General features: G+C 63.8%; 82 protein-coding genes, 3 rRNA genes and 21 pseudogenes (2 of these 106 running past the window's edge). 82 read left to right on the forward strand and 24 right to left on the reverse strand.

Going from position 1 to position 115,343, the window contains the following annotated elements:
- Together ACF0H6_RS19990 and ACF0H6_RS19995 are read left to right on the forward strand one after the other, a co-directional pair.
- A pseudogene (locus ACF0H6_RS19990) lies at positions 1–536 on the forward strand (M16 family metallopeptidase); it begins 809 nt to the left of the window's first position.
- A gap of 157 nt (positions 537–693) precedes the next feature.
- Complete coding sequence (locus tag ACF0H6_RS19995) at positions 694–1,155, forward strand: DUF1579 family protein (protein ID WP_395251174.1); 462 nt, start codon at positions 694–696, stop codon at positions 1,153–1,155.
- 30 nt (positions 1,156–1,185) lie between these two features.
- Here ACF0H6_RS19995 and ACF0H6_RS20000 read toward each other — a convergent pair whose 3' ends face one another.
- The 3 genes from ACF0H6_RS20000 to moaA all read right to left on the reverse strand — a co-directional run bounded on the left by ACF0H6_RS20000 (position 1,186) and on the right by moaA (position 2,959).
- A complete protein-coding gene (locus tag ACF0H6_RS20000) occupies positions 1,186–1,479 on the reverse strand; it encodes a hypothetical protein (RefSeq protein WP_395251175.1) in 294 nt (97 codons plus the stop codon).
- A 79-nt stretch (positions 1,480–1,558) separates the two neighbouring features.
- Complete coding sequence (locus tag ACF0H6_RS20005) at positions 1,559–1,825, reverse strand: MoaD/ThiS family protein (RefSeq protein WP_395251176.1); 267 nt, start codon at positions 1,823–1,825, stop codon at positions 1,559–1,561.
- A gap of 3 nt (positions 1,826–1,828) precedes the next feature.
- Positions 1,829–2,959 (reverse strand): GTP 3',8-cyclase MoaA, encoded by a 1,131-nt coding sequence (gene moaA / locus ACF0H6_RS20010; protein ID WP_395251177.1) that lies wholly within the window; start codon positions 2,957–2,959, stop codon positions 1,829–1,831.
- Positions 2,960–3,122: 163 nt separating this feature from the next.
- Between moaA and ACF0H6_RS20015 the strand changes: the two genes are divergently transcribed.
- From ACF0H6_RS20015 to ACF0H6_RS20090, 16 genes and pseudogenes are all read left to right on the forward strand, one after another.
- Complete coding sequence (locus tag ACF0H6_RS20015; protein WP_395251178.1) at positions 3,123–3,908, forward strand: response regulator transcription factor; 786 nt, start codon at positions 3,123–3,125, stop codon at positions 3,906–3,908.
- Positions 3,895–5,169: a sensor histidine kinase gene (locus tag ACF0H6_RS20020; RefSeq protein ID WP_395251179.1), complete on the forward strand. Its 1,275-nt coding sequence runs from the start codon at positions 3,895–3,897 to the stop codon at positions 5,167–5,169. Before ACF0H6_RS20015 ends, ACF0H6_RS20020 begins: the two co-directional genes overlap by 14 nt.
- Positions 5,166–6,744 (forward strand): annotated as a pseudogene (locus ACF0H6_RS20025) (molybdopterin-dependent oxidoreductase). The gene ACF0H6_RS20020 and the pseudogene ACF0H6_RS20025 overlap by 4 nt, the downstream one beginning before the upstream one ends.
- A 46-nt stretch (positions 6,745–6,790) precedes the next feature.
- Positions 6,791–8,024: pseudogene (glp, locus tag ACF0H6_RS20030) on the forward strand (gephyrin-like molybdotransferase Glp).
- On the forward strand, positions 8,012–8,590 hold the full coding sequence (gene moaC / locus ACF0H6_RS20035; protein ID WP_395251180.1) for a cyclic pyranopterin monophosphate synthase MoaC: 579 nt from the start codon (positions 8,012–8,014) through the stop codon (positions 8,588–8,590). The pseudogene glp and the gene moaC overlap by 13 nt, the downstream one beginning before the upstream one ends.
- A complete protein-coding gene (locus ACF0H6_RS20040) occupies positions 8,587–9,087 on the forward strand; it encodes a MogA/MoaB family molybdenum cofactor biosynthesis protein (RefSeq protein WP_395251181.1) in 501 nt (166 codons plus the stop codon). Before moaC ends, ACF0H6_RS20040 begins: the two co-directional genes overlap by 4 nt.
- A complete protein-coding gene (locus ACF0H6_RS20045) occupies positions 9,077–9,532 on the forward strand; it encodes a molybdenum cofactor biosynthesis protein MoaE (RefSeq protein ID WP_395251182.1) in 456 nt (151 codons plus the stop codon). Before ACF0H6_RS20040 ends, ACF0H6_RS20045 begins: the two co-directional genes overlap by 11 nt.
- A gap of 131 nt (positions 9,533–9,663) precedes the next feature.
- Positions 9,664–10,422 (forward strand): 4-hydroxy-tetrahydrodipicolinate reductase, encoded by a 759-nt coding sequence (gene dapB, locus ACF0H6_RS20050; protein WP_395251183.1) that lies wholly within the window; start codon positions 9,664–9,666, stop codon positions 10,420–10,422.
- A 4-nt stretch (positions 10,423–10,426) separates the two neighbouring features.
- Positions 10,427–10,915, forward strand: coding sequence for a hypothetical protein (locus ACF0H6_RS20055; protein ID WP_395251184.1), 489 nt, complete (start codon positions 10,427–10,429; stop codon positions 10,913–10,915).
- Positions 10,916–10,974: 59 nt separating this feature from the next.
- Positions 10,975–11,355 carry a hypothetical protein gene (locus ACF0H6_RS20060; protein ID WP_395251185.1) on the forward strand — a complete coding sequence of 127 codons (381 nt, stop codon included), beginning with the start codon at positions 10,975–10,977 and terminating at the stop codon, positions 11,353–11,355.
- Positions 11,356–11,444: 89 nt separating this feature from the next.
- Complete coding sequence (gene dapA, locus ACF0H6_RS20065) at positions 11,445–12,356, forward strand: 4-hydroxy-tetrahydrodipicolinate synthase (protein ID WP_395251186.1); 912 nt, start codon at positions 11,445–11,447, stop codon at positions 12,354–12,356.
- A gap of 27 nt (positions 12,357–12,383) precedes the next feature.
- A pseudogene (locus ACF0H6_RS20070) lies at positions 12,384–14,076 on the forward strand (ribonuclease J).
- A 73-nt stretch (positions 14,077–14,149) separates the two neighbouring features.
- Positions 14,150–17,023 carry a DNA translocase FtsK 4TM domain-containing protein gene (locus tag ACF0H6_RS20075; RefSeq protein WP_395251187.1) on the forward strand — a complete coding sequence of 958 codons (2,874 nt, stop codon included), beginning with the start codon at positions 14,150–14,152 and terminating at the stop codon, positions 17,021–17,023.
- A 9-nt stretch (positions 17,024–17,032) separates the two neighbouring features.
- Entirely contained in the window at positions 17,033–17,635 is a 603-nt protein-coding gene (gene pgsA, locus ACF0H6_RS20080; RefSeq protein WP_395251188.1) for a CDP-diacylglycerol--glycerol-3-phosphate 3-phosphatidyltransferase, read from the forward strand.
- Positions 17,632–18,135, forward strand: coding sequence for a CinA family protein (locus ACF0H6_RS20085; RefSeq protein ID WP_395251189.1), 504 nt, complete (start codon positions 17,632–17,634; stop codon positions 18,133–18,135). Before pgsA ends, ACF0H6_RS20085 begins: the two co-directional genes overlap by 4 nt.
- A gap of 131 nt (positions 18,136–18,266) precedes the next feature.
- On the forward strand, positions 18,267–18,719 hold the full coding sequence (locus tag ACF0H6_RS20090; protein ID WP_059387810.1) for a helix-turn-helix domain-containing protein: 453 nt from the start codon (positions 18,267–18,269) through the stop codon (positions 18,717–18,719).
- A 129-nt stretch (positions 18,720–18,848) separates the two neighbouring features.
- Here the strand turns inward: ACF0H6_RS20090 and ACF0H6_RS20095 are convergent, their stop codons facing one another.
- Positions 18,849–19,346 carry a MarR family winged helix-turn-helix transcriptional regulator gene (locus tag ACF0H6_RS20095; RefSeq protein ID WP_395251190.1) on the reverse strand — a complete coding sequence of 166 codons (498 nt, stop codon included), beginning with the start codon at positions 19,344–19,346 and terminating at the stop codon, positions 18,849–18,851.
- Between the two features lie 41 nt (positions 19,347–19,387).
- Between ACF0H6_RS20095 and ACF0H6_RS20100 the strand changes: the two genes are divergently transcribed.
- The 7 genes from ACF0H6_RS20100 to dapF all read left to right on the forward strand — a co-directional run bounded on the left by ACF0H6_RS20100 (position 19,388) and on the right by dapF (position 26,531).
- A complete protein-coding gene (locus tag ACF0H6_RS20100; protein WP_395251191.1) occupies positions 19,388–19,627 on the forward strand; it encodes a DUF3046 domain-containing protein in 240 nt (79 codons plus the stop codon).
- Positions 19,628–19,880: 253 nt separating this feature from the next.
- Positions 19,881–20,927 carry a recombinase RecA gene (gene recA, locus ACF0H6_RS20105; protein WP_395251192.1) on the forward strand — a complete coding sequence of 349 codons (1,047 nt, stop codon included), beginning with the start codon at positions 19,881–19,883 and terminating at the stop codon, positions 20,925–20,927.
- A 46-nt stretch (positions 20,928–20,973) separates the two neighbouring features.
- On the forward strand, positions 20,974–21,531 hold the full coding sequence (locus tag ACF0H6_RS20110) for a regulatory protein RecX (RefSeq protein WP_395251193.1): 558 nt from the start codon (positions 20,974–20,976) through the stop codon (positions 21,529–21,531).
- Positions 21,532–21,672: 141 nt separating this feature from the next.
- On the forward strand, positions 21,673–22,932 hold the full coding sequence (locus tag ACF0H6_RS20115; protein ID WP_395251194.1) for a lytic transglycosylase domain-containing protein: 1,260 nt from the start codon (positions 21,673–21,675) through the stop codon (positions 22,930–22,932).
- Positions 22,933–22,954: 22 nt separating this feature from the next.
- A complete protein-coding gene (miaB, locus tag ACF0H6_RS20120) occupies positions 22,955–24,583 on the forward strand; it encodes a tRNA (N6-isopentenyl adenosine(37)-C2)-methylthiotransferase MiaB (RefSeq protein WP_395251195.1) in 1,629 nt (542 codons plus the stop codon).
- A gap of 6 nt (positions 24,584–24,589) precedes the next feature.
- Positions 24,590–25,531, forward strand: a complete 942-nt coding sequence (miaA, locus tag ACF0H6_RS20125) for a tRNA (adenosine(37)-N6)-dimethylallyltransferase MiaA (protein ID WP_395251196.1) — start codon at positions 24,590–24,592, stop codon at positions 25,529–25,531.
- 31 nt (positions 25,532–25,562) lie between these two features.
- Positions 25,563–26,531, forward strand: a complete 969-nt coding sequence (gene dapF, locus ACF0H6_RS20130) for a diaminopimelate epimerase (RefSeq protein ID WP_395251197.1) — start codon at positions 25,563–25,565, stop codon at positions 26,529–26,531.
- On the opposite strand, the gene ACF0H6_RS20135 is transcribed toward dapF, so the two are convergent.
- The gene (locus ACF0H6_RS20135) at positions 26,512–27,126 is read right to left on the reverse strand and encodes a class I SAM-dependent methyltransferase (RefSeq protein WP_395251198.1); all 615 of its coding nucleotides are present in this window, start codon (positions 27,124–27,126) and stop codon (positions 26,512–26,514) included. The two genes, dapF and ACF0H6_RS20135, sit on opposite strands and share 20 nt — an antisense overlap.
- Positions 27,127–27,276: 150 nt before the next feature.
- Between ACF0H6_RS20135 and hflX the strand changes: the two are divergent.
- A pseudogene (gene hflX / locus ACF0H6_RS20140) lies at positions 27,277–28,840 on the forward strand (GTPase HflX).
- Positions 28,833–30,896, forward strand: coding sequence for an ATP-dependent DNA helicase (locus ACF0H6_RS20145; protein WP_395251199.1), 2,064 nt, complete (start codon positions 28,833–28,835; stop codon positions 30,894–30,896). The pseudogene hflX and the gene ACF0H6_RS20145 overlap by 8 nt, the downstream one beginning before the upstream one ends.
- 43 nt (positions 30,897–30,939) lie before the next feature.
- Here ACF0H6_RS20145 and lexA read toward each other — a convergent pair whose 3' ends face one another.
- Complete coding sequence (gene lexA, locus ACF0H6_RS20150; RefSeq protein WP_395251200.1) at positions 30,940–31,689, reverse strand: transcriptional repressor LexA; 750 nt, start codon at positions 31,687–31,689, stop codon at positions 30,940–30,942.
- A 448-nt stretch (positions 31,690–32,137) separates the two neighbouring features.
- Between lexA and ACF0H6_RS20155 the strand changes: the two genes are divergently transcribed.
- The 8 genes and pseudogenes from ACF0H6_RS20155 (at position 32,138) to ACF0H6_RS20190 (ending at position 38,311) form a co-directional block, all read left to right on the forward strand.
- Positions 32,138–32,419 carry a LysM peptidoglycan-binding domain-containing protein gene (locus tag ACF0H6_RS20155; RefSeq protein ID WP_395251201.1) on the forward strand — a complete coding sequence of 94 codons (282 nt, stop codon included), beginning with the start codon at positions 32,138–32,140 and terminating at the stop codon, positions 32,417–32,419.
- A gap of 101 nt (positions 32,420–32,520) precedes the next feature.
- Positions 32,521–33,640 (forward strand): annotated as a pseudogene (locus ACF0H6_RS20160) (histidinol-phosphate transaminase).
- 43 nt (positions 33,641–33,683) lie between these two features.
- The gene (hisB, locus tag ACF0H6_RS20165; protein ID WP_395251202.1) at positions 33,684–34,310 is read left to right on the forward strand and encodes an imidazoleglycerol-phosphate dehydratase HisB; all 627 of its coding nucleotides are present in this window, start codon (positions 33,684–33,686) and stop codon (positions 34,308–34,310) included.
- Positions 34,307–35,048 (forward strand): annotated as a pseudogene (hisH, locus tag ACF0H6_RS20170) (imidazole glycerol phosphate synthase subunit HisH). Before hisB ends, hisH begins: the two are co-directional and overlap by 4 nt.
- A 1-nt stretch (position 35,049) precedes the next feature.
- A complete protein-coding gene (locus tag ACF0H6_RS20175; protein WP_172465499.1) occupies positions 35,050–35,208 on the forward strand; it encodes a hypothetical protein in 159 nt (52 codons plus the stop codon).
- Positions 35,209–35,267: 59 nt separating this feature from the next.
- Positions 35,268–36,014 (forward strand): bifunctional 1-(5-phosphoribosyl)-5-((5-phosphoribosylamino)methylideneamino)imidazole-4-carboxamide isomerase/phosphoribosylanthranilate isomerase PriA, encoded by a 747-nt coding sequence (gene priA / locus ACF0H6_RS20180; protein WP_395251203.1) that lies wholly within the window; start codon positions 35,268–35,270, stop codon positions 36,012–36,014.
- Complete coding sequence (locus tag ACF0H6_RS20185; RefSeq protein WP_395251204.1) at positions 36,014–36,916, forward strand: SseB family protein; 903 nt, start codon at positions 36,014–36,016, stop codon at positions 36,914–36,916. Before priA ends, ACF0H6_RS20185 begins: the two co-directional genes overlap by 1 nt.
- Positions 36,917–36,975: 59 nt before the next feature.
- Positions 36,976–38,311: pseudogene (locus ACF0H6_RS20190) on the forward strand (MFS transporter).
- A gap of 119 nt (positions 38,312–38,430) precedes the next feature.
- Here ACF0H6_RS20190 and ACF0H6_RS20195 read toward each other — a convergent pair.
- On the reverse strand, positions 38,431–38,817 hold the full coding sequence (locus ACF0H6_RS20195) for a DUF1844 domain-containing protein (RefSeq protein WP_395251205.1): 387 nt from the start codon (positions 38,815–38,817) through the stop codon (positions 38,431–38,433).
- A 380-nt stretch (positions 38,818–39,197) separates the two neighbouring features.
- On the opposite strand from ACF0H6_RS20195, the gene infC reads away from it, so the two are divergent.
- The 5 genes and pseudogenes from infC to ACF0H6_RS20220 all read left to right on the forward strand — a co-directional run bounded on the left by infC (position 39,198) and on the right by ACF0H6_RS20220 (position 43,117).
- On the forward strand, positions 39,198–40,274 hold the full coding sequence (infC, locus tag ACF0H6_RS20200; protein ID WP_395251206.1) for a translation initiation factor IF-3: 1,077 nt from the start codon (positions 39,198–39,200) through the stop codon (positions 40,272–40,274).
- Positions 40,275–40,387: 113 nt separating this feature from the next.
- Positions 40,388–40,582, forward strand: a complete 195-nt coding sequence (rpmI, locus tag ACF0H6_RS20205) for a 50S ribosomal protein L35 (protein WP_395251207.1) — start codon at positions 40,388–40,390, stop codon at positions 40,580–40,582.
- A 117-nt stretch (positions 40,583–40,699) separates the two neighbouring features.
- Positions 40,700–41,206, forward strand: a complete 507-nt coding sequence (rplT, locus tag ACF0H6_RS20210) for a 50S ribosomal protein L20 (RefSeq protein ID WP_395251208.1) — start codon at positions 40,700–40,702, stop codon at positions 41,204–41,206.
- A 53-nt stretch (positions 41,207–41,259) separates the two neighbouring features.
- Positions 41,260–42,157 (forward strand): annotated as a pseudogene (locus tag ACF0H6_RS20215) (TrmH family RNA methyltransferase).
- A gap of 42 nt (positions 42,158–42,199) precedes the next feature.
- Entirely contained in the window at positions 42,200–43,117 is a 918-nt protein-coding gene (locus tag ACF0H6_RS20220) for a cation diffusion facilitator family transporter (RefSeq protein WP_395251209.1), read from the forward strand.
- Positions 43,118–43,162: 45 nt separating this feature from the next.
- Here ACF0H6_RS20220 and ACF0H6_RS20225 read toward each other — a convergent pair whose 3' ends face one another.
- Positions 43,163–44,371, reverse strand: coding sequence for an MFS transporter (locus ACF0H6_RS20225; RefSeq protein ID WP_395251210.1), 1,209 nt, complete (start codon positions 44,369–44,371; stop codon positions 43,163–43,165).
- Between the two features lie 144 nt (positions 44,372–44,515).
- On the opposite strand from ACF0H6_RS20225, the gene ACF0H6_RS20230 reads away from it, so the two are divergent.
- Positions 44,516–44,974 carry a (deoxy)nucleoside triphosphate pyrophosphohydrolase gene (locus ACF0H6_RS20230; protein ID WP_395251211.1) on the forward strand — a complete coding sequence of 153 codons (459 nt, stop codon included), beginning with the start codon at positions 44,516–44,518 and terminating at the stop codon, positions 44,972–44,974.
- Here the strand turns inward: ACF0H6_RS20230 and ACF0H6_RS20235 are convergent.
- From ACF0H6_RS20235 to ACF0H6_RS20245, 3 genes are all read right to left on the reverse strand, one after another.
- Positions 44,971–46,047 carry an Rv2578c family radical SAM protein gene (locus ACF0H6_RS20235; protein ID WP_395251212.1) on the reverse strand — a complete coding sequence of 359 codons (1,077 nt, stop codon included), beginning with the start codon at positions 46,045–46,047 and terminating at the stop codon, positions 44,971–44,973. The genes ACF0H6_RS20230 and ACF0H6_RS20235 overlap by 4 nt on opposite strands.
- Before the next feature lie 305 nt (positions 46,048–46,352).
- Positions 46,353–46,709 (reverse strand): ArsR/SmtB family transcription factor, encoded by a 357-nt coding sequence (locus tag ACF0H6_RS20240; RefSeq protein WP_395251213.1) that lies wholly within the window; start codon positions 46,707–46,709, stop codon positions 46,353–46,355.
- Between the two features lie 56 nt (positions 46,710–46,765).
- Entirely contained in the window at positions 46,766–47,503 is a 738-nt protein-coding gene (locus tag ACF0H6_RS20245) for an aquaporin (RefSeq protein WP_395251214.1), read from the reverse strand.
- A gap of 45 nt (positions 47,504–47,548) precedes the next feature.
- Here ACF0H6_RS20245 and ACF0H6_RS20250 point away from each other — a divergent pair.
- From ACF0H6_RS20250 to pcp, 5 genes and pseudogenes are all read left to right on the forward strand, one after another.
- A pseudogene (locus ACF0H6_RS20250) lies at positions 47,549–48,225 on the forward strand (helix-turn-helix domain-containing protein).
- 181 nt (positions 48,226–48,406) lie between these two features.
- Positions 48,407–48,829, forward strand: coding sequence for an arsenate reductase ArsC (locus ACF0H6_RS20255; protein ID WP_395251215.1), 423 nt, complete (start codon positions 48,407–48,409; stop codon positions 48,827–48,829).
- A gap of 113 nt (positions 48,830–48,942) precedes the next feature.
- The gene (locus ACF0H6_RS20260) at positions 48,943–50,346 is read left to right on the forward strand and encodes an FAD-dependent oxidoreductase (protein WP_395251216.1); all 1,404 of its coding nucleotides are present in this window, start codon (positions 48,943–48,945) and stop codon (positions 50,344–50,346) included.
- Between the two features lie 189 nt (positions 50,347–50,535).
- Positions 50,536–52,361 (forward strand): annotated as a pseudogene (locus ACF0H6_RS20265) (DUF222 domain-containing protein).
- A 244-nt stretch (positions 52,362–52,605) separates the two neighbouring features.
- Positions 52,606–53,256 (forward strand): pyroglutamyl-peptidase I, encoded by a 651-nt coding sequence (gene pcp / locus ACF0H6_RS20270; RefSeq protein ID WP_395251217.1) that lies wholly within the window; start codon positions 52,606–52,608, stop codon positions 53,254–53,256.
- A gap of 10 nt (positions 53,257–53,266) precedes the next feature.
- Here pcp and ACF0H6_RS20275 read toward each other — a convergent pair whose 3' ends face one another.
- On the reverse strand, positions 53,267–53,938 hold the full coding sequence (locus ACF0H6_RS20275) for an SIMPL domain-containing protein (protein WP_395251218.1): 672 nt from the start codon (positions 53,936–53,938) through the stop codon (positions 53,267–53,269).
- A gap of 185 nt (positions 53,939–54,123) precedes the next feature.
- Here ACF0H6_RS20275 and pheS point away from each other — a divergent pair, with 185 nt between their 5' ends.
- The 3 genes from pheS (at position 54,124) to ACF0H6_RS20290 (ending at position 58,444) form a co-directional block, all read left to right on the forward strand.
- Positions 54,124–55,185 carry a phenylalanine--tRNA ligase subunit alpha gene (pheS, locus tag ACF0H6_RS20280; RefSeq protein WP_395251219.1) on the forward strand — a complete coding sequence of 354 codons (1,062 nt, stop codon included), beginning with the start codon at positions 54,124–54,126 and terminating at the stop codon, positions 55,183–55,185.
- A 2-nt stretch (positions 55,186–55,187) separates the two neighbouring features.
- Positions 55,188–57,737, forward strand: a complete 2,550-nt coding sequence (gene pheT, locus ACF0H6_RS20285; protein WP_395251220.1) for a phenylalanine--tRNA ligase subunit beta — start codon at positions 55,188–55,190, stop codon at positions 57,735–57,737.
- Positions 57,738–57,817: 80 nt separating this feature from the next.
- Positions 57,818–58,444 (forward strand): 4'-phosphopantetheinyl transferase family protein, encoded by a 627-nt coding sequence (locus tag ACF0H6_RS20290; protein ID WP_395251221.1) that lies wholly within the window; start codon positions 57,818–57,820, stop codon positions 58,442–58,444.
- On the opposite strand, the gene ACF0H6_RS20295 is transcribed toward ACF0H6_RS20290, so the two are convergent.
- The 3 genes and pseudogenes from ACF0H6_RS20295 to ACF0H6_RS20305 form a co-directional block, all read right to left on the reverse strand.
- Positions 58,437–59,816: a M1 family metallopeptidase gene (locus tag ACF0H6_RS20295; RefSeq protein WP_395251222.1), complete on the reverse strand. Its 1,380-nt coding sequence runs from the start codon at positions 59,814–59,816 to the stop codon at positions 58,437–58,439. The genes ACF0H6_RS20290 and ACF0H6_RS20295 overlap by 8 nt on opposite strands.
- 139 nt (positions 59,817–59,955) lie before the next feature.
- Positions 59,956–63,856, reverse strand: a pseudogene (locus ACF0H6_RS20300) (Pls/PosA family non-ribosomal peptide synthetase).
- A 140-nt stretch (positions 63,857–63,996) separates the two neighbouring features.
- A complete protein-coding gene (locus tag ACF0H6_RS20305) occupies positions 63,997–64,962 on the reverse strand; it encodes a quinone oxidoreductase family protein (RefSeq protein WP_395251223.1) in 966 nt (321 codons plus the stop codon).
- 225 nt (positions 64,963–65,187) lie between these two features.
- Between ACF0H6_RS20305 and ACF0H6_RS20310 the strand changes: the two are divergent.
- The 10 genes and pseudogenes from ACF0H6_RS20310 to ACF0H6_RS20355 all read left to right on the forward strand — a co-directional run bounded on the left by ACF0H6_RS20310 (position 65,188) and on the right by ACF0H6_RS20355 (position 75,857).
- Positions 65,188–66,277: pseudogene (locus ACF0H6_RS20310) on the forward strand (fatty acid desaturase family protein).
- Between the two features lie 113 nt (positions 66,278–66,390).
- Positions 66,391–67,423 (forward strand): annotated as a pseudogene (gene argC / locus ACF0H6_RS20315) (N-acetyl-gamma-glutamyl-phosphate reductase).
- A gap of 9 nt (positions 67,424–67,432) precedes the next feature.
- Positions 67,433–68,584, forward strand: a pseudogene (gene argJ / locus ACF0H6_RS20320) (bifunctional glutamate N-acetyltransferase/amino-acid acetyltransferase ArgJ); the annotation flags it as partial.
- A gap of 12 nt (positions 68,585–68,596) precedes the next feature.
- A complete protein-coding gene (argB, locus tag ACF0H6_RS20325; protein WP_395251224.1) occupies positions 68,597–69,553 on the forward strand; it encodes an acetylglutamate kinase in 957 nt (318 codons plus the stop codon).
- Positions 69,550–70,842 carry an acetylornithine transaminase gene (locus ACF0H6_RS20330; protein WP_395251225.1) on the forward strand — a complete coding sequence of 431 codons (1,293 nt, stop codon included), beginning with the start codon at positions 69,550–69,552 and terminating at the stop codon, positions 70,840–70,842. Before argB ends, ACF0H6_RS20330 begins: the two co-directional genes overlap by 4 nt.
- On the forward strand, positions 70,839–71,852 hold the full coding sequence (gene argF, locus ACF0H6_RS20335; protein WP_395251226.1) for an ornithine carbamoyltransferase: 1,014 nt from the start codon (positions 70,839–70,841) through the stop codon (positions 71,850–71,852). The genes ACF0H6_RS20330 and argF overlap by 4 nt, the downstream gene beginning before the upstream one ends.
- A pseudogene (locus ACF0H6_RS20340) lies at positions 71,852–72,389 on the forward strand (arginine repressor). The gene argF and the pseudogene ACF0H6_RS20340 overlap by 1 nt, the downstream one beginning before the upstream one ends.
- A gap of 58 nt (positions 72,390–72,447) precedes the next feature.
- Entirely contained in the window at positions 72,448–73,653 is a 1,206-nt protein-coding gene (locus ACF0H6_RS20345; protein WP_395251227.1) for an argininosuccinate synthase, read from the forward strand.
- 5 nt (positions 73,654–73,658) lie between these two features.
- The gene (gene argH / locus ACF0H6_RS20350; RefSeq protein WP_395251228.1) at positions 73,659–75,086 is read left to right on the forward strand and encodes an argininosuccinate lyase; all 1,428 of its coding nucleotides are present in this window, start codon (positions 73,659–73,661) and stop codon (positions 75,084–75,086) included.
- A gap of 96 nt (positions 75,087–75,182) precedes the next feature.
- On the forward strand, positions 75,183–75,857 hold the full coding sequence (locus ACF0H6_RS20355; protein ID WP_395251229.1) for a maleylpyruvate isomerase family mycothiol-dependent enzyme: 675 nt from the start codon (positions 75,183–75,185) through the stop codon (positions 75,855–75,857).
- Here ACF0H6_RS20355 and ACF0H6_RS20360 read toward each other — a convergent pair.
- The gene (locus ACF0H6_RS20360) at positions 75,827–77,434 is read right to left on the reverse strand and encodes an AlkA N-terminal domain-containing protein (RefSeq protein WP_395251230.1); all 1,608 of its coding nucleotides are present in this window, start codon (positions 77,432–77,434) and stop codon (positions 75,827–75,829) included. The two genes, ACF0H6_RS20355 and ACF0H6_RS20360, sit on opposite strands and share 31 nt — an antisense overlap.
- 92 nt (positions 77,435–77,526) lie before the next feature.
- On the opposite strand from ACF0H6_RS20360, the gene ACF0H6_RS20365 reads away from it, so the two are divergent.
- Positions 77,527–78,168: a DNA-3-methyladenine glycosylase gene (locus ACF0H6_RS20365; RefSeq protein WP_395251231.1), complete on the forward strand. Its 642-nt coding sequence runs from the start codon at positions 77,527–77,529 to the stop codon at positions 78,166–78,168.
- 24 nt (positions 78,169–78,192) lie between these two features.
- On the opposite strand, the gene ACF0H6_RS20370 is transcribed toward ACF0H6_RS20365, so the two are convergent.
- The gene (locus ACF0H6_RS20370; RefSeq protein WP_395251232.1) at positions 78,193–78,828 is read right to left on the reverse strand and encodes a GNAT family N-acetyltransferase; all 636 of its coding nucleotides are present in this window, start codon (positions 78,826–78,828) and stop codon (positions 78,193–78,195) included.
- Between the two features lie 158 nt (positions 78,829–78,986).
- On the opposite strand from ACF0H6_RS20370, the pseudogene ACF0H6_RS20375 reads away from it, so the two are divergent.
- From ACF0H6_RS20375 to xerD, 14 genes and pseudogenes are all read left to right on the forward strand, one after another.
- Positions 78,987–81,216 (forward strand): annotated as a pseudogene (locus ACF0H6_RS20375) (AAA family ATPase).
- A gap of 34 nt (positions 81,217–81,250) precedes the next feature.
- The gene (gene tyrS / locus ACF0H6_RS20380) at positions 81,251–82,561 is read left to right on the forward strand and encodes a tyrosine--tRNA ligase (protein WP_395251233.1); all 1,311 of its coding nucleotides are present in this window, start codon (positions 81,251–81,253) and stop codon (positions 82,559–82,561) included.
- Positions 82,562–83,130: 569 nt separating this feature from the next.
- Positions 83,131–84,656: ribosomal RNA gene (locus ACF0H6_RS20385) — 16S ribosomal RNA — on the forward strand.
- Positions 84,657–85,263: 607 nt separating this feature from the next.
- Positions 85,264–88,412, forward strand: a 23S ribosomal RNA gene (locus tag ACF0H6_RS20390).
- A gap of 162 nt (positions 88,413–88,574) precedes the next feature.
- Positions 88,575–88,691: ribosomal RNA gene (gene rrf, locus ACF0H6_RS20395) — 5S ribosomal RNA — on the forward strand.
- The 16S, 23S and 5S rRNA genes sit together here, the layout of an rRNA operon.
- A 382-nt stretch (positions 88,692–89,073) precedes the next feature.
- A complete protein-coding gene (locus tag ACF0H6_RS20400) occupies positions 89,074–91,044 on the forward strand; it encodes a tetratricopeptide repeat protein (RefSeq protein WP_395251234.1) in 1,971 nt (656 codons plus the stop codon).
- Positions 91,037–92,026, forward strand: a complete 990-nt coding sequence (locus ACF0H6_RS20405; protein WP_395251235.1) for an HAD-IIA family hydrolase — start codon at positions 91,037–91,039, stop codon at positions 92,024–92,026. Before ACF0H6_RS20400 ends, ACF0H6_RS20405 begins: the two co-directional genes overlap by 8 nt.
- A gap of 9 nt (positions 92,027–92,035) precedes the next feature.
- Positions 92,036–92,245, forward strand: coding sequence for a hypothetical protein (locus ACF0H6_RS20410; protein WP_395251236.1), 210 nt, complete (start codon positions 92,036–92,038; stop codon positions 92,243–92,245).
- Between the two features lie 2 nt (positions 92,246–92,247).
- Positions 92,248–93,062, forward strand: a pseudogene (locus tag ACF0H6_RS20415) (TlyA family RNA methyltransferase).
- 13 nt (positions 93,063–93,075) lie between these two features.
- On the forward strand, positions 93,076–94,104 hold the full coding sequence (locus tag ACF0H6_RS20420; RefSeq protein ID WP_395251237.1) for an NAD kinase: 1,029 nt from the start codon (positions 93,076–93,078) through the stop codon (positions 94,102–94,104).
- Positions 94,101–95,840 carry a DNA repair protein RecN gene (gene recN / locus ACF0H6_RS20425; protein WP_395251238.1) on the forward strand — a complete coding sequence of 580 codons (1,740 nt, stop codon included), beginning with the start codon at positions 94,101–94,103 and terminating at the stop codon, positions 95,838–95,840. The genes ACF0H6_RS20420 and recN overlap by 4 nt, the downstream gene beginning before the upstream one ends.
- A 226-nt stretch (positions 95,841–96,066) precedes the next feature.
- Positions 96,067–97,809, forward strand: coding sequence for a CTP synthase (locus tag ACF0H6_RS20430; protein WP_395251239.1), 1,743 nt, complete (start codon positions 96,067–96,069; stop codon positions 97,807–97,809).
- 27 nt (positions 97,810–97,836) lie between these two features.
- The gene (locus tag ACF0H6_RS20435; RefSeq protein ID WP_395251240.1) at positions 97,837–98,499 is read left to right on the forward strand and encodes an NUDIX domain-containing protein; all 663 of its coding nucleotides are present in this window, start codon (positions 97,837–97,839) and stop codon (positions 98,497–98,499) included.
- A 2-nt stretch (positions 98,500–98,501) separates the two neighbouring features.
- Complete coding sequence (xerD, locus tag ACF0H6_RS20440; RefSeq protein ID WP_395251373.1) at positions 98,502–99,464, forward strand: site-specific tyrosine recombinase XerD; 963 nt, start codon at positions 98,502–98,504, stop codon at positions 99,462–99,464.
- Between the two features lie 49 nt (positions 99,465–99,513).
- Here the strand turns inward: xerD and ACF0H6_RS20445 are convergent, their stop codons facing one another.
- Positions 99,514–100,056: a hypothetical protein gene (locus ACF0H6_RS20445; RefSeq protein WP_395251241.1), complete on the reverse strand. Its 543-nt coding sequence runs from the start codon at positions 100,054–100,056 to the stop codon at positions 99,514–99,516.
- A 183-nt stretch (positions 100,057–100,239) separates the two neighbouring features.
- Here ACF0H6_RS20445 and ACF0H6_RS20450 point away from each other — a divergent pair, with 183 nt between their 5' ends.
- The 3 genes from ACF0H6_RS20450 to ACF0H6_RS20460 all read left to right on the forward strand — a co-directional run bounded on the left by ACF0H6_RS20450 (position 100,240) and on the right by ACF0H6_RS20460 (position 102,880).
- A complete protein-coding gene (locus tag ACF0H6_RS20450) occupies positions 100,240–100,743 on the forward strand; it encodes an 8-oxo-dGTP diphosphatase (protein WP_395251242.1) in 504 nt (167 codons plus the stop codon).
- A 108-nt stretch (positions 100,744–100,851) separates the two neighbouring features.
- The gene (locus ACF0H6_RS20455; RefSeq protein WP_395251243.1) at positions 100,852–101,361 is read left to right on the forward strand and encodes an RNA polymerase sigma factor; all 510 of its coding nucleotides are present in this window, start codon (positions 100,852–100,854) and stop codon (positions 101,359–101,361) included.
- Between the two features lies 1 nt (position 101,362).
- Positions 101,363–102,880, forward strand: coding sequence for a hypothetical protein (locus ACF0H6_RS20460; RefSeq protein ID WP_395251244.1), 1,518 nt, complete (start codon positions 101,363–101,365; stop codon positions 102,878–102,880).
- A gap of 76 nt (positions 102,881–102,956) precedes the next feature.
- On the opposite strand, the gene ACF0H6_RS20465 is transcribed toward ACF0H6_RS20460, so the two are convergent.
- The 6 genes and pseudogenes from ACF0H6_RS20465 to ACF0H6_RS20490 all read right to left on the reverse strand — a co-directional run bounded on the left by ACF0H6_RS20465 (position 102,957) and on the right by ACF0H6_RS20490 (position 109,791).
- Complete coding sequence (locus ACF0H6_RS20465) at positions 102,957–104,096, reverse strand: bifunctional 2-methylcitrate synthase/citrate synthase (protein ID WP_395251245.1); 1,140 nt, start codon at positions 104,094–104,096, stop codon at positions 102,957–102,959.
- A gap of 70 nt (positions 104,097–104,166) precedes the next feature.
- On the reverse strand, positions 104,167–105,075 hold the full coding sequence (gene prpB, locus ACF0H6_RS20470) for a methylisocitrate lyase (RefSeq protein ID WP_395251246.1): 909 nt from the start codon (positions 105,073–105,075) through the stop codon (positions 104,167–104,169).
- Positions 105,076–106,597: pseudogene (locus tag ACF0H6_RS20475) on the reverse strand (MmgE/PrpD family protein). It lies immediately after the preceding gene.
- Positions 106,598–106,607: 10 nt separating this feature from the next.
- Positions 106,608–107,249, reverse strand: coding sequence for a GntR family transcriptional regulator (locus tag ACF0H6_RS20480; RefSeq protein WP_395251247.1), 642 nt, complete (start codon positions 107,247–107,249; stop codon positions 106,608–106,610).
- A gap of 132 nt (positions 107,250–107,381) precedes the next feature.
- Positions 107,382–108,095, reverse strand: a complete 714-nt coding sequence (locus tag ACF0H6_RS20485; protein ID WP_395251248.1) for a response regulator — start codon at positions 108,093–108,095, stop codon at positions 107,382–107,384.
- Positions 108,092–109,791: pseudogene (locus ACF0H6_RS20490) on the reverse strand (ATP-binding protein). The gene ACF0H6_RS20485 and the pseudogene ACF0H6_RS20490 overlap by 4 nt, the downstream one beginning before the upstream one ends.
- 133 nt (positions 109,792–109,924) lie before the next feature.
- Between ACF0H6_RS20490 and ACF0H6_RS20495 the strand changes: the two are divergent.
- The 5 genes and pseudogenes from ACF0H6_RS20495 to ACF0H6_RS20515 form a co-directional block, all read left to right on the forward strand.
- Positions 109,925–111,254 (forward strand): annotated as a pseudogene (locus tag ACF0H6_RS20495) (cation:dicarboxylate symporter family transporter).
- Between the two features lie 244 nt (positions 111,255–111,498).
- Positions 111,499–112,398 (forward strand): ParA family protein, encoded by a 900-nt coding sequence (locus tag ACF0H6_RS20500; protein ID WP_395251249.1) that lies wholly within the window; start codon positions 111,499–111,501, stop codon positions 112,396–112,398.
- 137 nt (positions 112,399–112,535) lie between these two features.
- Positions 112,536–113,351 (forward strand): segregation and condensation protein A, encoded by an 816-nt coding sequence (locus ACF0H6_RS20505; RefSeq protein ID WP_395251374.1) that lies wholly within the window; start codon positions 112,536–112,538, stop codon positions 113,349–113,351.
- Positions 113,348–114,025 carry an SMC-Scp complex subunit ScpB gene (locus ACF0H6_RS20510; protein WP_395251250.1) on the forward strand — a complete coding sequence of 226 codons (678 nt, stop codon included), beginning with the start codon at positions 113,348–113,350 and terminating at the stop codon, positions 114,023–114,025. Before ACF0H6_RS20505 ends, ACF0H6_RS20510 begins: the two co-directional genes overlap by 4 nt.
- 128 nt (positions 114,026–114,153) lie before the next feature.
- A protein-coding gene (locus ACF0H6_RS20515; RefSeq protein ID WP_395251251.1) for a pseudouridine synthase crosses the window boundary here: on the forward strand, positions 114,154–115,343 show its 5' portion. It continues 46 nt past the right edge of the window; 1,190 of the gene's 1,236 nt are visible here — the first part of the coding sequence; its start codon is at positions 114,154–114,156; its stop codon lies off the right edge, out of view.

The following is a 115,343-nucleotide window of genomic DNA, read 5'->3' on the forward strand; positions in this document are numbered from 1 at the left end:
CCAACATCATCATGGGCTGCCCCTCGATCGTCGCCACCGATGACCGCCGCTTCGTCATGAGCGTCCTGAACGCAGTTCTGGGCGGCGGGATGTCCTCACGGCTCTTCCAGGAGATCCGTGAGAAGCGGGGACTCGTGTATTCCACGTATTCTTTCGCCTCTGCCTATGCGGACGCCGGCTACTTCGGCATGTACGCCGGCTGCACTCCGTCCAAGGTGAAGCAGGTGCTGGAACTCCTGGGAGCCGAGCTCGACAAGCTCGCTGCTGACGGGATCACGGACGAGGAACTCAACAAGGCCGTGGGTCAATTGTGCGGCGGAATCGTCCTGGCCCTGGAGGACACCGGTTCCCGGATGTCCCGCCTTGGCCGTGCCGAACTGGTTTCCGGCGAGTTCCAGGACATTGACGAGACACTGGACCGCATCAAGGCCGTCACCGTGGAACAGGTCCAGGAACTCGCGCGCGTGCTCGCAGCAGCCCCGCGCACCGTGACCGTCGTCGGGCCCTTCGAGGAGACGGAGACGTTCGGCCTCTGACGGACATGTCCCGCGTTGGAGCTTAGGACTGGACATAACACTGATATGTCCACTCCTTGCCTGGAACAGGGGGCATGCTCAGTGGGGGAGGGTGGACGGGCCTGCGCGATCAGGAACATGATGGTCACCTATCCATCGTCGATGCGCAGGAGTCGCCATGAACGAGCCGTTGAGGAGTCATGCAAACACTGCGCTGGAGGCGTTCCTGGGGCATTGGCGGGGGAGTACCGAGCTTGCCGCTTCGCCGTGGGGTCCCGCCCGGACGGCAGATGCCGAGGTAACTTTTTCACGCGCCGCCGGAGGATACGCCGTGGTGCAGAGCTACCGGCACATCGAGCCTGATGGTACCCATTTCGAGGGCCACGGAGTGTTCACCGTTGACCCGGACCACGGAGAGACCCTGTGGTACTACGTGGACAGCATGGGCAGGCCGCCCGAAGCCCCGGCTCGCGGTCATTGGCAGGACGGCATGTTGCAACTGGAGCGGCGCAGTCCTCGCGGAACCGCACGGCACACCTTCAAGGTAGATAGCGGCGTGCTGACGCACATCGCGGACCTGAGGCTCGGCGATGCCCCGACATTTAGCCCGTTCATGATCTCAATCTGTAGGCGCGTCTGAGTCCCCGGAGGCGCGTCCGCGGCAAAGCAGTCAGAGGGTCCTGACCTCCACCGATTCGACGATCCGCGTCTCTGGAGAGCCGTCCAGGGAGGCCGGCCTTCCAGATCCGCTCCAGACCTTCGTCCGCAAGGTTTCCAGAAGCGATTCCGCCCGCGCCCGTTCGGCGAAGTCAAGCTCGATCAGGACGCGCTGCGAATCGTCCACAGGCCTGCTGACGCGGTAGGAGACAACGCCGGAGCCCGCACGATCTGCAGGATCTGCGTCGAATGACTGCTTCCAATCGGCGTAGTCGTTCACTGTGTGTTCGATCTGAAGGGTGTACATGACTGATCCTTTGCTGTTGCCGGATAGGCACAGCGTAGACTCCCCGGACTGAGGGAACCACCCATCGGGCCGGGTAGATTCAGCCGCCGGCAAACGGCGGAAGGACATCGACGACGTCGTCCGCGCCGAGGGCGGCAGAACGGTCCCGGACCGCCACCTCGTTGCGCAGGAAACTACTCCGGGAGATGATCCGGGCCAGGGTTGGGGTGCCCGCAGGAGGTACCGGACGTTCGACGGCGAGCAAGGCGGTGATGAGCCCGTCCAGGCCGGTTCCTTCCGGAAGAACGTGGTGTTCTTCTTCAACGCCTGCCGCTGCTCGTGCGGCAGCGAAGTAACGTACTAGCAATTCCTAGCCCCCGATTGCGCTCATGCTGCGGTCCGGCTGGACGAAGTCCGGCGCGCCAAGACCGGTGTGGTCCATGCCGTGGGCCTTGGGTTTGATCCACATGGCGTCCTGCCAGCGCTGGGCGAGTTCGTCGTCGCCTGCGCCCTGCCTGAGAAGACCGAGCAGATCGAATTCCTCTCGGGAGAACAGGCAGCTCATGATCTTGCCCTCGGCCGTAATCCTTGTGCGCCGGCAGTCGGAGCAGAACGGTTCGGTGACCGACGCAATGATGCCTACGGTGCCCAGCACCGGACCTGTAGCTTCGCCGGAAGCCAATTCCCGGCGTCGTACGTCGAAGCGTTCCGCCGGTGCGCCATCCCGCTCACGCTGGTCAGGACTGAGCACGAAGTCACGTGAAAGCAGCCCGCGGATCTCCACTGCAGTGATCATGTCCCTGCGGGTCCAGCCGTGTTCGGCATCCAGCGGCATTTGCTCGATGAAGCGCAGCTCGTATCCGCGGTCCACGGCCCAGGCCAGAAGGTCAGGGGACTCGGCGTCGTTGATTCCCCGCATGAGGACCGCATTGATCTTGACCGGACCGAGGCCCGCAGCCCACGCCGCATCGACTCCGGCCAGTACTTTGTCCAGGAAGGGCCGCCGCGTCAGCTTGGCGAACGTTTCTTCATGGAGTGAATCGAGGGAGACGTTGATGCGTGTGAGCCCGGCTTCCTTGAGCGCTGCCGCCGTCTTGTCCAGCCCGACGCCGTTGGTGGTCATGGAGATCGGCAGGTCCGGGTGCGCTTTGCGAAGTCCAGCGATGATCGCCACGAGGTCGGCGCGGACCAAGGGCTCGCCGCCGGTGAGGCGCAGCTCGCGGACCCCGAGTTGCTCGACGCCGATCCGGACGATCCGGGTAATCTCAGCGGCGGTCATGACGGCCTGTTTGGACAGCCATTCGAGGCCTTCGGCGGGCATGCAATACGTGCACCGGAGATTGCATTTGTCGGTCAGGGACAGTCGCATATCGGTGGCGCGGCGTCCGTAGCGGTCGAACAGGCCGACGGGAGTTCCGGCAGGGCGCGGCGGAGGCGCAGCCACGCTGCTTCCCGTCCCATCGCCCTGAGAGGGCAATGGCATGCCTAGCTGAACACTCATGGCTTCAGGCTACGCCAGGCCGGCCAGATGCGTGATATCGCCCACTGGACTGCTCGGATGACGGAACAAAGGAAGGAGTTCTTACGGAATACATACGGTTGATACGCGAGCGCATGGAACACGCACCACGGGGTCGATGCGAATCTATGCTGAAGGTGTGAACATGCAGCCCGCCCCGTATGCTGCCGAACCCGGCAACCGCCGTATCCTTCTGGTCGAAGACGAACAGACAATCGCCGACGTCGTCAGGGACTATCTTGTCCAGGCCGGCTTCCAGGTGGATCTCGCGGGCGATGGTTTCACAGCCCTGAGCCTCGCGGCCGCCAGACGGCCGGATCTTGTCATCCTGGACCGGATGCTGCCGGGACTCGACGGCGTGGAAGTCTGCAGAAGGCTGCGCCTGTCCATGACTGTTCCCATCATCATGGTCACCGCCCTTGGCACGGAAGACGACCGCATCCTTGGCCTTGAAACTGGAGCGGACGACTACGTCACCAAGCCCTTCTCACCCCGCGAACTGGTTCTCAGGGTCAGATCCGTCTTGCGCCGGAGCATCCGGGAATTCAGCCCCGAACCTCCTGTGGAGCTTGCCGGGTTCGAGCTGGACCCTGGCTCCCGGACCGTCCTCCACCATGGCAAGCCGCTCACACTTACGGTGCGCGAATTTGATTTGCTCGCATTCCTGCTCCGCCGGCCGAACCAGGTATTCAGCCGCGAAGACCTCATCAAGGCAGTGTGGGGCTGGGACTTCGGGGACCTGTCCACGGTGACGGTCCACGTCCGCCGCCTGCGCGAGAAGATCGAGGACAACCCCACCACTCCGGTGCTGCTCAAGACAGTCTGGGGAGTGGGTTACCGCTTCGACGCGAAGGTTTCCGCACCGGAACGGAACAAGCTCCTCGACAACGTGTCCGCCGACGCGCAAGAAGGTGGACATGGAGGCAACTGAACTATTCACGATTCTTGGGTGGATGCTGCTGTGGGCTGTGCTCATTGGCGCCTTGACCCTCGCCTTGCTGCGTTTCCTGCGCGGCGCGTCGATTCTGGTCCAGATCTGCCTCGTCGTGGTGGCCACCGTGGGGGTCCTCGTGGCCGGCATGGTGAGCGCCTTCAACGCCATGTTCATTTCCGCCCGGGATCTCGAAGTCATGTGGTACATCCTCGGGGTGGCTTCCGCCGTGGCGATTGCCATTTCTTTGGTCCTTGGAGCCGGGGTGTCGCGCAACGCCATCCGGCTCGTGGCCGCCGCACGTCGGCTCGGGAGCGGCGAAACGTTCGGCTCAGTTGTGCCGCCAGGGGATTCCCGGCGAACCGCTCCGGCCATGAACTCCGAGCTCGCCCAGCTCGCCCAGGAACTCGAGGCAAGCAGCCTCAAACTGGAGGAATCGCGGCGGCGGGAAGCCGCCGTCGAAACGGCCCGCCGCGAACTGGTCTCCTGGATCTCACACGATCTCCGGACGCCCCTCGCGAGCCTGCGGGCCATGGCTGAAGCCTTGGAGGACGGCATGGCGTCCGACGTCCCTGGCTACTACCGGAAGATCATCGGCCAGACGGACCAGATGGCAGTCATGGTGAATGATCTCTTGGAACTGTCCAAAATCCAGGCGGGAACGCTCCGGATGAGTGCGGAAGCCCTGGACCTCTACGACTTGGTGAGCGACGCCATCGCGGACCTTTCTCCGCTCGCCGCCCAGCGCGGCATCCGGCTCGACGGCGGCGGTGACCGGGAGTGCATGGCAGTCGCGGACGGGCCAAGCCTGGGAAGGGCTATCCGCAACGTGCTGCTGAACGCGATCATCTACAGCCGGCCCGGCGGCGGCGTCCGGGTGAGCGTCGGACGCGAAGGCAGCGACGCCGTCGTCGACGTCGTGGACAGCTGCGGCGGCATTGACGATGAAGACCTGGACCATGTCTTTGAAACCGGCTGGCAAAAGGACCGCTCACGGGGTGCGGGAAGACAGTTCGAGGGCGGGCCGCCGCGGTACAGCGGGGCAGGCGTAGGGCTCAGCATGGTGGCAGGCATCGTCAAGGCCCACGGCGGCAAAGTCACCGTCGCGAATGTGGGGGAGGGCTGCCGTTTCACCCTCCGCCTCCCCGCGGGCGCACTAGAAGCAACGGCATTTCCGGCAGAGACCGGCGCATTTCCGGCAGAGACAGCTCCTGCGGAGCCAATTCCGGCAACGAGCACTAAACAGGCAGGCACAACATGAGCACCACCGCTTCGAAAAAGAGCACCGCTTCGAAAAAGACCACTGCGCGGACGGCGATCCGTTGGGCTGCGCTATGCGGCGTGGTGGCCAGCGGGCTCGGAGTGGCGGCCGGAGAGTTGTTGGCCGGTTTCCTCAGCCCGTCCGTATCTCCGGTCACCGCCCTCGGTGGGGTGGTGATCGACGCGGTACCGGGATGGGCCAAGGAGCTGGCCGTCAGTCTTTTCGGCACGGCCGATAAGCTCGCCCTCATCGCCAGCATCGCCGTGGTAACCGTGATCCTTGCCGCGGCCGCGGGGCTCCTGGAGTATCGGCGAAAAGGAGCAGGACTGCTGCTCGCCTTGATCGCCGGTGCAGCCGGACTGGCGGCAGTGGTGACCCGTGCCCAATCGGCACCCACTGCTGCCGTCGCGCCGGTCGTGGCCACCATCATCACCATGCTCTTCCTCCGCCTCCTGATCCAACGGCTCGAAACCTGGCGCCCGGCACCCGCAGCGGCCGACATGCCGTTGGCCCGCCGAAGCTTTGTTCAATTACTGGGTGGAACGGCGATCGCAGCAGTGGCTGCCGGGATCGTGACCACAGTGGTGCGGAGGGCGGGGACGGTGGTCTCGGATTTCCGCCGCGGGATTACCCTGCCCACCCCAGTGACACCGCCACAAAAAGTGCCCGACGGCGCCGCTCTCGCCTTGGCGGGGCTGCAACCGCTCGTTACCCCGAATTCCGACTTCTATCGGATCGATACCGCGCTCATCCCACCAGCCGTGAATCCGCCGGAGTGGACCCTCAAAGTGACCGGTCTGGTGGACCGCGAAATCACCATGGATTTCGCCACCCTGCTGTCCAAACCGATGATCGCCCGCCACGTGACAATTGCCTGCGTGTCAAACGAAGTCGGCGGAAACCTGATCGGCAATGCGCTCTGGCTGGGTTGGCCTGTCCGCGAGCTCCTCGCCATGGCCGGACCCAAGTCCGGCGCGGACATGGTGCTGTCCCGCAGCGCCGATGGCTGGACCGCAGGAACACCCCTCGAAGCCCTCACAGACAACCGGGATGCGATGCTGGCCGTCGGCATGAACGGAGAGCCATTGCCGCTGGAACACGGCTTCCCCGTCCGGATGATCGTTCCCGGGCTCTATGGATATGTTTCGGCCACCAAGTGGCTGACGGAACTGAAAGTCACCCGTTTTGCAGACGATCAGGGCTACTGGGTTCCGCGTGGTTGGAGCGATCACGGCCCCATCAAGACACAGTCGCGCATCGACGTGCCCCGGGACGGCCGCTCGGTCAAGGCCGGAACCGTCCAGTTCGGCGGCGTCGCCTGGGCTCAACATCGGGGTGTCTCCCGCGTGGAGCTCAGGGTTAATCGCGGCAAGTGGCAGGAAGCCAAACTCGCTCCGGGGATTTCCACGGACACCTGGTACCAGTGGCAGCTCGGCCTCGATCTGGGTGCTGGCGACCATGAGATCCAGGTCCGCGCCACCGATGCCACCGGCACGCCCCAGCCCGAAGCCCAGGGCTCCCGTGGCTCCAGACGGCGCCACAGGATTCCACACCATCCGCGTCACCGCTAACTGACACTAGGCTGTGTTGGTCCGAACGAAATCATTCCGGGAGGAATACCTTGGCCAGATCAGTCGCAGCCCACCGCCAAGCCGTCCAGGAGCTGTTGTCTGGCTTTGCACGCCAGGGGAGAACCGAGGAGTTGCCGTTGATGGCCGCGCTCGGCCGGGTACTCGCCGTCGACGTCCCGGCTCCCCTCAGCCTGCCGCCGTTCGCCAACTCCCAGATGGACGGCTTTGCCGTCCGTTCGGCAGACCTCGTGCGCAAAGCAGGGAACGACGCCGGTACGGAGCTGATCGTGGTGGATCCAGTCCCAGCCGGCTCGGCACCGGCCCAGCTCCTGCCTGGCACGGCTGCCCCCATCATGACCGGAGCAATGATGCCAGAGGGCGCGGACGCCGTCGTGCCGATTGAACTGGCTGTACCGGAGGTGTTCCCCGCGCCCGGAGTGGCAGCAACCGTCACCCTTCCGGAAACCAAGCCGGGAACTTTTGTCCGCGACGCCGGCAGCGACATCACCGCGGGGACGGTTGCCCTGCGCGCCGGAACTGCCCTGGGTCCGGGGCAATTGGGGCTACTCGCGGCCCTCGGGATGACCGCCGTCGAGGTCCGCACCCCCCTGCATGTGCTCCTCGTGACTACGGGCGATGAAGTGGTGGAACCCGGTACGTCCCTACCGGAAGGCAAGATCTACGATTCCAACGGGACGTTGCTCGAAGCCGCTATGGTGCAATCCGGCCTTCGTGTCACGCGCACGGGTATCAGCGGCGACGATCCTTCCGAATTGCTTGCCCTCCTGGGCGGCCGCGCTGGCACTGCCGATGGGACAGCGGATCTCATCGTCACCACCGGTGGAGTCAGCAAAGGGGCCTATGAAGTGGTCCGGCAGGCCATGGAAGGCCACGCGGTCGAGTTCGTGTCCGTGGCCATGCAGCCCGGCGGGCCGCAAGGAATCGGAACGATCGGCGGCGTTCCTTTCCTGGGGTTTCCGGGCAACCCCGTGAGTTGCCTCGTGTCCTTCGAGATGTTCCTCCGCCCGGCGCTCGCCGTCGTCCTGGGAAGCCCGGCTTTGCGCCCGGTCCTGCAGGCGCGCCTCACGGAGTCCCTGACCTCGCCCGCCGGGAAGCACCAGGCTCCGCCGCGGCACCGTGCTTCCCGGTGGAACGGTCAGGCTCGAGGGCGGTGCCGGCTCCCATCTCATCCATGCGCTCGCCAACTCGAATGCGCTGGTCCAGGTCCCCGCTGCCGTCACGGAACTCGATGCCGGGGCGGAAGTGGAAGTATGGATGTTGTGAATGACACTACAGACCCCTCCGGAAGTGTTGGCGGCCTCACCCCTTTGCGGCAGGACGGTACCGGCGGCCTGACGCATTTGCGCCAAGATGGTACCGCCCAGATGGTTGATGTCTCCGAAAAGGCCGTGACCACGCGCGAGGCCACGGCCACCGCCACCGTCCATAGCACGGCCGAAGTGCTTGCGCTGCTCGGTGCCGGTGAGCTTCCCAAGGGCGACGCGCTGGCCGTGGCACGTGTTGCCGGCATCATGGCAGCCAAGAAGACCCCCGATCTCATCCCGTTGTGCCACCCGCTGCCGATTTCCAAGGTCACGGTGGACTTCGAGCTCGGCCCGGACACGGTAGAAGTGCTTGCGACCGTCAAGACCAAAGGCGTCACGGGCGTGGAGATGGAGGCCCTGACTGCTGCCTCGGTGGCAGCCTTGAGCGTCTACGACATGATCAAGGCCGTGGACAAGCACGCCGTGATCAGCGGCATTCACGTCGTGGCCAAGAGCGGCGGAAAGAGCGGCGACTGGGCACTCAGCCCTGCCACGGGTTCACTCAGCGAAGGGGGCAAGGCATGAGCGGCGTCGAATCACATCGCGGCACGCGGAAGGCTGGCGTCGTCGTCGCTTCCACGCGAGCGGCGGCCGGAATCTACGAGGACAAGAGCGGTCCCGTGATCCTGGACTGGCTGGTTGAACACGGCTACGAAACCTTCCCGGTCATGGTGGTGCCCGATGGAGAGCCTGTCGGTGCGGCAATCCGCGCGCTTCTGACCCAGGAACCCGCCGTCGTGATTACCAGCGGAGGGACGGGCCTGAACCCTGACGACCGCACGCCGGAGGTCACGCTGCCCCTCTTGGACCGCGAAATACCCGGCCTCATGGAAGGCATCCGCCGCGCCGGAGCCGCCAAGACACCCATGGCCATGCTCAGCCGGGGCCACGCAGGCACTGCCGGCAAGACGTTCATCGTGAACCTCCCGGGTTCACCCAAAGGTGTCATGGACGGTCTTGCCGTGCTGGATCCCGTGATCGCCCACCTTTGTGATCAGTTGGAGGGGAACCATGGCCACTGAAACCGACTTCGAAGTGGTGAGTGCCATCCTCAGCGCCGAGCCGATTTCCGTGGATCAAGCCATAATGGCGGTGGAATCGGAGACTGCGGGAGCCGTGGTGAGCTTCAGCGGGGTGGTCCGCAACCACGACGGCGGCAAACCCGTGGACAGGCTCAGTTACAGCGCCCACCCCACTGCGCACCAGATCATGGCCGACGTCGTCGCGCAGCTCGTGGCGGAACACTCGGGGGAGGCTTCCCGGCCCGTTCGAATTTGGGCGGCCCACCGGATCGGCATGCTCGAGGTCGGCGAACCGGCGCTCGTCTGCGCAGTTGCCGCTGCCCACCGTGGCCAGGCCTTCGCCGTCTGCGCTGAACTGGTTGACCGGATCAAAGCGCAGGTGCCTATCTGGAAGGAACAATTCTTCAGCGACGGCACGGTTGAGTGGGTCGGTGCAGGGGAGTAGGGATCGTTCCCGTCGAAATCGCCGGAAGGGTGCCGGTTCGCCGGAGCGTTCGGGCGAGCCGGCACCCTTCCGGCGACCCCACGTTGGGGGCAGCACAATCCCGTCCCGCGCCGCCCGGTAGGGTTGGGGACATGATCGAACAACTTGCTGTTGCCGTGCTAGGCGCCAACGGGCGCATGGGAAGCGAAGCCGTCAAGGCGGTGGAGGCAGCCGCCGACATGAAGCTCGTCGCTGGGCTGGGCCGCGGAGAATCACTTGATGCCCTGCTCGACGCCGGTGCCAAGTATGTAGTGGACCTGACCGTTCCGGATAGTACGGAAGCGAACGTCCGTTTCGCCGTCGAGCACGGCATGCACGCTGTTGTCGGCACCACCGGCTGGGACTCTGCCCGGCTCGCTTCCTTGCGCGAGCTACTGGCGGTGAACCCGGAGTCCGGTGTCCTGATCGCACCGAACTTTGCCCTTGGTTCCGTCCTCGCTTCCGCTTTCGCAGCCAAAGCTTCCAAGTATTTCGAATCGGTCGAAATCGTCGAACTCCACCACCCGAACAAGGTGGACGCGCCTTCGGGCACGGCCGTCCGGACAGCCCAGCTCGTCGCCGCTGCCCGTCAAGAAGCCGGGGTTCCGGCCAGCCCGGACGCCACGGAAACCGCCCTCGACGGCGCGCGCGGTTGCGATGTTGACGGTATCCGCGTCCACAGCGTCCGCTTGCGCGGGCTCGTGGCACATCAGGAAGTGCTCCTCGGTGGCCCGGGGGAGCAGCTGACCATCCGCCATGATTCCTTCGACCGGGCCTCCTTCATGCCCGGTGTGCTGTTGGGCCTGCGCGAGGTCGCGGCCCACCCCGGGCTGACAGTCGGCTTGGACGGCTACCTGGATTTGGGGCTGTAAGCGCATGGGATCGCTCTGGAACCGATTCAAGGAGAACCGCACCAAGATCTGGGTGGGGGCTGTCACGTTGCTGTTGGTTCTCTACTTGGTGGTGACCTTTGAGCGCTCCATCCTGCTCTTGGGGGACTCCAACCTGATAGCCAAGGGAATCGGTGCGGCGTATTTGGTGCTCCCCATCATCGGAGCGTGGGCCCTGGTCCGCGAGCTGCTGTTTGGTGCCCGCACAGAGAAGATGGCCAAGGTGCTCGAAGCCGAAGGCGGACTGCCCGTGGACAACTTGCCGCGTACCCCCGGCGGGCGGATCGTCCGAGCTGCCGCGGACGCGGAGTTCGAGAAGTACCGCGAAGAGGCCGAGGCCGCACCCGGGGACTGGCGCTCCTGGTTCCGGCTCAGTTGCGCCTATGATGCCGCAGGCGACCGCAAGCGAGCCAGGGAATCCATGCGCGACGCCGTGCGCCTCTTTCGCGCCGCACCCACCGCAGCGGAGCAGTAGCAACGGTCCCGCGAGGGAAACATCTTGTATTCGAATATATGTTCGAATACGATGGCTCCATGAACGATCCTTCGAAGCGGCCGGATGCCTACCCCCACGGCCTGGATGGACCCATGAAGGCCATGAGTCCGGGCGTCGTCGATTTCCTCTTCCGGCAACTCGTTGCGGGGGAGCCGCCTGAAGATGTGCAGTGGCAGCGCGAAGGAACCGTTCTGGGCGAACAACCGCCTGGGGCTGAACTGGCCAGGCGGCTCGCGGAAGCGGACCTTGAGTCATTGACTCCCGTCGAGCTGTTCCACTACGTGCGGGCGGCCCAGCGGCTGGGGGCGTGGGCGGACCGCTTGCGGGAATCGGCTGTCGCCCAATATTGCGCGGCGGAGACGCCAGGGATGCCAGAGACACCAGAGGACCGGAAGCGCCGGTCCAGGATGGCTGGGTGACTCAGCTTTGCTCCCGTTTCGCTGAATTTGACGACAATCACGCGGGCTCCATTCTCCTATCCCGCAGCTGACAGGGTAACGTTTTTCATATGTCTGACTCTTCTGCGATTGTTCCTGCTCTCGGTACCCTTCTGACCGCTATGGTCACCCCGTTCACCAAGGACGGCGAAGTTGACTACAAGCAGGCGGCGGAATTGGCGGTCAAGCTGGTCGACGACGGCTGCGACGGCCTTGTTGTCACCGGAACAACCGGAGAGACATCCACGCTCACCGATGCGGAAAACCTCGGCATGTTCCGCGCCGTCAAGGAAGCGGTAGGAGATCGCGCAGCAATCATCGCGGGAACCGGAACCAATGACACCGCCCACTCGGTGCACCTCTCCCAGGAAGCGGAGAAGCTCGGCGTGGACGGTCTCCTGATCGTCACTCCGTATTACAACAAGCCAAGCCAGGCCGGCGTCCGCGCCCACTTCGAGGCCATTGCGTCTGCCACCGAACTGCCGGTCATGCTGTATGACATCCCGGGACGCTCCTCCATCCAGATCACACCGGAGACCATGATCGGTCTTGCCGCCCACCCCAACATCGTTGCGGTGAAGGATGCCAAAGCCGATTTTGCCGCAGCCACCCGGGTCATGGCCGAGACTGATCTCCTTTTCTACTCCGGAGATGATGGACTGACCCTCCAATGGATGGCCATGGGCGCGGTGGGCCTTATTGGCGTCACCACGCACGTCGCCACCCGCCGATTCCGCGAACTCGTTGACGCCATCGCCGCGAACGACTTCGGCACCGCGCGCAAGATCAACTTCGAGCTGGAACCCGTGATCCGCGCAACCATGACCCGGGTCCAAGGCGCCGTTGCGGCCAAACAAATTCTTAAATGGCAGGGAGTCCTGCCCAACTCGGTTGTCCGTTTGCCCCTCGTGGAGCCGGACACCGCCGAGATCGCAATCATCCGCGAGGACTTGGCGGAAGCTGGAATGGACTTCACTGTCTAGAAGGATTCCGCCGGAAAGTAGCGCATTATGACCCAAACCGCCCTTCCCGGACTTGTCACCCCGCCCAAACTTCCGCAGGGAACGCTCCGGATTGTGCCCCTTGGCGGGCTGGGGGAGATCGGCCGCAACATGGCCGTTTTCGAAATCAATGGCAAACTGCTGGTAGTTGACTGCGGCGTGCTCTTCCCTGAAGAGACCCAGCCGGGAGTCGACCTCATCCTGCCCGATTTCTCGTACATCGAGGACAGGCTGGACGACGTCGTCGCCATCGTCCTGACGCACGGCCACGAAGACCACATCGGCGCTGTGCCGTACCTTCTGCGCCTGCGCCCCGACCTGCCATTGGTCGGTTCCCAGCTGACGCTTGCCCTCATTGAGGCCAAGCTTCAGGAACACCGGATCAAGCCGTACACGCTCACGGTGACCGAAGGCCAAGTGGAGCAATTCGGCCCGTTCGAATGCGAATTCGTGGCCGTCAACCACTCCATCCCGGACGCTTTGGCAGTCTTCATCCGGACCGCCGGCGGCAACGTGCTGCACACGGGCGACTTCAAGATGGACCAGTTGCCCCTGGACGGCCGCATCACGGACCTCCGCCACTTCGCCCGTCTTGGCGAAGAAGGAGTGGACCTGTTCATGGCAGACTCCACCAACGCGGATGTCCCTGGCTTCACCACGGCGGAAAAGGAAATCGGACCCACGCTGGACCGGTTGTTTGGCCAGGCCAAGAAGCGCATCATCGTTGCGTCCTTCTCCTCGCATGTGCACCGGGTACAGCAGGTCCTCGACGCCGCGGCCAAGCACGGGCGCAATGTCGCCTTTGTGGGCCGCTCAATGGTCCGCAACATGGCCATCGCGGCGAAGCTGGGATACCTGGACGTTCCGCCGGGAATCCTCGTCGACATCAAAAACATCGACAACATGCCGGACCACAAGGTGGTCCTGATGTCCACCGGTTCGCAAGGTGAGCCCATGGCCGCCCTCTCCAGGACTGGCGAACGGAGACCACCGCGTGGTGGTGGGCCAGGGCGATACCGTGATCCTGGCCTCCAGCCTTATCCCGGGCAACGAGAACGCTGTCTACCGGATCATCAACGGCCTGCTCAAACTCGGCGCCGACGTCGTCCACAAGGGCAACGCCAAGGTGCACGTCTCCGGCCACGCCGCCGCCGGTGAACTGCTTTACTGCTACAACATCCTCAAGCCGCGGAACGCCATGCCCGTGCACGGCGAAACCCGGCACCTCATCGCCAACGGCAAGCTGGCGGAGGACTCCGGTGTGCCTTCGGACCGCGTCATCCTCAGCGACAACGGCACAGTCATTGACGTCAGGGACCACAAGGCCAAGGTGGTGGGTCAGGTGGAAGTGGGCTTCGTCTACGTGGACGGTTCCAGCGTCGGTGAAATCACCGACGCCGACCTCAAGGACCGCAGGATCCTTGGTGACGAGGGCTTCATCTCCGTCATCACCGTCATCAACCGGACCACGGGCAAGATCGTCTCCGGGCCGGAGATCCACGCCCGCGGTGTGGCCGAGGATGACTCCGTGTTCGATGAGATCATCCCGAAGATCAACGCGGCCCTTGAAGACGCCGTGCTCCACCACTCGGACCACACCAACCACCAGCTCCAGCAAGTGGTCCGTCGCGTGATCGGCACCTGGGTCAACCGCAAGCTTCGCCGGCGCCCCATGATCATTCCGTTGGTCTTGGAGGCATAGCTCCTAGAGGACATGTGCCACGCTGCCCCTGAAATCCGCGGGATTCCGGACAAGGTGGGGTAGCGTGGCGCTTATGGCGACTCGTACTACCTCCGCGCCTAGAGGCAGCTCCAACAACAAACCCGCCAGGGCAGGTTCAGGCTCGGGCAGCGGCCGGACCCCGGCGAAGACCGGGAGGAGCGGCACAGCCACGGCCCGCGGCAGGCAGGCCGCCGTCGTCGAACCCCAGCAACCATGGATCCTGCGGGCGCTTGCCGGCGTTTGGCTGGGAATCGGCCATGTGATGGGCGCGGGTGTTCGCCGCATAGGCCAGGACGTCAGTGACCTCGATCCCGCGGACCGCAGGGACGGCGCAGCGCTTTTCAGCCTGGCTCTCGGTGTCTTTATCGCGACCTTCGCCTGGTGGGGCTTCAAAGGCTGGTTCCCGGACTTCGTCGACAGCATCGTGAACGGGACCTTCGGCTGGATTTCCCTGCTTCTGCCGCTCATGCTCTTCGTGTGTGCGTTCAGGCTCTTCCGGCAGCCGTGGGATAGCCGCGGGAACAACCGGGTAGGGATCGGCTTCCTGATCATGGCGTTCGCGGGCACGGGCTTGGCCCACATCATCGGAGGACAGCCGACTGTCGCCGACGGCTTCGAAGGCCTTCGCCGCGCGGGCGGGATGCTCGGATTCCTCGCGGCGTCGCCGCTGGCCGCCATCCACCCCGCAGTTCCGGTCCTGGTCTACGGCGCGCTGGCTTTCGTTTCCGTCCTCATCGTCACTGCAACGCCCTTCGGTGCGATTCCCCGGCGGATCCGGGGCGCGTATGAACATCTCATGGGAACTGACCTTGCGGATGCCGACGGGCAGCACAACGACCCGCATGACCGAAGCTACCTCTACGAAAACGGGGCGCCCGCGGCGCCGAAGAAGAAACGCCGCAAGCGCCTCTTCGGCAAGGACCGCGACGACGACGCCGGGCTTGAGGGCTATGTGGGCGACGAAGCGTTCGAGCACGCAATCGTCGACGACGACGAGGCTGCCGCCGGCGGCCCGTCGGTCCCGCCCGGGGTCCGCAGGCCTACCCAGGCCGAAATCGCCGTCGAGAAGATCAAAGCAGCCCAAGGACTGGGAAAAGCGCAGCCGGGTCAGGACAACGCCACCGAAGCGATCCCCCTTGTAGCGGCGACCGCAGCCCTTTCGCCGGCAGCCCCGGCCATCAGCGTGCCCTCGACGCCGGTCGGCCCGCCACCGCCCCCCACGCCCATCCCGCAACGTACCGAACAGCTTTCGCTCGCCGGCGACGTCACCTACACGCTGCCGTCCTCGGACAACCTGACGCCAGGTTCCATTCCGAAGGAGCGCACGGAAGCGAACGACGCCGTCGTGGCCGCCCTGACGGACACGATGCAGCAGTTCAACGTGGACGCCACCGTCACCGGCTTCAGCCGCGGCCCCACCGTGACCCGCTACGAAATTGAACTCGCTCCCGGCACCAAGGTGGAGCGCGTCACGGCGTTGTCCAAGAACATCTCCTATGCCGTGGCATCGAGCGATGTCCGCATCCTCAGTCCCATCCCGGGCAAGTCCGCCATCGGCATCGAGATTCCCAACACGGACCGCGAGACGGTGTCCCTTGGCGATGTCCTGCGCAGCCAGAACGCGCGGCGGACAGACCATCCCATGGTGATGGGCGTCGGCAAGGACGTCGAGGGCGGCTACGTCGTCGCGAACCTCGCCAAGATGCCGCACTTGCTCGTGGCAGGTGCCACGGGTGCCGGTAAGTCGTCGTTCGTGAACTCCATGATTACGTCCATCCTCATGCGTGCCACTCCGGACGAAGTCCGCATGGTCATGGTCGACCCCAAGCGTGTGGAACTCACCGCCTACGAGGGCGTTCCGCACCTGATTACGCCCATCATCACCAACCCCAAGAAGGCCGCGGAAGCGCTTCAGTGGGTAGTCCGTGAGATGGATGCACGCTATGACGACCTCGCAAACTACGGCTTCAAGCACATCGACGATTTCAACAAGGCCGTCCGCGCCGGCAAGGTGGTTCCCCCGCCGGACTCCAAGCGCGTCATCAAGCCGTATCCCTATTTGCTGGTGATCGTGGACGAGCTCGCCGACCTCATGATGGTTGCTCCGCGCGACGTCGAAGACTCCATTGTCCGCATCACCCAGCTTGCCCGCGCGGCCGGCATTCACTTGGTCCTTGCCACCCAGCGTCCTTCCGTGGATGTCGTGACAGGCCTGATCAAGGCCAACGTGCCTTCCCGCATGGCTTTTGCCACCTCATCCGTGACGGACTCGCGCGTCGTCCTGGATCAGCCCGGCGCCGAGAAACTCATCGGTCAGGGTGACGCCCTGTTCCTGCCCATGGGCGCCTCCAAGGCCATGCGTGTGCAGGGAGCCTGGGTCACGGAGTCCGAAATCCACCGGGTAGTAGAGCACGTCAAAGGCCAGCTCAAGGCCGTGTACCGCGAAGACGTTGCTCCCGAGGCCCAGAAGAAGCAGATCGACGACGACATCGGAGACGATCTCGAGGTCCTGCTGCAGGCCACCGAGCTCGTGGTCACCACGCAGTTCGGCTCGACGTCGATGTTGCAGCGCAAGCTTCGGGTCGGCTTCGCCAAGGCCGGCCGGCTCATGGACCTGCTTGAATCGCGCGGTGTGGTGGGTCCGTCCGAGGGCTCCAAAGCGCGCGACGTCCTGGTCAAGCCGGACGACCTCGCCCCCGTGCTGGCGGCCATGAAGGGCCAGGAGGCGCCTGCCAGCCCCGATGCGCACACAGCGGCCCTGAGCGACAACGCGAACGCGAACATCGCCGTCGGCGGCTATGCCGAGGACCTCGTGGCGGCCGATCTCGAACGTCGCAAGCAGGTCACGGAGTACCACGACGGAGCAGATGGCATCGATGACGAGGACGAAGGCGGCGAAGACGCCTGGTCACTGACCGGACGGTAGCCTAGAAGGGTGACTACCTCCGAGGGCCGCAAAGCCAGTTCCAGCAGCTCCGATATCTGGAATCTGCCCAACATCCTGACGATGCTCCGAATTGTCCTGGTCCCGTTCTTCGTGTGGTTCCTTCTGGAGGACAACAGCCAGCATGGCATCTGGCGCTGGGCCGCCGTAGTCGCGTTCGCCGTGGCCATCTATACGGACAAGCTCGACGGCGACATCGCCCGCAGCCGCAACCTCGTTACCAACTTCGGCAAGATCGCGGACCCCATTGCCGACAAGCTGCTCATCGGATCGGCGCTCGTGCTCCTGTCAGCGCTGGGGGAGCTGCCCTGGTGGATCACCATCCTCATCCTGGTGCGCGAATGGGGCATTACCGCTTTGCGCTTCTTCGTCATCCGCTATGGAGTCATGCCGGCTTCGCGGGGTGGCAAGCTCAAGACCGTCATCCAAACGGTCGCCATTTTTCTCTACATCCTCCCCTTGGATTCCTTGGCGCCGTGGCTCAGTAGCGTTGCCTTCTGGGTGATGATCGTCGCCCTGGCCATCACCGTGTGGACCGGCGTCGAGTACGTGATCGAAGCCATCAAGCTCCGCGCCGCAGGAAGGAAAGCGTGAGCCGTTCTGCCAGCGAGGCGGCGGCGTCCGCCGTCGAACTCGCCATCGATCAGCGCCTTACGGTGGCTACAGCGGAATCTTTGACAGCCGGTCTGGTTGCTGCCACCCTCGCCGACACTCCCGGTGCGTCGGGGATGCTCCAAGGCGGAGTGGTCGCGTACCAGAATTCGGTGAAGGAAGGCGTCCTCGGGGTGCCCCCGGAGCTGCTTTCCGCCGTCGGATCCGTTGACGCGCAGGTGGCGGCGGCCATGGCCGACGGCGCCAGGCTCGCTTGCGGAGCAGACCTCGGGGTGTCCACCACAGGAGTTGCCGGGCCTTTGCCGCACGACGGCAAGCCCGTGGGCACCGTTTTTATCGGCGTCGCCACAGCGAGCGGAAGTGCCGCGTACAGCTACTCCTTCGAGGGTGACAGGCCAGGCATCCGTGCCCAGGCAACCGCGGCCGCCCTGGAGCGCTTGCTTGAGTGCCTTGTCGGATCGGACTTACCACACGTAAAGTAGCCGGGAACAAAAACACCGGCCCAATAGTTGTTACATTGTGTCGCCTCGGAAGAGCCGAGGCGCCTAGGATGAAGAAACAACCGGCGCACCTCAGCGGTGAACCGGACTCACGAGGGAGCAAGGCGATACAGATGGTTAAGCAGCCCGTATCCATTAACGGCGTTGTCCGCTGGAAGGATGTGGGCTTGGCCGAGAAGGCACCGAGCGAACAGAAGGAGCGCAAAATGGTTGTACTGCGTCACGAAATCGGTGATGTTCTGCGCGATGTCCGCCAGCGTCAGGGCCGTACACTCCGCGAAGTCTCGCACAGCGCCCGCGTTTCCCTTGGCTACCTGAGCGAAGTTGAGCGCGGCCAGAAGGAAGCATCCTCAGAGCTGCTGTCCTCGATCTGCTCAGCCCTGGATGTCCCGCTGTCAGGCATGCTGCGCGAAGTCAGTGACCGGGTTGCCGTCGCCGAGGGCGTCGCTGTTCCGGACACCGTCCCGCAGGAATTCGCCCAGCGCTATGGCCGCGATCTGGACCGCGAGCTGAGCGCCGAACTGAACGACGACTTCACCCAGGGCATGCTTTCGGGAGCCCGCTAGACGGAACCTGTCCTCAGGTGAACGCTGGCCTCCGGTGAACCCTGTCCTTCGGTGGATGCTGCCGAATATTTGAAGCACAAAAAGAGGGCCTCAATGGGGGCCCTCTTTTTGTGCGTCTTGGCGACTTCCTTAGTCCTTGACGATTCCTTCACCGTAAGCAGTGTTGAGCCGCTCGATGTAGTCCGCCAGGGTCTGGATTTCCTCGAGGGGCCACTCACCCAGGCGCTCCCGGAACACTTGCCGGCGCGCGTCCTGGACCTGGTGCATCTTCTCTTCGCCTTTAGGGGTCAGCCGGATTGACTGTGCACGGCCATCCTGGGGATCGGCCTCCTTGTAAACCATGCCGATGCTCTCAAGGAACGCGATCTGGCGGCTCACCGACGGCTTTCCGACGCCGATGCACGAAGCGAGGTCCGTCAGGCGGATGGGGCCTTCTTTACGGATGATCGACAAGAGTCCGTAAGCGGCCGGTTCCATGTCGGGGTGGACCTGACGCGATAGCTGGTGGGACAGCGATCTTGCGCGTCGCCAGAACATGCTCAGCTGGTGTTCCACCTGCTGGAGTGCGGCGTCGACGCTGTCGCCTGCCTCTACAATGTCCGGTGCGTCATCGGAAGTGTTGCTCATGACAACCATTCTAGAGTCCGCTCCCGTGAGAGACTCTATTGGTGCGGATTAGCGACTTCTGGCGACTGATGGACGACGAATTCGGAGCTGGCTACTCCCGGGTCCTCAGTAGCTCCCTTGTATTGGCCGGCGTCGGAGGACGTACGGCAAACGACGCTTTGACTGCGGGCTACAGCCCCCGCGAAGTCTGGCTTGCTTTGTGCGAGGTCCAGGACGTTCCCCCGGAGCGACGGCTGGGCAGGGACATCAAGCCGTCGGACAGAGGCACCGCGAGCTACTAAGTTCCCGTTGCCGGGGTTCGGTTTCCGGGGGACACGCCTGCCAATTGTTCGAATATCTGTTCGGATGAGGCTATGCTCCTTTCAGAGGAAAATTGATCCTGACGGACCGGTTTCCGTTTCATTCGAAGTCCGTGGTTATCCACATAGGCGAAGTCGCACGCAATATTGTCAGCGGCTCGTATTAGCGTCGGGTAGGACAGGAAAGCGGCCGTTCAGGCCAGTCCACAGCGAGAAAGCATCAGAGGTGTGAGCCATGGCGGCAAATCAGGATCGTGAGAAGGCGCTCGAGGCAGCGCTTGCCCAGATCGACAAGCAATTCGGCAAGGGCTCCATCATGCGTTTGGGTGACGACATCCGTGCGCCCATCGAGGTCATTCCCACTGGATCCATCGCCTTGGACGTCGCCCTTGGCATTGGCGGCCTGCCCCGCGGCCGCATCGTGGAAATCTACGGCCCGGAATCCTCAGGTAAGACCACCGTCGCCCTTCATGCTGTGGCCAACGCCCAGCGCCAGGGCGGCATCGCTGCCTTCATCGACGCCGAGCACGCCCTCGATCCCGAGTATGCGGCGAAACTGGGCGTCGATACCGACGCGCTGCTGGTTTCGCAGCCGGATACCGGTGAGCAGGCCTTGGAGATCATGGACATGCTGATCGGTTCCGGATCCTTGGATGTCGTCGTGATCGACTCCGTCGCGGCCTTGGTTCCCCGCGCTGAAATCGAAGGCGAAATGGGCGACTCCCATGTCGGCCTTCAGGCCCGCCTCATGAGCCAGGCCCTGCGTAAGATCACCGGCCGGCTGAGCCAGACGAAGACCACCGCTATCTTCATCAACCAGCTCCGTGAGAAGATCGGCGTTTTCTTCGGTTCCCCCGAGACCACCACCGGTGGTAAGGCCCTGAAGTTCTACGCTTCCATCCGCATCGACGTCCGCCGCATCCAGACGCTGAAGGAAGGTGCGGATTCGGTGGGTAACCGCACCAAGGCCAAGATCGTCAAGAACAAAATGGCTCCGCCCTTCAAGATCGCTGAGTTCGACATCATCTACGGCCAGGGCATTTCCCGTGAGGGCGGCATTATCGACATGGGCGTCGAGCACGGCATCATCAAGAAGTCCGGATCATGGTTCACCTATGACGGCGACCAGCTGGGGCAGGGCATGGAGAACTCCCGCCGCTTCCTGCGGGACAACCCGGAGCTGGCAGCAGATCTCGAGCGGCTCATCAAGGAGAAGCTTGGTGTCGGAGTCAAGCCCGCCGAAGCCGAGACCTCTCCGAAGCTGAAGGCCGTTGACGGCTAAGCGCCAAGGCCGCTCCCGGTCCTGGGGCCCGTCTGCGGATGCGTCAGTGGCCGCCGATTCCGAGGCAAATCCAGAATCGGTGGCAAGGGCCATTGTGCTCCGTCAATTGACGAACTCTCCCAAGAGCAGGTTCCAGCTGGAACGCAAACTCGCTGAGCGGAACGTGCCGGAGGAAGTCGCCGGGGCCGTCTTGGACCGTTTCGAGGAAGTCCGGCTGATTGATGACGCAGACTTCGCGGAGATGTGGGTTCGCAGCCGGGCTCAGTCGAGGAAGCTGGCCAAGGGTGCCTTGCGTCGCGAGTTGGCGGACAAGGGCATCGACGCCGAGACGGCGGAGGAAGCCTTGGCACAACTGAGCGATGAAGACGAACAGCAGGCGGCCAGGGACTTGGTGGCGCGCCGTTTGAGGGCAGGCGTAGACCTTTCCGATAGGGCTGAACGGGACAAACAGACCCGTCGCCTCGCGTCCATGCTCGCCCGCAAGGGCTACCAGCCATCAGGCGCTTTCCGGATTGTTGGCGAGGTCCTGGACGAGGCGCTGGCGGAGTCGGGATCCCGCAGTGGCCGGGAGGGCATTGCCGTGGAACCGGACGATTTCGACTAGGCAGCGTCGCGCCGGTGAAGCTGAGAGCTCCCTGTGAGTATCGGCTCGCGCGGCGAGGGGGTGTGTATCCTTCGGAAACCTTCGGCTAGGGTTCTGGACTAGTGTTCCGAGTCGGGAAGCAGGTCAGAATCAATGAAACCGATGTCGTGGCGACTTTCGGCAATCATTGTGCCTTTGCTTGCCGCGTCGCTCCTCCAAGCAAGCCCGGCAACCGCGGACGACACTGGGCCGCCGTCGGGCTATCCCAGTTGGGCAGAGGTGCAGCAGGCCCAAGGCAATGAAGCGGCCGCGAGTGGCGAAGTGGACCGTATCAACCAGCTGTTGGTAGGCCTCCAACAGAAGTCCGGTGAGCTTGGCGCGGCCGCCATCAAAGCCGGAACTGAATACACCAAGGCGCACGACGCATTGGTGCACCAGGAGGGTGTGACCCAGAAATTGGCCGATGCTTCGCAACAAGCGAAGGCCAAGGCGGATTCCCTCAAAAAGGCCACGTCCTCGCTCGTGGTCAAGGCATACGAGTCAGGCGGCTTTGATCCCGGTCCTTGGTCTGTCGCGAATGCCGCGATCGCGCCTGACAATATCCAGAGTTATGCCTTGCTGAACCGGGTTTTGGACCGTACGGCGAAGCTGCATGCGGACGCCTTGAGCGCGTCGCAGGCATCCGCAGCTGCAACTGCCCAGGAACAGGCCGCCCGCGATGTCCTGGCGCAGTTGGACAGTGACGCCGCGGCGAAAGCACAGGCCGCCGATTCCGCCAGGCGTGCTGCAGAAGACAGCGTTGCCGCTACGGACGGCCAGCGAAAGACCATGGTCGCCCAGTTGGCGTCCTTGACATCCACTTCTGCCGCAGTCGCGCAGAAGTACCAAGAAGGCCAAGTGGCGCTTGCCGCCTATCAGGCTGCCCAGGAAGCCAAACGCGAGGCAGCGCAACGCCAGGCGGAGGCGGACGCTGCGGCGGCCGCCACCAGGCGAGCCCAGCAGGCCGCTCAGCAGCAGGTAGCCCCGGCGCCGATCAGCAGCGGACCGGTCAGTGCCGGAGGCGGCGGAGGCGGCGGCGGAGGATACGGCGGTGGCGGCGGAGGTAACGTCGTCAACGACCCGGCTGGAGCCCGGCAATATGCCTCCTCCCGGCTCGGCGCCTACGGTTGGGGCCAGGACCAGATGCAGTGCCTGTCCCAGCTGTGGAACCAGGAATCAAGCTGGATGACAGATGCCACGAATCCGAGCAGTCTGGCCTACGGTATTGCTCAGGCGCTGCCGGCAGACAAGTACTATTCGGCCGGCAGCGACTGGCTCAGCAACTACCGGACCCAGATCGAATGGGGGCTGGGCTATATCCGCGACCGCTACGGTTCGCCGTGTAACGCGTGGCAGCACGAGATCGGCTTCAATTGGTACTAGCCCGAGGGGCTACTCTTGATTGGTGAGTTCCCCTTCCGCTGCACCAGCACAAGTACCAGCACCAGCACCAGCACCAGCACCAGCACCAGCCTCCCTTCAGCAGCCCACGTCCGCCCCCGCCCCGGCGGTTCCCGACGGCGTAGTACCTGACCTTGGGACGCACCGTACCTATCAGGTACGCACGTTCGGTTGCCAGATGAATGTCCATGATTCTGAGCGCATGGCCGGGCTTTTGGAAGATGCCGGATACGTGCCGGTCCAAGGCGGAGTGGCCGACGTGGTGGTTTTCAACACCTGCGCGGTCCGTGAGAACGCTGACAACAAGCTTTACGGCAACCTGGGGGAGCTCAAGCAGGTCAAGGCCGCCAATCCGGGCATGCAGATTGCCGTGGGCGGGTGCCTGGCTCAGAAAGACCGCGAAACCATCGTGCGAAAAGCTCCGTGGGTAGACGCAGTATTCGGCACCCACAACGTCGGCGCACTGCCGGCATTGCTTGACAGGGCGCGGCACAACAACGAGGCCCAGCTGGAAATCCTGGAATCGTTGGACGTCTTCCCGTCCACTCTGCCCACGAAGCGCGACTCCGTGTACTCGGGGTGGGTTTCCATCTCTGTGGGCTGCAACAACACGTGTACCTTCTGCATCGTGCCCTCACTTCGTGGCAAGGAGAAGGACCGGCGTCCCGGCGAGATCCTGGCCGAAATCCAGGCGTTGGTGGACGACGGCGCAGTTGAGGTCACCCTGCTTGGTCAGAACGTAAACTCTTACGGCGTGGAATTCGGGGACCGCCTGGCGTTCTCCAAGCTACTGCGCGCCTGCGGTGACATTGAGGGCCTTGAGCGCGTCCGCTTCACGAGTCCGCACCCCGCGGCCTTCACCGACGACGTCATCGACGCGATGGCCGAGACCCCCAACGTCATGCCGCAATTGCACATGCCCCTCCAGTCCGGCTCGGACAAGGTGCTCAAGGACATGCGCCGCTCCTACCGCTCCACCAAGTTCCTGGGGATCCTGGACAAGGTCCGTGACAAGATTCCCCACGCCGCGATCACCACCGATATCATCGTGGGCTTCCCCGGCGAGACGGAAGAGGACTTCCAAGCCACGCTCGACGTCGTCGAGAAGTCGCGCTTCGCCTCGGCCTTCACCTTCCAGTACTCCAAGCGCCCGGGCACTCCGGCTGCGGAACTGCCGGAGCAACTGCCCAAGGCAATCGTCCAGGAACGCTACGAGCGGCTCACGGCCCTTCAGGACCGGATCGCGGCCGAGGAGAATGCGAAGCAGCTCGGACGCCGTGTTGAAATCCTCGTCACGGTGCAATCCGGCCGCAAAGCCGAGGAAACGCACCGCCTGTCCGGCCGCTCCCAGGACCAAAGGCTGGTGCACTTTTCGGTGCCGCAAGGCGCTGAGGCTCCACGACCGGGCGACTTCGTCACCGTGACCATCACCGAGGCAGCAGCCTTCCACCTCGTCTCGGACCCTGCCACGACGGGGGATTACACGTTGCGACGCTCACGCGCAGGGGATGCGTGGGACCGTTCCCAGGCAGACTCCTGCGGCGTTCCGGCCACGGGGCCGGCTGGCGCCGGGTCCGGCGGCCTGAAGTCCGTTTCCCTCGGCATGCCCTCCTTGCCGATCCGACGCGGTTAGGCCCTCATGTCCGCAACACGGGCCGGATCGCGCGATCCGAAGCCGCCCGTCATCGCCGTCGTCGGTCCAACCGGGTCCGGCAAGTCCGATCTCGGCGTCGCCGTCGCCCTTGCGCTGGACGGTGAGGTCATCAACGCAGATGCCATGCAGTTCTACCGCGGAATGGACATCGGCACAGCCAAGATCAGCGCCGCGGAGCGCAGGGGAGTACCCCACCACCTGCTGGACACCATGGACGTCACCCAGGAAGCCAGCGTCTCCGATTTCCAAGCCGAATGCCGCTTGGCTATCGGCGAGATCCATGCACGCGGCAAGCGTGCGATCCTGGTGGGCGGCTCCGGACTGTACGTTCGGGCAGCGTTGGATGTCCTGGAGTTCCCTGGCACGGATCCAGGCGTGAGGCAACGGCTGGAACAAGAACACGAATCGGACGGTCTTCCAAGCCTCCAGGAACGCCTGGAACGCGTCGATCCCGTCTCGGCCGGCAGGCTCGGTGACGCCCGTCGCATTATCCGCGCGCTGGAAGTCTTCGAGCTCACCGGACGGCCTTTCAGCTCGTTCATGCCCAAACGCGAGTACTTCCAGCCTGCAGTCCAGATAGGGCTCGACGTCGATCGCGAGATACTGCGCGATCGCCTCGCGATGCGGGTTCACGGAATGGTCGACGCCGGACTCCTTGCTGAGGTTACGCGGTTGGACGCCGCTGGACTCCGGCAGGGCAAGACGGCCTCGCGCGCGCTCGGCTATGCCCAGTTCCTCAAGGTTCTCGACGGCGAATCCGACACGGCTACCGCCGCCGAGGAAACCATCGTGGCCACCCGGCAATTCGCCCGCCGCCAACTCACGTGGTTCCGGGCCGACCCCCGGATCCATTGGATTGACTGGCAGGACCCGGACTTGGTGGCGAAGGCACTGGAAATCTGTGGAAGTCCGGCGTCGGTGATTTAGGCGCAACACGCAGTACAGGTAGCCTTGACCCATGGATGAAACCCTTGCAGTTCCCGCCCCGCAGCCCGCGGCTGCCGGCGGTACCGTACCCGCTTCCGGCCTCCACGGGCTGGCCTTCTCCAAGGGCCACGGTACGGGTAATGATTTCGTCCTGATCGCGGATCCAGAGGACGCCCACCAGATCTCTCCTGAGCAGGTCGCAACGCTTTGCGATCGCCATTTGGGAATTGGTGGGGATGGCCTCATCCGCGCTGTCCCCTCACGTTTCCTCCCGGAGGGCCTCCAGCTCCTCGACGCGGATGCCGACGCCGAGTGGTTCATGGACTACCGGAACGGCGACGGCTCGTTGTCCGAAATGTGCGGCAACGGCGTCCGTGTCTTCGTCCATTTCCTCATCGAACAAGGTCTGGTCACGCTCAATGCCGGCGAATCCCTGACCATCGGGACGCGCGGTGGCATCAAGAAGATTGTCCGGACCGCTGACGGCTATGCGGTGGACATGGGGCCCTGGGAGTTCATTTTCCCCGAGGATGCCACCAGCAAGGCCATGGACTCGCTGGTCAGCGCCGACGGACTCGACGTTGCCCGGCCCGCCCTTTCGGTCAGCATGGGCAACCCGCACACGGTTGTGGCATTGGCGGAACTTTCAGAGCTCAAGTCCACGCAGCTCTTCAAGGCGCCGGTCGTCGATCCCAAGCCGGCCAACGGCACCAACGTCGAATTCGTGGTTCCCGCTGAGCCTCTCGTTCACGAAGGCGTAGGCAACATCACCATGCGTGTCCACGAACGCGGCGTCGGTGAGACGCAATCGTGCGGCACCGGGGCCTGTGCGGCCGCCGTCGCCATCCGTCACTGGGCCGGGGAAGGCGCTCCCGACACATGGCGTGTGAGGGTGCCGGGCGGCGTCGTCGGCGTGCGGTTCTTCCCTGGAGAAAGCGGCCGTGAACACGTGGAGCTCAGCGGCCCCGCCGTCATTGTCGCTAGCGGGACGCTTTCCTGATCCGCAGCACGCGGAAGGACTTCGACGTACTTTCCCGGGAGACCGAGAAAGAATCGTCGAGGGTCTCAGCCAGCCAACGCTGAAGCGTGTCCGAGCCGAGATTCTTCTGCACCACAAGCCATGCGTTCCCACCAGGAGCAAGCCGGGGGATCCACTTGAGCAGCAGGTTGTGGAGTTCATCCTTGCCGATGCGGATGGGCGGGTTGGACCAGATAGTGTCAAACGTCAAACCGGGATCGACGTCGTCGGGCAGGCTCGCGGTGACGTTACCCAGCTCCAGCATGGCCGCGTTCTCGTTGGTCAGGGTGACACAACGTTCGTTGACGTCAACGGCGTAGACGCGGGCGTGCGGTGCCATGAGCCCCATCGTCAAGGCAATGGGACCCCAGCCACAGCCGATGTCCAGCAAGTTTCCCTGCGGGGCCGGCGGCGGAACGTCGGAAAGCAGGATCGACGTTCCTTTGTCGACGCCGTCCGGGCTGAAGATGCCGGAAGAGGTCTGGAGCCGGCGGGTCGCGCCGCCCAGTTCCACCGTGAGGGGCTTGCGCGTGAACGGCCCCGCGGGCTGTGCGCTGAAATAGTGAGCAGACTCCATAGCTTGCCAGATTAGTGGCCAGAAGCGGGCAAGGGAAACCGTAGCCTGCGCTGCAGAAGTTTAACAGCCAGGCATCAGCCCTGCGCGAATTCCGCGCCACAAAACCCCGATCGGCACTATTCTGGATATGCCGAACCCTTAAAGGAGACCATGACCACGCAGAAGAACACCGGACCCGATTCCGACGCCCAGGACATGAGTCCTGAACAAATCCAGGCTGTCATCGACCGGATTCTCTCCAAGGATGCACCTGCCATGGAGCAGGAACGCGACGAATCGAGGGGCGTGTTTGGCAAAGCCCAGGCGATTTCCCGCTTGGACGAAGAACACAGCATTTACGACGGCGAGCAGGAAGGACCTGGCCGATCGCAGGGCTCTCCGCCGCACGGCCGGGCTGTCCACGGAACTTGAAGACGTCACCGAGGTTGAATACCGGCAGCTGCGCCTTGAGCGCGTGGTCCTGGCGGGTCTCTGGACCGAAGGGACCTTGGCTGACGCCGAGAACTCCTTGAGGGAACTCGCGGCTCTGGCCGAGACGGCTGGCTCTGAGGTCCTGGACGGCCTCGTCCAGCGCCGCGTGAAGCCGGACCCTGGGACCTTCCTCGGCTCGGGAAAGGCCCTGGAGCTCAAGGACATCGTCTTGTCCACCGGCGCTGACACCGTGGTGATCGACGCCGAGCTGGCACCATCCCAGCGCCGTGGCCTCGAGGACATCGTCAAGGTCAAGGTGGTGGACCGTACTACTTTGATCCTCGATATCTTCGCGCAGCACGCGAAGAGCCGAGAAGGCAAGGCCCAGGTTGAGCTGGCCCAGCTGGAATACCTCTTGCCGCGCCTGCGTGGCTGGGGCGATTCCATGTCCCGTCAGGCCGGTGGCCAGGTGGGCGGCGCTGGCGCCGGCATGGGTTCGCGCGGTCCCGGTGAAACCAAGATCGAACTGGACCGCCGTCGAATCCGGACCCGGATGGCTAAACTGCGGCGTGAAATCGCTGCGATGAAGCCAGCCCGCGAGACCAAGCGGGCCAACCGCCGTCGCAATGCGGTTCCTTCGGTCGCCATCGCCGGCTACACCAACGCTGGAAAGTCGTCCCTGCTCAACCGCCTGACGGACGCAGGGGTTCTCGTGGAGAACGCCTTGTTCGCCACGTTGGATCCCACCGTCCGCAAGGCCCAGACTCCGGACGGGATTGGCTACACGCTCTCGGACACCGTGGGCTTCGTCCGTTCCCTGCCCACGCAGCTCGTGGAGGCCTTCCGCTCCACTCTGGAGGAGGTTGCCGATGCAGATTTGATCCTCCATGTTGTGGACGCCTCGCATCCTGACCCCGAAGGCCAGATCGCGGCCGTCCGCACCGTGTTCAGTGAGGTGGATGCCCGGAAGATTCCGGAAATCATCGTCCTGAACAAAGCAGATGCCGCGGACCCGTTTGTCATCGAGCGGCTTAAGCAGAAAGAACCCCGCCATGTGGTGGTTTCCACCCGCACGGGTCAGGGTATTGCCGAGCTGCTCGGAGCCATCAGCACCGCAATTCCGCGTCCTGGCGTGCGTCTTGAGGTCCTGATTCCTTACAGCCGCGGCGAACTCATCAACAAACTGCACAACACCGACGCCGAAATCCTGAGCCTTGAGCATGAGGAGGAAGGCACTCGCGTGGTGGCCATGGTCCATGAGCACCTCGCAGCCGAGCTGGAGTCGTTCGTCAACAATGGCTGAAGCTGAGGTGGGGGAACGCGGCGAAACCGCTGAGGAACGGGCTGCCCTCGAACTCCTGGACAGGGCCGTTGCCGGCATGGGCGGGCAAAACCGCGCAGGCCAGCACCAAATGGCAAAACACGTGGCACGGGCCATTGAGACCGGTGAGCACCTTCTGGTCCAGGCGGGAACGGGCACGGGCAAGTCCCTGGCGTACTTGATTCCGCTCATCGCGCACGCGATGAAAAGCAACAAGCCGACGCTCGTGTCCACGGCTACCTTGGCGCTGCAGACCCAGATTGTGGGCCGCGATCTTCCTCGCCTCCTGGAAGCGATCACCCCGGAACTGGAACGCCCGGTGAGCGTCGCTTTGGTGAAGGGCCGGGCCAACTATGTGTGCCGCCACAAGGTGGAGGGCGGTTTTCCCAGCGAGGAGCCTGCCGAGGGGCAGCTGTTCTCCCTCGGCGAGGACACGAGTGTGCCGCATCTCGCCATATCAATCGGAGGGCCGGCCTCTCAGCTCGGCAAAGAAGTGTTGAGGCTGCGGGAGTGGGCCGGGAAGACCGCGACGGGTGACCGCGACGAACTCATGCCGGGCGTCACGGATCGGGCCTGGCGCCAGGTATCCGTCACGTCGATGGAGTGCCTCGGGGCGCAGAAGTGTCCCATGGCGGAGGAATGCTTCAGCGAATTGGCCCGCCACCGCGCCGCGGAGTCCGACGTCGTTGTCACCAACCATGCGATGCTCGCCGTCAGCGCCTTCGAGGGCCTGGCCGTGCTGCCCGAATACGACGTCGTGGTGGTGGACGAAGCGCACGAGCTTCAGGATCGCGTCACGGGCGCGGTTTCCGGCCAACTGTCCGTAGCGATGATCCACGCCGCAGCCTCCAGCGCCCGCAAGCACACCGCGATTACCGTCGACGCTCTGAATGCTGCGGCGGACGGACTCGACCTTGCGATTGCCGGCGCGCCGTCCGGTCTCTTGCCCAATGGGCTCAATGACGAACAACTTGATTGCGTGGACCAGCTCCGGGAAGCCTGCCGCGCAGCGCTTTCGGATTCAAAGGGGGATTCGTCCAACGCGGTCGACGGCGGACGCCAGCTTGCGCGCTCACGGTTGATGTTGATTTTGGAACTGTGCGAACGGCTGATTTCCGCCCGCGAAAACCGGGAAGTCATATGGTTTTCCCGGAACAGTACCTTTGATCCGCAGCAGGGCTACACAGCGCCTGACGAGGATTCGCCTGCGCTCATCAATATCGCGCCGCTCAGCGTTGCCGGTCGCCTCCGGGAGGGGCTCTTCGCGGGCCATACCGTGGTGTTGACATCTGCCACCTTGGCTATTGGCTCTGCATTCGAGGCCACAGCCGGAGGACTGGGCCTGACTGGCCAAGGCGCACCCAGCTGGACGGGCGTGGATGTCGGCTCGCCCTTCGACTACCCCAAGCAGGGAATGCTGTACGTCGCCAGGCACTTGCCCAAGCCCGGGCGCGGCACTTCTCCCGAAGCACTCGACGAACTTGAAGAGCTCATCAAGGCCTCCCATGGCGGAGCCCTCTGCCTCTTTTCCTCCCGACGCGCAGCCGAAGAAGCCGCTGAAGCCATGCGGTCCCGCCTGGACGTCGACATTCTGTGCCAAGGTGAATCAACCATGGCGGCGTTGGTCCGGCAGTTCGCCGAGGAGGAAGACACCTGCCTGTTCGGCACCATGTCCCTTTGGCAGGGCGTCGACGTTCCGGGCGGTTCCTGCCGGCTCGTGGTGATCGACCGGATTCCGTTCCCGCGTCCCGATGATCCTCTGATGAACGCGCGGTCCCGGGCAGTGGCGCAGGCAGGAGGCAACGGGTTCATGGCTGTTTCCGCGACGCACGCTGCCATCCGGCTTGCCCAGGGTGCAGGCCGCCTGATCCGCTCAACGGGAGACAAAGGCGTGGTGGCAGTTCTGGATTCGAGGCTTTCGACGGAGCGCTACGGCAACTTCCTTCGCGCGGCCTTGCCGCCCTTCTGGGCAACGACTGACCGTTCGGTGGTCCGCGGGGCACTGGAGCGGCTGTACTCCGACTCGGCCACGGCTTAACGCGGAGTCCTCCTAAAGCTGGCTGCGCCTAAGCGTGCCGCGCCTAGAGCGAGCGCAGAACCGAAACGACCTTACCCATGATCGTGGCGTGGTCGCCAAGAATGGGTTCGTACTGGGTGTTCTGGGGAAGCAGCCACGTGTGGCCATCTCGCTGCCGGAAGGTTTTCACCGTGGCTTCGTCATCCAGGAGGGCAGCGACGATGTCCCCGTTGATGGCATCGTTTTGCCGACGTACCACCACCCAGTCCCCGTCGCAGATGGCGGCGTCGATCATGGAGTCACCGGCTACCTTCAGCATGAAGAGCTCCCCGTGGCCTACCAGCTGGCGGGGCAGGGGCAGGACGTCCTCAACCGTCTGGTCCGCCAAGATGGGTCCACCGGCAGCAATGCGGCCAACAAGGGGAACCATGGCTGTGTCGCTGGCGCTGGCGAGCTCGGTGACGGCAAGGCCCCCGGTGCTGCGAAGCTTCGTGGGTGCTTCAACGCCGGGAATCGGGGAGCCGCCATCCAGCGTCAACGGCATGAGCACCTCCATTGCACGCGGGCGCTTGGGATCGCGACGGAGGTAACCGAGCTTTTCGAGCTGGGACAACTGGTGCGTGACGCTGGACAAGCTGGCCAAGCCAACGGTATCTCCGATTTCCCGCATCGACGGCGGATATCCGTGATCGTTTACGGAGCGCTGGATCGTCTCCAGGATCTTCTTCTGGCGGACGGTAAGGCTCTTGGGAGCCTTCTGCGGCTGCTGGCTCCGCGGTGACGCCGACCCGTTGCCAGTGGCTTTCGCTGCCATGTTCGCCAACGCCCTTCCGTTCCGCCCGATCCGCGCCGGGGGCGCTTGCCGGGACTACTGGCCTGAAATGTCAGACCCTCCTGTTGCACTGATTTAGTGCTCGTTTCTTCACTCAAACGTAGGGCAGGCGCAGGCGTTTATCAAACATTTGTTCTAGCGAGTCTCGACACCGTTCGTTGATAAGTGCTAAAAATGTCTTAGCAAGATTCGAATATGTGTTCTAAATAAGTGTTGCAGGCCGGGGTGTTCCTTCGAATTGTTCGAAGACACTGACGAACGGCAGGCCTGCCGGCACTGACTGAAAGCAAGAATTGGCAGCCGCACTCCAGAGGTTCCGGAACGTGGCATTTGTTCAGAAGGGCTCAGCTCATGTCCGCAATCACCACCATCCACGCACCCGGCCGCAAGGCGTCACCGGCCAGGGCTTCGGTTGACCCTTAGGGGCCGAATGGTCTTCTTCGGGGTTCCTGCAATCCTCTTGGTCGCAGCACTGCTCAGCGTGGCGGGGTTCCTGAACTCGCCCGCCAAAGCCGCTGATTCAGCGGCAGAGCTGCAGCCCACCTCCACTACCAGCGTTACGGTGCAATCGGGCCAGTCGCTGTGGGGGATCGCCGGAACCGCCGCGCCTTCCCGGGATCCGCGTGACGTCGTGGCCGAGATTGTCCAGCTGAACAACCTCCAAGACGGTCGCATCGTACCCGGCCAGCAGCTGTTCGTTCCGGCCCCGTAGCAGCAATCTTGAGGGCTTGACCGTAGCCGTGAGCGAATCAGCCGGGCGTCCCGCGCCGTCACAGTTTCGGGGCATCCGCCGCGGCACCTTAAACTGGCATGGTGAGTGACCAGTTTGAGCGACTTGACCGACTTCCCCTCCGGACCAACCTCCGCGGCCTCAGCCCGTATGGCGCGCCGCAGCTTGATGTGCCGATTTTGCTCAACGTCAATGAAAACACCCATGGTGTACCGGCTGATGTCCAGGCGGCCATCACCGAGGCCGTGGCGGCTGCTGCCACCGGACTGAACCGCTACCCTGACCGCGAGTTCACCGAGTTGCGCGAGGCCCTCGCTGAGTACCTCGGCCACGGTCTTGCTGCCGAGAACATCTGGGCAGCCAACGGCTCCAACGAGGTACTCCAACAGATCCTCCAGGTCTTCGGTGGCCCCGGCAGGACCGCGCTCGGGTTCCCTCCCACGTACTCCATGTACCCCTTGTTGGCCAGCGGAACAGACACGGCCTACATCGCCGGAGTCCGCGCGGAAGACTATGGACTCGATGCCGCCTCCGCCGCTGCGCAGGTTCGCGATCTCCAGCCGAATGTGGTGTTCCTGTGCTCGCCGAACAACCCCACAGGAACGGGACTTGGCCTGGACGTGGTCGAAGCGGTCTACGAGGCCGGAGAAGCAAGCCAGACGGTGGTGATCGTGGACGAGGCCTATCACGAGTTTGCCCACGACAACACTCCAAGTGCGTTGACGCTGCTTCCTGGCCGTGAGCGCCTCATCGTCTCCCGGACCATGAGTAAAGCCTTCGCCCTCGCCGGTGCACGCATCGGCTACATGGCAGCGGCCCCCGAAGTGGCCGATGCCATCCGCCTGGGTCCGTCTTCCGTACCACCTTTCGGCCATCACCCAGGCGACCGCGCTTGCCGCACTCCGGCACCGTGAGGCCCTCATGGCCGACGTCGAGGACATCAAAGTCCAACGGGACCGCATTGTCAGTGAATTGGCCCGTATGGGCTTCAAGCCGGCGGCGTCGGATTCCAACTACGTGTTCTTCGGTGGAATCACGAATCCCCACGAGCTCTGGCAAGGCCTGCTGGAGCGGGGAGTCCTGATTCGCGACGTCGGGATCCCGGGCCACCTCAGAGTCACGGCCGGCACCGAACCGGAGACCACAGCCTTCCTTGAGGCCCTCGAAGCCTTGCTGGACGGCCAGGTCTCCGCACCGGCCTAGACTTGATCCAGACCCACCACTCCTTCCTCCTAAGGACATCTCAATGAGCGAAAACGGCGCCGGCACGGCGGCCGCACGGACTGCACGCATGGAACGGACCACCAGCGAGTCCTCTGTCCTGGTTGAAATCAACCTCGACGGCACGGGCGTCTCGGATATCAGCACGTCGGTGCCGTTCTATGACCACATGCTGACGGCGCTCTGCAAGCACTCGCTCATCGACATGACAGTCAAGGCCACCGGAGACACGCACATTGACGCCCACCACACGGTGGAAGACGTCGCCATCACGTTCGGTGAGGTCCTGCGTACGGCCCTGGGCAACAAGGCCGGCATACGCCGCTTCGGCGAGGCCACCGTCCCGCTGGATGAAGCCCTGGCCCATGCCGTCGTCGATGTTTCCGGGCGTCCGTACCTGGTCCACAGCGGTGAGCCCGCCGGCCAGGAGTACCACCTGATCGGTGGACACTTCACCGGTTCGCTGACCCGCCACGTCTTTGAGGCCATCACCCTGCACGCCGGGATTTGCCTCCACATGAACGTCCTGGCCGGCCGGGACCCGCACCACATCGTGGAGGCCCAGTTCAAGGCCTTCGCGCGTGCCCTGCGTTCCGCCGTCGAGTCCGATCCCCGCGTCGAGGGCATTCCGTCCACGAAGGGTGCTCTGTGAGTACCCATATCCTCAAGGACGGCGCCATCGTCGACCCGAAGGCTGCCAGCCGGATTGTCTCCCCTGAAGGGAAGCCGACGGTAACCGTCCTGGACTACGGCTCGGGCAATGTCCGGTCTGCCGTTCGGGCGCTGGAACGGGCCGGAGCGGATGTCACGCTGAGCGCCAAGCCTGAGGACGTCCTGAACGCCGATGGCCTTCTTGTCCCCGGCGTTGGCGCGTTCGAAACGGTCATGCGCGAGCTCAAAGCCGTGGACGCCATCCGGATGATCGGCCGGCGCGTTGCCGGCGGCCGGCCCGTTCCTGGGTATCTGCGTTGGCCTGCAGGTGTTGTTCGAGGCAGGCGTGGAGCACGGAACCGAGGCCGAAGGCATGGGCGAATGGCCCGGGAAGGTGGAACTCCTTCCCGCCAGCGTCGTCCCGCACATGGGCTGGAACACCGTGGACGTTCCGGAAGGATCAAAGCTGTTCGCCGGCGTAGAGCACGAACGCTTCTACTTTGTGCACTCGTACGGAGTGCAGAAGTGGGAGTTCGATGTGGTCCAACCCCGCATGGCGCCGCCGAAGGTGACGTGGTCCGAGCACGGTGCCCCCTTCATCGCCGCCGTGGAAAACGGTCCGCTGTGCGCCACGCAATTCCATCCCGAGAAATCGGGCGACGCCGGAGCCCGCCTCCTGCGCAACTGGGTCGAGAGCCTGCGTCCGCAGTCTCAGGCCCCCGAGTCTGGAGCTGCTTAAAATGTGGTCCGTAATTTTCATGGGCGCGGCCGGTCTTTTGGTGGGTGGGGGCATCTCCTTCCACCAGCAGAAACGTCCCGCCTGGGTCTCCATCTCGTTCTACGTACTCGCTGGCCTTGCACTGCTGGCGGCCTACCTCTTCACGTTGCCTGCCAAATAGCGCCTGCGTAATAACTTGCCGGGCAACTCACGCCCGTCCCCACAACACCGAGGACTTCAATGACCACCCCCTCCGAACTACCCGTTCTGGAACTCCTGCCCGCCGTCGACATCGTGGACGGTCAGGCCGTCCGTCTCCTTCAGGGTGAAGCCGGCTCGGAGACCAGTTACGGCACCCCGCTTGAAGCTGCCCTCAACTGGCAGAACGCCGGAGCCGAGTGGGTGCACATGGTGGACCTGGACGCTGCTTTCGGCCGCGGCAACAACGCGGACCTCATCAGTGAGGTCGTTTCGCAGCTGGGCGTCAAGGTGGAGCTCTCCGGCGGATTGCGCGATGACGAGTCGCTCGAGCGTGCGCTCGAGCTCGGCGTTGCCCGTGTAAACCTCGGCACTGCAGCCCTCGAGAACCCGGAATGGACCCGCCGGGCCATCGACCGCTTCGGTGACAAGATCGCCGTCGGACTCGACGTCCGCGGCACGACGCTCGCGGGACGCGGCTGGACCAAGGAGGGCGGGGATCTCTGGGAGGTCCTGGCCCGTCTTGAGGACGCTGGCTGTGCCCGCTATGTGGTCACTGACGTCACGAAGGACGGAACGCTGCAGGGCCCCAATGTCGAATTGCTGCGCCAGATGGTGGAAAAAACCGGCAAGCCGGTGGTCGCGTCCGGTGGCATCTCCAGCTTGGAAGACCTGCGTGTGCTGCGCGAACTCGTGCCGCTCGGCGTTGAGGGAGCGATTGTCGGCAAGGCGCTGTACGCCGGTGCCTTCACGCTCCCGGAAGCGCTGGACGTCGCCGGACGCCGCTGATGTCCCACGATCCACAGTTCCCGGCCGCTGACAAGGCTCCGGCTCCGGGGGCCCGGCAGTTGCCCGGCCACATCGCCGCAGCCTTGGCCGGTGCCGGGGGAACCGGCGATTCTGCCGGTCAGACCTGGGCGGCCCGGGACTTGAGCGGAGACGCGGCCAAGATCCATAATTTCGAGGACGACGACGGAACGGCCGACGCCGGGTACCTCGCCGCCGTCGATGCGCTCGTGGCTGGCACCGGAAGCGAAGCGGGGGTCGTTGCGTCTTTGGCGACCGCCAGGGTCTTCGTCCCGGTGGTGGCCCAGCTCGCAGAGGAAGCCGAAGGCGCGGACGGCCTTCATGCCGACAAACAGGCCGACATGGCACTCGTGACGCTGACGGCGCCCGATGGCCGTACCGCGATGCCGCTCTTCACCTCCGCGGCCGCGCTGGAAGCTTGGCACCCGGAGGCCCGTCCGGTCGCCGTCTACGCAGCCCGGGCCGCGTTGTCTGCGGTTTCCGAGGGCGCCCAACTCCTGGTCCTGGATCCCGGTTCGGAGGTCACCTTCGTGGTGCGTCGTCCAGCCATGTGGTCGTTGGCACAACAGCGGGACTGGACGCCGTCGTACCTTGATGGTGAACTGGAGTCTGCTCTCAAATCCCTAGCGGGAACATACCCGGTGGTACGCCGTCTCGAGATCCAGCCGGGATCGGGGATGGCTTCGCACACCGCCGCCGGCTCGATGATGGCCGGCGGGGGACCGGGACCCGAATTGCGCGTGGTGCTGTACCTCGAAGACGGCCTGGACGCCGCAGGGGTCCAGGATCTCGTGACCGCGCTGAACGGACATTGGGCGCAGAACGAATTGTTCGCCGAGCGGGTTGACTCCATCGAAGTCAGCCTGCAGCGGGCGGCACAGTAGCCGAAGGCACAGGGGGAACGTCCTTGTCCTGCCGTCGGCAGAACAGAGGATGTAAGCTCGTGAATTTCGCTCTCTACCGAGAGATGCTGTCCATCACGTCCGTGCGGCGTCTCTTGCTCGTGGGCATGGTTGCCCGTATACCGCACTCGGCGGCCGGCGTTTTGCTCACCTTGCACATCGTGCTGACCTTGGGCAAGGGGTATGCTGCGGCAGGCGCTGCCGCAGCTGTATTCACCATTGGTATCGCCGTGGGGGCTCCGTGGCGGGGACGTCGCGTGGACACCGTCGGGCTGCGCCGGGCGCTCATTCCTTCGGTGGTGTCAGAGCTGGTTATTTGGTCCGTGGTTCCGCACGTCAGTTACGAATGGATCCTGCCGCTTGTTTTCGTCGGGGGACTGCTGACCCTGCCGATCTTCAGCGTCATCCGCCAGTCCCTCGGTGTCCTTGTCGATGGTGATCAGCGTCGGTCCGCCTATGCACTGGACTCGATTGCCACCGAACTGGTCTTCATGATCGGCCCCGCGGTGGGTGCAATCGTCGCCACGAGTGGATTCACGGTCCTGGGTCTGACCATCGTGGGCGTTTGCACCTCGGTCGCCGGACTTGTCCTCCTATGGTTCAACCCGCCTACCCGCAGCGATGATGTCCTGGATGCGAGGCGAACCGCTGATCGGGACGCCGACGAGCTCCATGCAGCCGAAGCAGCGGTGGTGGCGTCGGCTCCCGCGCATCTCCAGGAAGCAGCGTCGGAGATGGCACCCCCTGCTTCACATCTATTAGGGCTGCGGGGGAAAGTAGCCAGGAACTTCACGTGGTTCACTGCCGCGGTGGCCGCGGTATTCGCCGTCGCCGCCGGATCGGGCATGGTGTTGAGCGGCACCGACGTCGGAATCGTCGCAGTGTTGCAGCGTGGCGGGCACCAGAGCGAGATCGGAATTGTCTTCTTCTTCTGGTGCGCCTCTTCAGTGGTCGGCGGACTCATCTACGGAGCCATGCACAGGCCCGTCTCGCCTATCCTGTTCCTGCTCGGCATGGCAGCCCTGACCATTCCCATGGGCTTTGCCGGTGACACGTGGACTCTTGCCCTGGCTGTCCTTGCTGCCAGGCTTGCTCTGTGCGCCAGTGCTGTCAGCAGCGTCCGAAAAGGTGGCCGACATCGTGGATGAGGATCGGCGCGGAGAAGCAATGGGCTGGTACGGTTCCGCTCTGACCGCGGGGGTGGCCTTTGGTTCGCCTGTGGCCGGTGTTTTCATCGACGGCGTGGGGCCATGGGCTGGATTCGTGGCCATTGGAACGGCGGGAGTGGTGTTGTGCCTGGCAGGACTGGTACTTCAGCTCCGTCGGCGCCGGATCGGGACCATTGCGCAGGCCGATGCGGGGGATCCGGTCAACTGAGTTTGCGCCTCAGCTGACGGCGTACGACGACGGCGGGCCGGCCGGAAGGCCAGCCCGCCGTCGCGGTCTAATAAGCAGGTCCGGGTCAGTTGGCCGGGCCGCTCAGTTAACCGGGCCGATCAGTTGACCGGGCCGGTGAACTTTTCACCCGGGCCCTTGCCCGGCTCATCCGGGATCAGCGAAGCTTCGCGGAAGGCGAGCTGGAGGGACCGCAGGCCATCGCGCAACGGGCCGGCGTGCTGCGAACCGATTTCCGGCGCCGCGGCCGTCACCAGTCCGGCCAGGGCGGTGATCAGTTTGCGTGCTTCGTCCAGGTCCTTGAGCTCCTCGGCGTCGGGATCGTCGGCCAGGCCCACCTTGACCGCAGCCGCGCTCATGAGGTGAACAGCGCCAGTGGTGATGACCTCAATAGCCGGAACCTCCGAAATATCGCGGATCTGCTGGCCTAGCCCGGCGTCAGTGTCCGTGGGCTCGTGGGCGGGGGAATTGCTGTCTGAAGTGCTCATGCTGGTAAGCTTGTCACAGACCGACTGGAAGTCGCCATTTCTATCGATTCATGCTGTTCTTCGGCCACCTACCGTTAATGTGCGGTTGGCGGCCGATTTCTGTAGAATTGATTTTCAGTTTGCAAGCGGAGTTCTCTCCCACCCGCGTCAGCCGTTTCCCTTCGGGGATGTAAGTTGCCGGGTACTTGGTCGGACACCTTTCAAGGTCAGCCTTGGATGGTGCGAACGCCTCCATTGAGGGGCTGCATCCGATCATTCGAGGCCTTCGATTGCGCCAGCAATTGGGGGCCTTCTCTATTTGCCGGTGGAATACTCATCACAACAACAGGAGCTTTGACATTAGCGAGCCAAGAATCAATGAGCGTATCCGCGTCCCCGAGGTGCGTTTGGTCGGCCCTGCCGGCGAACAGGTAGGAATCGTCCGTATTGAGGACGCCCTGCGTCTTGCTGCCGAGGCTGATCTGGATCTCGTTGAAGTTGCACCGCAGGCGAAGCCTCCGGTGTGCAAGCTGATGGACTTCGGCAAGTACAAGTACGAAGCCGCTGTCAAAGCCCGTGAGGCCCGCAAGAACCAGACCAACACGGTTCTGAAGGAAATCCGCTTCCGCCTGAAGATCGACACGCACGACTACGAGACCAAGCGCGGCCACGCGCTTCGCTTCCTGGGTGCCGGTGACAAGGTGAAGGCCATGATCCAGTTCCGCGGACGTGAGCAGCAGCGCCCCGAAATGGGCATCCGCCTGTTGCAGCGTTTCGCCGAGGACGTTGCCGAAGTTGGCGTGATCGAGTCCAGCCCGCGCATCGATGGCCGCAACATGGTCATGGTGATCGGCCCGCTGAAGAACAAGGCTGAGGCCAAGGCCGAAGCCCGCCGTGCGGCGCAGCGTGCAGAAGCAAAGGCCCAGAACGAAGCGAAGGCCGCAGGCCGGATCGACGTTTCGGGCGAGGACGCTCCCTTGACTCAGTCCCTCGCGGACCTGCTCCCGGCCGGCTTCCTGAGCCAGACCGAGGACACTCAGGCCGAGGAGACCTCGACGGAATCCGTTGAGGTAGCCGAAGCTGAAGAGGCACGTGTTGAAGAATCGCGTGTTGAAGAAGCACCGGTTGCTGAGGAAGCAGTTGCTGTTGAAGAGGCACCGGTTGCTGAGGAAACAGTCGCTGTTGAAGAAGCTCCGGTTGCTGAGGAAGCTCCCGTAGTTGAAGCAGCACCTGTCGTTGAAGCAGCACCCGTAGTTGAAGCAGCACCCGTAGTTGAGGCGGCTCCGGTTGCCGCACCCGCTCCGGCGCCCGTCAAGGCTCCGGCGCAGGCAGCTCCGAAGCCTGTTGTGCCGGCCGCCCCCAAGCCCGGTGTTGTACCAATGCCGAAGCCGATGGCCAAGCCTGCGGTTCCCAAGCCTGCGGCTCGGCCGGCAGCCCCCAAGGCTGCTCCGAAGCCGGCGGCTCGCAAGACCAAATAGTCACGCCGCAGGAGGCATCCTCCGCCCGGCACGAAAGCAGCGGTCACCCCCACCGGGTGGCTGTACGAAAGAACTGCAGACCAGTCTGTAGACACGTAAGGAGATCGGTTCCCATGCCGAAGATGAAGACCCACAGTGGTGCTAAGAAGCGCTTCAAGCTGACCGGTACCGGCAAGCTGAAGCGCCAGCAGGCCAACCGCCGCCACTACCTGGAGCACAAGTCCTCCACCCTGACCCGTCGCCTTGCCGGCGACAAGCTCGTCTTCAAGGGCGATGCCAAGGTCATCAAGAAGATGCTCGGCGTCTAAGTTCCAAGTTTTCTGGTTGCTGCCGTCCGGTAGCCGCCGACTACACCAAAGCCTTCTCAGGCCGGCCGGGATTCCGGCAGTAGCAGCTTGGGATAAGAATGTTGAAGGAGTACGCACGTGGCACGTGTGAAGCGGGCGGTAAACGCCCACAAGAAGCGTCGGGTTATCCTCGAACGGGCCAAGGGTTACCGCGGTCAGCGGTCTCGCCTGTACCGCAAGGCAAAAGAGCAGCTGCTGCACTCGTTTGTGTACAGCTACGGCGATCGCCGCAAGAAGAAGGGTGACTTCCGTCGCCTCTGGATCCAGCGCATCAACGCTGCATCCCGCGCGAACGGCCTTACTTACAACCGCCTCATCCAGGGCCTGAAGGCCGCTGAGGTCGAGGTTGACCGCCGCATGCTTGCAGAGCTGGCCGTCTCTGACGCCAACGCTTTCGCCGCGCTGGTCAAGGTTGCCAAGGACTCGCTGCCGTCCGACACCTCCGCTCCGGCTGCCAAGGCCGAGGCTGCTCCGGCCGCGAAGTCGACCTCCGCCGTCAAGGCTTCTGTTTCCGAGGAAGAGCCTGCTGCAAAGGCACCCAAGGCCAAGGCTGCAAAGAAGCCGGCCGCTGACGCAGCCGAGTAGCACTCGAACCCCCAGTTCATGGGACGGTGGCAATAGCCACTAAAGTTCTGTATATGAACGAAACCGGGCGCCCGCAAGAACCTCCGATGTCCAACCCCCGAGCTGATCGGGTCAGGGATGTCGCAAGGCTTGCCGGGCGCCCGGCCCGTTTAAAGCGAGGCCGGTTTCTGGCGGAAGGGCCCCAAGCGGTCCGGGAAGCACTGGTCTTGCACCGGGAACGGGCGACGGCGGGGGAGTCCGGCGTCGTGCACGAGGTCTACGCAAGCGAAAGCTGCCTGGACTCGTCTCCCGGAGCTTGCCGACCTCGCAGACGGCGTGGTGCTGAGGCTGGCGAATGACGATGTCCTGGCTGCGATGGCGGACACCGTCAATCCCCAAGGGATTGTGGCAGTCTGCAGTTTCGTGGACGTGAGCCTTGAATCAGTGCTCGACGCCGGGCCGCGGCTGATCGCCGTCATGTGCCAGGTGCGGGACCCCGGCAACGCCGGAACGGTGCTCCGGGCCGCCGATGCGGCCGGGGCGGATGCCGTGGTCCTGACCGCTTCCAGCGTCGATATCTACAATCCGAAGGCTGTCCGTTCCACTGCGGGATCGCTCTTCCACCTGCCTGTTGTCCTGGGCGCGGACGTTGAGGAGCTCGTGGCCCGGTGCAAAGAACGCGGCATCGGAATCCTGGCAGCGGATGGCTACGGAACCCTCAACCTGGACAAGCTTCAGGATGAGAACGCGGCCCGTCGCTTGGGAGCCTCGGAAGTCCCCTCTGACTACGCACTTGAGGCCCCCACGGCTTGGTTGTTCGGCAATGAAGCGCAGGGACTTTCGGACGCCGAGCTGGCACTTGCGGACCATCGGGTAGCAGTGCCCGTCTATGGTTCGGCCGAAAGCTTGAACCTCGGCACAGCCGCAACTGTCTGCCTTTACGCCAGCGCACGCTCGCAACAACGTTCCTGAATTCACTCACATCCCTCTATCTGAAGAAGAAGTGGAGCTTCCGTGGCAGCACATAACGGTACCAAGGCAATCGTGGCGGCACTCGCCGCAAACCTGACGATTGCCGTGCTCAAATTCGTGGCGTTCGTCCTGACCATGTCGTCATCAATGTTGGCTGAGGCGATCCACTCGGTTGCCGACTCCGGCAACCAGATGCTCCTGCTGCTCGGCGGGAAGCGGGCGCAACGGGCGGCAAGCCCGGAGCACCCGTTCGGATATGGCCGGGAACGGTACATTTACGCTTTCATCGTTTCGATTGTGCTGTTCAGCGTGGGCGGCCTTTTCGCCCTGTACGAATCCTGGGGGAAGTTCCAGCACCCCCATGCCATTGAGGGTGACTTCTGGTGGGTACCGCTGGCGGTGCTACTCGGCGCCATCGTGGCCGAGTCGTTTTCGTTCCGGACAGCCATCCGCGAGTCCAATCCTCTTCGCGGAAACCAGAGCTGGATCAAGTTCATCCGCAACGCAAAACAGCCCGAGTTGCCGGTGATCCTCCTGGAAGACTTTGGTGCCCTCCTTGGACTCGTTTTCGCGTTGTTCGGCGTGAGCCTGACGCTCGTCACCGGCAACGGCATCTGGGACGCCGCGGGAACAGGGATGATCGGCCTCCTCCTTGTGACGATTGCTGTGGTGCTCGCCGTGGAGACCAAGTCGTTGTTGCTGGGAGAATCGGCCACCAAGGAGGACAACGCGCGCATTACGGAAGCCATCGAGTCCAACGGCACCCGCATCATTCACCTGAAGACCCTGCATCTGGGCCCGGAAGAGCTGCTGGTCGCAGCGAAGATCAGCGTGGGTGCGGCGGATACCGGACAGGAAATTGCGAAGGCGATCGACGACGCCGAACTCAGGATCCGCACTGCTGTGCCTATCGCCCGGGTCATCTACCTTGAACCGGACGTGGAGCGCGTGCAAGTGTGAGCAGAAGGCGTTTTTGGAGCCGCTGGCTGCCAGCCCGCTGATGGGTTAGGCAGCCAGCGGCTTCTTGCGTTCCAGCCAGCCGCTGATGCTCGCGACGCCGAGCCCCAAGACTGCCAGCACGGCGCCAACGAGGGCCGGGGCCACGTAACCCCATCCCCAGGCGATGACAACACCGCCGAGGAACGCCCCGAGGGCGTTTGCGACGTTGAGCGCGGAATGGTTGAGCGAAGAAGCCAGCGACGGCGCGTCCGGTGACGCATCGAGGAGCCGCGTCTGTAGGGGCGGAACCAGCATGGAGCCGATGCCGCCCACGATGAAGACCATGATGAGTGCCGACCATACCCAGTGGGCCGCGATGGCGTAGAGCACCAGGGCCAACGCGATGGCCGGGAGGACTCGGTAGATGGTTCCCATGACCGATTTGTCGGCAATGCGGCCACCGACAATGTTGCCTGCCACCATGCCGAGTCCGTAGAGGGCGACCACCAGGGGGATGAACGACTGGGGCAGCCCGGCCACGGATGTCATGGTGTGGGAGATGTAGGTGTAGGTAGCAAAGAAGCCGCCGAAACCGATGATGCCGATCAGCAGTGCCAACCACACCTGGATACGCTTGAGTGCACCAAGCTCGCGCCGGATGCTTGCCTCGGGGTGGGCGGGTTCAAAGGGAACGAACTTCCACAGCAGCACACTGGTAGCCACCCCGATGACACCGACCACCACGAAGAGCAGCCGCCATCCGAAGGTCTGGCCGAGCCAGGTAGCCGCGGGAACGCCGATGACGTTTGAGATGGTAAGGCCGCCCATGACCATCGAAATTGCCCAACCACGCTTGGTGGGCGCTACCAAGCTCGCCGCGATGACTGCGGCGATGCCGAAGAAGGCGCCATGGGGCAGTCCGGAGGCAAACCTGGTGATCAACATCGTTCCGTAATCCGGTGCGACGTAGGACGTGAGGTTGGCGATGGACAGGAACAGCATGAGTCCCAAGGCCAGGTGCTTGCGGGGGAGCCGCGCGCCAAGAGCCGCGAAGACTGGAGCTCCCACCACGACGCCCAGCGCATAGGCGGAAATCAGGTTACCCGCCTCGGGAGTGCTGATGTTGAGTCCCTGTTCGATCTCCTTGAGCAGGCCCATCATGGTGAATTCCGTGGTCCCGATGGCAAATCCGCCCATGGCAAGGGCAACGATGGCAAGGGCCACGTGGCGGTTTCCGGACTTTTGGGAGGTCTTGCCGACTGCAGTGGTAGTCATCGTCCTGTTTCTTGGGTGTGAGCGGCGGCCACTCGAAAGGGAATAAATCCGATTTTCAAGTCTAGTGCGAGACGCCGGCCGATGTCCGCGTATGTGACGACTTCCATATCCGGTCCGCAGCGCAGGCACCCCTAGACTGTTGCAGTGACTGGACTCATAAGTGTGGCGGGCGCCGCCGTCGTCGATTCCCTCGAAAATCCGAGCCGTCTGCTCATCGCGAGACGCAGCGCTCCGCCGCAGTTCGCCGGAATGTGGGAGTTCCCTGGTGGCAAGCTGGAGGCCGGGGAGTCCTTTGAGGACGCACTGCACCGGGAACTGCTTGAGGAACTCGGGATCACGGTCCGGCTCGGGGCCGAGGTGGAGGCGGACGCCGAAGGCGGGTGGCCTTTGAACGAACGGGCTGTCATGAGGGTGTGGTTCGCCGAATTGCTCCAAGGCGAACCCCTTCCGCTCCAGGACCATGACGAACTCCGCTGGGTCTCACTCAGCGACGGCGATGAGGCTTTAGCCTTGCCGTGGATTCCCGCTGACCTGCCGATTGTTCGATCCCTGCTCGAACGGGTGGATTCCGGCGTGTTGTCTGGAAAAGGGCTGCGCGGCTAGAAAAGAGTGGGCTGGCCGGCAGGTGGAAGCGAAGCGGACTCCTTGTCTGTAACAGCGTTCCTGTGGCTGAATCCGTAGCTTCCGGAAAAGCCATGGCGGGCTTTGAAATAGTTGATGCGGCCGCTCAGCCAGGTTCTGTATTCCTTTGAGGCATAAGAGCCATGGCCGTAGAGACGCCGGTACTTGCCGACGAGGCCCGGATAATTGGCGGCCAGCCATTGCATGAACCATTCGCGGGTGCCCGGCTTCAGGTACAAGGCCCCGGCGCTGACGCCTGTGGCACCAGCCGCGGCCAAGGCGCTGAAGAGTGACTCCAGGGCGTCGTCGCTATCCGTGAGCCACGGCAGGATGGGCATGGCCATGACACCGCAAGGCAGGCCGGCTTCGCGCAGCCGGCGGATGAGTTTGAGCCTGGCGCGGGGTGCTGGGGTTCCCGGTTCAACCGCCGAGGCGAGGGTTTCATCGGTCATGGCAAGCGAGATACCCAGATCCACCTGTACTTGGCTGGATGCGTGCTTGAGTAGCGGTATGTCTCGGCCCAGGAGGGTTCCCTTGGTCAGGATGGAAAACGGTGTACCGGAATCGGCCAAGGCCCGGATGATCCCCGGCATCAGTTGGTAACGGCCCTCGGCCCTTTGGTACGGATCAGTGTTGGTGCCCAGCGCCACATGATGGTGGGCCCACGACGGCTTCGATAATTCTTTGCGCAGGACCTCGGCAGCGTTGATCTTCACTATCACTTGGGAATCGAAATCACGGCCGGCGTCGAACTCCAGATAGGTGTGGCTCTTCCGCGCGAAGCAGTACACGCAGGCGTGGCTGCAGCCCCGGTAGGGGTTGACGGTCCATTCGAACGGCATCTGGGAACCGGACGCCACCTTGTTGAGCACCGATTTGGCGGTGACCTCATGAAAGGTGACTCCGGAGAATTCGGGGGTTGAGACGGAACGCACAAGCCCGGCCAGCGGCAGCAAGGCGTCCGGAGCTGGGGCGGCTCCGGACGGAATGCTGATGCTGTTGTCTCCGGGTGCCGGACCACGTTGTGGTGAAAGTGCTTGTGCGTCCCATCTCATGACCTCCATTCGAATATATGTTCGAACACTTGTCAAGACCCAGTGCGCTTGCCCATCAAATACGCCCGGGTGGTCTGCTGAGCTGCGCGCATCAGGGGCCGTGGTGCTCAAGCCTGCGTTGGCTCGTTAGAACCTCGCGGCGGAGCGGCGTTCTAGCAGGATCGTGTCGCGCCTTTGTCCGGTGGCGGGTCCGTGGTTCATCCGGGCGATGCGTTCGCGGCGGCCGATGATCCGAAAGCCGTTGGTTCGGTGGAGTCGAAGGCTACTTTGGTTTTCGGGGAAGATGCTGGACCGGATGGTCCAGATCACAGGTTGCCCAGAAGTCCGGCAGCTTGTTCGAGGGCGCCCGGAACCATGGAGTAGTAGGCCCAGGTGCCACGCTTTTCGCGGTGGAGCAGGCCCGCGTCGACCAGGATCTTCAGGTGGTGGGACACGGTGGGCTGGCCGAGGTCCAAGGGTTCGGTCAGGTCGCAGACGCAGGACTCCCCGGAGGCCGAGGACTTGACAAGGGAGAGCAGTCGCAGCCTGTTGGGATCCGAGAGTGCCTTGAAGAGCAGGGCCCGCTGCTGCGCTTCCTCGGCGCTGAGAGGAGGGGGTGCCTCGGGTGCGCAGCAGCCGTCATCAGCCACGGGAGCTGGTTCAAGGGTCTGCGGAGAGGTCATGACTCCATTATGCATCCGCATCGACGGTCATCAATGTTTTGGGGCTTTGGGGGGAGTCAGACCCGTTCGTCGGCGTGGTGCGGGACGAGGACATCGTCGACGCTGCGGGCAGCGCCCGGGAAGAGGAGCAGCAGCAGCCCGAGCCCGAGGCCCGTGCCGAGGATTTGGGCGAGGATGAATCCGGGAGCGGAGCCGGGGGCGATGCCGGCAAAGGTGTCGCTGAACATCCGGCCGATGGTGACGGCGGGGTTCGCGAAGGAGGTCGAGGAGGTGAACCAGTACGCGGCCCCGATATAGGCGCCGACCGCCGGGGCGGCGAGCATCCCGCGGTTGGTGCGCGCCAGGGCGAAGATCAGCAAAATCAGGCCAGCGGTGGCGACGACTTCGCCGACCAGGTGCCCGCCGCTGACGCGTTCCTTGGTGGAGATGGCGGTCCCGACGCCGAACATGACGTTCGCGAGGAGGCTTCCGCCGATCGCGCCGACGGTTTGCGCGGCAATGTAGGCGCCGAGCTCCGGGAGGCTCAGGCCGGTGCCGTGGCGCCGGCCCAGGAGCCAGTCGGCCAGGGAGACGACCGGGTTGAAGTGCGCACCGCTGACCGGGCCGAGCATCAGAATCAGCACGGTCAGCCCGAGTACGGTGGCCGTGCTGTTTTCAAGCAGCTGCAGCCCGACGTCGCCCGGGGAGAGCTGCTGGGCGGCGATCCCCGAGCCGACCACGATGGCCACGAGTAGACAGGTGCCGAGGAGCTCGGCGACGGCACGGCGCCACAGCGGCGGTTGCGGGGAAGTCATGGCATCAGCTTGACTCATGGATTTACCTCAGTCAAACTTGACCCAATGGACATTGAGGAGAATTCAGCCTTCCAGCAACGCCTGGCCAAGCATGCCGCGCTGGCCGATGCCGGGCGCCTGCGCATTATCGACCTGCTGACTCTGGGCGACCTCTCGCCGACGGAGGTGCAGGCCGAACTGGGCATGCCCTCCAACCTGCTCGCCCACCACCTGCGCACCCTCGAAGATGCGGGCCTGGTCACCCGCCGGCGCTCCGAGGCCGACAAGCGCCGCAGCTACATCCAGCTAGCGGCCGGCGCGCTGGACGGGCTCGCGCCCGGGATCGAGCACACCGCCCGGCGCGTGCTCTTTGTCTGCACCGCCAACACCGCCCGCTCCCAGCTCGCCGCAGCCCTGTGGGCGCAAGCCAGCGTAATCCCCGGCGCTTCCGCCGGAACACACCCCGCGGCGCGGGTTGCCCCCGGCGCCATCGACGCCGCACGCCGCCACGGGATCGCTCTCCCGGAGGTCACCCCTCGACTTCCTGGGACCAGGCAAGTGCGGCAGGGGCCTTTGTGGTGACGGTCTGCGACAACGCCCACGAAGAACTCGCCGGCTTCGGCGACGTGCACTGGTCCGTGCCTGATCCCGTCCGTGCCGGAACCACCGAGGCGTTCGAGAACGCCTTCGATGACCTTACCCACCGCATCGGCGACCTCGCCCCGCGCATCCTCGCCGCCTGACCTTCCTGCCCGCACCCAGTGGTCCGGGGGGGTCCATCTAAATATTGACATCCATCAATGTTCAAGGTGATACTCTCCATATATCGATCATCATCAATGTCTTAGGGTGGTGGGCGAAACACGGAAGGCATCACCCTGACCGCCACGACCAAAGCAGTATCCCGACATCCAGGAGAAACCCGTGAGCATTGAAACCACCAAGAAGCCTTCCGTCCTCTTCGTCTGCGTCCACAACGCCGGCCGTTCCCAGATGGCCGCAGCCTTCCTCACCACCCTCTCGGAGGGCCGCATCGAGGTCCGCTCCGCCGGGTCGCAGCCCGCCGACAAAGTCAACCCCGCAGCGGTGCAGGCCATGGCCGAGCTCGGCATCGATATGTCCGCCGAGATCCCGAAAGTCCTCACCACCGAGGCCGTCAAGGAATCCGACGTCGTGATTACCATGGGCTGCGGAGACGAATGCCCGTACTTCCCCGGCAAGCGCTATGAAGACTGGGTCCTGGAGGACCCGGCCGGGCAGGGCGTGGACGCCGTCCGCCCGATCCGCGACGAGATCAAGACCCGTATAGAGGGATTGATCGACTCCCTCATACCGGCCGCTCAGTAAACGGACCACGCTCACGCCTGGCCAGGACCGCTGCTGGCCCCGGCCAGCCCCACCGCCGGCCCCGCCCGGGCACCACGACGAAGTGCCCACCAACACATCGAAAGAGGAACTCCATGGATGAACGGACCGCCCCGCTTCCCGTCGTCGTGATCGGCGCAGGGCCCGTCGGGCTCGCTGCCGCCGCGCACCTGCTCGAACGCGGCCTGGAACCACTCATCCTGGAATCCGGTCCTGCCGCCGGGGCGGCGATCGAGCAATGGCGCCACATTCGTCTTTTCTCCCCGTGGCGCTACAACCTCGACGCCGCTGCGGTCCGTCTCCTGGAAGCGGCGGGCTGGGAAGCACCCCGCATGACGGCTCTTCCTTACGGCGGAGAACTGATTGAGAACTATCTGGCACCGCTGGCAGGACTCCGGGCGATCGCTGCCCGGCTGCAGACAGGCGCACGCGTCCTTTCCGTCACCCGCCAAGGCATGGACAAGACCCATTCCCTCAACCGTGAAAACACCCCGTTCTCGGTCCGGGTCCAGCACAGCGATGGAACCATCCGGGACGTCACCGCCTCCGCCGTGATCGATGCCTCCGGCACTTGGTCCATACGCAACCCGCTGGGCACCTCCGGGCTGCCCGCAGCAGGAGAACACGCCGCTGCGGACCGGATCTCCCGGCCCCTTCCCGACGTCACCGGCCGCGATCGGGTGACCTTCGCAGGACGCCGGGTCCTGGTTGTCGGCGCCGGGCACTCCGCGGCAAATACGCTGATCAACCTCGCCGACCTCGCCAAGCACGAGCCAGACACGACCATCCTGTGGGCCGTTCGCGGGGCCTCAGCCGAGAAAGTGTATGGCGGCGGCGACGCCGACGGACTCCCGGCCCGCGGCCAGCTCGGCTCCCGGCTCCGCCGCCTGGTAGAGACCGGCACCATCGAGCTGCACACCGGATTCGGCATCGGCGCCCTGAAGTCCCTCGACACCCACGTTGCTGTTGAAGCCGCGGACGGCCGCATCCTGGACGTCGACGTCGTGATCCCCTGTACCGGGTTCCGCCCCGATCTGCAGATCCTGCGGGAATTGCGTCTGGAACTGGACCCTGCCGTTGAGGCGCCGCGGGAACTCGGGCCCCTGATCGACCCCGAGTTCCACTCCTGCGGCACCGTTCCTCCGCATGGTGCGAAGCTCCTGGCCCACCCGGAGAAGGACTTCTACATCGTGGGCATGAAGTCCTATGGCCGGGCACCGACCTTCTTGCTGGCCACCGGCTACGAACAGGTCCGCTCCGTCGTGGCCGCCCTTGCCGGCGACCACGAAGCCGCCGACACCGTCCAGCTCGAACTCCCCGAAACCGGGGTCTGCTCCACCGACGCCGGAACCAGCTGCGATGTCCCCGCCTCCGCTACATCTGCTTCCACGTCTGCTTCCGACGGTGCCGGATGCTGTGCGGCGCCGGAACCGGTCCTCCTCGGATTCTCCACCGGTCTGGCTCACGAGATATCGGCGCCCGGGATCGCGGCTTCGTAGCGGTTGCACCGCTGCCCGGTGCTGGGTCCGAGCGGATGGGCGAGTGCAAGGTCATCCCGCCTCGGAAACAGCTTCTTCTGAAGCTCCGGGTCTCCCCGGACGAACGTTCCGACCGCCCGAATGCCGATCCTTCGGACCGGGCGAGTTCCTGGACCTAATATTGTCGGTGCCTCCTGCGATGCTGTGGGTATGGATCGAAGGACAGCGTGGAGCGCGGGGTGGAGCGCGGGGTGGAGTACAGCTTGGAGTGCGGAGATCAGCGCGGCCGCGGAGGCCGTTGCTACGTCCGTTTCTGTGCTTGCCGCGTTCCCAGGCACCGGCGCGGACCATTGTGATCTGCCGGGCATCGAGACAGGCCTGGAGACCGATTCCGTCCAAGATTCAGGTTCCTTCGAGGAGTCAGGTTCTTTCCAGGAGTCCGATCCGTTGCGGCGTCTGGCCGATGATTGCCCTGGACGGCCTCGCCGAAGTCGCCCGGCTGGAGGCCCGGACCGCGGCACTGAAGGCGAGGCTCGCCGCGGAATACGTTCAGGCCGCCACGGCCCTGGCCGCCCCGGTGGCCTCACCGCAGGAAAGCACCGCCCGGGAACTTGCCCTGGTCGCCGAAGTCGCCTGCGTCCTGACCGTCAGCGAACGGACCGCGGGGGCCTTCCTCTCCGACGCCCGGACACTGAGCACGGTCCTGCCGTTGACCCTGGCCGCCCTTCAATCCGGGAGGATCTCCTGGCAGCACGCCCGGATCATCGTGGACGAAACCGGCAGCCTGGATCCGGCCGGGGCAGCCGCCCTGGAAGCGCACTTCCTGGACCCGGGCGCCCCGAACCCGGCCCGCGGCTGCCACGCCGGGGACCTGGTCCCGTCCCGGTTCCGGGCCAAGGCACGCACGTGGCGCGAGCGCCACCACCGGCTCAGCATCGAAGAACGCCACACCAAAAGCGCCGCGGACCGGCGGGTCGAGTGCGTTCCGGACCGGGACGCCATGGCATGGCTCTCCATCTACCTCCCGGCAGCCACCGCGACGGGGATCTGGAACCGGGCCACCACGGCCGCCCGCGCCCTGCAACGCCCGGACGAGCCCCGCACCCTGGCCCAGCTCCGCGCCGACATCACCGCCACCTGGCTCCTCACCAACCACACCACCGACGCCATGCCCGACGACGGCGACGGCGACGGCAAGTTGCCCCACGGCGACGGCGGCACGGGAGCGGTCGTGGGCACCATGCCCGACGGCGACGGCGACGGCGAGCTGCCCGACTGCACCGGCGCGGGCGTGGCCGGGGGTGTTCCGTCTCCGCGGGCGCAGGTCCTGATCACCGTCCCGGTCCTGTCGCTGCTGGGCGTCACGGAGGAACCGGCCATGCTGGACGGGTACGGCCCGATCCCGCCCTCCACGGCCCGGGCCCTGATCGCCGACGGCGCCGATTCCTTTCACCGTGTCCTGACGGACCCCCGTGACGGGGCACCGCTTGAAATCGGGCGGACCAGCTACCGTGTCACGAAGGCCATGCGGCAATGGCTCCGGCTCCGGGACGGCAGATGCTCCTTCCCCGGTTGCAACAACCACTCCCTGGACAACGAAGCAGACCACCTCCTGGCCTGGCCGACAGAGGCACCACCGGCATCAACAACCTCGGCCAGCTCTGCCCCAAACACCACCGCCTCAAACACCGGACCGGATGGACACCCACCCCAGCCGGCAAAGACAACCCCCGGGGTGGACATCACCGGCACAACGGCACTACCCCGGCGAACACCAAGACTGGGAACCACCCCACTGGCCACCGCATTGGCCAGACCACCCCGCGACCACCCACACACCCGGCGACCAAGACCTGCCCCCGGACCCCTTCCCCGAATGGGCATCATTCACGGCCGCACATCCATGGCCCGCACCCGACGCCGACGATCCTGGCTGGCCCGCACCCGACGCCGACAATCCTGGCTGGCCCGCGCCCGATGTCGACGACCGTGGCCCGCATCCGACCTTGACGATCCCGGCTGGCCCGAGCTCCTGAACGGCCTCCGAACCCGGGCCACGCCTCCGATCTGGAACTGGCCTCAAGTTCCGGGCCACGCCTCCGATCTGGAACTGGCCTCAAGTTCCGGGCCACGCCTCCGATCTGGAACTGGCCTCAAGTTCCGGGCCACGCCTCCGATCCGGAACTGGCCTCAAGTTCCGGGCCACGCCTCCGATCCGGAACTGGCCTCAAGTTCCGGGCCACGCCTCCGATCCGGCCTAGCTGTTGCTAGGGTGGGTCCATGATTCTGCTGACGGGATTCGAACCCTTTGGCGGCGACTCCACCAATCCTTCGTGGACCGCCGTCCTCGTGGCGCAGGACATCCTGCGCGCCGAAGGGCACGAGGTGGAGGCGCTGGAGTTGCCGTGCGTCTTCGGCGAATCGGCCAGTGTGCTGCAGGAGGCCATGGAGCGGCTGCGTCCCGAGCTGGTCATATGTACCGGACTCGCCGGAGGTCGGGATCGACTCTCCTTGGAGCGCGTTGCCATCAATTGCGATGACGCCAGGATTCCGGACAATGCGGGAAACCAACCCATCGATGAGGAAGTCGTCGGCGGGGGTCCCGCAGCATATTTCAGCACCCTGCCGGTGAAGTCCGCCCTCCGCGCATTGCAGATCGCCGGAATCCGCGCTGAAGTCTCGCAGACGGCCGGGACGTATGTGTGCAATCACGTGTTCTACGCCCTGATGCACTGGCTCTCCAGCACGCCCGTTGCGGCACAAGCGCGGGGCGGCTTCATCCACGTCCCTTATGACGAAGCCCGGCTGCCGCAGGGGAGTGCAGCGCCGGCGATGTCGGTGCGGGACATGGGCGAGGGGATCGCCGTCGTCGTGCGTACTGCTCTCGAGACTTCGGTGGACGCGAAGCTCTCTGCGGGAGCGATCCACTAGGGGAGAGGGATCAGCCTGCGTCGCGGCTTGTGGAGGCCGGTTCCAATTGCACCAATTCCCACTGCACCGCCACGGTCGCTGAAACTGCCATGGATCCTGCCTCGATGGCCACGCCTTCGCTCGCAGAAGCGCGCTTCATGTCGCCCATCATCGGGACGGGCGCTCCATGCGCAGCGCGCTGTTCGATTGACAACACTTGCCCCAGCCGGGCGCCGGCGAGAGCGGCAAATCGAGCTGCCTTCGCCTCGGCCTCCCGCCATGCGGCTTCCTGTGCTTGCGCCGCGACGGCGGACGAATCCGCGAATCCTTGTTCGATCCCATGGATTCGCAAGCTGTCTCCTCCTGCCGCGACCGCCGCGGAAATGGCGGAAGGCGCAGCTGTCGGCGGGCTAACCCGGGCAACCAAGGTGGTTGATGCAACGTATCCACTGACTTTTTGCCCCTGGTTTTCGGCCCAAACAAGCTCGGCACGCAGGTTGAGGCCGCTGGTCCGCAAGTCAAGCCCGGCCACCCCATGCCCGCGCAAGGCGACCGTCACGGCGGAGGCCACCTCACCGGCGTCGTCATAGGCCGTTCCTGCGGAATCGCGCCTGACCTCAACGGCGAGCGTGAGCGTGAGAAGGTCCGGGACGGCTTCAGCGGTTCCTTCTCCCGTGACAGTGATGGTCCGGGTCATGGTCATGAGGCCATGCTAGCCCCGTAGCGCGGAGGAACGATTCGACCGTCGTCATGGGTTATTTTCCGGCCGAAGCCTTCAACTAGACTGTGGGTTAGTGCCTGCCGGACGCGTCCGGCCAGCATTGATCCTGCTTATGCCATGGCCCTGCCTGGTGAAGACCAATTCCGACTCGTAGCTAAGAACAGTAGATGACTGACACTTTGCCGGGCGCTGCCGTCCCGAACCCTCTGGATGAAGCCGCCATCACCGCTGCCGTTGAGGAAGCCGTCGCCGCGATTGCAGCTGCATCCTCCCTCGAAGAACTCAAAGCCGTCCGGTTGGCGCACACCGGGGAGAAGTCGCCCTTGAGCCTCGCCAACCGCGAAATTGGTGGCTTGGCCAAGGAGCAGAAGGCGGCCGCAGGCAAGCTCATGGGTTCCTCCCGTGGCCGTGTCAACCAGGCCCTCGCAGCACGGACCACTGTGCTCGAAGCCGAGAACGACGCCCGCATCCTTGTGGAAGAAACCGTGGACGTCACGGCCGCACCACGGCGACGGCGCGCCGGTGCCCGCCACCCGCTGTCCACGCTGCAGGACCGCGTCATCGACATCTTCGTCGGCATGGGCTGGGAAATCGCCGAGGGACCCGAGGTCGAGTCCGAGTGGTTCAACTTCGACGCCCTCAACTTCAAGCCGGACCACCCGGCCCGTGAAATGCAGGACACCTTCTTCGTGGAACCTCCCGAAGCGCACCTGCTCATGCGCACGCACACTTCCCCGGTACAGGTGCGTGCCATGCTGGAGCGGGATCTTCCGATCTATGTGCTGTGCCCGGGCAAGGTATTCCGCACCGATGAGCTCGATGCCACCCACACGCCTGTGTTCCATCAGTTCGAAGGCCTCGCCATCGACAAGAACCTGAGCATGGCAGACCTCCTCGGCACCCTGGAGCACTTCTCGCGGCAGATGTTCGGCGAGGAGGCTTCGATCCGCTTGCGCCCGAACTACTTCCCGTTCACCGAGCCGTCCGCGGAACTGGATATCTGGCACCCGGGCGCCAAGGGCGGCCCGCGCTGGATCGAATGGGGCGGCTGCGGCATGGTCAACCCCAATGTCTTGCGCGCCGCCGGCATCGATCCGGACGAGTATTCAGGTTTTGCCTTTGGCATGGGCATCGAACGAGCCCTCATGTTCCGCAATGAAGTCGGCGACATGCGCGACATGATCGAAGGCGATGTACGTTTCAGCGAGCACTTCGGGATGGAGATCTAACAGTGCGTATCCCACTTTCCTGGCTGCGTGAATTCGCGCAGGTTCCGGCCGACGCCACGGCCGAAGACGTCATGGCGGAACTCGTCAAGGTCGGCTTTGAAGAAGAAGAAGTCCACCGTCCCACGGACGCGCTCAAGGGTCCCATCGTGGTGGGCCAGGTCCTGAGCCTCGTCAAGGAACCGCAGAGCAACGGCAAAACCATCAACTGGTGCCAGGTCCGCGTCGTTCCTGAGGGGCAGGAACAGACCCTGACTGGCGACGGCATCGATCCCTCCGGCGTGCAAGGCATCATTTGCGGTGCCCACAACTTCGTCGAGGGAGACAAGGTAGTCGTGACCCTCCCGGGCGCCGTGCTGCCCGGCGACTTCCACATTTCCGCGCGCAAGACCTACGGGCACCTGTCCGCCGGCATGATCGCCTCGGTCCGCGAACTCGGCATCGGTGAGGACCACGACGGCATTCTGGTGCTCTCCCGGATCGGCTTGGATCCCGAGCTCGGCACCGACGCCATGTCCTTGCTCGGCCTTTACGACGAAGCCGCCGAGATCAATGTCACTCCGGACCGTGGCTACGCATTTTCGATCCGCGGCGTCGCCCGCGAATATGCCCACGCCACCGGAACCGTCTTCACGGACCCTGCCTCCAAGGTGATTGCTCCCGCTTCCCTGCAAGGCGGCTACGGCGTCAAGCTCAACGACGACGCTCCCATCTATGGCAAGCCCGGCTGCGACCGCTTCGTGGCCCGCACGGTTCGCGGCGTGGACGCCACCCGGCCCACCCCGCCGTGGATGGTCTCCAGGCTGCGCCTGGCCGGCATCCGCTCCATTTCGCTGCCGGTAGACATCTCCAACTACGTGATGCTCGAACTCGGCCAGCCGAACCACTGCTACGACCTCGACAAGCTCTCGGGCGACATCGTGGTCCGTCGAGCCGTCTCCGGGGAGAAGATCACCACCCTTGACGGCAAAGTGCGGGCGCTCGACGTCGAAGATCTCCTGATTTCCGACGCGTCCGGTGCGATCGGCATCGCCGGAGTCATGGGCGGCGCCCACACCGAGGTTTCTGATTCCACCACCAATATCCTGGTCGAAGCCGCGCACTTCGATGAGGTCTCGATCGGACGCTCCCGTCGCCGGCACAAGCTGCCGTCAGAGGCGTCCAAGCGCTTCGAACGCGGAGTTGACTGGCACGTCGCCAGCGTTGCTGCCCAGCGCGTCGTCGACCTGCTGGTCGAGCTCGCAGGCGGAACGGCTGACGAAGCCGGGACCGACGTCGGGACCGCACCTGACGCCGTGACCATCGAGCTGCCGGCCGGCTATGCGACAGCCCGGATCGGCATCGACTTCACGGAAGAACAGATCACCGGTTCCCTTGAGGATCTTGGTGCCACCGTCCAGAAGGGCGCGGACGCAGGCTCCTACTCCGTCACCGCGCCGAGCTGGCGCAGCGACCTCGAAACCAAGGATGACCTCACCGAGGAGATTGCCCGGCTGGTTGGTTATGACAAGATCCCGGCCACCTTGCCCGTGGCCCCTCCGGGCCGGGGTTTGACCCGGACGCAGCAGCAGAAACGCCGCGTTATCCAGGCCCTTGCGGATTCCGGGCTGACGGAGATCCTCTCCTACCCGTTCGTCTCCAAGTCAGCCAATGACACCTTTGGCGTGGCAGAGGAAGGCGCGGCGCGCACCGCCCTCAAATTGGCCAACCCCATCAGCGAGGAACACGGCTACCTTCGTACGTCCTTGATTCCTGGCCTGATCGAGGTGGCCCGGCGGAACCATTCGCGCGGCTTCCGCGACCTCGCCCTCTTTGAGACCGGTTCTGTTTTCCTTCCGGACGGGCAGCTGGGCACCGCGTCCATCCCGCCGCTGGGCGTCAAGCCTTCCGACGAGGTACTTGATGGACTGTACGACGGCGTCCCGGACCAGCCGCTGCACATCGCCGCAGTTTTGACCGGCCATGATTCCCCGGCTGCCGCGGCCCACACGCCGCGGGCATGGGATTGGGCCGACGCCCTCGACGTCGCCCGGTTCATCGGAGACGTCCTTGGCGTGGAGCTCGTGGTGAGCCAAGGCAGCCACCAGGCGTTCCACCCGGGCCGTGCCGCCCAGCTGACGCTCCGCTCCGGCGACGTGGTGGGCTACGCCGGCGAACTGCACCCCAAGCTGCTTGCTGCGCAGGACATGCCGGCACGTTCGGTTGCGCTCGAGCTCAACGTGGAGGCGCTCTTCGAAGCTGCTCCGGATGTGATTGTTGCCAAGCACATCTCCGGGTTCCCGGTGGCTACGCAGGACGTTGCCCTCGTGGTGCCGCAGGACGTTCCGGCCGACGCCGTACTGGCAGCCCTCCGGGAGGGCGCCGGCGAACTCCTCGAAGACGTCGCACTGTTCGATGTCTACGCGGGCCAGGGCATCGAAGACGGCAAGAAGTCGCTTGCCTTCGGGCTGCGGTTCCGCGCCGCGGACCGCACCCTTACAGCAGACGAGGCATCAGAGGCCCGCGCGGCCGCCGTCGCCGTCGCCACGGAGCGGTTCGGAGCAGTCCAGCGCTGACGACTATCGACATACGGGTCCAGGGGCTGGCTGTTCACATCCAGCCCCTGGACCTTGCCGATTCCGCCGCCATCGAGCAGATGGCGGCGGAATTGCTGTCTCCGGCCGAGATGCTTCGCGGAAACGCCATGGCCCCCGTCCTGCGCCTGGAATTCCTGGTGTCCAGGGTGGCCCAGCAGACCTTTGCCGCCACCCTCCTGGGCGTCCCCGCCTCGAAGCTTCGCGCAGCCTATGAGTGCCCCGAATGCGGGACCGGCCCGGACATCGCCCACGGCCGGCCCGGGTACCTGCTCGACGGCGACCCTGCACCACTGCTGCTGAGCGCCTCGCGGGCGTCGGGCTGGGTGTTGTTTGCCGCCGTCGTGCGTCCGGAAGCCGTTCTGCAGCTGGGAGTCGATCTGGAAAATGCCGCGGCCACGGAATTCGCCGGCTTCGACGACGTTGCCCTGACCGTCCGGGAACGGCGCCATCTCGACCGGGTGGAACCCATGCGTCGCTCGCGGGAGCGGGCGCGATTGTGGGCGCGGAAGGAAGCCTGGCTGAAGATGACAGGCGAAGGACTCAGGGTAAGCCCGGATTCCCTCGACGTGCTCGAAAGGCAGGGACTGTGGGACCTCGAGCTCCCTGCCAGCGTCGACGTCCAGGATCTCCCGAACGGACTACTAGCCGCCCTCGCGGTTCGATTCGCATTAACGGGGACTAGCTGAAGGCGGGGAGCCTTGCCTGGTACAGCCACGGTTCCAGCACGCTGGCGGCGTCGAGTCCTGGAACGTAGGCATTGACTGCCGCAACGAACTCTGGGGTGGAGACCGAGCTGTGCCGTTTGGTCTCAGTCCAATGCCGCAACAAACCGAAGAAAGCGGGGTCACCGCAAGCACGGCGGATGGCGTGCAGGGCCAGCGCGCCGCGCTTGTAGACGCGGTCATCGAACATGTGTTCCGGACCGGGATCGCCGATCACCAAGTCCTGGGGGCCGGCGTCGAGCTTGCGCCAGGCTGTCCGCGCGCGGTTGGCGAGGGACATGACTCCGGCCTCTTCGGACCAAATCCATTCCGCGTAGCAAGCGAAACCCTCGTGCAGCCAGATATCCCTCCAGCTGCTCACGGTGAGCGAATTGCCGAACCACTGGTGCGACAATTCGTGGGCAATGAGGCGCTGGCCCTCCCATGATTGCTCCATGTGGTTCCGCCCGAAGATGGAAAGGGATTGGGCTTCAAGGGGAATTTCCAGTTCATCATCAGTGACCACGGCCGTGTACTCCTCAAAGGGATACGGACCGAAACACTCCACAAAAGTGCGCATCATGTCCGCTTGCCGGGCCAGGCCTTCGCTTGCCTCCGTCAACAAACCGGGGGAGACCGCAACGTACTGGGGCACCGGAGCGTGCCGCGGTACATCGGCATGATGGGCTGTTCCGGCGTCGAGCCCGCGGGGGGAGGGACTGAGCTGGTGGAGCCGATAGCGGCCGATCTGCACCGTGGCGAGATAGCTTGCCATCGGCTCGCTCTGCTCATAGACCCAGGTCTCGCGGCTGGATTTCCGGCTGTGGGAAACAAGGCGCCCGTTGCAGATGGCACGGTAGTTGTCGTCGGTGGTGATGCTGATCAAGTAGCTGGACTTGTGGCGAGGATGGTCGTTGCACGGGAACCAGGAAGCGGCGCCGTTCGGCTGCCCCGCCACCAGCACGCCGTCGTCGAGCTCTTCCCAGCCAACTTCGCCCCACAGGCCCCGGCGCGGCTTCGGATTTCCGTCGTAGCGCAGTTCCACCGAGAACGGCTGGCCGGCCCGGAGCCGGTCCTTGGGAGTGATGACCAGATGCTCGCCGCGCGGGCTGAACTTCGGCACCTTCTTGCCGTCCACCAGGATCTTGGAAGCCTTCAAGCCCACCAGATCCAGGACTACGGAATCCAGGCCTTCAAGGGCTACGCAGCGAAGCATCGCACGGCCGTTGAGCCGGTTGCTGCCCAGGCTGTAGTTCAGGTCCAACTCATACCGCAGCACCTGGAAGGCCGTGCTCCCGTGGTGCAGGGTATAGGGATCGGCGGCCGTTGTGGATGTTCCTGGTTCGCTGCGGCTCATGTGCGCTGGCTGCCTCCGTATAGCTTGCTGTGCTGGTATTTTTTCAGGCGAGTGGTTGTCTTGGCCGGCGGGTTCCGAAGCCTCCTGCCAATTTACGCTACGGGCCGGTCTCTACGGTCCCGTCGCTACGGGCCGGTCTCTACGGGCCGGTCCAGGGGCTGACGGGGTTGCCCATCCAGTAGGTGCCCGCAGGAACGGTTTCACCCCGCATGACGAGCGACGCCGGTCCCACCGTTCCTCCGGCCCCGATGCTGGCACGCGGCAAGATGACTCCGTGCGGACCCATCGTGGCGCCGTCTCCGAGCACCACGGTATCGATGCTCATGATGCGGTCGTGGAAGAGGTGGGTCTGGATCACGCAGCCGCGGTTGACGGTGGAGCTTTCGCCGAGCGTCACGAGGTCGGCCTCGGGCAGCCAGTAGCTTTCACACCAAGTACCCCGGCCGATTTTGGCACCGAGCCCGCGGAGCCACCAGACCAACGCCGGCGTGCCGGATGCAGATCGGGCGAACCATGGCGCGCTGACCATCTCGATGAAGGTGTCCACCACTTCGTTGCGCCAGATAAACGAGCTCCACAGGGGATGCTCGCCCTCTTTGATGCGGCCCACCAAGATCCATTTTGCGGCAACTGAACTTGCGGCGGCGACGGCACCCGCGGCGAGGACCACAACGCCTCCCAGGACCCGCGGCCACCCAATAGGAGGAAACCGAGGCGATCCAGTCGAGCGTCAACATGACGCCGACGGCGATTGCCACCGTGAGGATGACGGGTACAAGCCGGCACAGTTCCCACAAGGCCCGTTTGGTCTTGAGCGCCAACGGCGGGTTGAACGTGAGGCTCTGGTCTGCGTTGACGGCGGTTCGCCGCAGCCTGACCGGGGGACTCCCCAGCCAGGAGGTACCCGATTTTGCCTTGGCCGGTGTGGCCGAAAGTACCGCGACGAGCGAGTTCTTGGGGACGTTCCGGCCTGCGGCAGTCATGCCGGAATTGCCCAGGAAGGAACGTTTGCCGATCTTGGCCGGTGCAATTTTCATCCAGCCGCCGCCCAACTCGTAGGAGGCCACCATGGTGTCGTCAGCGAGGAACGCGCCTTCGCCGATGGTCGTCATGCGCGGCAGCAAAAGCACCGTGGAGGCTTCCACGTTGCGGCCGACTTTGGCACCCAGCAGGCGCAGCCACACCGGGGTGAAGAGGCTGGCATAGATGGGGAAGAGCAAATCCCGGGCCATGTCCAGAACGCGTTCAGTGGCCCAGACCTGCCAGCCGACGCGGCTACGGACGCGGTAGTACCCCTCCTGGAGGCCGACGCCAAGCATCCGGGTGGTGGCGAGGATCAGCACGAGGTTGCACAGGAACCAAGTCAGTGCGGCCAAGGGGACGGCAATCAGGAGTTCCGGCAAGGAATCCTGCAGGGAATTCCTGCCTTGGATGAAGACAAGGACAACGCAGGCACCGGCAAATGCCGAGACATACGGGATCAGGGCCAGCAAAGCTGAAGCCGCGGCGAACGCAGTGAACCAGAGCCGGCCGATCAGATGGTGGGACGAGGGGGTCTCGGGCCATTCTCGTTTGGCTTTCCCACGACGTTCCGCGGGGGAGCCGGCAACCAGGTGCCCGGCCTTGACCTTGCCCAGGACGGCGGAACCTGGCTCCACGCGCGCTCCGGCGCCGATGCTGGTTCCCGGCATGAGCGTACTGCGGGAGCCCACGGTCGCACCTGCTCCCACATGGACGGCGCCGATGTGGACGTAATCGCCGTCAATCCACCAGGCGGAGAGATCCACTTCGGGCTCGATGTTGCAGCCGCTGCCCAGCGAGAGCAGTCCGGTGACGGGAGGCAAGGAGTGCAGATGGACGTTGTTCCCGATCTTCGCCCCCAGCGCCCTGGCATAGTGGGGAACCCACGGGGCGCTAGCGAGGCTGATGGCTCCTGAGAGGTCCTGGATCTGTTCAGCCAGCCACAGCCTCAGGTGCACTTTGCCTGAGCGCGGGTAGGTTCCGGGCTGGACGCCACGCAAAAGGGACCGCGCGGCCACGATCGAGATGGCCATGCGGCCTTGCGGGCTGACGAATACCAGCCAGGAAGCCAGGATCCACCACCAGGACACCACGGGGGCTGCTGAGAATCCTGCGAAGTCGGCCAGCAGGTGATTGGCCGCCATCAGGTAGGTGAGCCAGCGCATGCCCACCAGGATGTTCAGGAAAATGCCCATCAGAGTCTGGAAAACTTGCGATTTCCGGGTGGTGGGGCGGACGGTGCGTTCGGCTGCCGGCCCTGGGACCCAGCCTTCAGGCAAGGATTGCCGCGCGGTATCGATCAGGGCGCCCACCCGAGGGGTCGCATAGATCTCGGCCACCGTGATGGTGGGGTAACGCACGCGCAGCGCCGAGACGAGCTGGGCCGCGGCGAGGGAACCGCCACCATAGGCGAAGAAGTCGGCGTCGAGCGAGGTGACCTGGGAACCCAGGATGCTTTCCCATTGCTCAACCACCCATTGTGCGTCCTCCGGGAGGTTCAGTGGTGCCTTGTCGGCATCTGCGGCGCCTGCGCCGGCCAAAGGCCAGGGCAAAGAATGCCGGTCCACTTTTCCGCTGGTCTTTGTCGGGAGCGAATCCACCACCGTCAGCAGCGGGATCAGCGCCGCTGGGAGGGTATCGGTGAGTATTTCGCGGGACGCCGCGAGGTCGATGTCCTCAGATCCGGCCGGGGCCAGGTAACCGACCAGTATCTGGTTCCCGGCCGCCGTCGTACGGACTGCCGCGGCGGCCCCGCCGACGCGGGGGAGCGCCTGCAGTGCGGCGTCGATCTCACCGAGTTCGATCCGCCGGCCGCCAAGCTTGACCTGTTCGTCCGCGCGGCCTTGGAAGATGAGCCCCGCTTCTTCGTAGCGGACCAGGTCGCCGGAGCGGTACGCACGTTCCCACCCCAAGGACGGCATGGGCGCATACTTTTCGGCGTCCTTGGCCGGGTCGAGGTAGCGGGCCAGCCCGACGCCGCCAATGATCAGCTCGCCCGTCCCGCCTTCTTCCACCGGAACCCCCGCGGAGTCCACGACCGCGAGATCCCAGCCGTCCAACGGTAATCCGATCCGGACGGGGCCACCACCGCCCAAGGGAGCAGCACAGGCTACGACCGTCGCTTCGGTGGGGCCGTAGGTGTTCCACACTTCGCGGCCGTCGACGGCGAGCCGTTCGGCGAGTTCGGGCGGGCAGGCTTCGCCGCCGAAGATGAGCAGGCGCACGTTCTCCAGAGCTTCCGCGGGCCAGAGGGCGGCAAGCGTCGGAACGGTGGAAACCACTGTGATTCCGTGGTTGATGAGCCACGGGCCCAGGTCCATGCCCGAACGAACCAACGCACGCGGAGCCGGAACGAGACAGGCCCCGTGCCGCCACGCCAGCCACATCTCCTCGCAAGAAGCATCGAACGCTACGGAAAGGCCGGCCAAGACCCTGTCCTGTGGCCCGATGGGTTCCTGCTGGAGGAAGAGCCGTGCCTCGGCGTCAACAAACGCTGCGGATGAACGGTGCTGGACCGCGACTCCCTTGGGTGTGCCAGTGGAACCGGAGGTGAAGATGACCCAGGAATCGTCCTCCAGCCCTGGTGCGCGCGGAGAAGGGTGCGGCGTGGTCCGCTCCGCGGGAACTTCGATCTTGCGGCCCTTGGTGATGACAGCGGAAACGCGGGCTTCTCCGAAGACCAGCCGTGCCCGCTCCTCGGGATCGTCTGCGTCCACCGGAACGTAGGCGGCCGCAATGGAGAGGATTGCAAGGATGGAGATGTAGAGATCATTGGTGCCGGACGGGATCCGGACACCGATCTTGTCTCCGGGGCCAAATCCCGCCGCATTCAGCGTGGCGGCAAAGCTCCGCACTTGCGCCATCAGCTCGGCGTAGCTTAGCGACTTGCGCCCGTCATCAAGGGCGGAGGCTTCCGGGAAGGTGCTTGCAGTGGCATCGATAATCTCGATGAGCGTGCGCGGTGGCGGTACTGCTGGGCCGCCTTGCAGCTGGGGCAGATACACCGCCTGGATTTCCAGGCGGTCCGCCGGAAGTTCATGTTCCTGGGTCACGTTCAGAGCTTCTCGGATTGAGGTGAACAGAAAGTGCTAGCGGTCGCATGGCCGTTGCTATGGCTTACCCCAATGTTAATCGAAAAGACACTTCGCCGTTGATGCAATCATGGGACCAACAGTAGCTTGCCCGTGGTCTTTCGGCCTTCAAGGTCGCGGTGAGCTTGGGCGGCTTCGGCAAGCGGGTAACTCCCGCCGACCCGGACCTTGAGCGTTCCGTTGGCGGCAGCGCCAAAGACCTCCGCCGAACGCCAGCGCCGTTCCTGCGGGTTTTGCAGGAAGTGACCAAGCGTGGGACGCGTCAGGGACAAGGAGCCGCCCGCGTTCAGGCGTTGGGGATCAAAAGGCGGCACCGGTCCGGAGGCCGCCCCGAAGAGCACAAGCGCGCCGCGGAGGCGCAGGCTCGCAAGGGAATCGTCGAACGTATCCTTGCCGACGCCGTCGTACACGACGTGGACGCCCTCGCCCGCTGTCAGTTCGCGGACCTTGTCGGCAAATCCGGCGTAGCGCAGGACCTCATCCGCGCCGGCTTCCCGGGCCAGGACTTCCTTCTCGTCGGAGGAGACTGTGGTGATGACGCGGGCGCCGCGGGCCTTGAGCAATTGCGTCAGGATGAGGCCCACCCCGCCGGCGCCGGCGTGGGTCAGAACCGTATGGCCGGGTTCCACGCGGAAGGAAGAGTTGATCAGGTAGTGCGCGGTCATCCCCTGGAGCGGCAGGGCAGCCGCCGTGTGGTCGTCGACGCCGTCCGGCACCGGAAATGCCTTGCTGGCGTCTATCAGGGTGTACCCGGCATAGCAGCGCGAGCCTTCTGCGGTGGCGACCCTGTCTCCGATCGCGAAGTCCTCGACATCTGCGCCGATAGCCTCAACAGTGCCCGCAGCCTCGGCGCCGGGAGTGAACGGGTACTCGACGTTGTAGATGCCACCGCGTTGATAGGTGTCAATGAAATTCACTCCGGCCGCCGCAACCTTGACAAGCAACTGGTGTGGCCCGGGCGCGGGAACCTGCGCCTCGGTCAGTTCGAGGACCTCGGGGCCTCCGGCTTGCCGGGCAATGATCGCGTGCGTCATGGGTCTCCTTCTCCGTCGAGGTACTTTCGTACCGCTTCTCAACCATCCTAGGGAGAGGAGTCGGTGGGATGTCCAGTCAGCGTCCCTGATTGGCCTCAGCCACGCCCTGGACGGTACGCCTGACGTTTGGTCCGCCAGCGTATGCTGAATAAAGGGTGATCCAGACCGTGCAGACCGAACGTCGGCTGCAGCGTTGCCCGTTACTGATACGGGGCACAACCCTTTATGGCACCCACATCCACCGCTGAGCGCCCGAAACCCCGGCTCATTCGGCCAAATCCCGTTGTTCACAGTTATTCGGAACTGCTCAAAAGCGTCCGTGCCGAGGGCTTGCTTGAACGCCGAAGCGGGTTCTATATTTGGCTGTTCGTGGCACTGATGATCCTCATGGCCGGCACATGGCTGGGCTTCGCGATGCTTGGCCACTCCTGGTACCAGCTGCTTATTGCTGCGGCCGTAGGAATCTTTTGCACCCAACTGAGCTTCTTGGCCCACGAAGCCGGGCACAAGCAGGTTTTCGCCTCGCGCCGGGCAAACGACTGGTCTGCCCGGCTCATTGCTACAGGCATCGCAGGCATTAGCTACTCGTGGTGGGAGCAAAAGCACGGCGCACACCACAACAACCCCAACGTGATTTCCAAAGATCCTGACATCCGGAACAACGCAATCGTTTTCCACGCTGAGGCCGCCGCTGCCCGACGGGGACGGCTCGCCTTCCTGACGCGCAAGCAGGGCTGGCTCTTCTTCCCGCTGCTGACCCTGCTCGGAATCAGCTTGCAGTTCGACTCCATCCGCTTCGTCCGTGGGACGCGAGAACGTGCGGCACCGCTGGGTGGAAACACCCATTCTGTTGAGCCGCCTCTTTGCCCTGCCCGTCCTCGCATTCACTTTCCTTCCCCTGGGGATGGCCTTTGCGTTCATCGCTGTCCAGATCATGGTTTATGGCTTCTACATGGGTGCTTCCTTCGCCCCGAACCACAAAGGCATGCCTGTCCTGCCCGCCGACAGCCGGGTCGATTTCCTCAGTCGGCAAGTCCTGACGTCCCGAAACATTTCCGGCGGACGCTTCATGGACTTCCTGCTCGGCGGCCTCAACCGCCAGGTGGAGCACCACCTCTTTCCTGACATGGCCCGCCCCCAGCTGCACCGCGCAGCCGCGATCGTCCGCACGTTCTGCGCTACGCATTCCATCCCATACACGGAAACAACCCTGGTGCAGTCCTACGGCATAGTCGTGAGGTACCTCAATGAGGTCGGGCTCGCCGCGGGACGCGGATTTGATTGTCCGGTGGCTTCGGCTCACGGCCGAGGCTGAGCGTCCACAACCCTGCCGCTCAACGGCCGACGGCGACTTCCGCGCGGGGTCGGCAGGAAGCAGGCGTGCATAATTATCGGCAACTATGAATATTTTTGCTGTATAGTCTTGCCATGACTATTTCTGTTGCTGTCTCCGGTGCCAGTGGCTATGCCGGGGGAGAGGTCCTGCGCCTCTTGGCCGGCCATCCAGATGTCACCATTGGTGCCATCACCGCGCACAGCAACGCAGGTTCCAGACTAGGTGAGTTGCAGCCGCATCTCCATGGTTTGGCCAGCCGGATTCTTGAAGACACGAGCGTGGAAAACCTCGCAGGCCATGACGTCGTGTTCTTGGCGCTCCCGCATGGAACCTCCGCAGAGATCGCCGCGCAGCTGCCCGAAGGCACCCTGGTGATCGACGCCGGGGCGGACCACCGGCTCGAAGATGCCGCGGCCTGGGAAAAGTTCTACGGCTCGCCCCATGCCGGGACGTGGCCCTATGGGCTGCCCGAGCTCCCGGGCCAGCGCGAAGCCCTCAAGGGCGCCAAGCGCATTGCCGTGCCCTGGCTGCTACCCGACGTCGGCCCTGCTCGCCCTTACGCCCGGGTTCGCCAATAAGCTTCTCCAGCCGGAAGACGTCGTCATCGTTTCGGCTTCAGGTACGTCGGGCGCCGGCAAGGCCGCGAAGGTCAACCTGATCGGCTCCGAAGTCATGGGCTCCATGAGTCCCTACGGCGTGGGCGGCGGCCACCGCCACACCCCCGAGATTGAGCAGGGCCTCTCCAACGCCGCAGGTGTTCAGGTCACAGTTTCCTTCACTCCCACCCTCGCGCCCATGAGCCGAGGCATCCTCAGCACCGCGACAGCCAAGGTCAAGGCAGGCGTCACTGCGGCGGATCTCCGCAGCGCCTGGGCCGAAGCCTATGACGACGAACCATTTGTGCACCTTTTGCCTGAGGGTCAGTGGCCCACTACCAAATCGGTCCAGGGTTCCAACCACGCCGTAATGCAATTGGCGTTCGATGAACACTCCGGCCGCGTGATTGTCACGTGCGCCATCGACAATTTGACCAAGGGGACCGCCGGCGGCGCCGTACAGTCCATGAATATCGCCCTCGGCCTGGACGAATCCGCCGGCCTCAATGTCCAAGGAGTTGCCCCGTGACCATCACAGCCCCAGGGATTCCGTGCCGCCGGTGTCAAAGCCGGCATCAAAGCATCGGGCAACCCCGACCTCGCTCTGGTCGTCAATGACGGCCCGCTCAAGGCCGCCGCAGCTGTTTTCACCTCCAACCGCGTCGCCGCGGCCCCCGTGCACTGGTCCCGCCAGGTTGTTTCCGACGGGCGCGTGGATGCAGTGGTGCTGAACTCCGGCGGGGCGAATGCCTGCACCGGGCCCCAGGGGTTCCAGAACACCCACGCAACCGCTGAAAAAGTGGCGGCTGTCCTCGGGATCTCCGCTTCCGACGTCGTGGTCTGCTCTACCGGCCTCATCGGTGAGCAACTGCCCATGGACAAGATCGTCCCTGGCATCGACGCAGCATTCGCTGCGCTCTCCGAAAACGGCGGTTCCGCCGCCGCGACGGCCATCATGACCACCGACAGTGTTGCGAAGGAAGCAGTCTTCACCGGCACCGATGCCCAAGGCAGGACCTTCACGGTGGGCGGGATCGCGAAAGGTGCCGGCATGCTGGCACCGGGACTTGCAACCATGCTTGTGGTACTCACCACGGATGCCGAGGTTCCGGCCGAAGAGCTCGACGTCGTGCTCCGCGACGCCACGCGCGTCACTTTTGACCGCGCGGACTCCGATGGCTGCATGTCCACCAATGACACTGTGGTCCTGCTGGCATCCGGGGCTTCCGAAGCAATGCCGTCCGCGGAAGAGCTCGGTGCCGGAGTCACGCAGGTTTGTGCCGAGCTGGCCCGCAAGCTGATCGGCGACGCCGAGGGTGCCAGCCACGACATCGCCATCCGTACGTTCAACGCAGCGAGCGAGCGCGACGCAGAAATCGTCAGCCGTTCCGTAGCCCGCTCCAACCTCTTCAAGACCGCCATCTTCGGCAAGGATCCCAACTGGGGCCGCGTTTTGTCCTCGGTGGGCACCACGGATGCCGTCTTCGAACCGGACCAGCTGAACGTCTCCATGAACGGCATCCAGATTTGCCGCAACGGCAGCATCGGCGATGACCGCAACCTCGTCGACCTCGAGCCGAGGGAAGTGCTGGTGGAGATCGACCTTCAGGCCGGAGACGCGGAGGCCACCATCTGGACCAACGACCTCACGCACGAATACGTGCATGAGAACAGCGCCTACTCGAGCTAAACGGGGATGACCATGACCGCGCACACCCGCGAAAACACGTCGATCGGCGCCGAATCGGCAAAAACAGCCCAGGACAAGGCCGCAACCCTCATCGAGGCGCTGCCCTGGATCCAGCGCTTCGCCGGCACCACCATGGTGATCAAGTACGGCGGCAATGCCATGGTCAACGAGGAACTTCGCCGGGCCTTTGCAGAGGACATCGTTTTCCTGCACCATGTTGGCATCCACCCGGTCGTCGTGCACGGGGGCGGCCCTCAGATCAACTCGATGCTCAGCAGGCTCGGCATCGAATCCGAATTCAAGGGTGGCCTGCGAGTCACCACCCCTGAGGCCATGGACGTGGTCCGCATGGTGCTCACTGGTCAAGTGGGCCGCGAGCTGGTGGGCCTCATCAATTCCCACGGCCCTTACGCGGTGGGCATGTCCGGTGAAGACGGCGGGCTCCTGCGCGCCGTGCGCACCGGCACTGTGGTGGACGGCGAAGAAGTGGGCCTGGGTCTGGTGGGCGAAGTGGTGGGGGTTGATCCCACCGGTATCGAGGACATCCTCGACGCGGGCCGCATCCCCGTGATTTCCACGGTGGCCCCTGAGATCATTGACGACGGCAACTCCTTCCAGACCACCGGCCAGGTGCTGAACGTCAACGCGGACACAGCCGCTGCTGCCGTGGCCTCCGCGCTGGGCGCGTCCAAGCTCGTCATCCTGACTGACGTCGAAGGCCTGTACGCGAACTGGCCGGACAAGTCCTCGCTCATCTCCTCGCTGACGGCCACGGAGTTGCGGGAAATGCTGCCGCGACTGGAGTCAGGCATGATCCCGAAAATGGCCGCCTGCCTGAAAGCCATCGACGAAGGAGTGGAACGCGCGCACATCGTTGACGGGCGTCTCCCGCACTCGATGCTCCTTGAAACCTTCACGACGGCGGGCATTGGAACCCAAGTTGTCCCCGATGAGGAAGTGAACTCATGAACGAAGCAGAATTGATCGAAACGCCCGCAGAAGCGCTCGTCTCCCACAGCACCGGGGCGGATTGGCTTGCGCGCTACTCGTCCTCTCTCATGGGCGTCTTCGGTACCCCGCAGCGCGTCCTGGTCCGCGGCGCCGGCGCCCTTGTCTGGGACGCTGACGGCAAGGAATACCTGGATCTTCTGGGCGGTATCGCCGTCAACGCACTGGGCCACGCCCATCCTTTTGTCACGTCCGTCATCTCCAGCCAGCTCGCCACCCTGGGCCACGTCTCGAACTTCTTCACGAGTCCCACCCAGATCGCGCTCGCCGAGAAACTGCTGGCCATCACCAAGGCTCCTGCCGGATCCAAGGTGTTCTTCGCCAACTCCGGCACCGAAGCCAACGAGGCGGCGTTCAAGCTGGCGCGGCGCAACAACGCTGCTGACGCCGTGGGTTCCGCCGGCGCTAAAACAGGCAAGCGCACCAAGATCATCGCCCTCGAGGGGGCCTTCCACGGCCGCACCATGGGTGCCCTGGCGTTGACCGCCAAGGAAGCCTACCGGGCACCGTTCGAGCCGCTGCCCGGCGGAGTCGTCCACATCCCGTTCGGCGACATCGAGGCCCTTCGCGCCGCCGTCGACGAAACCACTGCTGCCGTCTTCCTCGAACCCATCCAAGGCGAAGCCGGCGTCCGCCCGCTCGGCGTCGAATACCTGCGGGCAGCCCGTGAAGCGACCACGGCTGCCGGCGCGCTGCTGATCCTTGACGAAGTCCAGACCGGCATCGGCCGGACGGGCAAGTGGCTCGCCAGCGAGGACGCCGGAATTGTTCCCGACGCCGTGACCCTCGCCAAGGGCCTGGGCGGCGGCTTCCCGGTGGGCGCGCTCATCACGTTCGGGGAGCCGACGTCGTCGCTCCTGACAGCGGGTCAGCACGGCACCACCTTCGGCGGGAATCCGGTGGCCACGGCCGCCGCCCTCGCCACCCTGCATGCCATCGAGAGCCAGGGCGTGCTGGAGAACGTGCTCACCATTGGCGAGCGGCTGCGGACTGGCCTGTCCGACGTCGACGCCGTCACGGAAGTCCGCGGCGAGGGCCTCCTGATCGGGTTCGACGTCGACGCCGACATCGCGCCGGCCATGGTGACAGCGGCACTCGACGCAGGATTCATCATCAACAGCCCCGGCCCGCGGACCATCCGGCTGGCGCCACCGCTCATCCTGACGCCCGAGCAAGCCGACCGTTTCCTCGACGCGCTGCCCGGCATCATCGAAACCGCAGCAACCCTGACCGCGAAGGACGCACAGTGAACGCACCCAGCACTTCCACGACACGGCACTTCCTCAAGGACACGGACCTGACACCCGCCGAGCAAGCCGAGGTGCTTGAACTCGCCGTCCGGATGAAGGCTGCACCGTACAGTGTCCAGCCGTTCGCGGCCGAGGGCAACGGACGCAAGACTGTCGCCATCATCTTCGACAAAACGTCCACCCGCACCCGGGTCTCCTTCGCCACTGGCGTAGCAGACATGGGAGGGAACGCGCTCATCATCAACCCGGGTGAGGCCCAGATCGGGCACAAGGAATCCGTCGAGGACACTGCCAAGGTCCTTGAGCGCATGGTCTCCACCATCGTGTGGCGGACCGGCGCCCACTCAGGCCTGGTCGCCATGGCCGAAAACTCCAAGGTTCCCGTCATCAACGCCCTGTGCGATGACTACCACCCCTGCCAGCTCCTGGCGGACCTCCTGGCGGTCAAGGAGCACAAGGGTGAACTCAAGGGCCTCACCATGGTCTACCTCGGCGACGCCGCAAACAACATGGCCAACTCCTACCTCCTGGCCGGCGTCACGGCGGGCATGCACGTGAGGATCGCCGGACCGGAGGGCTACCTGCCTGCCGCTGAGATTGTCGCCGCGGCAGAAGAACGTGCTGCCGAAACGGGTGGCTCCGTGCTCATCACCAGCGACGCCTCGGAGGCTCTCAAGGGGGCCGACGTTGTCGCAACCGATACGTGGGTATCCATGGGCCAGGAAGCCGAAAAGGAAGCCCGGATGCAGCTCTTCCGCGACTACTCCGTGGACGAGTCAGCCATGGCGCAGGCCGCGCCGGACGCCGTCGTGCTTCACTGCCTCCCCGCCTACCGCGGTTACGAGATCTCCGCCGGCGTCATCGATGGGCCGCAGTCCATCGTCTGGGACGAAGCCGAGAATCGCCTGCACGCCCAGAAGGCGCTCATGGCCTGGCTTATGCACCGGTCCGGACTCGCATTCGTCAGCGGTCTTTCCCCCGTTGAGGGAACAGGGGAGAGTACGTTCTAGTGTCCACGAACCCGGTGCCGCAAGGCGCCAGCCCCGCCACCAAGACAGCCCGGCAGGCGCGGATTACCGCGATCCTCACCGGCGAGTCCGTGCGCTCGCAAGCGGAGCTCGCGGCGTTGCTGGCGGACGACGGCGTCCAGGTCACCCAGGCGACCCTGTCCCGGGACCCTGGTGGAACTGGGGGCGGTCCGGGTGCGCGGCAAGGAGGGCGCACTGGTTTACGCGGTGCCCGGCGAGGGCGGTGACCGCAACGCCAAGAGCGGTGTCACCCAGGAAACCCTTGACGCGCGCCTGTCCAGGCTCTGTGGCGAGCTGCTGGTAACCGCAGAGGCTTCAGGCAACATCGCGGTGCTGCGGACACCTCCGGGTGCCGCCAACTTCCTGGCCCTGGCCATCGACCACTCGGTGATGCCGTCTGTATTGGGTACGATCGCAGGCGACGACACTGTACTGCTGATCGCAAGGGACCCCGACGGCGGGGCGGCCCTGGCGGCGCGATTCCTGGCCTTTGCGGAAGAAGCCGGCACCGGCAACTGAGCCACCCAAGCATTGACCATCATCAACAAGAACCAAGCAACAACAAAGGAGCACTCTCGTGACTGAGCGCATTGTTCTGGCCTACTCCGGTGGCCTTGATACTTCCGTAGCCATCGGCTGGATCGGTGAAGCCACCGGTGCCGAGGTCATCGCCGTAGCTGTCGACGTCGGACAGGGCGGCGAATCGTTGGAGACCATCCGCCAGCGCGCCCTCGGCTGCGGCGCAGTCGAGGCCTACGTGGCCGATGCCCGCGACGAGTTCGCGAACGAATACGCCATGCCTACGCTGAAGGCCAACGCCCTCTACCAGGGCCACTACCCGCTGGTTTCGGCGATCTCACGCCCCGTGATCGTCAAGCACCTCGTCAAGGCTGCCCGCGAGTTCGGCGCCACCACCGTTGCCCACGGTTGCACGGGCAAGGGCAACGACCAGGTCCGCTTCGAAGTCGGCATTCAGACCCTGGGCCCGGACCTGAAGTGCATCGCACCCGTCCGCGATCTTGCCCTGACCCGCGACAAGGCCATTGCCTTCGCCGAGGAAAAGGGACTGCCGATCGAGACCACCAAGAAGAACCCGTACTCGATCGACCAGAATGTGTGGGGACGCGCCGTCGAGACCGGTTACCTCGAGGACATCTGGAACGCTCCCACCAAGGACATCTACGACTACACCGCCACCCCGGAATTCCCGCCGGCACCGGATGAAGTCACCATCACCTTCGAAGCCGGCGTGCCCGTAGCGATCGACGGCGTCAAGCGCACCCCGCTGCAGGTCATCCAGGAACTGAACCGCCGTGCCGGTGCGCAGGGCGTCGGGCGCATCGACGTCGTCGAGGACCGCCTGGTGGGCATCAAGTCCCGCGAAATCTACGAGGCCCCCGGTGCCATGGCGCTCATCACGGCGCACAAGCACCTCGAAGACGTCACCATCGAACGCGAGCAGGCCCGCTTCAAGGCCACGGTCAGCCAGCGCTGGTCCGAATTGGTTTACGACGGCCAGTGGTTCTCCCCGCTCAAGCGCTCCCTGGACGCGTTCATCGAGGACACCCAGCGCTACGTCTCCGGCGACATCCGCATGGTCCTCCACGGTGGCCAGGCCATCGTCAACGGCCGCCGCTCGGACACCTCGCTCTACGACTTCGACCTCGCCACCTACGACACCGGCGACACCTTCGACCAGTCGCAGGCCAAAGGCTTCATCGAGCTGTGGGGCATGTCCTCCAAGGTTGCCGCAGGCCGCGACCTGCGGGTTGCAGGAAAGTAGCCCCTGTGGCTGAGCAAAAATCGGAAGCGACCAACACCGGTGCGCTGTGGGGCGGCCGGTTCGCCGGCGGCCCGGCAGACGCCCTTGCCGCACTGAGCAAGTCCACGCACTTCGACTGGCGGCTGGCCCGCTACGACATCGCCGGCTCCAAGGCGCACGCCCGCGTGCTGCACAAGGCCGGGCTGCTGGACGACGGCGAACTCGAAGGCATGCTGGCAGCGCTCACCCTGTTGGATGACGACGTCGCGAGCGGTGCCTACCAGCCCGCTGAATCCGACGAGGATGTGCACGGTTCCTTGGAGCGCGGGCTCATTGAGCGCGCTGGAACTCACTTGGGTGGCAAGCTCCGGGCGGGCCGTTCGCGCAATGACCAGGTGGCCACGTTGGGCCGCATGTTCCTGCGCGACCACGCCCGCATTATCGCCCGCGGTGTGCTCGCTACGATCGACGCCCTCGTCGAGCAGGCGAAGGCCCACCGAGGCGTCGCTATGCCCGGCAGGACCCACCTGCAGCATGCCCAGCCGGTCCTGCTGAGCCACCACTTGCTGGCGCACGCCTGGGCCCTGCTGCGCGATGTGCAGCGATTCCAAGACTGGGACAAGCGCGCCGGCATCTCGCCATACGGCTCCGGTGCCTTGGCGGGTTCCTCGCTCGGCCTTGATCCTGAGGCTGTTGCCGCGGACCTCGGCTTCTTCTCGGCGGTTCACAACTCCATCGACGGCACCGCCTCGCGCGATGTTTTCGCTGAGTTCGCGTGGATCTGCTCGATGATCGGCGTGGACCTTTCCCGGGTCTCCGAGGAGATCATCCTCTGGGCCACCAAGGAATTCTCCTTCGTCACGCTGCATGATTCGTACTCCACGGGGTCTTCGATCATGCCGCAGAAGAAGAACCCGGATGTCGCCGAGCTCGCCCGCGGCAAGGCAGGACGCCTCATTGGCAACCTCGCCGGGCTGCTGGCCACGCTGAAGGGGCTGCCGCTCGCGTACAACCGCGATCTGCAGGAGGACAAGGAACCGGTCTTCGACGCCGCGGACACCCTGGAAGTACTCCTCCCGGCCGTCTCGGGCATGATCACCACGCTCACTTTCAACACCGAGCGCATGGCATCCCTGGCGCCGCAGGGCTTCGCGTTGGCCACGGACATCGCCGAGTGGCTCGTCCGCCAAGGCGTGCCTTTCCGGGAGGCCCACGAGCTCTCCGGCGCAGCCGTGAAGCTGGCTGAAGGCCGCAGCGTCGAGCTGTGGGACCTGACGGACGAGGAGTACGCCGCCATCTCGGAGCACCTGACTCCCGAGGTCCGCACCGTGCTCAGCACCGAGGGGTCGCTCAACAGCCGCAACTCGCAGGGCGGTACTGCACCGGCCGCCGTCGAACGCCAGTTGACGGCACTCGAAGCGGAACTCGCGGCAGTCCGGGCGTACACAGGCTAGACACCAACGCTCGCTCACCTTTGGCCCGTTTTCCAGCCATAGTTGAGCGAGCGTTGTCCGTTAAGATTCATTAACTCTGTCGGATATCATGGCGCTATGACCGAGATCACTACCTCAGCGCTTCTTGCCGAGCTCCACAAATCAGCCGGCATTGTCACCGAAGTCGTCGCCAAACTCGACGACGCCGCTGTAAAAGCTCCTTCCGAGCTGCCCGGGTGGTCCCGCGGCCACGTGCTTGCACACATCGCGGGCATCGCGAACGCCATGGCCCGCCAACTGGAATACGCCGCCCGTGGCGAGACCGTCGATATCTACGACGGGGGCTACGAGGGCCGCACGAAGGCGATTGAGCTGGCTGCCGGCCGCGGAATCGCTGAACATCGCGACGCCACGGAAGCCGCCCTTGGCCGTGCCCTGAGGGCCTTCGATGGCCTCGTGGAGTCGGGCTGGAACACGCGGATCAGCTTCCGTAATGGAACAGTGCTCGACGGCGGTCTGGCGCTCTGGCGCGAACTGGTCATCCACGCCACGGACCTGGGAACGGGCCGCGGCCCGGAAACCCTGGAGCCGGCCGTTCTGCGAGCATCTTTTCGACTTCCTCTCGGCCAGAGTCCCGGCAGATCAGAAGTTCGTTCTGCAACCACTGGCCCTGCCCCAGATTGTCATCGGCTCGGGGCGGCAATCGGTCGCCATCAACGGCATGATCACGGACATCGCCGCATGGCTCGCCGGCCGGACGCCTACCCTGGGGAGCTTGCGGGCTTCTGCTGACGCGGACGGTGTTGACCTGCCGGAGCTGCTGCCTTGGCCGTCGAGCGTTCCGGCGGCGCACTAGGCGCACTGGGCGCACTGGGCGCACTAACGGTCCTGCGTTTGCTTGCCGCCGCCCGCCAAAGGTGCATGGTGGCGTAAGAGCGCCACGGGCTCACGTTGCGGAAGTCGGCGGCCAGGTCCTCTGCAGTCTCGAGAAGCTTGAGCCCGTTGCGGACGGCTGCATCGTTGGCCAGGAATACGTCAGGGTCGCCGATGACCCTCATGGCCACGTAGCCCACTGTCCAGGGCCCGACGCCGGCCAGCGGCAGCAGCTTGTCCGCCAGCGTTTGGGGGTCGTCGCCGTAGTCGAGGTCCAGTTCCCCGCTGGCCATGGCGGTGGCCGCGGCCAGCACGGAATCTATGCGGCGCTTCGGACCACGCAACAGCTCCGCGCCGGAGCGCGCAATTTCTTCGGGCGTCGGAAACAGGCGGACCAGGCCCTGTGCGTGTCCCGCGTGCCCCTCCGGCAGCTGGGTTCCGGCGTCGGACAACTGGGTCAGCGCTGTCCGGGCGGCCGCCACGGTGATCTGCTGGCCGATCATCGCCCGGATGAGCAGCTCCTGGGGGTCCACCGCCCCGGGGACCCTGATCCCGGGGATATCACGTACGGAGCCGGCGATCCGGGCATCGGAGGCCAACGCTTCGTCGACGGCCACGGGATCGGCGTCGAGGTCGAAGAGTCGCCTGACCCGGCTCAGGAGGACCGGAAGATCGTGCAGATCCAGGGCGCTGACTGCAAGGCGCAGCGCCCCGCCGCGCGCCCCGGCGTCGTACTCCACCGTGAACGCGGCATTGCCGCGGGGCAGACGGAGTGTCCGGGAATAGCTGGATACGTCCCCATCCACGCCCGCCAGCTCGATTCCGGGAACCGCGCGGGCGGCGAGGAAATCGAAGATGCCGGTGTCAAAGGGCTCCCGGAAGGGGAGGCTGAGGCTCAGGGAGGTCGCCCCGGCCTGCTTGGCGTGATGGCCGGGATGCCTCGCCGCTGTGGCGCGAAGGGCTGTCGGGGTCAATGCGAAGACTTCGTTGATGGTGTCGTTGAACTGGCGGACGCTGTTGAATCCGGCGGCAAATGCCACGTCCGCGAGCTTCATCGGGGTGGAGACCAGGAGCGTGCGGGCCGTCTGGGCGCGGCTTGCGCGCGCCAAGGACAAGGGGCCGGCGCCGAGTTCATGGCTGAGGATTCTGTTCAACTGGCGCGACGAATAGCCCAGCCTGTGGGCGAGTCCTTCGACACCGATGCGCGAGATTGCGCCGTCGTTGATCAGCCGCATCGCCCGGCCGGCGACGTCCGATCGCAGGTTCCATGCGGGCGTGCCCGGAACGGCTTCAGGGAGGCAGCGTTTGCACGCGCGGTACCCGGCCTCATGCGCCGCGGCCGAGGTTTCATAGAACGTCACGTTCTCGGCCTTGGGGGTCCGCGCCGGGCACGACGGCCGGCAGTAGATGCCCGTCGAGCGGACGGCGGTGAAGAATTGACCGTCGAAACGGGGATCCCGCGCATCGATGGCACGGTAGCGTTGCCAAAAGTCCATGCCTTCATCCTCGCAGCCTCGGGAGACTGTTCCTAGCGGGAATCGGACACGGGTGCGGTTGATGTGGCGGGCGGATTTGCTAGGGTCTGGGCATGACAACGCAGGATGCCGCCGTCCGTGACTTCCTCTCCGGAGACGCGCGGGACGTAGCGCCCTTCTTCCTTGGCGCTGTGCTGAGCCATCACTCACCGGAAGGCACGGTGTCCGTGCGGTTGAGCGAAGTGGAAGCGTACCTCGGCCCGAGGAACTCCGCCCAGCCGGATCCTGGATCGCACACCTTCGGCGGCCCGACCGCGCGGAACGCCCCCATGTTCGGTCCGGCCGGCCACCTTTACGTGTACTTCACATATGGCATGCACTATTGCGCCAACATCGTCTGCGGTCCCGACGGCGTAGCGTCCGCGCTGCTGTTGCGGGCGGGTGAGGTGGTGGCCGGGCATGATCTGGCGCGGTCCCGCCGTCCGGCGTCGAGATCGCTGGCGGACCTCGCCAGCGGGCCGGCCCGGCTAGCCTCCGCTTTGGGGCTGACGACGGCGGACAGTGGCCGGGATGCACTGGCCGAGCCTTTTGGGCTGGAACTTCCGCACACGCCGGTGGTGCCGTCGGCGGTGGCAAGCGGCCCCCGCGTGGGCGTATCCGGCGACGGCGGTTCGGCCGACTATCCTTGGCGGTTCTGGCTCGCGGGGGATCCGACTGTCTCCCGCTACAAGCCGGGCCGTAGCCGAGCGGTCTAACCCACCCGACCAGCTCGGGGCACCCTAGGCCACGTGTTCGCTCCGGGTCGGCTCGGCAACATACACGCAGTGGTTGTCAGCCAGTTCGAATGGCGCCAAGCGGTCAAGCAACGATTCGCGGACATGGGGCCATTCCTCGATCAGGATCGAGAAAACGGCCGTATCGCAGCGGCCGCCGTCGGGGGCGAAGCGGTGCCCGCGCAACGTCCCCTCGTAGCTGGCGCCGAGCCGCTGGATGGCTGAGGCGCTGCGCGTGTTGCGGGCGTCGCAGCGGAAGCCCACCCGATGGACTCTCAGCACGTCGAAGGAGTAGGCCAACAGCAACTGTTTCGCGGCACGGTTGACGTGGCTTCCCCAGAACGGGCGCCCGTAGAACGTCCCGCCGATTTCCAGGCGCTGCTGGCGGGGGATGTACTCGCTCAGGGACGTGGTACCGAGGAGCGCCCCCGTCCGTTGCTCGACGACGGCGAACGGTATGGTTGCCGGATCTTCGAGGCGCGCAGCGAAGAGTTCGGCCAGTTCGGCGGCGGTCAAGGGCTGCGCGGCAGCCATGCCGGACCACATGCCGGAGTCCACAAAATCGAAGAGCGGCCCAGCATGTGCGGGGGACAGCGGGACCAGGCTGATGCCGTGTCTGGTAAGGGCAACGTCGTGCTGCATTGCAGCATTGAAGCACCACCGGGTAGGGACGGAAAAGCTCAGCAGGTTAGCGCCGGGTGAACATTGTGTGACGCACCGGGGTGCGGGCAGTTTCACGCGCGTCCAGCAAAACCGCTGTAGAATGGACGGTCCGTCTTTTTCGATAGGGGAACGTTCCGATGCACGACGCTGATTTGCTCCACGAGCGGGAGTACGTGGCCGGTCTCTACACGCGTCTGGATGAGCTGCGGGAAGAAAAGCGCCAACAGCTCGCCCAGGTCCGGCGCGCCGGGGCGGTGGGCACCATGCAAAACGTTTCGGAAAGAGACGCCTTCGCGGCACTGTACGAGGACCGGCTCGCCCAGCTCGACGCCGTCGACGATCGCCTGGTGTTCGGGCGCCTCGACTTGGACTCCGGTGAGGCGCAGTACATCGGCCGTATCGGTCTGTCCACGGCCGATCTCCAACGGCTTATGGTCGACTGGCGAGCCCCGGAAGCCGGCCACTTCTACCAAGCGACAGCTTTCGACCGGCAAGGCGTCCGCCGTCGTCGTCACCTGATCCTGCAAGGCCGCGAGGTCAAGGCAATCGAAGACGATGTCCTGGACGCCAGCATGCTCGCGGACAATGCTTCCCTCCAGGGCGAGGGTGCGCTCCTTGCGGCACTGAATTCCAAGCGCACAGGCCGCATGTCGGACATCGTGGGCACCATTCAGTCTGAGCAGGACCGCATCATCCGTTCATCCATCTCGGGCGCCCTGGTTGTCCAAGGCGGTCCCGGTACCGGCAAGACCGCCGTCGCGCTCCACCGCGCTGCCTATTTGCTGTACACCCACCGCGACCGCCTGAAGTCCGCGGGCGTGCTGTTGGTTGGCCCGTCGTCGTCGTTCATGCACTACATCGAGCGGGTCCTGCCTTCCCTCGGTGAGACCGGTGTGGTCATGGCCAGCCTCGGGCGGCTCATGCCCGGCATACACGCCGTGCCTGAACAAGATCCCGATATTGCCGCGCTCAAAGGCAAGCTGGACATGGCAGAGGTGGTCGCAAACGCTGTAGCCAATCGCCAGCGCACGCCAGCTCAAGACCGGATCCTGGAAGTCGATTCCCGCAAGCTGACACTCACGGTTCGTCAGGTGCGCCGCGCCCGGGACAGGGCTCGCGCCACAGGGAAGCCGCACAATGAGGCCCGCGTGACGTTCGTGAAGATCCTGCTGCGCGAGCTCACGGAGCAGCTGACGGAGATCGTCGAGGAGTCGAACATCGGCAACAATGCCGACCGCTCCTACCTCGCCGAAGACGTCCGCTCGGCAAGAGACGTCAGGATCGCCCTGAACCTGTGCTGGATGCCCGTGACACCCGAGAAACTCGTGTCCGAGCTCTTCAGCAAGCCCGCCATCCTCGAGGCTTGCACGCCGCACCTCACGCTGGCTCAGCGTGCTCTGCTGCTGCGGCCTGCGGACGCTCCGTGGACCGAGGCCGATGTTCCGTTGCTCGACGAAGCCGCGGAGCTCTTGGGCGAGCTGGATCCAGCCGCCGGCAGGGGACTGGCGCAGCAGGAACACGACCGCGCCCGCGATATCGCCAACGCCAAGCAGACCCTGGTCAACATGGAGGCCATGGGCGTTGACGTGATGATGACGGCCGAGGAACTGGCCGATCAGAACCAGGAAGCGCGAGACCCGGTTGACGGCTGCGGAACGTGCCACGAGCGATCGTTCGTGGGCTTTCGGGCACATCGTCGTGGACGAGGCCCAGGAACTTTCGCCCATGCAGTGGCGGCTGCTGGTCCGCCGTTGCCCGCTGAAGTCCTTCACAATCGTCGGCGACATCGCCCAGACGAGTTCTTCGGCCGGCGCGAATTCGTGGCAAAGTGCCCTCGCGCCGTCGTTCGGGGACCGCTGGCAGCTCGAAGAACTGACCGTCAACTACCGGACCCCGTCGCAGATCGCCGAAGCGGCGGTCCGCATGGCGAACCGCGCCGGGCTGGTTGTTTCGGCTCCCAAGGCCGTCCGCGAAGGCAAATGGTCGCCCATCGTGGATCGTGTTGACGAAGCGGAAATGATGGACCGACTGGTGGAAATCCTTCCAGAGGAACTGGAAGCGATCGACGGCGGCCTACTCGCAGTCATTGCCGACGGCGAGCTCCTGCCGCGGGCCGCCGCCGCCCTCCGCGGGGTGTACGGGCACCGCGTGGGCACCGGAGCGGGCAGTTACTCGCAGGACATCGTGGTCATCAGCCCCAAGGAAGCGAAGGGCCTCGAGTTCGACGGCGTCGTGGTGCTGGAGCCTGCTGCCATGCTCAACCACGAGCACGGCAAGGTGGGCGATCTCTACGTTGCCATGACCCGTCCGACGCAGCGCTTGCGGCTCATCGCCGCCGCGCCGCTGCCGGCGGGGATCGAGCGCTGAGGAAGCACGCCGGAATCCTGCTAACTTAGAACTCGTGTCACACGTAAACAACCTCGAGTCCCAGCACAACGACCCGGGCTTTGCCAATATCTGGCAAGAGCTCACATGGCGCGGCCTGATCCACGTTTCCACTGACGAAACGGAATTGGAAAAGCTGCTCGCGGGGGATCCGATCACGTATTACTGTGGCTTCGACCCCACGGCGCCGTCATTGCACTTGGGTAACCTGGTCCAGCTCTTGCTTATGCGTCGCCTCCAGCTTGCGGGCCACAAGCCGCTCGGCCTGGTAGGCGGCTCTACCGGCCTGATCGGTGACCCGCGTCCGACGGCGGAACGCACCTTGAACACCAAGGACACCGTTTCGGAGTGGGTCGGCTACCTTCAGGCGCAAGTCCGCCGCTTCCTCAGCTTCGAGGGCGACAACGCCGCACGCATGGTGAACAACCTCGACTGGACCGCGCCGCTGAGCGCCATCGATTTCCTGCGCGAAATCGGCAAGCATTTCCGCGTGGGCACCATGCTTCGTAAAGATGCGGTTGCCTCGCGCCTCAACTCAGATGAAGGCATCAGCTACACCGAGTTCAGCTACCAGATCCTGCAGGGCATGGACTACCTACAGCTCAGCCGCGATTACGGCTGCGTGCTGCAGACCGGCGGCTCGGACCAGTGGGGCAACCTGACCAGCGGCACGGAGCTGATCCGCAAAGTCGACGGGAAGAGCGTCCACGCTTTGGGCACGCCGCTCATCACAAATTCGGACGGCACCAAGTTCGGCAAGAGCGAAGGCAATGCCATTTGGCTCGACGCCCACATGTGCAGCCCTTACGCGTTCTACCAGTTCTGGCTCAACACTGCAGACGCCGACGTCGTTGATCGCCTCAAGATCTTCACTTTCCTTAGCCGCACCGAGATTGAGGAACTTGGAGCCGCTGTTGCCGAGCGCCCGTTCGCACGCGAGGGCCAGCGCAGGCTTGCCTACGAAGTGACTTCGCTGGTACACGGGGTGGACGCGACCGAGAAGGTCATCGCAGCCTCGGCTGCGCTGTTTGGCAACGGTGATCTCTCGGTTCTGGACGAAATGACTTTGGCGTCTGCAACCGCCGAGCTGCCGTCTGCCTCGATCAGCGCGGATGGCCTTGGCATCGTCGACCTTCTGGTGGCGACCGGGCTCTCCGAGAGCAAGTCCGCTGCTCGACGCACCGTTGGTGAGGGTGGCGCCTACGTGAACAACAGCAAGGTGACTGATCCGGATGCTGTGATCGATAAGGCGGAATTGCTTCATGGCAGGTACCTTCTGCTGCGCCGCGGGAAGAAGAACCTGGCCACTGTCGAAGTGACCATCTGACGGTTCCTCGATCCCTTCGCGGGGAAGGTCCGCTCCGCTCCGATCCACTCTGCGGGCGCCCTGAGACTGACTATTGCACGCTCCTCCGGAGCCGACTTGCGCGGCTCTGGGGGAGCGTGTATCGTTTTCTGAGTCGCCGCCGCTGTTGCGGACAAATTGCGACAAAATCCCATTGAATGTGAATAATCCGGTTCAGACGAAAGTCGGAAATCGGAAAATTTATCGACTCTGTGGGAATATTCGATTCACTTGGGTGAATTTCGGGAAAAATTCCGGATTTGCAAAGTGAAAATGAATGAAATACAGTAAGAACATCGCAGCGAAGAAAAGCGAAACATGAAATTCAATTGAATTTGTTTCGTGAGTATTTCGGATTGTGTCTGTTGTTTGAGAACTCAATAGTGTGCCAAGTTTGTTGATACCGGTTTATTTTATATGAATTGGTTGATTTGCCGGGCTGCCCGCACCCCCGTGTGTGGTGGTCTGGTTTTTTGGCTGGTTTCAAATTTTGTGCAGCTGTTTCTGCCGTTATTTCCGGTGGTTGTGGTTGTGTCTGTTTTTGTTTTACTTCAACGGAGAGTTTGATCCTGGCTCAGGATGAACGCTGGCGGCGTGCTTAACACATGCAAGTCGAACGATGATGCCCAGCTTGCTGGGTGGATTAGTGGCGAACGGGTGAGTAACACGTGAGTAACCTGCCCTTGACTCTGGGATAAGCCTGGGAAACTGGGTCTAATACCGGATACGACTAGTCTGACCGCATGGTCAGGTTGGTGGAAAGCTTTTGTGGTTTTGGATGGACTCGCGGCCTATCAGCTTGTTGGTGGGGTAATGGCCTACCAAGGCGATGACGGGTAGCCGGCCTGAGAGGGTGACCGGCCACACTGGGACTGAGACACGGCCCAGACTCCTACGGGAGGCAGCAGTGGGGAATATTGCACAATGGGCGCAAGCCTGATGCAGCGACGCCGCGTGAGGGATGACGGCCTTCGGGTTGTAAACCTCTTTCAGTAGGGAAGAAGCGAAAGTGACGGTACCTGCAGAAGAAGCGCCGGCTAACTACGTGCCAGCAGCCGCGGTAATACGTAGGGCGCAAGCGTTATCCGGAATTATTGGGCGTAAAGAGCTCGTAGGCGGTTTGTCGCGTCTGCTGTGAAAGACCGGGGCTCAACTCCGGTTCTGCAGTGGGTACGGGCAGACTAGAGTGATGTAGGGGAGACTGGAATTCCTGGTGTAGCGGTGAAATGCGCAGATATCAGGAGGAACACCGATGGCGAAGGCAGGTCTCTGGGCATTAACTGACGCTGAGGAGCGAAAGCATGGGGAGCGAACAGGATTAGATACCCTGGTAGTCCATGCCGTAAACGTTGGGCACTAGGTGTGGGGGACATTCCACGTTTTCCGCGCCGTAGCTAACGCATTAAGTGCCCCGCCTGGGGAGTACGGCCGCAAGGCTAAAACTCAAAGGAATTGACGGGGGCCCGCACAAGCGGCGGAGCATGCGGATTAATTCGATGCAACGCGAAGAACCTTACCAAGGCTTGACATGGACTAGTAAAGCGCAGAGATGCGTTCCCCTCTTGAGGCTGGTTCACAGGTGGTGCATGGTTGTCGTCAGCTCGTGTCGTGAGATGTTGGGTTAAGTCCCGCAACGAGCGCAACCCTCGTTCTATGTTGCCAGCGCGTGATGGCGGGGACTCATAGGAGACTGCCGGGGTCAACTCGGAGGAAGGTGGGGACGACGTCAAATCATCATGCCCCTTATGTCTTGGGCTTCACGCATGCTACAATGGCCGGTACAAAGGGTTGCGATACTGTGAGGTGGAGCTAATCCCAAAAAGCCGGTCTCAGTTCGGATTGGGGTCTGCAACTCGACCCCATGAAGTCGGAGTCGCTAGTAATCGCAGATCAGCAACGCTGCGGTGAATACGTTCCCGGGCCTTGTACACACCGCCCGTCAAGTCACGAAAGTTGGTAACACCCGAAGCCGGTGGCCTAACCCTTGTGGGGGGAGCCGTCGAAGGTGGGACCGGCGATTGGGACTAAGTCGTAACAAGGTAGCCGTACCGGAAGGTGCGGCTGGATCACCTCCTTTCTAAGGAGCGCCTTTATCGCCCTTTTCCTGCCGCATGGTGGGTGGGGGGTGTATTGGAAGCAAAGCCCATTGCGCAGGCGTCTGTTCTGCGGTGGGTGCTCATGGGTGGAATATCAACGAATCAAATTTTTTTGGCATGGCCTTTTCCGTGGTTGTGTCCTGGTGCCAGTACGGCGTCCTGTGTGTCCTGTGTCCCTTTTGGGGGGTGCGGGTGCGGGGTGTTGGGAACGTGCCGGGGTGTGGGTTGCGGGGGTTGTGTTTGGCGCACTGTTGGGTCCTGAGGCAACAGGCCCGTCGCTGGTGTCACCTTTGTGTGTCCTTCCCTGTTTTTGGGGGTGGGGTGCTGGGGTGGGGTTGGTGGTGGTTTTGGGTGTTTCTGGTTTCCTGGCTGCATGGCTTTTCACGCTGTTTGGTGTGGGGGGTGTGTGGTACGGGGTTGTTGTTTGAGAACTACATAGTGGACGCGAGCATCTGACATGGGCAGGCCTTTTGGGGTTTGTTCCGTGTCTACAGCAATTTCTTTTTATGAACCTGGTGCCGGTGTGCGCTCCTTCGGGGGTGTGTGTCGGTGTCTGTGGTTCTCTCGAAATTTGTGTTGTTTTTGTGTGGTCAAGTTTTTAAGGGCACACGGTGGATGCCTTGGCATTAGGAGCCGAAGAAGGACGTAGGAATCTGCGATAAGCCTGGGGGAGTTGATAACCGAACGGTGATCCCAGGATGTCCGAATGGGGAAACCCCGCCAGACGCGTTTTGCGTGATCTGGTGACCCGCATCTGAACACATAGGGTGCGTGGGGGGAACGCGGGGAAGTGAAACATCTCAGTACCCGCAGGAAGAGAAAACAAGAGTGATTCCGTTAGTAGTGGCGAGCGAACGCGGATGAGGCTAAACCGTTCCATGTGTGATAGCCGGCGGGTGTTGCATGGGCGGGGTTGTGGGACTTTCCGTACTGGTTCTGCCGGACCGGTGGGGTGAGAGTGTGGGCATAGGTGAACGGTCTTGAAAGGCCGGCCGTAGAGGGTGTGAGCCCCGTAACCGTAATGTCGTGCACCGCCTGGAGAGGATCCCAAGTAGCACGGGGCCCGAGAAATCCCGTGCGAATCTGTCAGGACCACCTGATAAGCCTAAATACTTCCTAATGACCGATAGCGGACCAGTACCGTGAGGGAAAGGTGAAAAGTACCCCGGGAGGGGAGTGAAACAGTACCTGAAACCGTGTGCTTACAATCCGTCGGAGCATCTGCAGCTTGTCTGTATGGGTGTGACGGCGTGCCTTTTGAAGAATGAGCCTGCGAGTTAGTGTTACGTCGCGAGGTTAACCCGTGTGGGGTAGCCGTAGCGAAAGCGAGTCTGAACAGGGCGAGTGTAGTGGCGTGATCTAGACCCGAAGCGGAGTGATCTACCCATGGCCAGGTTGAAGCGACGGTAAGACGTCGTGGAGGACCGAACCCACTTCAGTTGAAAATGGAGGGGATGAGCTGTGGGTAGGGGTGAAAGGCCAATCAAACTCCGTGATAGCTGGTTCTCCCCGAAATGCATTTAGGTGCAGCGTTGCGTGTTTCTTGCCGGAGGTAGAGCTACTGGATGGCCGATGGGCCCTACAAGGTTACTGACGTCAGCCAAACTCCGAATGCCGGTAAGTGAGAGCGCAGCAGTGAGACTGTGGGGGATAAGCTTCATAGTCGAGAGGGAAACAGCCCAGACCACCAACTAAGGCCCCTAAGCGTGTGCTAAGTGGGAAAGGATGTGGAGTTGCGAAGACAGACCAGGAGGTTGGCTTAGAAGCAGCCATCCTTGAAAGAGTGCGTAATAGCTCACTGGTCAAGTGATTCCGCGCCGACAATGTAGCGGGGCTCAAGTACACCGCCGAAGTTGTGGATTTCAGAGTATAGACAAGCCTTCGTGGTTCAGTCCTCTGGAGTGGTAGGGGAGCGTCGTGTGGGCGGTGAAGTCGCGGTGGAAACCAGCGGTGGAGCCTACACGAGTGAGAATGCAGGCATGAGTAGCGAAAGACGGGTGAGAAACCCGTCCGCCGAATGATCAAGGGTTCCAGGGTCAAGCTAATCTGCCCTGGGTAAGTCGGGACCTAAGGCGAGGCCGACAGGCGTAGTCGATGGACAACGGGTTGATATTCCCGTACCGGCGAAGGACCGCCCATGCTGATCGGGGGATACTAACCGCCCGGAGCCTGCCCAATCACCCTTGTGGTGTGCGGGTTTTGGCCGAGCGCGGGATCTGATCCCGGGAGGTAAGCGTATTAACAGGTGTGACGCAGGAAGGTAGCCGGGCCGGGCGATGGTTGCCCCGGTCTAAGGATGTAGGGTCAGCGATAGGCAAATCCGTCGCTGTGTCTTGGATGACGTGCCTGAGATCTGACGGGACTCCCGCAAGGGGGGATCCGGTGATCCTATGCTGCCTAGAAAAGCATCGACGCGAGGTTCGAGCTGCCCGTACCCCAAACCGACACAGGTGATCAGGTAGAGAATACCAAGGCGATCGAGAGAATTATGGTTAAGGAACTCGGCAAAATGCCCCCGTAACTTCGGGAGAAGGGGGGCCCCAACCTTGAACGGTACTAGCGACCGGGAGGGGATCGGGGCCGCAGAGGCAGGGGGAAGCGACTGTTTACTAAAAACACAGGTCCGTGCGAAGTCGCAAGACGATGTATACGGACTGACTCCTGCCCGGTGCTGGAAGGTTAAGAGGACCGGTTAGCCGCAAGGCGAAGCTGAGAATTTAAGCCCCAGTAAACGGCGGTGGTAACTATAACCATCCTAAGGTAGCGAAATTCCTTGTCGGGTAAGTTCCGACCTGCACGAATGGAGTAACGACTTCCCCGCTGTCTCAACCATAAACTCGGCGAAATTGCAGTACGAGTAAAGATGCTCGTTACGCGCAGCAGGACGGAAAGACCCCGAGACCTTTACTATAGTTTGGTATTGGTGTTCGGAGTGGCTTGTGTAGGATAGGTGGGAGACGTTGAAGCCCGGACGCCAGTTCGGGTGGAGTCATCGTTGAAATACCACTCTGGTCACTTTGGACATCTAACTTCGGCCCGTGATCCGGGTCAGGGACAGTGCCTGATGGGTAGTTTAACTGGGGCGGTTGCCTCCTAAAAAGTAACGGAGGCGCCCAAAGGTTCCCTCAGCCTGGTTGGCAATCAGGTGTCGAGTGTAAGTGCACAAGGGAGCTTGACTGTGAGAGAGACATCTCAAGCAGGGACGAAAGTCGGGACTAGTGATCCGGCGGTACATTGTGGAATGGCCGTCGCTCAACGGATAAAAGGTACCTCGGGGATAACAGGCTGATCTTGCCCAAGAGTCCATATCGACGGCATGGTTTGGCACCTCGATGTCGGCTCGTCGCATCCTGGGGCTGGAGTAGGTCCCAAGGGTTGGGCTGTTCGCCCATTAAAGCGGTACGCGAGCTGGGTTTAGAACGTCGTGAGACAGTTCGGTCCCTATCCGCTGCGCGCGCAGGAAATTTGAGAAGGGCTGTCCTTAGTACGAGAGGACCGGGACGGACGAACCTCTGGTGTGTCAGTTGTACTGCCAAGTGCACCGCTGATTAGCTACGTTCGGATGGGATAACCGCTGAAAGCATCTAAGCGGGAAGCTCGCTTCAAGATGAGATTTCCAAACACCTCGTGTGTGAGAGGCCCCCAGCCAGACCACTGGGTTGATAGGCCGGATGTGGAAGACAGGACTAAAGACTGTTGAAGCTGACCGGTACTAATAGGCCGATAACTTACATCACACAAACAAAACTGCTTGCGTCCACTATGTGGTTCCCAGACAACAACACTGTTGCACGGGGACAAAAAACCACAACTGAATAACACGACTGTCACAACACAACAGCCGCAACCACCACACTTCCCACACCACCCCCCAAAGGGTTGGTGACGGGTGAAAAGGTTACGGCGGTCATAGCGTGGGGGAAACGCCCGGTCCCATTCCGAACCCGGAAGCTAAGACCCACAGCGCCGATGGTACTGCACCCGGGAGGGTGTGGGAGAGTAGGACACCGCCGGACAACCAGTACAGGTCGAGACCCCCCAACCACCAGGTCGGGGGTCTCCCTCATTAACCCCCCAAACCACACCACCCAAACCAAACCCGGCCCCGGCTGGCCACCAGGCCGAACACCCGCCGTCGAACACTTCAGGAGCGCCCCGGGGCCCACATAGGTGAGCGGGCGTCGGAAGGGTCTCGCGGGAGCCGAAGTTGTGATGCTTCCCACGAGGACCTGAATAGACTCCCTTCGAATGCGGTGGGGGATCGATGGTCACCTAGAATTACATGAGAGATACGAGCCGGATCCCGGCGGCGTGAGAACAAAAATACGATAAGAGCGGCTGCGCATGCGCCAGTGGTCAGCTCGCAACAGGAGGAATCCATTATGGCTGAGCACAACGGTGGCAACCGCGGCAACTTCGGCGGTGGCCGGGGCGATCGCGGCCCGTTCCGCGCCAACAACAATTCCGGGGGAGACCCGCGCGGATTCCGCTCCCGGGACAACCGCGAAGGCAATGCTGGCAGCGATCGTGATCGGAAGCCGTTTGGTGATCGTCCGCGTCGCGAGGGTGATGGTGAGCGCCGTAGCTTCAATGATCGTCCGCGTCGTGATGGGGATGCGCGTCCGGCTTTTGGTGATCGTGATCGGAAGCCGTTTGGAGACCGTCCGCGTCGTGATGGGGATGCGCGTCCGGCTTTTGGTGATCGTGATCGGAAGCCGTTTGGTGATCGTCCGCGTCGCGAGGGTGATGGTGAGCGCCGTAGCTTTAATGATCGTCCGCGTCGTGATGGGGATGCGCGTCCGGCTTTTGGTGATCGTGATCGGAAGCCGTTTGGTGACCGTCCGCGTCGCGAAGGTGATGGTGAGCGCCGTAGCTTCAATGATCGTCCGCGTCGCGAAGGTGATGGTGAGCGCCGTAGCTTCAATGATCGTCCGCGTCGTGAAGGCGATGGTGAGCGCCGTAGCTTCAATGATCGTCCGCGTCGTGATGGGGATGCGCGTCCGGCTTTTGGTGATCGTGATCGGAAGCCGTTTGGTGATCGTCCGCGTCGTGATGGGGATGCGCGTCCGGCTTTTGGTGATCGTGACCGGAAGCCGTTTGGTGACCGTCCGCGTCGCGAGGGTGATGGTGAGCGCCGTAGCTTCAATGATCGTCCGCGTCGTGATGGGGATGCGCGTCCGAGTTTTGATGACCGTGACCGAGACCGTAAGCCGTTTGGTGATCGTCCGCGTCGTGAAGGCGATGGTGAGCGCCGTAGCTACGGTGACCGCCCAGAGCGCGGCCCCCGCAAGTTCGATGGCCCCCGCACTGAGGGACGTAACTTCGGCGGAGGATCACTGGGAAGAGCGTCCCGCACGGGTTCCGAACGCAGCGGACCTGCGTAGCGCAAACCGCCCGGATCGCGAGCGTTCGCCGGAAATCGACGACGACGTCACGGGCCAGGAGCTGGACAGGGTCACCAAGCACCAGATCAAGACCCTCGAGGGCACCAACGCCGATTGGGTTTCCAAGCACCTGGTGATGGCGGGCCGCCTCATCGACATCGACCCTGAGATGTCTTTCCAGCACGCCCTGGCGGCCAGCCGACGTGGCGGTCGCTTGGCAGCAGTCCGCGAAGCCGTGGGCCTGACCGCCTACGCCGCCGGCCACTACGGTGAGGCACTTCGAGAATTCCGCACCTACCGACGGATCAGCGGCTCAAACGTGCATTTGCCCCTCATGGCTGACTGCGAACGCGGTCTGGGCCGGCCTGACCGCGCGCTGGACGTCGTCCGGTCGCCTGAGGCCCAGGATCTCGACGCTCCCGGCAAAGTTGAGCTCGCCATCGTGGCTTCCGGTGCCCGGACCGATCTTGGTCAGTTGGATGCCGCCGTGGCTGAGCTGGAGATCATCCAGCTCGACATCAATCGCGCTTTCTCTTATAGCCCGCGCGTGTTCCGTGCGTACGCCGACGCCTTGACGGCTGTGGGCCGCACGGAGGAGGCCGGCAAGTGGCACCGCCAGGCAGTTGTTGCTGAGAATGCGCTGGGCGTTGGAGAATTCGAAGACCCGGACATCATCGACCTCGGTGAAGACGAAGAAACCGATTCGAAGCCCCGCTTCCGCAAGTACGAAGCGGACGATAATGACGGTAATAAAGCCGAAGAGCGCGAAACCGATCCTGCCCCGGCGCATGCCGGAACATCGGTCGATTCCGTAGTCTCGGAGCACGACGAGGTTGAGCACGACGAAGTTGAGCTAGACGACGCCGAGCCTGGCTACTTCGAATCTGATGATGCTGAATCTGACAGCGATTCCGCAGAAGAAGAAGACGGCCATGCTGAGGAAGAGAAGGACTCCGAGGTAGGCGAAGAGACCAAGCATGACTGAGGCCTTACTGGTTTCACGCTTCGACGCAGTTCTGTCCGATCTGGACGGCGTTGTTTATGCAGGCCCACACGCCATTCCTGGCGCAGTGGAAGCCCTGCAGCGGCTTCAGTCCGTGGGGGTGCGGCTTGGTTACGTCACCAATAACGCCTCGCGCACCCCCGCGCAAGTCGCGGCACATCTTCGCGAGCTGGGGGCTCCGGCCGAGGACAATCAGGTGGTCAGCTCTTCGCAGGCCGCCGGGGATCTGTTGGCCGAACTTCTGGCTCCCGGTTCGCGCGTGATGATCACTGGCAGTGCGGCACTTGCCCACGAGATCGAACTCGTAGGCCTTACTCCTGTCTACAGCGCCGCGGAAAAGCCTGTGGCCGTGGTCCAGGGCTTCAATCCGGAGATTGCGTGGAAGGACCTGGCCGAGGCGTCATACGTGGTTGCCGCCGGCGCCCTTTGGGTTGCCACCAATACGGACATGTCCATTCCCCAGGCCCGCGGGATTGCCCCCGGGAACGGCACCCTTGTGGCCGCTGTCGCCTCTGCTACGGGCAAGCAACCGCGAGTCGCGGGCAAGCCGGAAGCGCCGCTCTTCCATTCAGCCGCCCGGCGGCTGAAGTCTGAAAGGCCTATTGTCGTCGGCGACCGTCTGGACACCGACATCCTCGGCGGCAACCGTGCGGGATTCGCGACGGCGGCGGTCCTCACCGGCGTCGACACGCCGGGGACCATCCTCGCCGCACGCAGCTTGGAACGCCCCGGCTATCTGCTGGCTGATCTCACGGAACTGTACAAGCCGTATCCCGAGATCGTCGAGGAGGACCGGACGTTCCGTTGCGGAAAGGCAACTGCCCAGGTCCAAGACGGCGTTATCACCGTCTCCGGGTCCGAGAAGGATCTGGACGCCTGGCGCGCTGCTTGCGCCGCCTGGTGGTCCGCCCATCCCGACGCCGTGGAGGCTACGTCGCCGCGCCTCGAATGGCTTGAAAACTAGACTGGTGCAATGAGCGAGTTGAACGATCTCACCGAGAACACCGTCGAGCCTCATGACGCTCGATGGCCAGGCCGCGCCGCACCCACAGGCGATCCGGCCGTGGATGCGGCGTTGGAGCGGTTAGCCGGCGTCCCGTCTTTGCCGGTGGCTGAGCATGGCGGGACCTACGCCGAGATCCACGATTCCCTGATGGCGGCCCTCGACGCCGACGAACGCTGAGTATGGCCAGACTGGACCAGGAGCTCGTCAGCCGCGGATTGGCGAGATCACGCACCCATGCCGCGAAACTCATTGCCGACGGGAAAGTCAGTTCCGCTGGCAGCGTTTTAGCCAAGGCGGCGCAACAAGTCTCCGCAGAGACGGAAATTGATGTGCAGGCCCACGCCGAGGACGCTTACGTCAGCCGTGCCGGCCACAAGCTGGCTGGAGCGCTGGCGGCGTTTCCTTCCGTGGTCGTGGAAGGAAAACGGTGCCTCGACGCCGGGGCCTCCACCGGCGGCTTCACTGACGTGCTGCTCCGGCAGGGCGCCGCACACGTGGTGGCGGTCGACGTCGGGCACGACCAGTTGGTGCCGTCCCTGCGGAACGACCCGCGGGTCTCTGTCCACGAGGGCCTCAACGTCCGCTACATGGCCCCGGAGCAGATCGATGGTCCGGCCGCCGTTACCGTGGCAGACCTGTCCTTCATCTCCCTCACTCTGGTCCTGCAACCACTCGCGGCTTGCACGGAGCCCGGGGGAGACCACTGGTGCTCATGGTGAAGCCACAATTCGAGGTCGGTAAGGAACGGCTGAGCCGCACAGGCGTGGTCACCTCCGACCACGAGCGGCGGCGCGCCGTGGCCCAAGTCGCCAGGGCGGCCGTAGATGCAGGACTCGAACTCTGCGGCCTGGCACCTAGTCCGTTGCCCGGGCAGGACGGAAATGTGGAGTACTTCCTATGGATAAAACGCAGGATTCACGCCGACTTGCCTAAGATCGAAGAGCGGGACGAGGAAGTTGCTGCACTGATGGAACGAATCTGGACCTCCCACTAGAAAGCAGAACACCATGAGCAGGCGCGTTTTGGTCCTTGCCCACACCGGGCGTGAGGACTCCCTTCGCGCGGCTTGGGATGCCTGCGGACAGCTTCATTACTCGGGCCTGATCCCTGTGATGCAGAAGTCTGAGCTGGATGACATCGAACGGTTTTACGGTGTGGTGGACAAGCCGATCGAAATACTGCACGAAGATGTCCGGCTCGAGGACGTCGAACTCGTGATGGTCCTTGGCGGCGACGGCACCATCCTGCGGGCGGCAGAACTGGTTCGCAACGTCGATGTGCCCCTGCTGGGGGTCAACCTGGGACACGTCGGCTTCCTCGCCGAAAGCGAACGGGCAGATCTCGCCCAGACCGTCGAGTGGATCGCCAGCCGCCAATACACGGTGGAAGAGCGCATGACCATCGATGTCCAGGTGTGGGTGCGCGGCCAAAAGATCTGGCACACCTGGGCGCTCAATGAAGCCGCGATCGAGAAGGCTGATCGTGAGCGCATGATCGAAGTGGTGACCGAAGTGGATGAACGTCCTTTGACCTCGTTCGGTTGCGATGGCGTGGTCGTCGCCACTCCAACGGGCTCGACGGCTTACGCTTTTTCATCCGGCGGGCCGGTGGTGTGGCCGGAGGTGGAGGCCCTGGTGATCGTTCCCATCAGCGCCCATGCCCTCTTCGCGAAGCCCTTGGTGGTATCGCCGCGGTCCAGGCTTGCTGTGGAGATCCTCACCCGGACCGACGCCCAGGGCGTGCTCTGGTGCGATGGCCGACGCTCCGTGGACCTGCCGCCTGGTGCCCGGATCGAAGTAACCCGGTCCACCCTCCCCGTGCGGCTCGCCCGCACCCACCAGACACCGTTTTCCGCGCGGTTGGTGCGGAAGTTTGAACTTCCCATTCATGGCTGGCGGGGTCCTGCTCCCCGTTCGGCGGACATCCACACCGGTCCCACCCCAGTGGTCAGGACCTTCAAGCCCAGCCCCTTGCCAACGCCCAGGACGCGTGGACAGGCAAAGCGGACGATCCCACCAAGGAGATGTGAACCATGATCGAGGAACTCCGGATCCGTGATCTCGGCGTCATCACCGACGCTACGTTGCCGTTGGGGCCTGGCCTGAGTGTTGTCACGGGTGAAACCGGCGCCGGCAAGACCATGGTGGTCACCGCCGTCGGCCTCCTTTTGGGTGCACGGTCCGACGCCGGTGCGGTGCGATCCGGGGCCAAATCTGCGTCGGCCGAGGCCCGCTTGTTGCTTGATCCGGCGCACGTGGCCCTGGCGCGGGCCGTGGAGGCAGGCGGAGACGCTGAAGAGTACGACGGCGGCACCCAGCTCCTGCTGGCCCGCACCGTGGGCGCGGACGGCCGCAGCCGTGCCTTCGTGGGGGGCCGTTCGGCACCTGTGGGGGTGTTGGCGGAACTCGGCGAAAGCTTGGTGGTGGTACACGGTCAGTCGGATCAGATCCGGCTCAAGGGTGCTGTGGCGCAGCGGCACGCATTGGACCGGTTCGCCGGGGCCGAGCTCGCAACAGCCCTGACCGAATACCAAGAGCTCTTCAGCCATTGGAAAGCCAGCCAAGCGGAGCTTGATTCCCTCCGCGGCGAGGCCCGGGAACGGCTGCGCGAGGCCGAATCGCTCGCCGTCGCGCTGCAGGAGATCGACGATGTCGACCCCCAACCGGGAGAGGACGATTCTCTCAAGGCCGAGGCCGTGAAGCTGGCCAACGTGGAGGAGCTTCGTATCGCCGCAGCTGCGGCCCATGAGGCGCTGATCGCGGAGGAATTCGGCGAAACGGCCGATGCCACCACGCTGGTTGACTCGGCCAAACGGGCGCTCGACCAGGTTTCCGAACACGACGAAGCATTGGCGGGAGCCGCCGCAAGGCTCGCTGAGATCGGCTTCCTCATCAACGACATCGCGGGGGAGCTGTCCAGCTATCAGGCCTCGCTTGATTCCGAGGGGCCAGAGCGCCTTTCCGAGATTGAGGAACGGCGCGCAGCGCTTGCCAAACTCATCCGCAAGTACGCGCCGAGCATCGACGAAGTCCTGGAGTGGGCAGCGACGTCCAGGGTCCGGCTGGACGAATTGCAGGACGACTCCAGCAGGATCGAAGCACTCGATGCCCAGGTGACTGCCGCCGAGGCCACACTGCGAAAGCAGGCAGCCCGCATCTCTAAGTCGCGTTCCAAGGCTGCCAAGCAGCTCTCCACCCGCGTGAGTGCGGAACTCACCGCCCTGGCGATGGCCGATGCCACCTTAGTGATCGAGGTGGACAGTGGTGGACAGTTGGGACCGCACGGCGTTGACGATATTTCCTTCCTGCTCCAACCGCACTCTGGAGCGCCCGCCCGTCCGCTGGGCAAGGGAGCCTCGGGTGGTGAGTTGTCCCGCGTGATGCTCGCCATCGAGGTGGTCCTGGCCGCGGTAGACCCTGTGCCGACGTTCGTGTTTGACGAAGTCGATGCCGGAGTGGGCGGCCGGGCCGCCGTCGAGATCGGACGACGGCTGGCGATGCTGGCCCGTCACGTCCAGGTGCTGGTGGTGACCCACCTGCCACAAGTTGCTGCGTTCGCCGATCAACACATCCGGGTGACCAAGACCTCCGTCAGGGGAAGCGACGGCAAGACCGCCACCGGCTTCACCTCCAGTGACGTCCGGCTCCTCGATGACGAAGAGCGCGTGAAAGAGCTTGCCAGGATGCTGGCAGGGCAGGAAGACTCTGAGTCCGCGCGTGCACACGCCCAGGAATTGCTGGACGACGCGAAGCTTCTACCTCAGCAGGCTTAGAAACTTCAGGCTTACGAAAACCCGGATGCGCCTGGGAGATCTGTCACATCCGGGCCACGATGGCCCGGGGCAAGTTCTTGAGATCTCCCTGGCGAGGCTTCGGATTAACGGCCACTCGACTTGTTTTTGCCTGTTCGCGGGAGCCCGGCCCTTGATCCACACCCGCTGGCAGGGGACTATTGAGCATTTGGGGAAACCGATAGCGGATCCTTGAGAGGCGCAATTGATGATAGGCTCGAATTCCGTGGTGCAGCGATCAAATTCCCGTGTAAATTCCCGGTTCCCGGGCTCGTCCAAGACGACCAAACACATCTTTGTCACTGGCGGTGTGGCGTCCTCGCTCGGTAAGGGACTGACGGCTTCGAGCCTCGGCCACCTGCTGCGGGCACGCGGTTTGTCTGTAACTATGCAGAAGCTCGATCCCTATCTGAACGTGGATCCGGGCACGATGAACCCCTTCCAGCATGGCGAAGTCTTCGTCACCGATGACGGCGCCGAGACTGACCTCGACATCGGACACTACGAGCGCTTCCTCGATGAAAACCTCGAGGGTTCGGCCAACGTCACAACCGGCCAGATCTACTCGACCGTCATCGCCAAGGAACGGCGTGGCGAGTACCTCGGCGACACCGTCCAGGTCATCCCCCACATCACGGATGAGATCAAGCGCCGCATGCGCCTCCCCGCTGAAGGCAAGAGCGCTCCGGATGTCATCATCACCGAAATCGGCGGCACGGTTGGAGACATCGAGTCCCAGCCTTTCCTTGAGTCGGCACGCCAGGTTCGCCAGGACATCGGCCGCAACAACGTCTTTTTCCTCCATGTTTCCTTGGTGCCATACATCGGACCTTCGCAGGAACTGAAGACCAAGCCAACCCAGCACTCCGTTGCCGCGTTGCGCTCCCTCGGCATCCAGCCGGAGGCGATCGTGATCCGTTCGGACCGCGAAGTGCCGGACGCCATGCGCGAAAAGATCGGCCGCATGTGCGACGTCGATATTGACGCCGTGGTCAATGCCGCCGATGCTCCGAGCATCTACGACATCCCCAAGACGCTGCACTCCCAGGGCCTTGATTCCTACGTCGTCCGTGCCCTGGACCTCCCGTTCAAGGATGTCGACTGGACCAGCTGGGACAGGCTGCTCGAAGCGGTCCACAACCCCAAGCACCACGTTGAAATTGCGCTGGTGGGCAAGTACATCGACCTCCCGGACGCTTACTTGTCCGTGACCGAGGCCTTGCGTGCCGGCGGTTTCGCGAACGAAACCAAGGTCAAGATCCGCTGGGTCCCATCCGACGAATGCGAAACCCTCGAGGGCGCCACCAAGTCCTTGGCAGGTGTCGACGCCATTTGTGTTCCCGGCGGCTTCGGCATTCGTGGACTCGAAGGCAAGCTCGGTGCGCTCAAGTTCGCCCGCGAAACCAAGCTTCCCGTGCTGGGCCTGTGCCTCGGCCTGCAGTGCATGGTCATCGAATACGCCCGCAACGTGGTGGGCCTCGAAGGCGCGTCCTCCAGCGAATTCGAGCCTGACTCCAAGTACCCGGTCATCGCCACCATGGAAGAACAGCTGGACATCGTGGACGGCAGGGGCGATCTCGGCGGCACCATGCGTCTTGGCCTCTACGAAGCGAAGCTCGATGAAGGCTCCGTTGTTGCTGAGACTTACGGGGCAACGACGGTGAGCGAGCGTCACCGCCACCGCTACGAGGTCAACAACAAGTACCGCGAGCAGATCGCCGCCGAGGGCCTGGTGTTCTCCGGAACGTCTCCCGATGGCAAGCTCGTTGAATACGTTGAACTGCCGCGCGAAGTACACCCGTACTACGTTGCAACGCAGGCCCACCCGGAGCTCAGCTCCCGTCCCACGCGCCCCCACCCGCTGTTTGCCGGCCTCGTGAAGGCTGCACTGGAGCGGCAGGCAGGCATCGATGTGGTAGCAAGGTCAGCCCGTAAGCTCGCTGCGAAGTAATCGCTCATACAAACGAAGGACGGCGCGATGCCCGGTATTTCTGAAACCCCCAGTACTTTTCGGAGGGTTTCGGACATGCCGAGCCCGCGCCGTCTTTTGTCGTCCAACAAGGTTTATGAGGGCCGAATTTGGGATGTCGTCAGTGACGCCTTCGAGCTGGGCGAAGACACCGGCACGTTGGTTCGCGACTACATCGACCACCCTGGAGCTGTTGCCGTCCTGCCGATGAATGTTGACGGCCAAATCCTGTTGCTTAAGCAATATCGGCACCCGGTTGGCATGGATCTCTGGGAGATTCCTGCCGGACTTCTTGATGTGGCCGGTGAAGATTTCGTGGTGGGTGCTGCCCGCGAGTTGGCGGAGGAAGCCGATCTCACGGCTGCCACGTGGAATGTCCTGGCGGACTTCTTCAACTCCCCGGGGTCCTCAAGCGAAGCGATTCGAATTTCCCTGGCCCGGGGATTGGGAGATGTCCCCGAGGCGGAGCGACACGTCCGCACGGAGGAGGAAGCTGAAATCGAGCTCGTGTGGGTCAATCTGGACGAGGCTGTCTCTGCGGTGCTGGAAGGCCGGCTGCATAACCCGTCCGCCGTCGTCGGGATCCTCGCAGCTGCCGCGGCGCGTGCCGATGGCTTCCGGAGCCTGCGGCCGGCCAACGCCCCGTGGCCCGCCCACCCGAGCCAGCGCTGACGATGCCCCAGCTCGCGGACACCCGGGCCCACACGGCCATTGACAGGGCCGTGACCGACTACCTGCAGCATCTTGGGGTGGAACGCGGCCTCGCGAGCAACACCTTGTCCGCGTACCGCCGGGATTTGTCCCGCTATTCGAATTTCCTTGCGGCTTCCGGCGTCGACAAACCGGGCAACATATCCCGCCACGATGTCACCGCTTTTGTCCAAGCCCTTTCCGACGGGTCGGACGGGGCAGCCACGCTGGGCGTCCGCTCGGCGGCGCGTACGGTGGTTGCCGTCCGCGGGCTCCACAAGTTTTGGGCTTTGGAGGGCACGACGACGGCGGACCCCGCCAGCGATGTCCACCCGCCAATGCCTGGCAAACGTCTGCCGAAGGCCATCAGCGTCGATGAAGTGACCCGGATCCTCGAAGCCGCCGGTGCCGATACCGCCACGGGACTGCGGGACAGGGCGCTTCTGGAATTCCTTTACTCCACGGGCGCCCGCATTAGCGAAGCCGTGGGTCTGGACGTTGACGACGTTTCACTCGAGGCTGAAGCCGAAGGACCCGCGATTGTACGGCTTTTCGGAAAAGGCTCGAAGGAACGGCTCGTGCCTCTGGGCTCGTACGGTGCCCGCGCCGTCGGATCCTATGTGGTCCGCGGAAGGCCCGCGCTGGCCGCGAAAGGAAAAGGCACCCCCGCGCTCTTCCTCAATGCCCGCGGAGGCCGGATCAGCCGCCAGAGCGCCTGGACCATCCTGAAGACCGCAGCGGAGAAGGCCAACATCACCAAGGATGTCTCCCCGCACACCCTCCGGCATTCGTTCGCAACCCATCTGCTGGAGGGTGGCGCGGACGTCCGTGTTGTGCAGGAGCTCCTGGGTCATGCCTCGGTCACCACCACGCAGGTCTACACCTTGGTCACCGCCGACACCTTGCGCGAGGTTTACGCGGCCGCCCATCCGCGGGCCTTGGGCTAACGCGCATGTCCCCTAGCGGGGCCGGTCTGTTATCGGATCAGTTTGAGGGTCAGTTCCACAGCACCAGGAGTAACGCCAGGACCGAGGTGCCAAGACCTGCGACGAGCAAAAGGCCAGGATGGGCAAGGCCGACTACTACGCGCCTCAGCCGGGGTTGCGCGCGTAGGAACTCCTTTGGCACCCGCGCGTTGACGGGGACTTGGCTCCAGCCTCGAAGCCGGCGCAAGAACCAGGCACACCGCACGATGAACGCCAGCCACAAGACGCTGACCACCAGCGGCACTGCGGCGGCCATGAGATTGAAGCCGAGCGAGGTGACAGCGCGCTCCGAGTCGCCGGCAAGTGACTGGACAGTGGTCGAGATGGAAGCACTCATGACCACGGAAACGCCCCAAACCAGGAAGGCCGCCACCAAGGCCACGAACCTCACGAAGAAGTGGCTCAGAACCGATTCCCGGGCGGGCTTCAGATGCTCACGGGGAGTGCCGTGGAGCACCGCCACGGTAGACAGGAGCGTAGGTAGCGCGGCCATGCCGACCAGCACGTACCAGCTCCAGCCAGCCAGATCCAGGAATTCGTCAAGGACAATCAACAGTGCCCAGAAGACGGTTCAGGCCCAGCCGGCGTAGAGCGGGTGCAGAACCAGCCAATCGGGCAGCCAGGCATCGGATGCCCGTCTGGTGTCAGGCGTCTTGGCTCCCTCTTCGCCCCCATCCGCGCTCATGGGCCAACTGTAGCAACGGCACGTGCAGGCACGCGGAGTTAGGCTTGGTCAATGACCGCAGCCCATGTCACTTTGTGCTTCCTGCTCCGAGACGGCGACGACGGCAAGGAAGTGCTCCTTGGCCGGAAGAAGACAGGCTTTGGCACAGGGAAAATTGTGGGTGTGGGCGGGCACGTCGAAATGGGAGAGACAGCGGCAGAAGCTGTTTGCCGGGAGGTGGGCGAAGAAATCTTCGTCCGTGTCGAGGAACAGCATCTCATTCCCGCCGGGACAGTGGACTTCGTCTTCCCGGCCCGGTCCGAATGGAACATGTTCACCACCGTTTATCTGACCGAGCAATGGGCCGGCGAACCCGCTGAGAGCGATGAAATAGCGCCCCAGTGGTACCGGGTCGGCCGGCTTCCTATCGAAAATATGTGGGCCGACGCCGAGCACTGGTTGCCTGCCATGATTTCCGGCCAGCGCATCGCGGTGGAAGTTGTGCTTGCCGATGACAACGAAAGCGTTGCCGACGTGCGCACGGCCGAATGGCTGGATTCGGGAACAGCGCTCTAACTGCGGAAAAGATTCTCAACAAAGCATCAGGGAACTGTAACTTTGTCCGGCTGTCTGGAAATTACCCACATAGCCGGCAAATCAAGGCTCATGATCACAGGGGGACCGATGCTTTCAGAACGGGAGCTGGCGTTTGTCACGCTTCACAAGGACTGCTACCCGCGCGTGTTCGGTTTTGTCCGAAGACGGGTAACCGATGCGGAATTGGCGCAGGAGCTCGCCGCGGACGTGTTTCGCGTAGCGTGGCAGGAATGGGATGAGGCAGGTGTGACGGAACCTGCCTGGTTGTTCGCCGTAGCGCGGAACCTGCTGGGGAACGCCTACCGCAGCCACGAACGCCAGCAGGCATTGCACCTGCGGCTCAAAGAGTCTGCCAGCTTCACTGACACGGACACCGAAGACAACGAAATGGTGGAGCAGGCCATGGCCGCCCTGAGGGAAAAGGACCGCGACGTCCTGCAACTCGCGTATTGGGACGAACTCTCGATCGCGGAAATTGCCGGGGTGCTGCAGTGCAGCGAATCGGCTGCAAGAGTGCGCCTGCACCGCGCCCGGGAGGCGTTCCGCAAGAGGATCCCGGTCCGGGCCGAAACCGCTTCACAGAAAATGGGGGCATGAGATGGATGCCATCAAGAATTTGATCTCCGCTACTGATCCGTTGAAATCAGATCCGGTTGCAGTCCCCGACGCCGAGGCAGTACTCCGCGAGATTGTCACGGATCGTTCCGAGACCGTTGACAAGCTGCCTCCGAATGTCCGGTCATTGGCCGACGCCAGGCGCCAGCGGGCAGTGCGCATCGCCGGGTTGCTGACCATCGCCGCCGCTGCCGTGACGGCGGGTGTCCTGGTTGTGTCAAATCTGGGCACTCTGACGGGCGCTCCAGTTCCAGCAAATTCCGGACTAGTGACTTCGTCCCCTTCTGTGTCCCCTCCGGCCTCGGTAACCCCTTCCGCCACGCCGTCCGCCACGCCGACGTCGAGCGCGGTTCCCGCGATTCCGTGGAAGTTGTTCACAGATGCCACAGGCCAGGCAACTTTTGAATTGCCGGCAAGCTGGTCAACCGTTGAATCCACAAAAATGATCGCCGGCAAGCCATACAACAGCATTAGCGTCCGCGACGCCGGGAACAAGCAGGTGGCCGCCCTGAACCTGGTCTACGACAGGACAATCGGTGGCTGTGCTGCACCTAAACCGGTCGCCGTCCTTGACTCGGTGGACCTGGATATCGCACAGAAGCCCGATAAAGTTGCTGAATTCTCCGCAATCAAGGGTTCCGCGCTCGGTCCTTCGCATTTCACATTTACTGTGATCCAAGGAGATCGTGTCTACGGGACTGTGGCGCTCTCGGAAGAAACGAAATTGCCGGGAACTCCCGTGTGCCATCAGATCAACGGCATTACCGGACCGAGCAATGCTCCGTTCGTTGACTTTGGGGATGTGTGGGCGATGGCAGCCGACGGTTCGAATGCGCCGCTCACGTTCAACTCGGTTGCCGAGGCTCGTGCTTATATGCAGACCCAGGAATACCAGGATATGAAGCGGATGCTGATTTCACTGTCCCTTAAGCCGAGCAACGTGCAGACATCGACAGTCTTCAAGAGCGACAAGGCGAAGGTCCAGTTCAGCCTTCCTACCGGGTGGACCGCGAAGGATGTTCCGGCTGGTACTGCCGACTTCCCGGCCTCCGGGATCGACGTCTCGGACGAATCCGGGAAGAAGGTGGCGAACCTGTACTACGGCGCCGGGGGCGGCCTCGGCGGAGCCTGCGGTCCCAACGAGCACTTCAAAGTCACCGAGCTGGACAGCGATTCGGCATTGTCATCTGTCCCGTGGGCTACCACGGCAGGAGTCCGGTTCTCGTACCGGGTCCTGGACCAGACCTCGGCGGGGAAGGGGTTGAGCTATGAGGTCGGTCTCGTGGACAAATCCAGCGGTCGAGTGCAGGACACGTGCCCGAACCTGATGTACGCCGTGGTCAATGGCGCGCCCAAGGGTTCACTTTCCTTCGCAGACCGTGCTGCTTTGGTCCCGAGCGCCCCGGTATTCGCTTCGCTTCAGGAAGCCACGGCCTATATGGGAACCCCCGAGTACCGGAAGTTGAAGGAAATGATCACCACCCTTCGGCTCACCCAGTAGCCAATCCCACCTCCGAAGTACGACGACGGGCCGGTCACCTTTCCAGGTGACCGGCCCGTCGTCGTACTTTCGGAAATTACGGTAGGTGCCGTTCCTCCACGCCGTTGTAGGCGCTGAGCGGGCGGATCAGGGAGTTCGATCCGAGCTGCTCCATGACGTGCGCCGTCCAGCCGGTAATGCGGCTGGCGACGAACAGGGGGGTGAAGGTGGGGGTGTCGAAGCCCATGAGGTGGTAGGTGGGCCCGGCAGGGTAGTCGAGGTTGGGCTTGATCGCCTTGGCCTCGTCCATGGCCTGTTCCAGCCCGTTGTACAGGCCCAGGATCTCCGGCCGGCCGTAGTGGGCGATCATCTTGTCCAGTGCGGCCTTCATGGTGGGCACCCTGGAGTCGCCGTGCTTGTAGACGCGGTGCCCGAATCCCATGACCTTCTTCTTCTGCGCCAGGGCGTCTTCCATCCAGGTCTTCGCCCGGGCGGCGGCGTCCTCAAGGGATTCTTCGGTGCGGATGCCGATTTCTTCGAAGGTGTGCATGACGGCCTCGTTGGCGCCACCGTGCAGGGGCCCCTTGAGGGCGCCGATCGCCGCAGTCACGGCGGAGTGCAGGTCCGAGAGGGTGGAGGCTACAACGCGGGCCGTGAACGTCGACGCGTTGAAGGAGTGCTCGGCGTAAAGGATCATCGAGACGTTGAAGGCTTTCACCACTTCCTCCACCGGATCTTCGCCGAAGGTCATCCAGAGGAAATTCGCCGAATAGCCAAGGTCGTCCCTGGGCGCCACCACATCCTGTCCGCGACGGCGGCGCTGGTCATAGGCGACCACCGCCGGCATGGCAGCGAACAGGTCAACAGCTTTGGCCATGTTGGCCTCTGGCGTGGAAACCTCGGCCAGAGCGTGCCGCGCTCCCAGCACCGACGCAGCCGTGCGGCACACATCCATGGGATGGGCGGTTGTGGGCAGTGTGTCGATGACACCCTTCACCACAGGGTCAAGGGTGCGTCCTGCGCGCTCGTGGGCTGTGAACTCGGCCAGTTCCTCCGACGTCGGCAACTCACCGTTCCACAGCAGGAAGGCAACTTCCTCGAAGCTGCACTTGGCGGCGAGTTCCTGCACGGGATAGCCGCGGTACAGCAGCGAATTGGTGTCCGGATTGACCTTGGAGATCGCGGTGTAGTCCACCACGACGCCGGCCAGGCCCTTCTTGATCTCTTCAGCAGCCATGCTGAACTCCTTCGTTCATCGGCAGGCGCTCCGGAACGGCCGGAACGCCTGCATCCCTTGGTTGATCCAGTTACCGGCTGAGCCCAGGAACTTGGAAGTTGAAAACGCTAGTGTCGAAGTGGTTGTAGGCCCCGTAGTCTACGAGGTCATAGAGGCGCGCACGGGTGAGCATGTTCTCCACCTGCGCCTCCTGCGTTCCAGTGGCCTTGATCGTTTCCAGCGTACGCTCTGCAGCCCCCATGGCAATGCGGAGCAAAGTGACCGGGTAGATCACCATGTTCACGCCCACGCTTTGGAGTTGCTCCACCGTGAACAGCTCGCTCTTGCCGAACTCGGTCATGTTGGCCAGGACCGGCACATTCACTGCATCACGGATGGCTTGGAACTCGGACAGATCTTTCATGGCTTCGGGGAAAATGGCGTCAGCGCCGGCGTCGACGAGTGCCCGGGCCCGCTCCTGGGCGGCCTCGATCCCGTCCACGGCGCGGATGTCGGTCCGGGCCATGATGAGGAAATTCGGGTCGCGCCGGGCGTCGGCGGCGGCGCGGATGCGCTTGGCAGCGGTATCGACGTCCACCACGTTCTTGCCGTCCAGGTGACCGCAGCGTTTCGGGTTGAACTGGTCCTCGATGTGGCAACCGGCCAAGCCTGCGTTCTCGAGTTCCTGGATGGTCCGGGCTACATTCATTGGCTCGCCGAAGCCCGTGTCCGCGTCTACGAGGCACGGAAGTTCGGTCATCCGGGCGATCTGGCCTGCGCGGGTGGCGACTTCGGTGAGGGTGGTGAGGCCGATGTCCGGCAGGCCAAGGTCGTTGGCGAGAACGGCGCCGGAAATGTAGACGCCGGGGAAGCCCTTCTCCTCGATCAGGCGTGCCGAGAGCGGGTTGAAAGCACCGGGGAACTGGACGATGGTGCCGGAGGCGAGCATCTCGCGGAGGGCAACGCGCTTCTGTTCCGGCGTGGTCTTGGAGTACAGCATCTAGAACAGGCCTTTCGGTGCTGCGGCGAGGTCGATGACGCCAGGGGCGGCCGTGATGTTCAGCTGGTCCAGCTCGCCCGGGCCGAGGTCAGCAAGTCCTTCGGCTGCGGCGAGGAAACGGGTGATTTCCTCGTCGGTCACGAGTCCCGCGGCGAGTGTGCGGAACTTGTTGATGTACTGCTCGCGGGCGAACGGACGGGCTCCGAGCGGGTGCGCGTCGGCCACGGCGATCTCATCCGTGATCACGGTTCCGTCCGTGAGTGTGATGACCACAGTGCCGCCGAAGGCCTTTTCCGCAATGTCCAGGGAGTGGTAGCGGCGTGTCCATTCGGGGTCTTCAACCGTGGTGACCTTGTGCCAGAGCTCCACCGTGTCCGGGCGGCCGGCACGCTCGGGGCTGTAGGAGTCGACGTGGTGCCAGGCGCCGTCCTGCAGGGCGACGGTGAAGATGTAAGGGATGGAGTGGTCCAGGGTTTCCCGGGAGGCGGTGGGGCTGTACTTCTGGGGATCGTTGGCGCCGGAACCGATCACGTAGTGCGTGTGGTGGCTGGTCTTGATCAGCACCGAGGCCACGTTGGCCGGGTCCGTCGCCTCGGGGTGTTCGCCGTGCAGCTTGCGGGCGAGGTCGATCCAGGCCTGGGCCTGGTACTCCGCGGAGTGCTCTTTGGTGTAGGTGTCCAGGATGGCGCGCTTGGGCTCCCCGGCCTCGGGAAGCGGGACCTCGTAGGAGGCGTCCGGGCCGTCAAGCATCCAGGCGATGACGCCGTCCTCGCCTTCGTAGATCGGCACGGGGGAGGTCTGCCCACGCATCGAGCGGTCCACTGCTTCGACGGCCATCTTGCCGGCAAAGGCAGGCGCGTGGGCTTTCCAGGTGGAGATTTCGCCCTTGCGGGACTGGCGCGTGGCCGTGGTGGTGTGGAGCGCCTGTCCCACCGACTGGAAGATGGTCTCGACGTCGAGGCCCAGCAGGGTGCCGATGCCTGCCGCGGCGGACGGGCCGAGGTGGGCCACGTGGTCGATCTTGTGTTTGTGCAGGCAAATGGCCTTGACCAGGGTTCACCTGGATCTCGTAGCCGGTGGCGATGCCGCGGATCAGGTCATTGCCGCTGGCGCCGACGTGCTGGGCAACGGCGAGGATCGGCGGGATGTTATCGCCCGGGTGCGAATATTCGGCGGCGAGGAACGTGTCGTGGTAGTCCAGTTCGCGGACTGCGACGCCGTTGGCCCAGGCGGCCCACTCGGGCGAGACCTGATCGCTGATCCCGAAGACGCCGGCGCCCTTGCCGTTGGTGGTCGGTGCGTGGGTCAGCGCCTGGGCCCGGGCTGCGATGATCGGGCCGCGGTTCAATGACGCGACGGCAACGGAGGCATTGTCGATAACGCGGTTGATGATCATGTCCGTGACCTCGGGAGTCACGTCAACGGGGTCGGCGGCAACCGTGGCGATCTTGTGCGCCAACTGGTCCTCGCGGGCAAGATTCTCTTCGCTCTTGTAGACGCGGACGTGGTTGTTCTTCACCATGGTGCTCCTTTTAGTGAGGTTTATGGGTGGCTTTGACGTGGGAAAGGCTGCGGTGGAGATGAAGGGTGGTTGCGGCTTCGGCGAGCCTGGGGTTGCCTGCCGCGATGGCCTCGGCGATCGCGGCGTGCTCGACGGCGGCAGCGTTCAGGCGTTCGGCGTCGTCGGCCGCGAGCCGGCGGACCCGCACCAAGTGCACGCGCAGGCTGCGCATGGCTTGGGCGAGGTACGAATTTGAGATGGCCTCGTCGATTGCCTCGTCCAGTCTTCCTACCAAGGCGTAGTAGTCGTGACGGGCGGGATCGTTTTCGCTGATCATCTCCGGGGCGCGGAGGAGCTCGGCGTAAAGCTCCTCGAACACGGAGCGCTCGCCGCGTTCAGCGGCGAGGGAGGCGGCTTTGCCTTCGAGGGTTTCGCGCAACTCGAAGAGCTCGTCGATGTTCTCCAGTGAGATATCGGTGACCACGACGCCGCGGCCGCCTGCCGCCGTCGTCAGTCCTTCAGCGCTGAGCCTGCTCAGCGCCTCCCGGACCGGCGTCCTGGAGACGCCCAAGCGTTCGGATTGCTCCACTTCCGCGAGGACCGTGCCCGGCGCAAGACGCCAGTCAACGATCTCTTCGCGCAAGGCCGCATAAGCTTTGTCGCTGGCGCGCATGGACCCTCCCTTGACTGTGCGGATGACTGTCCTGATGCCTTCAGTGTATACACAAGCGTAGAAAAGGCCTAGCTTTTCAGGAAAATACCTACTCGGGTATCGATTGTGTATACATAGCGTTCGGGAAGTTGGTTAGCTCCGGTTCCAGCGGTATTCGTTCTCCGGCCGTCCGGGGGTGCCGTATCGCGCATTCCTCGTGACCATCCCGGCGTCGGCCAAGTACTCGAGGTAACGGCGTGCGGTCACCCGGGACATCCCCAGGGCCTCTGTTGCTTCGCTCGCAGAAACGGCCCGGCCCAACCCTGACAGGAATTCCTTGACGGACTCCAAGCTGTGAGCGGAAAGGCCCTTGGGCAGCGGGATCTCCGTGGGGGCACGGAGACTCGCGAACGCCAGGTCCACATCGCTTTGTGAGGCTCCGCTGGCGCGCGAGCCCGACGCCGGTGCGGCAAGTTGCTCACGGAACAAGCGGTAGCTGGCGAGTTTGTCCGCGAACGTTGCGAAGGTGAACGGCTTGATGAGGTACTGCACCACCCCGATCGACACCGCGCTCCGGACAATGTTTACTTCGCGGACGGCGGTGATGGCGATGATGTCGGCAAAGAGCCCGGATGCCCTCATGCGACGGGCGACGTCCAGCCCGTGAAGATCCGGCAGGTTCATGTCCAGCAGGACAAGGTCCACGGGCTGGCCGGCCACCGCGAACTCGTTGAGCAGCCGGAGGGCCGATTGTCCGTCCGGGACCGTTCCAGCAACAGTGAAGCCGTCAATTCGGCTGACATAAACGCCATGGGCATCGGCAGCGATGGGTTCGTCCTCGACCACGAGAACGCGGATGTCGGTCATTCGGCTTCTTTCCTGGAGTCCGGCGCGGGGAGCACTACGCGGAAAAGCGCACCGCCCAGCCGGCCAGTGGACTGGCCGTTGGAGTCGCTGATGGACAGCGTACCGCCAAGCCGCTGCACCGCTTGCCGCACCAAGGCCAGGCCCACGCCACGGGAAGGAGCCCCGGGTTGGCCTGCCTGTCCGATGCCGGCCGCTTTAGTGCTGTATCCGTATTCCCAGACGTCGTCCACGATGCCGGGGTCAATGCCGTGACCGGAATCGACCACCGTGAATGTGGTCCCCCCAGATCCCGATTCGATGCCCAGTTCCACTTTGCGCGGCGGGGGAGCGGAAGCCGCGGCATCGAGCGCGTTGTCCAGGAGGTTGCCCAAGATCGTCACCAGATCCTGCACGGCCAGGCCCTCAAGGCCGCCCCCGCCGGACACGGTTACCGTAAGCTCCGCTCCGCGTTCGTGCGCCTCGGCGGACTTCCCCATGATGAGTGCACTCAGGATAGGTTCTTCCACTGATGCCACCAGATGGTCTGTCAGTTGCTGGCTGAGCTCAAGGTCCTTGGTGGCAAATTCCAAAGCATCGTCTGTGCGGCCCAGTTCCATCAGGGAAACGATGGTGTGCAATCTGTTGGCGTGCTCATGCGTTTGTGCCCGCAGGGCGTCGGACAGCGTCTTCATGGTTTCGAGTTCGCTGCCCAGGGACTCGATTTCCGTACGGTCGCGCAGCGTGGCTACGGTCCCGTACACGGCGGGCCGTTGCCGGCCCCTCATTCCAGGCGGTCCCACTGCCGGCGCCTGGTTCACCGCCAGGATCCGGGACCCCGTGAGGTGGATTTCGTCGTGTGCGGTCCGGCCGGATTCGAAGAGCCCGTAGAGGCTGGGCTCCAGGGGCAGATCCGAAAGGCGCGGTGCGGCTCCCGCGGCGGGATCGACGTCGGACCGTTCCAGTCCCAGAAGATCCGCGGCTTGGTCGTTGTACATGACCACACGGCCACCCGTGTCGATCAGGACGACGCCTTCGCGGACCGAATGCAGGACCGACTCGTAGTATGCGAACAATTGCGCCAATTGCTCCGGTCCCCAGCCCCGGGTGACGGAACGCAGGTACCGGCCCAGCAGCAGGAGGCCAGGGAACCTCCAGCGAGCATGGCCAGGGAGAAGGCGATGATCGAGGTGAGCCGGGCTGACACAGCGACGTCGACGGTCCGCACCGTGACACCCGCCGCCACCAGGGCCCGGACTTTTCCGGATGAATCCTCCACGGGAACGATGGTGCGGACGGACGGGCCGAGCGTCCCGGTAGTGACCTCAGTGAACGTCTGCCCGCGCAGGGCAGGGTCGATGGTGCCTATGTAGGGTTTGCCGATTTCGTCGGGGTTCACGTGGGTCCAGCGCGTCCGGTCCGGGGCCATGATGGTGATGAAGTCGGCATGGGCGTTAGCCATGACCACCTGGGCGTAAGGCTGCAGGGCGGTGGAGGGATTCGGCGTACCGGCTGCCTGAAGGACAAGGGGGTTGGCTGCGATGGCCGCGGCCACAGCCTGCATGCGCTCGCCGGCGTCGTTGTAGGCCCGGTCCTTGGCGTCCAGGAAGGCTGCCGTGCCGACGATTGCGGTGAGCGCCAAAATGAACAGCAGGTTCGCCACGAAGAGTCTGCGGGCAATGCTCCAGCGTCGGATTACGTGCTCCTTTCTGCGGGTCATCCTGTGACCAATATGAACGCAACAGTGATACGTGTCACGCCGGGCCCAATGATGGGTATCACAACAGAGCGACGCAGGGACATTATGCAGGGACCACGGCGCTTTCCAGAGTATCTATAAGGAGCACAACGCCATGACCTCTCAAAGAGGAGAGATTGCACCCGCGAAAGCCGGGCGCAAGGGGCTGGACAAGTCGCATTACCTCTACATCGCCGTGATCGCCGCAGTTGTGCTGGGTGCCGTCGTCGGATTGCTTTTCCCCGAAGTGGCTAAATCCCTCAAGCCTTTGGGTGATGGGTTCATCAAGCTCATCAAGATGATGATCGCCCCCGTCATTTTCTGCACGATCGTCCTGGGCATCGGATCGATCGCCAAGGCTGCCACTGTTGGCAAGGTCGGAGGGCTCGCGCTCATCTACTTCCTGGTGATGTCTACTTTCGCGCTTGCCATCGGCTTGGTGGTCGGCAACATCATCCACCCGGGGTCGGGGTTGAAGCTGGTCGCCTATGATCCCAACAAGAAGGCCGCCACTGACAGCACCGTTGACTTCCTCTTGGGAATCATTCCTGGAGACATCCCCGTGCTGCCCACGCTCCTGGCCGCCATCCTGGTTGGATTTGCCCTCCAGCGCATGGGTTCCCAAGGCGCGCCGATCCTCAAGGCCATCCAGCATGGCCAGGCCCTGGTCTTCCGCATCCTCATCATGATCATGTGGCTGGCTCCCGTCGGCGCCTTCGGTGCGATCGCGGCCGTGGTCGGAGCGACGGGCGTGCAGGCAATCGTCAGCATGTTCACATTGATGGTGGCCTTCTACATCACTTGTGCACTGTTCATCGTCGTGGTGCTCGGCACCTTGCTGCGGGTTGTGGCAGGCGTCAGCATCTTCCAACTGATGAAGTACCTGGCCCGCGAGTACCTCCTCATCTTCTCCACCTCGTCCTCCGAAGCAGCGCTGCCGAGGCTCATCGCGAAGATGGAGCACCTCGGCGTGTCCAAGCCGGTTGTCGGTGTCACGGTGCCCACCGGCTACTCCTTCAACCTTGACGGCACCGCGATCTACCTGACCATGGCCTCCCTGTTCGTCGCCAACGCCATGGGGATTCCGCTGGACAGCTGGAAGCCCAGGTCTCGCTGCTGGTGTTCATGATCATCGCGTCCAAGGGGGCGGCGGGGGTTTCCGGTGCCGGCTTGGCCACCCTTGCTGCCGGCCTGCAGGCGCACCGGCCCGAACTCCTCGGCGGTGTCGGCATGATTGTGGGCATTGACCGCTTCATGTCCGAGGCCCGCGCCCTGACCAACTTCACGGGCAATGCAGTTGCCACGGTCCTGATCGGCACGTGGGTCAAGGAAATCGACCGCCAGACCAGGTCAGCAGCGTCCTCTCGGGTGCGAAGCCGTTCGATGAACTGACCATGGTCAGCCACCACGCTGAACCCGAGGTGAAAGAGCCCGTCGCCGCTTAGTCCGGCTCGCTGTTTGGAAGTATCTATGCAGGCAAGGTAGGACCCTCGCGGGGGACCTGCCTTGCCTGCATTTTCTTGCCGGAAAACCCAACCTTATACCTCAACTAGAAGGTAAAGGCTCAAATTGCGGGCAATGTCAAGTTCCGCAATATGCCGTGTCGGGCGCTGTAGCCTTGGTGGGGAGCAGTGCTGGTGCTGGAGACAGCCGCAGGAAATGACCGTCGTGGAGAGAGTGGATAGATACGTGAGCAGCGAACGGGGAGCAACTACGCTGGAGGGCACGGATTTCGATCTGGAAGACGCCGTCATGGGGCCCACGGGCCGCCCGTACCGCGACTTCCCCGAACCCGCGCCATTGGCCTCCCATGGCCCGGCGCGCGTCATTGCCATGGTCAATCAGAAGGGTGGCGTAGGCAAGACCACGTCAACCATCAACCTCGCCGCTGCGCTCGCAGAATTCGGCCGGCGTGTCCTTCTGGTCGACTTCGATCCCCAGGGAGCGCTTTCCGCAGGGCTGGGCGCGAACCCGCACGAGCTTGACCTCACTGTCTACAACGTCCTGATGGACCGCAAAGTAAGCATCCGCGACGCCATCCAGCAGACCGGCGTCGAAGGCATCGACCTCCTGCCGGCGAACATCGACCTCTCCGCCGCCGAGGTCCAGCTGGTCAACGAGGTAGCCCGCGAACAAGTGCTCGACCGCGCGCTCAAGAGCGTCGAGGACGACTACGACGTCGTACTCATCGACTGCCAGCCGTCCCTGGGGCTCCTGACAGTCAATGCACTAACGGCTGCGCACGGCGTCATCATCCCGCTGATCTGCGAATTCTTCGCCCTCCGCGCGGTGGCACTCCTGGTCGAAACGATCGAAAAGGTCCAGGACCGGTTGAACCCGCGCCTGCAGGTGGACGGTGTGCTTGCCACGATGTACGACGCCCGCACGCTGCACAGCCGTGAAGTCATTTCGAGGCTTGTGGAGGCGTTCGGTGACAAGGTCTTCGAGACCGTCATCAAGCGTTCCATTAAGTTCGCCGACGCCACGGTTGCCGCGGAGCCCATCACCAGCTACGCGGGAAACCACATCGGCGCGGATGCCTACCGCCGCTTGGCCAAGGAATTGATTTCGCGCGGCGGCGCACCCTAGCCAGCGTGGCAGAGCCACTCACCCCTGAAGCCGCGCCCGTCCTGGCGGGCGACGCGCCGCCGTCGTACTCTTCCGGAAGCACCGCGGACGACGCCGGAGCCTCGCCCGCGGCGCGGAAGGCCGGCTTCGAGGTCCGGCTGGCCAACTTCACCGGCCCCTTCGATCTCCTGCTCGGCCTGATCTCCAAACACAAACTGGACATCACAGAAGTTGCGTTGGCCACCGTCACCGATGAGTTCATTAAGTACATCCGGCGCCTTCAGGAACTGGGGGAGGACTGGGCGCTGGACGAAGCCAGCGAATTCCTGGTCATCGCCGCCACGCTCCTGGACCTCAAAGCCGCGAGGCTCCTGCCGGCCGGCGAAGTCGAGGATGACGAGGACATTGCCTTGCTGGAGGCCCGTGATCTCCTCTTCGCCCGGCTCCTGCAGTACAAGGCCTTCAAACAGGTTGCCGCGATCATGTCCGGAACCCTGGAATCCGAAGCCCGGCGTTTCCCCCGGCAAGTCGCCTTGGAAGGGCATTTCGCCGCCTTGCTGCCCGAGTTGATCTGGCGGCACACGCCGGAACAGTTCGCGGCGCTGGCGGCCAAGACCCTTGCCCCGAAGGACAACACACCCGAGGAAGTCGGACTCGACCACCTCCACGGAGCGCCGGTCAGCGTCAAGGAACAGGCCGAGATCATTGGTTACCGGCTGCAGCACGGCCAGCCGCAGTCCTTCAGGGCACTCATTGTTGACGCGGATTCCACGCTGGTGGTCGTAGCCCGCTTCCTGGCGCTGCTGGAACTTTTCCGTGACCGGGTGGTGGCCTTCGAACAGTCGGGGCCACTTGCCGAACTGACCGTGCGCTGGACTGGTCGGACGGAAGGCTGGAGCAGCGACGGCTTGAGCGAGGAATACGACTCCGGGCCGGGTGAAGGCCCATTGGATAGCGAAGAGGAGCAGCTGTGAGCGAGCAGGAAACAGACGGGGACGGCCTGGCCGAACTTGAAGCGATCCCCGGTGGTGCCCGCGCTGCCCTGGAAGCGGTCCTCATGGTGATCGACCAACCGGCAACCGCGGAAGAGTTGGCTGCCGGACTCAACGTGACGGTCGCCGTCGTCGAGGATCTGCTCGAGGGACTGCGGCGCGAGTATAGCGGCTATACTGTTAAAGCCCCGGGCAAGAACGCTGATGACTCGCATGATGAATTGCACATCGATGCAGGTACCAGCGCCGCACCCCGGGGTTTTGAGTTGCGGAACGTTGCCGGAGGGTGGCGGATCTATTCGCGGGCGGAATTTGCCGACGTCGTGGGAAGGTTCGTCCTTGAAGGCCAGACCGCGCGGCTGACGCAGGCAGCCCTTGAAACCATGGCGGTCATCGCTTATCGGCAGCCGGTTTCGCGGGCAAGAGTATCGGCCATCCGCGGCGTCAACGTCGATTCGGTCGTCAGGACGCTTGTCCAACGCGGGCTGATCGAGGATTCAGGCACCGATTCTGAATCGGGAGCGGTCCTCTACAGGACCACCTCGTACTTCCTCGAACGCATGGGGATTGGCTCAGTGGCGGAACTGCCTCAGCTGTCCCCCCACCTTCCGGGGCTGGAAGGGATCGAGGAGTTCTTCGACGCCGAACGCATGTAACTCAATATTGCAAGGATCTACATCACGCCCGGCACGTAGCGGGCTGAGTTCACACAGGCAGATAATCTCTGCCCGGCTGGCTAAAGTTGAGAAAGAACAAGCCGGCCACCATAACAAAAGGACTGGTCATGACACAGGCGGGACGCCAGGGTTCACCACGTAATAGTTCGGGACGAAATGGTTCCGGACGCAATGAGTCGCAGGGAGACGGCCGCAGCAGCGCCGGCCGCGCAGGCGGCAGCGGCTTCGGCGCCGGACGCGGGGGCGCGAGCCGTGCTGCCGGAGCCTCCGGAGGCAGCAAGCGCAGCTTCTCCCCGGGCGGAGAACGCCCCTTCAAACCAACACGTCCGCGTGAAGACCGCCCCTTTGATCCGGACAACCCCACCACAGCTGGCGGCTACGAGCGCCGTGAAGACGCGAGGCCGGCTAAAGCGCCCCGGAAGCCCGGCTCCAACAAGCCCGGCTTCGGCAAGGCCCCCGGCACTCCCGGCGCCCTGAAGCCCAAAGCCAACAACAAGAAGCAGTACGCTTCCCGCGCCTTCGGCAGTGAGCGCTTCGGCCAGAACCTTGGCCCCATCCGCAAGCCCCGCGGCCGCCGCGGCGAGGTGGCACAGTCCGAGCAGCATGACGCCGATGGCGTGCGCCTGCAGAAGGTCATGGCCCAGGCCGGTGTGGCATCCCGCCGCGTGTGTGAGGAAATGATCGAGGAAGGCCGCGTAGAGGTCAACGGTCAGCTCACCACAGAGCTGGGCATGCGCGTTGATCCCACGTCCGCAGTGATCCACGTGGACGGCATCCGGATCCAGCTTGATGACACCATGCTTTACATGGTGTTCAACAAGCCCAAGGGCGTCGTTTCCACCATGGAAGATCCCGAAGGACGTCCCTGCATCAGCGACTTCCTCAAGACCGCCAAGAACAAGGGCGAGCGGCTCTTCCACGTCGGCCGCCTTGACGTCGCCACCGAGGGTCTTCTGTTGCTGACCAACGACGGCGAACTTGCCAACCGCTTGACGCACCCGTCCTACGAGGTGCCCAAGACGTACCTGGTGCAGGTCCGTGGTCCGTTCCCGCAAGGTGTGGGCGCGAAGCTGAAATCCGGCATCGAGCTCGAAGACGGTATTGCGGCGGTGGACTCCTTCAAGCTTGTGGACTCCACCCCGGGCCACGTGCTGATCGAAGTTGTGCTGCACTCCGGCAAGAACCGCATTGTCCGCCGCATGTTCGAAGCCGTCGGCTTCCCCGTGCTGCGGCTGGTGCGCGTCAAGATCGGTCCCATCGGCCTGGGTGACCAGCGCCAGGGCAGCATCCGCAACCT

It is taken from the genome of Arthrobacter sp. NA-172 (assembly GCF_043952055.1).
Taxonomy (GTDB): domain Bacteria; phylum Actinomycetota; class Actinomycetes; order Actinomycetales; family Micrococcaceae; genus Arthrobacter.

Bases quoted from the DNA above. Each gene is read 5' to 3' on its own strand.
- xerD (WP_395251373.1), top strand. From the start codon at position 98,502: ATGCCCCAGCTCGCGGACACCCGGGCCCACACGGCCATTGACAGGGCC.
- ACF0H6_RS20460 (WP_395251244.1), top strand. From the start codon at position 101,363: ATGGATGCCATCAAGAATTTGATCTCCGCTACTGATCCGTTGAAATCA.
- ACF0H6_RS20145 (WP_395251199.1), top strand. From the start codon at position 28,833: ATGGCTGAAGCTGAGGTGGGGGAACGCGGCGAAACCGCTGAGGAACGG.
- ACF0H6_RS20330 (WP_395251225.1), top strand. From the start codon at position 69,550: ATGAACGAAGCAGAATTGATCGAAACGCCCGCAGAAGCGCTCGTCTCC.
- ACF0H6_RS20175 (WP_172465499.1), top strand. From the start codon at position 35,050: ATGTGGTCCGTAATTTTCATGGGCGCGGCCGGTCTTTTGGTGGGTGGG.
- ACF0H6_RS20040 (WP_395251181.1), top strand. From the start codon at position 8,587: ATGAGCGGCGTCGAATCACATCGCGGCACGCGGAAGGCTGGCGTCGTC.
- miaA (WP_395251196.1), top strand. From the start codon at position 24,590: ATGTCCGCAACACGGGCCGGATCGCGCGATCCGAAGCCGCCCGTCATC.
- ACF0H6_RS20225 (WP_395251210.1), bottom strand. From the start codon at position 44,371: ATGACTACCACTGCAGTCGGCAAGACCTCCCAAAAGTCCGGAAACCGC.
- ACF0H6_RS20360 (WP_395251230.1), bottom strand. From the start codon at position 77,434: ATGGACTTTTGGCAACGCTACCGTGCCATCGATGCGCGGGATCCCCGT.
- ACF0H6_RS20435 (WP_395251240.1), top strand. From the start codon at position 97,837: ATGCCCGGTATTTCTGAAACCCCCAGTACTTTTCGGAGGGTTTCGGAC.
- ACF0H6_RS20060 (WP_395251185.1), top strand. From the start codon at position 10,975: ATGAACGATCCTTCGAAGCGGCCGGATGCCTACCCCCACGGCCTGGAT.
- ACF0H6_RS20245 (WP_395251214.1), bottom strand. From the start codon at position 47,503: ATGACTTCCCCGCAACCGCCGCTGTGGCGCCGTGCCGTCGCCGAGCTC.
- ACF0H6_RS20290 (WP_395251221.1), top strand. From the start codon at position 57,818: ATGGCGGCGGAATTGCTGTCTCCGGCCGAGATGCTTCGCGGAAACGCC.
- ACF0H6_RS20355 (WP_395251229.1), top strand. From the start codon at position 75,183: ATGACCGAGATCACTACCTCAGCGCTTCTTGCCGAGCTCCACAAATCA.
- argB (WP_395251224.1), top strand. From the start codon at position 68,597: ATGACCGCGCACACCCGCGAAAACACGTCGATCGGCGCCGAATCGGCA.
- rpmI (WP_395251207.1), top strand. From the start codon at position 40,388: ATGCCGAAGATGAAGACCCACAGTGGTGCTAAGAAGCGCTTCAAGCTG.
- ACF0H6_RS20015 (WP_395251178.1), top strand. From the start codon at position 3,123: ATGCAGCCCGCCCCGTATGCTGCCGAACCCGGCAACCGCCGTATCCTT.
- ACF0H6_RS20135 (WP_395251198.1), bottom strand. From the start codon at position 27,126: ATGGAGTCTGCTCACTATTTCAGCGCACAGCCCGCGGGGCCGTTCACG.
- ACF0H6_RS20260 (WP_395251216.1), top strand. From the start codon at position 48,943: ATGGATGAACGGACCGCCCCGCTTCCCGTCGTCGTGATCGGCGCAGGG.
- ACF0H6_RS20405 (WP_395251235.1), top strand. From the start codon at position 91,037: ATGACTGAGGCCTTACTGGTTTCACGCTTCGACGCAGTTCTGTCCGAT.
- ACF0H6_RS20420 (WP_395251237.1), top strand. From the start codon at position 93,076: ATGAGCAGGCGCGTTTTGGTCCTTGCCCACACCGGGCGTGAGGACTCC.
- ACF0H6_RS20075 (WP_395251187.1), top strand. From the start codon at position 14,150: ATGGCGACTCGTACTACCTCCGCGCCTAGAGGCAGCTCCAACAACAAA.
- dapF (WP_395251197.1), top strand. From the start codon at position 25,563: ATGGATGAAACCCTTGCAGTTCCCGCCCCGCAGCCCGCGGCTGCCGGC.
- moaC (WP_395251180.1), top strand. From the start codon at position 8,012: ATGGATGTTGTGAATGACACTACAGACCCCTCCGGAAGTGTTGGCGGC.
- ACF0H6_RS20455 (WP_395251243.1), top strand. From the start codon at position 100,852: ATGCTTTCAGAACGGGAGCTGGCGTTTGTCACGCTTCACAAGGACTGC.
- prpB (WP_395251246.1), bottom strand. From the start codon at position 105,075: ATGCTGTACTCCAAGACCACGCCGGAACAGAAGCGCGTTGCCCTCCGC.
- ACF0H6_RS19995 (WP_395251174.1), top strand. From the start codon at position 694: ATGAACGAGCCGTTGAGGAGTCATGCAAACACTGCGCTGGAGGCGTTC.
- ACF0H6_RS20235 (WP_395251212.1), bottom strand. From the start codon at position 46,047: ATGAGATGGGACGCACAAGCACTTTCACCACAACGTGGTCCGGCACCC.
- ACF0H6_RS20485 (WP_395251248.1), bottom strand. From the start codon at position 108,095: ATGACCGACATCCGCGTTCTCGTGGTCGAGGACGAACCCATCGCTGCC.
- ACF0H6_RS20095 (WP_395251190.1), bottom strand. From the start codon at position 19,346: ATGAGCAACACTTCCGATGACGCACCGGACATTGTAGAGGCAGGCGAC.
- ACF0H6_RS20020 (WP_395251179.1), top strand. From the start codon at position 3,895: ATGGAGGCAACTGAACTATTCACGATTCTTGGGTGGATGCTGCTGTGG.
- ACF0H6_RS20295 (WP_395251222.1), bottom strand. From the start codon at position 59,816: ATGAGCCGCAGCGAACCAGGAACATCCACAACGGCCGCCGATCCCTAT.
- ACF0H6_RS20090 (WP_059387810.1), top strand. From the start codon at position 18,267: ATGGTTAAGCAGCCCGTATCCATTAACGGCGTTGTCCGCTGGAAGGAT.
- dapA (WP_395251186.1), top strand. From the start codon at position 11,445: ATGTCTGACTCTTCTGCGATTGTTCCTGCTCTCGGTACCCTTCTGACC.
- ACF0H6_RS20465 (WP_395251245.1), bottom strand. From the start codon at position 104,096: ATGGCTGCTGAAGAGATCAAGAAGGGCCTGGCCGGCGTCGTGGTGGAC.
- pcp (WP_395251217.1), top strand. From the start codon at position 52,606: ATGATTCTGCTGACGGGATTCGAACCCTTTGGCGGCGACTCCACCAAT.
- moaA (WP_395251177.1), bottom strand. From the start codon at position 2,959: ATGAGTGTTCAGCTAGGCATGCCATTGCCCTCTCAGGGCGATGGGACG.
- pheS (WP_395251219.1), top strand. From the start codon at position 54,124: ATGACTGACACTTTGCCGGGCGCTGCCGTCCCGAACCCTCTGGATGAA.
- recN (WP_395251238.1), top strand. From the start codon at position 94,101: ATGATCGAGGAACTCCGGATCCGTGATCTCGGCGTCATCACCGACGCT.
- ACF0H6_RS20365 (WP_395251231.1), top strand. From the start codon at position 77,527: ATGACAACGCAGGATGCCGCCGTCCGTGACTTCCTCTCCGGAGACGCG.
- ACF0H6_RS20045 (WP_395251182.1), top strand. From the start codon at position 9,077: ATGGCCACTGAAACCGACTTCGAAGTGGTGAGTGCCATCCTCAGCGCC.
- hisB (WP_395251202.1), top strand. From the start codon at position 33,684: ATGAGCGAAAACGGCGCCGGCACGGCGGCCGCACGGACTGCACGCATG.
- lexA (WP_395251200.1), bottom strand. From the start codon at position 31,689: ATGGCAGCGAAAGCCACTGGCAACGGGTCGGCGTCACCGCGGAGCCAG.
- ACF0H6_RS20450 (WP_395251242.1), top strand. From the start codon at position 100,240: ATGACCGCAGCCCATGTCACTTTGTGCTTCCTGCTCCGAGACGGCGAC.
- ACF0H6_RS20185 (WP_395251204.1), top strand. From the start codon at position 36,014: ATGTCCCACGATCCACAGTTCCCGGCCGCTGACAAGGCTCCGGCTCCG.
- recA (WP_395251192.1), top strand. From the start codon at position 19,881: ATGGCGGCAAATCAGGATCGTGAGAAGGCGCTCGAGGCAGCGCTTGCC.
- dapB (WP_395251183.1), top strand. From the start codon at position 9,664: ATGATCGAACAACTTGCTGTTGCCGTGCTAGGCGCCAACGGGCGCATG.
- ACF0H6_RS20480 (WP_395251247.1), bottom strand. From the start codon at position 107,249: ATGCGCGCCAGCGACAAAGCTTATGCGGCCTTGCGCGAAGAGATCGTT.
- ACF0H6_RS20195 (WP_395251205.1), bottom strand. From the start codon at position 38,817: ATGAGCACTTCAGACAGCAATTCCCCCGCCCACGAGCCCACGGACACT.
- ACF0H6_RS20275 (WP_395251218.1), bottom strand. From the start codon at position 53,938: ATGACCATGACCCGGACCATCACTGTCACGGGAGAAGGAACCGCTGAA.
- ACF0H6_RS20430 (WP_395251239.1), top strand. From the start codon at position 96,067: ATGATAGGCTCGAATTCCGTGGTGCAGCGATCAAATTCCCGTGTAAAT.
- ACF0H6_RS20155 (WP_395251201.1), top strand. From the start codon at position 32,138: ATGGTCTTCTTCGGGGTTCCTGCAATCCTCTTGGTCGCAGCACTGCTC.
- ACF0H6_RS20240 (WP_395251213.1), bottom strand. From the start codon at position 46,709: ATGACCTCTCCGCAGACCCTTGAACCAGCTCCCGTGGCTGATGACGGC.
- ACF0H6_RS20410 (WP_395251236.1), top strand. From the start codon at position 92,036: ATGAGCGAGTTGAACGATCTCACCGAGAACACCGTCGAGCCTCATGAC.
- ACF0H6_RS20115 (WP_395251194.1), top strand. From the start codon at position 21,673: ATGTCGTGGCGACTTTCGGCAATCATTGTGCCTTTGCTTGCCGCGTCG.
- ACF0H6_RS20055 (WP_395251184.1), top strand. From the start codon at position 10,427: ATGGGATCGCTCTGGAACCGATTCAAGGAGAACCGCACCAAGATCTGG.
- ACF0H6_RS20000 (WP_395251175.1), bottom strand. From the start codon at position 1,479: ATGTACACCCTTCAGATCGAACACACAGTGAACGACTACGCCGATTGG.
- ACF0H6_RS20370 (WP_395251232.1), bottom strand. From the start codon at position 78,828: ATGCAGCACGACGTTGCCCTTACCAGACACGGCATCAGCCTGGTCCCG.
- ACF0H6_RS20305 (WP_395251223.1), bottom strand. From the start codon at position 64,962: ATGACGCACGCGATCATTGCCCGGCAAGCCGGAGGCCCCGAGGTCCTC.
- priA (WP_395251203.1), top strand. From the start codon at position 35,268: ATGACCACCCCCTCCGAACTACCCGTTCTGGAACTCCTGCCCGCCGTC.